This window comes from Bacillus sp. AFS002410 (assembly GCF_002556365.1).
Classification (GTDB): domain Bacteria; phylum Bacillota; class Bacilli; order Bacillales; family Bacillaceae_G; genus Gottfriedia.
This window is the reverse complement of the sequence record NZ_NUEU01000007.1, coordinates 1-115,343: the sequence shown is the minus strand read 5'-3', so window position 1 is coordinate 115,343 and position 115,343 is coordinate 1. Positions and strand designations below refer to the sequence as shown.

The window sequence follows — 115,343 nt, the reverse complement described above, 5'->3', positions numbered from 1 at the left end:
AGTTCCACTGACTTCCATAATGTCATCTTTTAAAGTTAATTCTGGTACATATGGAGTAACACCTTTTTCAAATTTCAATTTGTAAAAATAACGCAATGGTACTCGCACAGCGACGTTTCTAAAATTTGCTGTTTTTATTAACTGTGGAATAAATATTGATAATCTTGGTTTATTTTTCGGACTAAATTCAAAAATATCTGAAACAGCACCATTAACTACTACTAGATCCGCATTAAGACGCATCTTTGGATCTCGGTAAAATAAATCTAATAACGAATACCAATTTTTTTGTTCTATTACTTTTCTACCAATTAATACAGTTTGTACCTTACCACCAGCTGTGATTCCTGTTGATCTTGAATCTATAATATCTCTAGCTTCTCTCAATGATAAACTTTTAACTTTAAATTGTTCATTTTTTTCTTTTACATCTTTACTGAAAACAGGACTTGCCATATAAATATTAACTTCACCTTGCTGATCTATATCAATCCCCCATAAAAGTGCTATTGTAATGTCTTCAATATTAATTTTATCTTTACAACCTGTTAATCCAATTAATAACATAACACTTAACAAACATTTGGCAATCTTTTTCACTTTGTTGTCACCCTAAACTTAACTTTTTTTACTATTCCACCTATCCATAAAGTTAAAGGTAATCCTAAAATAACGATAAGACCTATGTAAGAAAGAATTTTCAATTGAAAATTAATTCCTTTAAAGGTTGGAATGAATAGATATGAACAAATGGTGATTATGATAAAAATCGTTAAAACAAAAAGTGGAAATTTTTTTATTTTAAATATCTCATTAAATCCGTCCAATCCGGCCCAAAAATAAGTAACCCATGTTTTTGAAATGACTATAAATAATAATGATAATAAAATTACATCCATTCGCTCTAAAAATTGAAATTCTATAGTACTTAACATAGCAATAACTGGGGTAAAAATATCTAATATTTCATATGGGCTAGCATTCACAAAACTAATGATTGTTACAAATAAATATGCAAACGTACTCATCGCATTTGCGATTATTACTCCATTCATTGCTTTTTCCTTTTTATCTAAATATGGGTAGATTATGAATATTATTTCCATTCCCAAAAATGACATTGTCGTTGTAGGTACAGCTTTTAAAATAGGTAGCCATCCTTCTTTTATTATAGGTAATAGATTTTTATAGTTTGGCTCTTTTAATGTTAAAAATAGCATGAGTAAGAAAAAAATAACTAATGGAAAGATCGTTTCAATATATTTCGCAATTAAAGGAATGCCTCCTGTTACTAATTGATAAGTCGGGATCAGAAATAAGAACAATATTACATAAGCACCCGTATGTTGAAGTAAATATGCTTGTACAAATAATACAGATAACATTAAAACTAAATAACCAGCATATAAGAAAAAGATTGATAGTAATAATAGACATATTTTTCCAAGTAATTTTCCTAAATAAATAGTCATTAAAGACGAAAAATTTTCGCGTGGAACTTTTTGGCTTAATTTTATATATAACATACTAAGTAATGTAGAAATTAACCCTCCGAATAAGATTGAAATCCAACTGCTAGTTCCTGCTTTTTCAGCTAAATTATGTGGTAGAGATAACATTCCAATTCCTATTTGTACTCCAAATATCATAAGAACAAATTGATAGTAAGAAATATTCAATTTGGATCCATTCATTTACTAATCACATCCAATATTCAATTAGCCCTTTTTACTGTTTTTTGTTTTGATTTTTCCAAAGATAGTTTAATGGCATTCGTATAAATGTATCCTTTAATTGATTAAAAATAGTCGGTGATAGTGGTGAAGTATACGAAGTATTGAAACTCTTTAATGATAATCCGTGTACGATTAAGATCATCGTGCTTATTATAAGTCCAAAAATGCCAAATAATGATGCCATTATCATAATAGGAAATCTTAATATACGTAAACTTGATGCCATTTCGTATTTAGGAATGATAAATGAAGAAATAGCTGTTAATGCTACTACGATAACCATAATATTACTTACAATCCCTGCCTGAACTGCAGCTTGGCCAATTACAATTCCTCCAACAACCCCAACTGTTGTACTAATTGGTGCAGGTAATCTTATTCCAGCTTCTCTAAGCATTTCTAATGTTATTTCCATAATAATTGCTTCAAATAGAGGGTCAAAAGGAACTTGTGCACGAGACTCACCAACTGAAAAAAGTAATTTTAATGGAATTACTTCATAGTTAAACGAGACGATTGCAATATAAAGCCCAGGTAAATAGAGTGTTATAAAGAATGCCACAATTCTAAGTAGACGATTAAAGGAAGCTACTAAAGTTCTAGAAGAATAATCATCAATACTTGTAAAAAAAGATATAAACTCAGAAGGTAAAATAATGACTTCAGATGAACGATCTAAAATTAAAACGACTTTGCCTTTTAATATAGCTGAAGCCGCTTCATCTGGTCTTTCAGTCGTTAATATTTGTGGGAATGGTGAGAATTGATTTCTCTCCATTAATTGAGCCAATTGATTTGCATTTAGTACTGAATCTACTTTTATTTCTGAAATTCTATTTTCTACAGATAATAGGAGTTTCTCATCGACTACATTATCTAAATAAGCGATTGACACGATGCTTCTATTTTCATTTCCAATTTCAGATTGTTTTGTTCGAAAATCTCTATTTTGAATAAATCTGCGGAGCAAGGCAATGTTAGCTTGATACGTTTCAACAAAAGAAATTCTTGAACCTTTCAGCGAATTATCGATATTTGGTGGCATGAATTGCCGATGAGGTGGATTCTCAGTAGAATAAATAAAAGCAGATGAGACCCCATCTAAAAATAAAATACTTTTACCATCTAATACAGATTTTTCGATTTTACCAATTCGAATCGTACTTTCCGTATTATTATTTACGAATATCTCAAAATCTTCCTTTTGCGAAATGATATTATTAATAAATGATTCAATTTTTTGTTCATTTACAAGACCAGATAAATAAATTAAAAGTGCAGGCTTTCCATCAATAATTAGAATTTTTTTTACAAGGTCAGAAGTAGGGAAAATTGATTCTATGATTTCTAAGTTTTCATTAATATTTCCATCAGGATTTATTGTGAAATTATGGATATTATTTTTCTTATTTTTTTCGTTTCTTCCATTTGAACGATCCACTAATCATTTCATCCCTTCGCTAAAAACTTTAGAACTATTTAAGAAATATCACCCTATCATCCTCTAATCAATAAATTATCTCGATTAGTATACTCTTATTTTTTATTTTTCATAATTGTGAGTTTAAATAAATAATAAGTGTAAAGAAATTTAATCTAATCGATTGTGCTTAGCTTTAGGTAGGTTAGTTTTTCAATCTCATATAAATAAAAAGGCATGAATCTGATACATTTCCAGATTCATGCCTAAAACGAAAGCCTATCTATTTTTTTATTTGTTACACATTAACAATTAGTTCTCCAATCTTTATTTTTTCCTTAAATTATTTTCTGAGGAACTTCCCTTTTTATTGGAGAAACTAAAATCTTATTGTTTTTCACGTCATATAAACCTCTAGGAGTTAAGCGAATAAAAGGTAAATGGGTTGCAGAAAAGAATAATAATGTGAAAGCAGGATCGTCATATTGATATCCTTTTTCTTTTAATAATTTAATCATTTTTTTCTCAATTTTAATTAATTTTTCCAATTCTAATTCAGACATGCTTCCTCTTAATGGTAGAGATACTTCGTGAAGAACTTCATTTTCTTCAACTAATACCATTCCACCACCGATTTCTTTCATTCGTTCAAATGCTTTCAACATATCTGACTTTCTTTTACCTAAAATTAAAATATCCCCTGTACCTGAATAAGAACTTGCAAACCCTCCAATATGATGAGCAAATCCTTTCACTAACGTATTTAATCTCCAAGTGCCGTTTCTTGCAACCATTAAAAGGAAGCATTCATCATGTTCGAAGGATAACTCATCAGAATCTAATTCTAGTTTGCTTACATAAGGTTTTGTAATCACATTGTTTACTAAATTAATACCATTTGAGTTTGTAATAGATAAATCTTCTTTATGTAGAGACCAATTTAAATCTAGTTTAGAGAACTGATGTTTTTCCCAGTCGATCGGCAAATAATGATCAAACACTTTTCCGTCTTTTTTAATCCATTGACCCTTTGCTAAAACACTTATAGGTGTTGGGTTTTCTTTACTTTCTAATACATTAATATTAGCAATTCTCCCTGTAGCAATTGAACCGTGTAAATGCTCTAAATTATAATAACGAGCAACATTGTAGCTTGCCATGTTATAAGCTTCAATTAAAGGTATTTCATGACGAATTGCTATTTTTATTAGTTCGTCAGTCATTCCATTTTCATAAAAATAAGGATGTGAACCATCGGTAGTGAAGAAAAATCGATCAAACTTTTGGATCCCTAATTCCTTAATTTCTTTTAAAAGAACTTCTAAATCAGGTCGAATTGACGAGTGTCTAAGTGATACAGTATAGCCCTGCATTAAACGCATTACTGCTTCTTCTCCTGTCATTGCTTCATGGTCACAATCTGCACCTAATAACATTAGTTTCGCTAATGTACGTTCTGATGCACCAGGGAAATGTCCTTCGATTTTCTTATTTAGTCTTTTTGTTTCTTGTATCCAGGTAAGCATTTGATCATCACCGTTGAATAGCTTCGGCCACGCAGTTAGCTCTCCACCTTGTAAAACTAATTCATTTTCGAGCCAAGAAATTACATCTTTCGAATTAAAAATCTCATTATTATTCGGAAATTCTGTTTGTCCGTCGAATCGGCACCACCAATACATGCTTGATGGTATGTTTTTAAAATCATTTAATAGTTCAAATGCAGCATTAGTAGGCAATTCTAAGAAAAATTTTAGATTATCATTTATTAAAGTTGTTGTACCAAATTGACCTGCATGTTTTGCTAAAGTTAGTGGATTATAAAGCTGATATGGATGTGAATGAGGTTCTATATAACCCGGAACTAAAAATTGACCTTCACAATTTACTACTTCAATACCTTCTAAGTTCTCCGGAAGATTTTCTCCAACGTATATAATCCGATCTTGATAAATCCAAATATTTGCATGCATCCATTGATTCAAGTATGTATTTAAGTAGGTTGCATTTTTTAAAATGATGTGAGGATTTATTACTTCATCAAGAACATTTACTTGGTCTCTTATTTGTTTATTACTCCATCTATAATTTTCCACCTTTTCACCCCTTAATTTTTAAAATAAAAATTGCACTAAAATCATGTAAATAATCGTGCCTCCCGCTATAGAAAGTAGCATCATTTTCTTCCAAAGATGGAGAAAGGCAACAACTAATACAGCAATAAACTCGGGAATACCATGACTACCAGAAAATACATTTACATTTTTAAAGCAATATACAACTAAAAGCCCAATTACAGCAGGTGGAAGGGCTTTACCTAAATACTGAACATACTTTGGTGTAGGCTTACCTGCTGGAAAAATGATAAATGGAAGATATCTTGTAAGTATTGTACCTAAAACAACCATTGATATGGTAATAATTTGCTGTGTTACATTCATCGTCATACTGAAACCTCCTCAACTTTCTCAGGTGGTTTTCTAAGTACACTGAGAGTCACAAGAATTGTAAGCATCGCAGGAATAATAAAATTATTTCCTCCAAAAATTATTAAACAAATAGTTGAAAGTCCAACTCCAACTATTGCACTTATATGTTTAGTCTCCTTCTTCCACTGCTCAATGAAAATGACAACAAAAAGAGCAGTCATTACGAATACAAGTCCTTTAGTATTGAATTTTACAAGTGAACCAAAAATCCCTCCAATTGATGCTCCGATAACCCAATACACATGATTAAGAAATGTAACAAAAAACATAAACCAGCTCTTATCCACATTATTTGGTATATCAGCAGTATAGTTGATCGAAAAAGACTCATCGCATAGTCCGAAAATTAAATAAAACTTTTTCTTTCCGCTATCTTTATATTTATCTAGCATTGAAATACCATAAAACAAATGTCGTGCATTCACCATTAAGGTTAGAAGTAAGGCGTTAATCGGATTAAAGCTCATGAGTAAAAGGTTTGCTGCAAGAAACTCCATAGATCCAGCAAAGATGGTTAAACTCATCAATATCGGGTAAATCGCACTAAATCCTAATGAGTTCATGAAAATGCCATAGGCAATTCCTAAAAATAAAAATCCTGCTAATATTGGTACTGTGTGTGGAAAAGCTATACGAAATGCCATCCATATTTTGTTTCCTTTTTTCATAGACTCACTTCCTGTATCGTTAAATTTATTATAATTTAACATACAAAATCCATACAAAAAACGAATTAATTGTATGGATTACAATTTTCTAAAAATTAAATCAAGTAAAGTGTATGGTTTATTTACATAGATTCTTACTCAAACTGGAAATGAATCTTATTTTTAGAATTCCATACAAAAATGATATAATTGTATGGAATTAATATATAAGGGTGGAAAATTTATGCCAGTAAATTCATTTGAAAATTATCCGATGTCTTGGAAACCCGATAAACAGTCATTAAAACGGCCTTACTATCATTCAATTGCACTCCTTCTTGAACAAGATATTATAAATGGCTTTTTGGCCCCTGGCACAAAGCTACCACCGCAACGAGAATTAGCGGATTATCTTGACATAAATTTTACAACGATTACTCGAGCCTATAAAATATGTGAGGTAAAAGGTTTAATTTATGCTATTACAGGAAGCGGAACATTTGTAGCCCCAAATGCAGCCCGTTCGATTACGATTTCAACAGATAAAACAGCAAACTATATTGACCTTGGATTTGTGGCATCTTTTGAACAAACAAACAATATTGTGACAGAAGCTATCCAGAAAGTAGTCAATAAAAACTATTTAGATCAATTATTAAATTACAATGATCCAACCGGTATTCCACATCAGAAGGCAGCGGCACTTAACTGGATGGAAGCCTTCGGTATAAAAGCTGCTCAAGAACATGTAGCAATTGTGTCTGGTACTCAAAATGCATTGACGCTTGCTTTGGCAAGTTTATTTGAGCCAGGCAATCGAATTGCAACCGATTTTTATACATTTTCAAATTTTATCGAGTTAGCAAAGATGCTTCACATTCAATTAATCCCAATTCCTGGAGATCAGTATGGGATGATGCCTGATGAACTTGAAAAGCAATGTAGCCAGTTAAATATACATGGAATATTCCTAATGCCTTCATGTTCTAACCCAACCACAGTAATGATTTCTGACATTCGAAAACATGAATTAGCTTCAATCATACGAAAGTATCGGTTAATTTTAATTGAAGATGATATTCATGCATTCTTAACTGCTGGAATAATAGCTGATTATCAACAACCTATGTATAACCTAGTTCCAGAACAAAGCGTATATATTTGTGGTACATCAAAGTCTATATGTTCTGGGTTGAGAGTTGCTTATATGGTTTTTGGTGAGGCACTACGAGAGAAAATTTCGCATGGTATTTTTAATATTAATGTCAAGACATCTTCACTTGATGTTGAGGTGATCACTGAACTGATCTTATCTGGAAAAGCACATGAGATCGTTCATCAAAAAAAACAGCTCGCTGAAACCGTAAACGATCTTTATTCATCCTATTTTCCTTTAAATACGAGTGGGCATCCACTTTGTTTTTATCGTTGGCTTCCAATACATGGACATAGTAATGGAATAAGTTTTGAAGCGAATTTAAATAAGCTAGGAATCCGTGTATTTCATTCTGATCGTTTTCTAAGTGGGCATGATTCCTCTGAAAAGTATGTACGTATTGCACTTTCTTCCACACATTCCTTAGATGAGCTAGATACAGGATTAAAAGTATTATCACAATATCTCGATAATCAGATGAAATGTTAAACGTTCTTATATTGCATTGCATGAAGAAAGGAGCTGTATGAATAACAGCTCCTTTTTTGTATTAATAGTTGAAAATAGAAATTAGCCTATTTTTTCTCGTATTTTATTTAAATCGTGCTGAACTAACCTTTAAGTTATAGTCTGTAATTTCAAAACCGAGTTGTTGGTAAAGTTTTAATGCGCCTTGATTATGACCAAAAACGTGTAGCAATACGTCATCTATTCCTATTTCATTAATTTCTTTAATACACGCACTCATCGCTTCTTTGCCGTACCCTTGCCCTCTATATTCCGGATAAATGAGAATCTCAAATAAATACGCAGAGTTTGGCTCTTCTTTTAGATTAATTGAGTACCAAATATAGCCAATGACTTGCTCATTCAAAACTATATTTTTCAAATGATTATTTTCAGTTTTTTCTCCTTCAGGCAATAATGATTGAAAAGCCACCTTAGATTGATCTAAAGCTGTCTCCTCCCTCCAGCTCCCATTTTTCACTTTATCCTTCGCAAAATTAACAGTTGCTAAATCTAGAAATCTTTGAAAATCTTGTTTATTCATTTGTGTTAAATTAAGAGTCAAATTAGACCATCCTTTACAAATTAATTGTTTTTTCATAAGCTTAAAGTCCCGTTTAAAGTATTCGATTCTTTACTAAAGATATCCTTTTTTGATCATTTTACCAAAAAAGGATATCTTTAACGGTCTGTAATTTTATTAAAGACAGCAATAATATTTTAGCGTAGGATAAATAGAAGGACATATTAAAGTATTAAATAATAAGTTCACAATTTAATAATAAAAATAGATTAAGTCCCACTCACTAAGGAACTTAACCTTTAATAAACTTACCTTTAATGACTACACTTTAAACCATTCACATTTCATAAATAATTTATTCTCTTTATATTCAGCACTAATATTACCATTCATCTTTTCCATTAAACTTTTAGCAATTGGTAAACCAAGACCTGTACCTTTCCGAGTCCTCGTCTGATCCGCTTTATAAAAACGATCAAACATTCGTTGTAAATCTGATTCACCTAATTCATTAACAGAATTACTAATCGTCAATTGAGTTGAAGCCTTTGTTTTTTCAAGACAAATATTTATATTTCCGTATGAATGTTTAATCGCATTTATGATTAAATTTTCAATTACTCGTTTTACTGCAGATGAATCAGCCATTATCATGATTTCTGTATTAGGAATCTCAATCGTAGGTTCTAGGTTCCGTTTATTGAATTCCTCATAAAATCCTAAAAGAACTTCTAGTATCAATTGATTCAATTTTATTTTTTCAAGCTTCATTGGATAATCAATTTGATCTATAATTGAGAGTTCAAAAAAGTCTTCAAGCAGTACCTTCAATCTTTGGGCACTATTTTTTATGATATTCGTATATTCTTTTCTCATTTCTGTCGTTATTTCTTCGGACTCTAAAAATTGAATATATCCTAAAATTGAGGTCATAGGTGTTCGGATATCATGCGAAATATATGAGATCGCCTGTTTTAATTCATTTTCACTTAAGCGCTTTTCTGCTTTTGACTTCCTTGTTAAATCAACTTGATTATTTATTTCCACGGCAAGATTTTCAATATCCTTATCAAAATACTTCAAATCTATTTTCTTATCCATTGCATGTTTGTTTAGCTCATGCAACTGTCGGTGAGTTCTTTTAATTTCTTTTTTTAATAAAAAATACCGGGTGAGAAAAAACAATAAAAGTATACTAACGATTATAGTTACATAGTTTATCAAACTCACCCACCTTCTATCTTACTTAATTTCTTTTTTTCTAAATATAAAACTTCCTAGAACGCCAAGTACAATAAATGTCAAAATTGGAACAATTATAAGTGTAAACAATTCGCGATCATCGAGTTGATTGAATTTATATATACCTGGATATAGCATAAATACTGAATTGTGAATAATTGTTTTAAGAAAAGTTAATTTTGAAGCTATAAAATCTAAAAGGGAATTAATTAAAGCAAAAAACATTAGTAGAAATCCTATTGTTTTTCCGTTGTCAGTAAAAACAGTGGCAACAATCGTCATAACTGAAGCAAACGCAGCTCCATAGATTGCTATTAGACCAAATGTCTTAAGGATATACATCCAATCAGTTGTACCATTAAAATCAAAATAAATTCCTGCAGTTGTCGTCATAAAGACTGGAAGGATTAATAAGATGATGATTGAACCAATCGAAAACATCGTTAACTTTGAAAAGTAAATTCGTAATCTACTATTTCCTGAGGAAGCAATACTTTTCATTGTTCCGGTCGAATATTCACTTGTTATAAAGAAGCCTGCAAATATACATGGTAAAAGCTTAATAATATCATTGTTAATGCTTAAAATGTTATAGATATAATATTCATCTAAAGTAAGTTTAGCCGCTGAACTTGCTTTAGTCGTAAAAGGATATAAAACAGAAAAAAGAATTAATATTAAAACTAAAGTTCGAAATGAACGATCTTTTTTTAATTTATATAGTTCTGTTTTCAATAAATTACCCACGATTTACACCTCCGATTCGAGATGTAAAATAGGCTTCCAAATCTTCACCCATAGGCATAAATTCATCAATAATTAAGCCTTCACTTGTTAGAGATTTTGAAACTTCTCTTGCTCTATCAACATATTCAAATAATTTAATCGAACCGTCAGGCAATACTTCAAAATTCTGCGTATTAAAAAATCTTTCAATTACAGTAGCAGCTTTGTTTGGATTATCAACTTTAATATGCAAAAAGTGTTTACATTTTTCATCTAATTCCTTAAGTGATAATTCTTCTAGTAACACACCTTCATGGATAATTCCGTAATGCGTTGCTAATAAATGAAGTTCACTTAAAATATGACTCGAAATTAAAATAGTTATACCAAACTCTTTATTTAGTTTCTTTAGTAATTCTCGTATTTCTACAACACCCATCGGATCAAGCCCGTTAATTGGTTCATCTAATATTAAAAATTCGGGATCTCCCAATAATGCGATTGCAAGCCCAAGTCGCTGCTTCATCCCTAAAGAGAAATTTTTGGCCTTCTTTTTACCTGTATCTTCTAACCCAACTAGCTTAAGTGTTTTTTTGATACATTCTTTCCCAGGAATTCCTTTTAAAAGCCTATGTGCTTCTAAGTTCTCAGCTGCCGTCAAATGAGGGTATAAAGCAGGACCTTCAATGATTGTCCCAACTCTTTTTCTTGCTTCAATCAACCCTCGTTCACTATTTTCTCCAAACAATTCAAAGGAACCAGTTGTCGGATACCCTAGTCCCGTAATTAATCGTATTAATGTTGATTTCCCTGCACCATTCTGCCCAATAAAACCGTAAATAGCTCCTTTTTTTATCGATAAATTTACTTTATTAAGGGCCATTTTATTTTGATACTTCTTAGATAATTGATTAGTTTTAAGTATAAATTCATTCATAAGTTTTCCTCCTAACACAAATTTTTATCGCTTGTCCAAATGCTTTATTATCTAAATGAACATTTGGAACCAATTTTTAATTGTGAACACTTTTAACTATAAGAAGGAAAACATAAGAATGTCTTAAGGTAAATCTTAAGAAAACCTTAAGTTTTTAGTCGGTAGCCCATACCCCAAATTGTTTCTATATATTCTTCAGTCGGATTTGCTTTCGTCAGTTTACTTCTAATATTACTCATATGTACATTTATCGTGTTATCGTCTCCATAAAACTCTTCATGCCAAACACTTTCAAATAAATTAGCTTTTGTGAAGACTTTATTAGGTGATGATAATAGTAAACATAATATCTGGTATTCAATTGCTGTTAGTTTTAACTCAATTTCGTTAACTGACACTTTTTTTAAATCCAAATCGATCAAAAGATCCTTGTGCCGTATTTGGTTATTTACTGTAATTTTTGCTATGCGTCGATATCTTCTTAGACATGACTCAATACGAGCAGAAACCTCTTCAATATCAAAAGGCTTCGTAATATAGTCATCTGCTCCGCTTCTTAAAATGTCTATTTTTGTTTTCATTTCAAGTTTTGCTGATATGATCATAACTGGGATGTTAGTTTCCTCGGTAATCTTTTTTAATAATTCTTCACCAGATAATCCTGGTAGCATCAAATCTAGTAAAACCAAATCCCAATTTTGAATCTCTAAATGGATTAGAGCTTCAGTGCCTGAATAGGCAGCCTTTGGAATAAAGCCATTTTTAACGATAATATCACATAGTAATCGATTAATATCCTCATCATCTTCAACAACTAAAATATTCACAGAATCATTCATTTTTCTTCCCCACACATATGTAAACTTTTTTTTATTAAAATTGGAATATAAAAGTAATATATCATCTTCGTGCTATTTGCCAAAGTATAGCACTAAAGTGAAAAAAGTATTTGCAAAAAATTACTATTTAATCTGAATATACAGGAGAAGACCTCCATTGTGTCGAATTATCTTAAATTAGAAGGGAGTTTGGAAAATGAGTAAAGAGAATCTATTAAAGAGCTTGAGACTTGCTACAAGAGGAAATTTCTTTTTAATCAATATAAAAAATTCCTTAGAAAATGATACCGATTTGATTAAAAAACTCGCTAAGGAATTAGAGCAAGATGGATTAATCAAATTAAAAGAGTGCACACAGCAAGAAGATTCACTCTTTTTAAGTGGAATTCTAAAATATGCATCCAATTAATTTGGATGCTTTTTCGTCGTTGAACAGACTGAAATATAAATAGGTATAAATGATTTTTCTATTATTTGAAGACATTTGTATATTAGTTTTATATGGGCTATAATACTTTAAACCATTCTCTTTACCGAGATTCACGTTCAATTTTACCCTTATTCAACTTTTGAATAAGGGTTTTTATTTTATAAGATATAAAAAAAATCAGATTCTACTTGATAGAATCCGATTTCTTTTAGTTAATTATGCTTTTTTAACATTAGTTGCTTGAGCTCCGCGTTGCCCTTGTTCTACTTCAAAAGTAACTGCTTGGCCTTCATCTAAAGATTTAAATCCTTCAGATTGAATTGCTGAAAAGTGAACGAATACATCATCACCGTTTTCACGCTCGATGAATCCAAATCCTTTTTCTGCATTAAACCATTTTACTTTACCATGTTCCATTAATGTTTCCTCCTTGTGTGAGTTACACACATTTTAATATATCTATATTAACAATAAATGATTCAATAATCAAATCCACTAAAAAAAATAAAAATATCTGCTTTATTTCAAATAGGGTTTCTTACTATAGCTATATGGAATTTATAAAGCTTTTTCAATTTATCTAAGCATTAATTCCTGATACATGAATTTAATGAATTTATTATTCTAATACCGTCTTTAACAATATCTACTAATATTTTTCTTTGTTTGTATTCCAAAACTGGTTTAAATTTTTTGCCTTTCGGTGTTACTGCAGGCAAGTTATTACCCCAAAACAATTTGTCATACACTTTATGTATTGCTTCTTCTTTTGCATCTCCATAAAAATTATCTCCCACCGAATAAGCCAAATCAGTTATCAGATTCCAAAAATCCAAAAAATAATCACTTTTAATTATTGCATTTTTACGAGTAAGCCAGTTTATGGCCTGATCTATTGAGAAAGAAGTTATTTTATTCTCCATAAATTCAATATTTTTTAATTTAGCATAATCAAATAACATTTTTTCAGTTTCAAAAAATTTTACTTTATTATTTTCCGTAACAAAACCATCTTTATCTTCACTGTACCAAATACAATAAAATTCTTTTTGCTTAATAATAAATAAAAAAGGGTAATATTCCATCAATGATCTCCTTAAGTTTGTTTAAATCTCTATTAAACGAAAAAATATCCGTCACTAAATTTTAGATTCAAACTAATGCATGCTTCAGTAGTATAACTTAGATTTTTTTATAGTAGTTAACTAACTTAAGAAAACATGTTGGCCCTTTTATTTTGTAAAATTTGTTATAGTTAATAATCGATTTTCTATTGTATTTATTGTCCAAGTTAATTGAACAATGCACACTATGTATCATTGACACCTATATGTTAATGATATATAGTGAATTTATGGAAAATTCAAACGATAAATTCGTTAATCAATTAAAAAAAGGGTTGTTCGAGCTTTGCATCCTCTTAATTTTAAAAAAGAAGGACACTTATGGCTATGAAATCAACAAACGCTTGAATGACCTCCCACTTTTTGGTGTATCTGAAGGAGCAATTTATCCTGTTTTAAAACGGTTGGTTTCTTATGATTATGTCAATACATACTGGGTTGAAAATGAGGTAGGACCCGCTAGGAAGTATTACAGCATTACTAAACTTGGAGAAAGTTTGATCGACGAACGCATGGAAACGTTCCAGTTATTGTTCCATTCGGTTTCAATATTAAAAAAGGAGTGCGAAAGCTAAGTATATGAACTTAAAAGTAAATGGTTTCTTACGAGCTTTAAATCAAGAATTAATTGACATCCCTTCCAGGGAGCGAAAAGAGATAGTAGGTGAAATTCAGGAACATCTAAATGAATTAATTCAAGAAAAAATCGATTCGGGTAAACCAAGTGACCAAGCTATTCAAGAAGCAATCGAGTCTTTCGGGTCAGCAAAAAAATTAGGAATTGAACTGAAAGAACAATCTATTCCATCAAGTAAAAACTTAAATACGATGGAATATGATACTGCTTTTAAAGGAGCTTTCCTTTTCCTCGGTGGTGCAATCATTGATGGTAGTTGGGCATTTTTTGAGAAAGAACCAGATGTTCTTTATTTAGCTTGTATGATCTTTCTTGCGATTGGGTTTAATGCTTACATCTTTTCAGTTAAAGATTGGACATTTCAACGGATTAAATGGCTCAAACAATTTAACAAAATCATTTGGGTCTTACCTGCAATCAGCAGCTTTTTCTTTTTCTTTAACAAAGTGTTCACTACTTTTACAGTCACATTTTTATTTGCTTATTTATTCGTATTAGGATTGCAATATTTTACCTTTCGAAATGTAATTAAGAAAAGAAGTCTTGAATTACAATATTGGAATTGAATAATATTTATCTAACCTACACGGCTGTTCAATAAGATTTTCTTCTAAGGTTGTATTCCAATAAATGTATGAGACGTAAAAATTAATATTTTAATAGAGAGCTCAATGACATAATAAATAAGAAAATACCTATAAATAATGTAAAATAACCGATGATTCCCGGTTTTATAAGTTTTATATTATTAATTCCTCCAAGGATAATTGACAGCGATATTATTGTAAAAAGCAATGGATTTTTAGTACCTGTTGTTAAGCTAATTACAAACATAACCATTATGACCATAGCGAGTAATAGATTAGCATCTGCTAATCTTTTTTTTGATGCCAAAAGCCTCTCTCCCTTAAGTAGCTTATTAGTTCTTTTAATTATACCAAGAGAGTATGTATGTTTGACTTGGGGGAATTTCTCTATTTTCTATGATTTTATATAGACTCTTGCAATAAACTTCCCAATTCAATATGACAATCAACAATCTACTTAACCGAACTAACAAAAAAACGAGATACTAAGTAACTCGTAACTCGTTTAAGACTGTTGAAAATTTAGTTTCTCAATAAGTGTCCAACATTAGCAATGTTAAGTAAGGGTAGTTTAAATCGTTTTCCTCTACGGCCATTTATGAGTTGATCCTTTTGAACTTGTGCTTTTTTCTTACTCATGAACACTTTATGAGTAACACTTTTTCTGATTTCGTCTGTTTTACTTACTCATGAACACTTTATGAGTAACATTCTTTCTGATTTCTGCCTTTTTACTTACTCATGAACCTTCTATGAGTAACACTATTTCAGATTTCGCCTGTTTTACTTACTCATGATTCCTTTATGAGTAACATTCTTTCACATTTCTGCCTTTTTACTTACTCATGAACACTCTATGAGTAACAATTTTTCAGATTTTGCCTGTTTTACTTACTCATGAACACTCTATGAGTAACACTTTTTAAGATTTCGCCTGTTTTACTTACTCATGAACACTCTATGAGTAACTATTTTTCAGATTTCGTCTGTTTTACTTACTTATGAACACTCTATGAGTAACACTTTTTCTGATTTCTGCCTTTCTTCTTACTCATGAACACTCTACAGTATTTTACGATCGCGTGTATCGGTCATGTGTATCTTCAATTCATTTTTCAATATTGACTAGGTTTTATTTCAACATGAAAAAACGAGCTACTAAGTAGCTCGTTTCACTATACCGACTGACTGTGACTTGTCGATATTTCCATTTCCACATTGTTTTTTGATTTCCATAAGATAAAGAGTGAGCAAACTACAAAAAATAGACAAAGGAAATAAACGTTTCGAAAACCTGCAAGTTGAGCAAACATTCCTCCACCTAAATTACCAACTAAGCTTCCGATTGTGGAGCAATTTGCATAAATTGACGCAGAAAAGCCTGGTGAATTAGGAAGTAGGTCGTTGAAGTAGCTTATACCATTCCCCATCACAATTGCGATATATGTTGCCTGTAATAGTTGTGCGACGATTAATTCCCATGTGTGTGTTGATACACTTAAGATTAAATAATAGGCTAAACCAATAAAGCAGCCGTAGATCATCAACATATGATTAGAGATTTTTTTTGAAAGAACCCCCAATATCAGCATGATTGGAATTTCCAAGCCTGCACATAAACTAACGACAAATCCGACATCTCTATTGGTACCATGTAGTTCATTTACAATAAAAAGTGGTGTGTTAATCCAATTAATTGAACTAACTGCAAATAATAGGATAAAAGCAATAAATGGTAATCTTAACTGTTTTCGTTTTGCTTGTGAGACTGCTGTCTTATTTTTCTTCTTCACATTATTTTGGGATTGCTTTCTTTTTTCTAAAAAGAAAAATACTAGAAATGCAATCACAACATAAATGCTAGATGTTCCAAGGAAAAGTCCGTCATAGCCCTTTGCGCTTAAAATTAAAGTACCAATTAAAGGTCCAATTAAAAAGCCTAAAGATACTAGTGATCGTAAAGTTGATAATGCTAATGTCTTATCTTTTGATTGGCTTGCGTTAGCGGATTCCTGTGCAGATGCAAAAATTTGAGGCATGGCCGCTGCACCTAATCCATTAAACACCCCTACAAAAACCAATAATATAAAGTAGTTATGAAATATTAAATAGGAAGCATATCCAATTGCTGATGAAATCATCGCAAACAAAATAATCCATTTTCTGTCTAAACCTCGATCAGAACGTTCAGCAATAATTGAATTAACTAAGACTCCACTTAATGAAATCACTGCCATAAAGATTCCAAATGCTCCTGTACTCATGCCAAGGTATTTTGTACAATACAGCGATAAATAAGGAGTTGTAATAGAAAGCCCGATCCCTACAAACAACAAACATATGACAAATAAACTATACCCCTTAATTGCAAATAGATCTTTTATCCGTCTAACCAATATAAAGCCCCCTAACCTTTCAATATTTTAATCGACTGATTAAAATAGAACACAAAAACATCCCTGGAAAAATTAAATTATCTCACCAATTTAACCAAGGAAAATATTAATGCTTTAGTTGTATTTAGATTCCTTTATTATTATAGTACATTTGACTCTTTAAAAATATATTTTTCAATTGCATAAGCTACACCATTTTCATCATTGCTTAATGTAACAAGATCACTTGAAAGCTTAACCTCTTCTTCTGCGTTTCCCATAGCTATTGATAAGCCCGCTATATTAAACATTGGTATATCATTTTTCTCATCACCAATTGCAATTGTATTTTCTAAAGGAATATTAAAATATGTAGCCATTGCTTTTAACCCATATCCCTTATTTCCATTTTGATGTGTGACCTCTAGATTAAATGGTGATGAGCTAGTTACAAAAGTCCCATCTATTAGTCTTAAATTCTTTTGGATCCTCTCTTTTTGTTGTGGATCTAGTGCTAAAATAAGAAACTTTAGGATACTAAAATCATCATTATTAATAACTTCTTGAACATTATTAAAAAGCGAATGCCCATATACATATGGAGAAGTAGTAAACATTTTGAAGTGTTTATTTTCGAAGTATTCTTCCGGAACTCGCCCCGATGAAATAACTTGTTCGAAACGTTCATTCCAATTCCGAGGTGCAAAAATACCCTTATTAGTAGAAATATTGTAAGGTAAGGCTTCTTTTTCAACTTCTAACGCTAGCTTTTGTATTTGATTTCTTCCTAAAGTATTTAGTTCAATTAATTTTCCATCTACATATAATGCGGATCCATTATGACCTCCAATAGGACAATTTAATCCGTATTTTGTCATTTCATCATGAATAGAACTTGGTGAACGACCGGATAAAATCATAACGATATGCCCCTGCTGTTGAGCCTTTTTGATTGAACTTAAATTTTCTTTGCTTATTATTTTATTAGAACTTAAAGTAGTTCCGTCCAAGTCTAAAGCGATAAGTTTCATAAGAATCTCTCCCTAAATATGTTTTTAATTTGATTCATAAGAGATGAGGATCTTGTCAAATGATAATATTATAGATTTGAAGATATGTTTGTTATACTTAATTATGCATTAAAATAACAATTGACCGTTAACTTAATCCTCTCAAATGATTGCCTAATCCTCTAACATTTACATATCCAAAGAAAATTCATGTGACTTTTTAATATAAGAAAACAAGGAGGGCTTTATGTCTGAAATAAATTATTCTAAACAAAATGAATTAACCGAACTAATTGAGCGCTATACGAGCCATGAAGGGGTTAACGAGACGGTAATTGACTCATTATTTTTCATCCGAGAATCAAACATTACTGAACCTAAATATAGGGTATATAAACCTTCACTTTGTATTGTAGTTTCAGGTGTAAAGGAATTATTACTAGCAAATGAAAGTTATAAATATGGCCCCGGAAATTATTTAGTCGCTTCTGTTGATTTACCAGTTACAGGACAAGTTATTGAATCTACACCAAACTCTCCGTATCTGGCTTTTAGACTTGAATTTAGTCCAAATCAGATTGTAGAAATTTTAACTGAAACTAAAATTTCTACTAATTCAAAGGAAAATGCGAAAAGAGCGATCTTTGTAAGTCAATTAGAGGAATCGATTTTAGATGGAGTGATTAGACTAGTCCGATTATTAGATTCACCTGAAGATATCCCAATTCTCGCTCCGATCTTTAAAAAAGAAATTCTATACAGAGTTTTACGAGGGCAACACGGGGGAATATTGCAACAAATTGCAATCGAAGGTAGCACAACAAATCGTATAAGTGGAGTTATTGATCAAATAAAAATGAATTTTTACAATTCTTTACGTATTGAAGAGCTTGCTGATATAGCAAATATGAGTGTTTCTTCACTTCATAGACATTTTAAAGAAGTAACTGCGATGAGTCCTCTTCAATTTCAGAAACATTTAAGATTGCAGGAAGCACGACTATTATTAATGTCTGAATCTTCTGATGCTGCTGAAATTGCTTTCCGAGTTGGCTATGAAAGTCCATCCCAATTTAGTAGAGAATATTCTCGTTTATTTGGTTTCCCACCAAAAGAAGACATTAAACGACTGAAAGCAAAATAACAATGTTAAAATCGTTATTCACATTTTTTTTGAAACGATAAGAACAGTTTATTAGAATCTGAGAACCTAATATTTTACAATATATTAATACATTGATGACATGAAGAAGAACTCCTATAATGCCCATTCAATAATCCCAAATTTGTATATATTAGTTATACATATGAAAATTTGAATTTAGGAGTGTTAATATGGTTTCAAATAGAAATTTTGATGATTTTTTATTTGGTCGAAATAGTGATAGAGACATTTATAAAAACGAATCCACAATTGACCGTGCAAAGGTTAGTGTTCGAGGTTCACGTCAAAAAAATCGGAAAAATGTAATTTCCAGTCTTCCACCAGTTCCAGTTGTATTAAATCCTATTCCATACCAGATTACGCCGATTGGAACGATTCCAATTTATTTTAAAAAGTGTTAAAAATCCAACTTTCATGCAACTCTCTTATAGTTTCGTTCTTTTAAACTGTAAATCTAAAAAAATATAAAAGCCTGCGTTTATCTAAACGTAGGCTTTTTTTACATAGTTAAGAACATTGGTGCAACTGTGTATAATGTCCAATTCGCTGGTGCAATAAATCAAGTGATTACTAACGTCTATTTCTTGGTCTACCTCGTTGATCATTTAAAACCGATAATACGGCTTCTTTTATTTCCTGGTAACTAGTACATCGACATATATTTGAGCTAAGCCATTCTTCTATAACCTCTTCAGTTGCGTCAGGATGCTCTGTCACTAGTGCATGAGCGTTTAAAATAAAGCCAGATGTACAATACCCACATTGAAAAGCCCATTTCTCCACAAATGCATGCTGCATTGGATCGTCATGTAATCCTTCAATTGTGGTAAGCTTTTTTCCAACAGCATCAACTGCTAACATCATACAGGTCTTTACTGGTAATCCATCCGCTATAACCGTGCAAGATCCGCAATCACCGTTTTCGCAGCCACGTTTTGCTCCTGTTAGGTCGAGTTTTTCCCTTAATACATCTAAAAGTGTATCGGCCATTCTGATAGTCGCCGTTCGCTGTTCTCCATTAATATCAAGATTCAATTTTTGTATCATGCTCTCACTCCTCCTAAATAAGCTAATCCATCTAGAAGTAGATTTCTTAAGACAAAAATACGATAATCCCTCGAGCCACGTATATCACTGATGACTGGTGCTGGAATTGCAAGAATTGCTTGATTAATCCGCTCCTCAACTGATAAATTAGTGTTATTTAATGCTTGCTCCATCTCATACGAACGAAATGGGTATGCACATAATCCACTAATTGCTAACCGATAAGAGCGATTAACCTTTAATAATTCAAGAGTAATAAGAGGATAATCAACCTTTTCACTTTTTCTTTTTTTATCAATGAAAAAAGGTTGTTTTCTATACTTTCCATCAGATTTTGTTTGTACTAAAAATTCTCCTCGCTTTAAGCGCAGTTTTTCATTAAAAATTTCCTCAACTGGATACTCTTTTACACCATCAATCCCTGCAATTACTAATGTACTATTTGAAAGTAGCAACGGAAGAATAGCTTCACGATATATGATATCGCTAGCGAGATTACCACCAAAGGTAATTTGATTTCTTGAAGTGCGATCTGCAATGCGTACACACGCTTCGCCGAGTAGTGGGAAAATTTTTGATTCAAATACTTTAGTTAAAGTATGGGCTGCTCCAACAACAACGTAATTCTCCCTAATTTCCAAGTCATTGCATTCAGGAATTCCTTTTACATCGATTACAGCTTTAGTATGAATTAAATTTAATCTCCCTAAAGTAGTAACCTCCGTTCCACCGCTAAAATAGATTGGTTTCTTTCCTCTTTTATCGAGCTTAACAAATAAATCTACTGCTTCTTTAATTGTAGAAGGTCTATAATAGTCAAAATTGAAGTGGAGCATTAGTGCACCTCCCCAGCTTCTAGCCTTGATTTCCAAATGAACTCTGGAGTAAGAGGTAACCGTTTAAGTGATACATTTGCTGCAATAGATAAACAATTTGCTACCGCTGATGGCATCCCCATTATACCGTGCTCACCAAGACCTCGAGATCCAAATGGGGCTCCCTTAACCGGGTTTTCAACAAATCGAACGATATACTCTGGCTGTTCTCCAAAATGCATCACTTTATAGGAACGAAATTGTGTCGTTAAAACTTTTCCTTCGTCGTCAAAGATAAATCCTTCTCTCGTCGCAAAGCTAAGTCCCATATTCATTGCACCAGTAATTTGTGTCTCCGCGCCTTTATAATTCAAAATTTGACCTGCATCTGCAACAGTTACAGCTCTTAATAACTTAAATGTGTTGTCTCTTTTGTCAAATTCTACTTCTACTCCTTGTGCTACAACACCCCACTCAGGTCCTTGAACACCTTTTCCGGTAACTGGATTCATTTCCGTAAGTCCAGGAATCATATATGTCCCTCTTCCAACTACTTGATTTCCAGCAACTTTCCCATTAGGGTATATATATCCTAAAACAATCTCAGAAAAATCGATTGAAATACTAGGGTCCGTTCTCATAAATACTTTTTTATTAGCCACTTCTAGCTCATCTTTTGGAACTTTCAGTACGACTGATGCAGTTCTTTTTAATTGCCTAATGGCATCATCACATGCTTTAAGTACAGCGTTGCCGGACATGAAAGTTGTTCGACTGGCAGCTGTTTCCCAGTTATCAGGAGAATCCTGGGTTTTTACTTCCATTTGAATAAACACTTCATCTTCGTCCATATTCATTTTTTCAGCAACCATTTGGGTTAATACGGTTTTCGTTCCTTGCCCAATTTCTACAGCAGCGCTGATGACATTAATACTTCCATTTTTGTTAAATGTTATGATTGCACCTGAACTTACACCCGGAGGTGGGTCCCCGTTCTTCCATGCGCAACTAATCCCTTTTGTACGGACAAACCGATCTGAAATTTCTATTCGTTGTCCTTTATCCCAATCCATCAATTCCTTTAGCTGAAACAAGCATTCCTTTATATCTCCTAGATTACTTTTATTCAAAAGTACTTGTGTAGGAGAAGTATCCCCTGGTTGGATCGCATTTTTCAGACGAAATTCTAAAGGATCCATCCCAAGTTTTTTAGCCATTATATCCATCGTTCTTTCTACGCCAAATGCTGCTTCAGTACGACCAAATCCTCGAAAATCGGTTACAAACGGATGATTTGTATACATACATAATGAATCACACCATACATTATCGATTTTATACGGCCCTGTACTGTCAAATGCAGCTGCCTTCGTAATAGGAACTGATCTTTCAGCATAAGCGCCACCGTCAAATAAAAAAAAGAGTTTTAGAGCTTGTATTTTCCCTTCTTTTGTACACCCCATTTTAACAGTAGCATGTAATCCAATATGGACTGGAGATGTAACGATATCTTCCTCACGACTATTACGAAGCCTAACTCTTTTACCACCAACAGACTTAGAAGCTACATATGCCAACGGTTCTAATTGGACACTCGTTTTTGCACCAAACGATCCACCTACTAACGGTATATTAACAGTGACCTTTCCTTCTTCTATATTAAATGTTTCACTAATTAATTCTTTCATTTCAAATGGTTCTTGAGATGCTGAGTGAATAATAACTTCACCCGTCGATTTAATTTCTACATCCGCACATCTTGTTTCGATTGCTGTATGATCAGCTTGGTTAAAAGAAAATTCTTCTTCTATAATTATGTCACATTTTGCAAATCCTCGATCGATATTTCCTTTTCGAATTCCTTGTATGTTTGCTATATTTGTACCAGGTATAGGCTGAATCCCACCAGACGTACCTGTTAATCCAGATGACTCGTCAATTAAATATTGTTCGACATCTTCATGTACGAGGGGAGCGTCCTTTTGATATGCCGCTTCGGGTGAATTTACAACAGGTAGGGGTTCGTATTTAACACAGATTAAAGTAGATGCTTTTATTGCAATAGCTTCCGTATCTGCAATAACCATAGCGATTGGTTCTCCGTAATATCGTACTTTATCAAATGCAAGCAATGGCCGATCTTTAATCGTTGTACCTAATAAAAGCGGATAGTCCTTTCCAGTAATGATCATTCGTACACCTTTAACTTTCCATGCTTCTTTTGTATCTATTTCACCAATAATTGCATGTGCATGAGTACTTGTTAACAGTTTGGCATGAAGAGTACCAACTTCTTGAACATCATCAATATATTTTACTCTCCCGGTTACTTTATCCCAGCTTTCTTTTTTAAGTACACTTTTTCCAATAACCCTATACTGCTTCACAATTCCCCCTCCTTTTCCCCACTATAGTATCCTATTAATCTTTGTACATATTTAGAACTAAGGCCTAAATAGAAAAGAGACATGCTTCATTTTACATGTCTTTTTCCAGCATTTTTATAAACCAAGTCGGTCCCCTTTTTCAAGCCGTTGAATTTGTTGAGATCCGACTTCAGCTAATTCTTGAAATTCCAAGATGGTTTGGCGCATTTTTGGCAATGCCTCTTGTTTAAATGTACTAATTGAATCAAACGCAGATATAACGTTTGTAAAAGAAGTTTTAAGCGTCTCAACAGAAACCGCCGATTCCATCGCTTGTTTTTGTATGGCAACTCCTTGTTCTTTTAATAATCTGGATGTTCCTTCAATGATTGTATTTGTAGTTCGATTTAAAGCAGTTATTTTTTGCAATACAATTTTTTGATTATATAATGCACTAGCAACTGTTACTGCTGTGTTTAATGCGGAAATGGTCACTGTTTTTGCACGTTCAACACCACGTATTAGCTCCCTGTTGTTTCGAATTACCACCTCATATGACATATCTCCTTGATGATTGACTACTAACATTTGCTGTAAATCCATTACTCGTTGTCGTAGTGGATAGAGAACTTCTTCAGTAATGAACTTTACTTTTTCTTGATCTTCTCCTTCGACTTTTGCTTTTTCAATTTGATTCTCAATCGACTCATCCATTAATGTTCCTAATTGAATTTCTTTTTCTAACGTTTTAGACAGCATGCGGAGTGAAAGTTGTTCATGCTCTAATGTTGTGTTGTCATTTTCAAGTATTTTTTTCCCTTTATCAAGTGATTTCACAATATCAGCAATTGCGATATCTGCTTTTTCAAATCTTTGAAAATATGAACGGATTGGATTAAATAACTTTCCTAGAAAACCAGTTTTTGCGAAATCAATTGCTCCTGGGTCTAAATCTTTTAATTGAAGCTGTAAATCCGCTAATCCTTTTGCAACTTGCCCACCTTCATCACCACTTTTAGCTAATTGACCGAGAGAAACCTTGAGTAGCGAATTTTTATTCGCAGAAGATTTCATGGTTTGAAGCCCGAATGCTTCTATCGATTGTAGGATCTCTTTACGTTGATCAAATGTTTCCTTTGAAACGGTATTTAATTCCATAATCATCGCAACATTTGCTTCTGCTGCTTCTTTTAATTTAACTAATTCCTCAGGCACAGGCTTAACTTGCTCTTCTATTACTGCCTTGATTTCTTCTTCATTTACAACTTGCATCGAAAATGACATCTAGAGTCCTCCTACCAATTAGAGTTGAACATTAAATAGATTTCGAATTTTATAGATTACGTCATCTGAGTCCGCATTAATATTTGCAGCTTCATTAATATTTGAGATACTTTCAAGAGCTTTAATATTAGCGTTATATCCTATTGTATAAATTGGAATTTTATATGCTTTAATAATTCCTTTTACATTTTTCAATGAATGACCATGATTCGTCTCACCATCTGTTAATACAAATATGAGTGGCCTTACATTTGGATTCTTTTTCATTTCTACTTTGAGCATATTAATGGCAACGAGTATTGCGTCATTTGTTGCAGTATCTCCGCCGGCATCAAGGCTAGATACCGCTCCAACGAATTTTGATTGTTGATTCGCATCGTATTTTGCAATCGGTAAATTGATTGTTACATCGGCAGAATAAGAGATTAAACCAATACTATTATCCCTTCCTAAATACTTTTGACCTTTTAGTAATGATTCTTTCAACTCATTTAATGGCTTTCCATCCATACTTCCTGAAATATCTGCTACAAATACGGCAGCAATTGGATTTGAAGTATTTTTCTTTCCTTTCCAAAGTTTCTGTGCAGCAGTTAATGTATTACCATCGATTGCTTTTAGCTCTGAAGTATAGTTATTTAACCCGTTAAACCCATCTTTTTTTGCAAGTTCTTGAAGATTACTTTGACCTGTAAATTCTGCAAATGTATTCAAAATATCAATTTTATCTTTCGGTAAATCCCCTAATGCATAAAGTGGGCTGTCATGACGTACCCCAAACGGGATAAACTCGTATCTATTTTTTAAATCTGGTAAATTAACAAATGATTGATATTCTAATACAAATGCATCCAAAACACCCGATTCCGCAGCATCACTCATTTGAAGTGTTGTTGAAGCAATGAAAGGTACATTTGCTTGGAAACTTTCAAAACCTTTTACAGCAGTTTCACTTAAAACATCTTTTGAATCAAAGGAATTTAAAGCAGTAACTAAAAAATTCAAACCTGTTGAACTAGTAAATGGATCCGTATAACCCATGGATAATTCATTTTTCGTCATCGCATCAATAACAGTTTTCGTATCGACTTTACCGTATTTTTTCATCAATTCATCATATTTTGTCTTTGAAATGACAATTCCAGGTACATTGCCGACTAATCTGCTCGAAATTGTTTCTGTTTTAACGCCACTTGCAGTAATCATTTGACCCCAAAGTTCATTTGAAGGTGTAAATGCATCCGGGACGTATTTACCTGATTTAATAAAATCCGTTGCCGTTCCAGATGCTATGTTTCGAATTTTTACAGATACTTGATGACCATTTAAATTGAATTTTGCATTATTAAATTCATTTGCAACTTCATTTAACCAACCATTTTTCCCATCACTTGATTTTTCTGTTGACGAAAATATTTCAACATAGTTTTCAGTTGTATTTTCAACTGATACAGGAAATTTTGAAATATCAGGAAGTTCACTTGCTACATCTGCTGTATTTAAGTCAATCTGCCCTTTAATTGGCTTTGCCTTGGAAATATCTATTTTAGATATCATTTTTTCTAATTGCTGACTTTTATTTTTATCTGTAATTTTTACTACTTTTTTATCTGAGGTTAAATTTACTCCGATATAGACAAGAAGAAAAACAATAACGATAACGATAATAGATGCGAAAAAAAATTTACTTTTTTTCATTTTTTTCATCCTTTCATTCATTGTCTATAATGTTTTGTTTGTTGAATTAAAGAATCAATTTCTTTCATACATTCCATATTTTCAATTTCATCAATTCCGATTTCATCAAGCCTAGAAATTTCTAAAATTAATTTATCAATATTGACTAGAATCTCCTCGTTCATTTCAACTGCTCTTTGAATAAATTCTAAATACTCATTATACAGATTAATCTTTTCTTGCAGTAAAGACTTTGAATATCGAAAGCCATCTTTACCTTTGATCTTTCTATACTCAGATTCATCAAAAGTACTGATTTTATTTAAGATGTTTCTAATCGTTAAATAAAATAAAGTTTCAACCTCGTCCACAACAGCTGCAAACTTGCTGTATGTAATTTCTGTTGGTGAAAAACGATTAGAGAGTAAACTATTAAACAATCCTTTTTTCTTTTTCATTCGCTGTATTTGCTCGATTGAGGTAATAATATCATCTTTTAAAACTTTACTATTTTTAAAGCGACTAAGAGCCTCCACATAGTCTTCATTCGTTTTTAGCTTCCTGATTGGTTTTTCTTCTACAGATTTAAAGTATAGATGGAACATGCTAAAAATTAGTACAAATATATTCGCTATTATGAACGAAACACCAAAAGCAGTTTGAAACGCACTTGACTTAGTTAATTGGATTCCGATTAATCCAGGAGAAAATACAATCACATTCAAAATACTTATGAAAGCGATTAGCCCCACTAATTTTAACCCTTTAGTCATTCTTCACTCCTCCGCTATACTCTTTTTATGCTCTATTAATCATATATATTTATCATTTTGACTTTTTAGTTTAATAAAATTATTGAAAATCATATGAGATGTAATTATTTACAAGAACAATTAATTTTTACAACCATTGAAATGACAAAAATAGTTATATTAAAATTGTTAAATTTCCTTTTTTAAAGTATAGATAGAGTAATTATTTAAATTATTAACTAATTTTTTTAATGGCTCAGAAAAATTCAGTGTTTAATTATGAAATAAAAAAAAGTTGTCTAATTAGACAACTTTTAGGTAACCTTTATTCAACTAAATCTAGCCTTTAAATATCATACTTTAAACCATACCTATATAGTTTAAATGATTTACATTTCTAAGAAAAATAGGCTAGCGCTATTTTAATCCACTAACAAGTTGTCTCATGGAGTTTAACTGAGATGATAGCTCCTCAAACCAATCCTCATCCCCAGTTGAAAGGGCTAAGTCAATTAGAAAGGAAATTTGTTCTTTGTTTGTCACTTTCGAATCAGGCAATTTCTTTACGTTTTTATTTAGCATGTTAATTGTTTTCCCAACAGTCTTTTCATTATCTGAAGTTATTACATTTACCTTTACTATTTCATCTTGAATCGTAAAGGATTCGATAAAACCTAGTACTAATTCTCCACCCATTGATATACCTTTAACCCAGTCTCCTGTTTTTAAAATTGTATCGTTATTTAAATTCATTTTTTGCACCTTCTTTTTTAGAGTTATAAGTTAAAAAATTTGTGATCAAAAATGCACTTAGAACAAACTGTAATTTTTTTTATTACATTTCGATTAAAAGAAGGCTAAGCCCTCACTTTTTTTTAACTGCTCATTTCTCATATTTGATATGATCGACAATGTCTTTAATAGTATATTGCTTTAGATATCCTCCAAGATGTTCTTCTGCACCTATGAAAATATTAAAAAGAACATTTTGCATGTTTGCCCCAACAACACACTTTTCATTTGATTCGGGGCACTTTGGCTGCAATGCACCCTCAGAAGTGATCAAATAAATATCCCAAAGATTCACTTCATTTAAATCTGTGGCAAATATAAATCCACCACCAGTTCCTTCTTTCGATTTTATAAATCCATGCTTTTTTAACAAACTAAGCACTTTTCGAATACGTACAGCATGAACACAGGCACTCTCTGATATTGCATCACTTGTGGACATCCGATCTTGCTGTAGCGCGAGATACGTTAAACTATGAATGGCAAGAGTGAAATCACTATTCATGGCCTGCCTCCTATAATCATTATTTAAACTTCGATGATATTAAATAGTACTGTAATTTTATTTGTTACAGATTATCTTGTCAAGAAAACTGACCTTTTATAACGATTATTAATTAGCTACTTGTTGTAACTTATTGAATGAGACTGTTCGTAGCTTACGAGGAAGAAAACTACGAATTTCTTCTTCGTTATAACCAATCTGTAATCTTTTTTCGTCTTGGATTATTGGCATTCGCAACATTTTTGGATTGTTTATGATTAATTGATATAATTCATTAAGTGGAAGCGATTCAATATTTATATTTAATTCCTGGAATGTTTTTGATTTATTCGATATGATTTCGTCCGTTCCAGTTTCTGTCATGCGAAGAATAGATTTAATCTCCTCAAGTGTAATTGATTCATTCATAATATTTTTAACACTATATTCAATATTATGTTCATCTAACCATGCTTTTGCTTTACGACATGATGTACAACTTGGTGTTACATATAGATTCACCATTCTTTTACACGCTCCTTATTTTTAAAATGTAATAAAAAAAATTACAGTTAAGATAAAAATGATTTATAATCTGTTAAAACAAATTAAGTTGATCTCCCTGCTCAATTAAAATGAGTATACTGTAATTTTATTCTTTACAGTTAAAAGTGTCAACTATATTTTTTATAGTTAAAATATGGGGTTTGATTTCAGCTTGTAAATTTCAAAATAATGAAATTTAGTAGCACTAGAAAATAAACAAATTAAAAGCGCATAAAAAAAAAGACCACTAAGCAGTCTTTTGAATAATACAATATAAGGCTAAACTCCTTTTCTCTTCATTTCTCCCCAACCTTTTTTTTGACCTAAAAATATACTGAATGTCGCTATAACACGCCAATATGTCAAAATTGGGCGATACCAGATTGCTTCTGTTAATGAATAGAAAAATAAACGATTTAACTCACTAATTTTTTTATATTTTTCTAACCGCCATTCTTCAAGCAGCACTGCACTAACTGAGAAAAATGAGCCGTAGATGATCATGAGTATTAAAAATGCAATGGAATACAGAATATTTATATTGTGTAAAGTTATGTTTATTATTAACGACACATAACCAAAAAACTCAATGATTGGGCCTAAAAATTCAACAAAGAAAAAATATGGCATTGCAATAAAACCGATTGAACGGTAATTTTTATTAAAAATCATTTTACGATGTGCCCACAAGCTCTCAAATAGTCCTCGATGCCATCTTACTCTTTGTGTTTTTAAAATTTTAAAAGAATCTGGTGCCTCGGTATAACAAACTGGATCGGCTACATACTCAATTTTTGCCCCCCAATTTTCTTCTATATTTTTACGGTGAAGTCGAACGACTAGCTCCATATCCTCACCAATTGTATTTGTTAAATATCCTCCTACTTGAACTACTCTTGACTTTTTAAACACGCCAAATGCCCCAGATATGATTAGTAATAAATTCTTATTGCTTAGTCCAATTCGTCCGATTAAAAATGCGCGCATATACTCTATAACCTGCATGACTACAAGTGGATTTTTTGAGAGAAGCATTTCATTTACTTTACCAAGCGAGGTCTTGCTTCCATTGGCAATTAATACATTTCCACCAGTAGCTAGTATTTCGTCATCTGTATTTTCAATAATTGGTTTCATAATTTTGAGAAATGAGTCAGAATCAAGGATTGTATCGCCATCGATCGAAGCAAAATAAGGATATTTACTAAAATTAATGCCAGCATTTAAAGCATCAGCTTTCCCACCGTTTTCTTTATCAATTAAAAATAGAAAAGGATAAATTGTTGATTGATACACATTTTTAATTGGTTTTGTTTCAATACCAAAACTTTTATGAATTACTTTGTTTTTTAACACGGTCATATCGAATCGGTCAATCGTTTTTTGAAGAGTAGAATCTTTTGATCCGTCATTAATGACGATTACTTCAAATTCTGGATAATCTAACCTTCCGGTGCCTGTCACCAATGAAAGAATCGTATTAACTACGCCTACTTCCTCATTATAAGCTGGTACAAGTATTGAAATAGGTGCAGTAAAGGCAGATTCCTTTAATCTTTTATATTGCTCAATTTGATGTAAACCTTTTTCTCTCTTTAATCGCATAAATGCTAATATAAATAAGATTAAATAAGTTGAACAAAGGAGCAACACGTAAATGATAATAACTTTATTGATTATTAAAAAGAATAAACTAATCATACTCCGGAGTCCTCTCCAACCATTCTTTTGATATATTTCTCGCATATGCATCTGGATGCTCTTCATTAATTTGATTAAGAACTACTCTTCCTTTCTTATACTTTTTAATCGATTTAGCAGCTTCAGATCTAACAATATAAGCTTTGTCCGATATTAACTCAGTTAAATAAGATAAAAATAAATCATATCGAATATTTCCCATTAATCGTGCAATCATTAGCTTTTCTTCGTTACTTAATTGCGTATCTGGATGTCCTTCATTTTTATAAGATTCTACTAGTTGTGTAATCAAGTTCGGGGAAGAAATATATCCTAACGATGCGATTGTTTTTAAGGAACGTATTCTTAATTCACTATTTTCTGAAGTGATTAATTTTTCAAGAAAAAAATAGATTTGCTCAGAACGAAAATGTTTAATTCTAATTAAGTCTAAAATAGAATTTTTATAACTTTCAGGTAAATGATCAAATTCTTTTAGCAATTCGTGAATATTCTCCTCATTAACATGTAGATCCAAAATTTCCGTTAATAAAAATGAGGGGATTTTTATCTGGCTAACTAATAATTCCATTAATTTATCATATTTAAAACTAGCCAAAATAAGGAAAATATCAAATTTTTCTTCAAGTGAGCATTTTTTATTTGATAAATGTTGAATTAAGTCAGCTTGCATCATTTTTATATTAAATTGCTTTATAAATAACAAAGAATTCATCCGTTCACTCCAATTACCATGCTTAAGTTTATATTTATATCTAGGAATAAAATATAAATTTACAATTGGTCTAATTGGATCAAATCCTTCTTCAAATTTGATAATACTCATAAAACTGCTAAATATATTTTCTAATGCTTCAAACTCGATTTCCTTTTTTGGAATAAACGAAGCTGATAATTCACCTTTTATCAAATAACTTTCAATAAATACGATATTTCTATTTAACCATTCTTCTTTTTGCTTATTTTTATGCTGTTTAATGATTTTATTAAAAACTAAATAAATATAGATTGAACATAATAATAGAAATAAAAATCCTGTTATATATAGGATAATAAATATGTTCATTTGGCTGTAATTCCTAACATTCGATTTAAACGGAGACGTAGTTCCTTCAAACTAAATGGTTTTTCCAAATAATCATTTGCCCCACTTTGTAATGCGATTGCTTTATCATTCTCAGAGCTTTTACTACCAATCATTAAACATAAATATTTTCTTCGGTCATAGTTAGTGCGCATTTTACGTATTATTTCAAATCCACCCATTTTAGGTAAAATACGATCGAGTATGATTAGATATCTTTCATTTTGTTTGTGCCAAGGATCATTTAAAAATTCTTCACCATCTGTATATACCTTTATTTCAACATCATATAATTCTCCACCTAAATCTGATAATTGATGATTTAACATTTCACGTATCAGTCGATCCTCATTAATGACAGCTATTTTTAGCCTACGATTCATCATCTCATTATTATTTCCCTTACCGTTAAAACGATCGATTGAATCCGTTAAATCAGATGTTAGTAAAGTTAAGCATTTTTCAGTTGTAATATTGGAATCTGGAATTTCAAGTACTTTATAATTAAAAGAAGCGTAGTGAATCTGATTTTCATAAGTGATCGGAACTTCCGAAAATGAAAGTGACAATCGGTTCATTAATTTTATTCCATCTGCTTTAACTGTTTTTGGAAGTAATAGTACAAACCCTTTGTTTTGGTAATGTGCTAACAAGTCGGTAGGTCTTAATTTACATTTTATAAATTGTAAAAAACTTTTTACGATTAAATTATCTAAACTATAGTCTTGTTTTTCATCAATGTTTACATATACCATCGAAAATGATTCGTAGCAACGTTTTAAATCCTCAAGTTGTTTAGTCACTTCATTTTTTAAATGACTATAATTGTATACTCCCGTTATTGGATCAATAAGAACTTGTTCTTTTATTCGATATCTTCGTTGAGCAAATTTATTAATATAATATTGAAGTTCTACTTCAGCGATTGATTCACTAATAACTGCATCAAGCATCAGTGCATTTACTGTCATATGATCAGTTATATTACAAATACAAATGGTTGAAATATACCGACTTTCACAAAAGTCTCTTAATTGATTAAATTTATCTATATTAAATGTTTCTACTAATTCTTCAATCAATATGATTAGTACATCTGGATTAACAAAATCTATTTTTTCAAAGAGAGTTACTATATTTTGAACAGGCTGAACCAATTTATAGTTATATTTATTTACATCACAAAAGTTTTGAAAATTAAATTTCTCTTCATTTCCTATAAACATTACAATAGGATTTTCAGCTAGAATATCATTCACTATTACCACCTGCTCACTTTAATCTAGTTAGTATTATTTTTTAAGAAATTGGTGAACATTCGCATTATGATTTTATTAATACATTTCGTGAATTAAACTCACTTTTAACGTCATAATTAACCACATAAAGTTAAAAGCATACGAAGAATAAGTTAATTTTAACTCCGAACTAACAATCATTCAACGTTATTTTGAGTGGGAATTTAAGACACAATTACCAATAAATGAATAATGTTTAGATGACAATTCACAAAACAAAAAACCGTAATTCGAGCTTTTTCCAACTACGGTTTTCTATTTATTAAAGGGAGCAGAAACTTTAGCAATTTTTACACTTTACATCTTTTCAATCAATTTATCTACGATTGTGTTAATTCTTCTATTTTGTTCCTCTATCATTTTTTGTTGTGATTTTAATGTTTCTCTATTCTCATCAATTTTACTTCTATTTTCATCAATTTTCTCTAATGCATGGTTCAATAGCTCAGTTCTTAAATCTAACACTTCAAATAATTGATCCAAACTTGATTTAATATCATGTAATAATTGAACTTCTAGTGGCTGAGATAGAGCAGTATTGTCATTAACACCATTGTTTTTTTGAAATTTATAAATTGAAGCAGAAACATTCACTTCTTTGTTTTCTTCTATAATATCGCTTTTTAACCATTGAAGTTTTATCATGATAACTCCATCTTGTAAGTAACGATCTAACACTTTAAACTTACCGCTTGCAGTCTCATGAATTGTTCCGGTAGCATATTTTCGTGAAGGTTTTATACCATCATTTTTAATCATTCGATTACCTCTCAGTATTAAAACTAAACGTTAATTAAACTATATTTAACTTTACCGAACTTACAAATTCACCGATTACATATTGATGCTTTTTTTAGTGATAATCTTAATTTGACCATACTTAACTTTTTTTATGTCTCTACCTATGTATTTTAAATGATGATTTACTTACTTCTTTGTGATTTACTTCATCTTTCGCATATCAGAACTTAGCTTAAAGCATAATAATTGAATAAGTTTGAAATGCTTTCGGAGGAATAAAATGAAGCTTAGAAATAAAAAAACATTCACTTTAATACTGTTTTGTTTAATGATTGGCGTAGTGTACATACTTTTCAATCAATCAAAAAATCGGACATTAAACAAAAATACTAATACCTACACGAATCAAATTAACAACATTACAATTCCCGCTCAAATTGGTAAAGAATATTTCCAAGTTTTTGATGAGAAAAAGATGCCGTATAATCTCCTACTCAAAGGTGTAAATCTTGGAATTGCGAATCCAGGACATTTTCCTGGAGAAACAGCAATAACAAAGGCCGAATACTTGAGGTGGTTTAAAGAAATTGGAAAGATGAATGCAAATGTTATTCGAGTGTATACCATCCATCCTCCTGCTTTCTATGATGCATTATCTGAATATAATCAAAAAGCAAAACGCCCTCTCTATCTAATTCATGGAGTTTGGATTAATGAGGAAATGTTAAATTCACTTGGAGATATTTACAATAAGAGTCTTACTAAAGAGTTTCAAGATGAAATTTACCAAACTGTAGATATTATTCATGGCAAAGCAAACATTCTTCAAAAACCTGGTCATGCTTCGGGTAAATATCACTCAAATATTTCAAAATACGTGATTGGATGGATTTTAGGGATCGAGTGGGACCCAAATATGATGAAATCAACAAATGATAAGCATAAAGGAAATGTTGTTTTTAATGGTCAATACTTTCAAACAAACAATGCAACGCCTTTTGAGAATTGGCTCGCAAGTATTTTAGATAATACTGTGAAATATGAATCAGAAAAGTATTCTTGGCAACGACCAATTAGTTTTGCGAATTGGGTGACTACCGATCCGATTCATCATCCTAATGAACCTATGGAAAATGAAGATTTAGTTTCATTAGATCCAAATCATGTAAGCGCAAAATCATCATTGTATCCCGGTTATTTTGCTTCCTATCATGTATACCCATATTACCCTGAATTTTTGAATTATGAACTAGCATATACGAACTATATTGATTCCCGGGGAAAGAAGAATAGTTATGCTGGATATTTACATAATTTAAGAAACGTACATAATATGCCAGTTTTAATTTCAGAATTTGGAGTACCATCTTCTCGTGGAATGACTCATCGAAATCGCTATGGATGGAATCAAGGATTTCATAATGAAACACAACAAGGGAAAATCGTTACTCATCTGTTTGAAGACATTCAAACGGAGGGAATGGCAGGAGGAATTGTTTTTTCATGGCAAGATGAATGGTTTAAACGAACATGGAATAATATGGAATTAGATGATCCTGATCGTCGTCCATTTTGGTCTAACGTTCAAACAAGTGAGCAGCAATTTGGTTTATTATCTTTTGATCCAAACAGTTCAAAAAAGGCCATCTCTGTTGATGGTGATTCGAGCGATTGGAAAAAAAATAAAATTAAATCAGCAAATATGAAAAACGCTATTTTTATAAAACCGCTTGATCAAAATGACACCGAACGAAAATTAAAAAATTGGTCAATGACTAGCGACGCGCGATCAATTTATTTTCTTTTAAATTTTGAAAAAACTAAACAACCTTTTGACTGGGCTAAAACAGGAGTAATGATTTTACTTGATACGATTCCAGGACAAGGACAACATCAACTACCAAATGACAATTCTGTTAAATCTAAAAATGGGATTGATTTTGTTATTGATTTAAATGGACCAAATGATTCTCACGTACTAGTGGATAGCTATTATGATCCATTTTATTATGAGTACGCTAATCTATTACATTACGCACCAATTGAACCGCATGTTAATAAAAAAGATAACGGTCTTTATCATAAAGTCATGCTTGGATTAAATCGACCACTTGTTATTCCAAATTATAAGGGGAAATCGCTTAACTTGCCTTTAGAGTTTTATGAAACAGGCAAACTAAAATTTGGTGATGGAAATCCAAATCATAAAGATTTTAATTCTTTAACTGATGTCTCCCTCAACGAAAAAGATCATGTAATAGAAATTCGGATTCCTTGGCAATTATTAAATGTGAAAGATCCAAGTACTAGTGAAATCATGGGAGATTTATGGAAAGGTGGACTAAAAAGTAAAAAAAATGTAAAAAAAATTCACGTAGCTATTCTCACATATCGCCCTAATGGGTCAAATAAAGACTTATCCTACTCAACTGTAAGACAAAAAAATGGAATTCTTAAAAAAGGTGATTTTTTTTCTTATACGTGGAAAAAATGGGATTTACCTGTTTACCATGAGCGACTTAAACAATCTTACTACATCTTGAAAGATACTTTTCATAAAGCAGAGATAAATAAGTAAAATTCAAAAAAACCTCCGTTTATTCGGAGGTTTTTTTGTATACATTTGCACTAAGCAATTCCCTACATTTTCTGATCTTCTGCTTAATTTGTAAATTATCAAAGAAATATACTTCCGTTCCTGACCATATAAATACCCAACAAACAATACTCAATATTCCTCCGATATATTCATGTTTACTTGAAAGCTTCAAATAAAACACACCAATTATAATCCCTATAACAAATAAGATAATTGTCTTTTTAATATTTCTAGTATAAACGAGCTCGTCTTCTTTCATAAGTTTCGAAAAAGAGTTAAATGTTGCCGATTTTAATGAATCTTCATCAATATTTTCTTGTCCATAATATGTAATCTTTATATTTTTTTGTTTTGCATTTTGTAGCTTTGAAATAATAAAATCTTCTAACTCTGAATTTAAATGTAAATCGTCAGTATTGTAATAGCTTGCAAATACGTTATCACTTTCATTTAAATAAATACTAATCCTAAATTCATCATTCATTTTCATTCTCCTTTCAAGAAGATACATTAAAAAACGCATTGATCTTACTCAATGCGTTTAGTTTCCTCATTTCGCTCTTATGTCTTCTACGGTTTATTAGGATTAGGGACAACTGGATTTGTAGTATTATCTCCATTGTTTTCACCAGTTCCTCCAGTACCTGTACCTGTACCAGTTCCTGTTCCTGGATTCGTTTCATCTCCTCCTTGATTTGAACCACCTTCACCTGTACCGTTTCCGTTTCCGTTGCCTTCTCCATTCCCATTGCCTTGGTCTCCTCCATTTGTAGGAGGCGTTGTAGGCTGCTCCGTCGATGTTAAATCTACTGTAACGGTAACAGGAGAACTCTTACCTTCAACATTTATAGCTATAATTGTTATTTTTACAACGTTGCCTGGGACGATTCCATTAATACTTGTAGCCGTACCTTGAATTTTCTGAGTTTGGCCACTTACACCATTTACAGTATAATTTACTTCAAAAGTTGTTTTTGGTAGTAAGTCTGCAGGGTACGTCCAATTTATTGAAATATTGCTTGTTACAGGATCATAATTTGCTTTCACATTTTTTACAGATTGAATAACAATATCTTTAGGTATATCATCTACTTTTTCTCCACGAATATATAATTCATGACGTATTTCTTCGACTGACGAAGGTTTTATAAAAACAGCGTTTCGATTTCCATTAGCTGCTAACATATCCCTGGCGATAAATTTAGCAATACTGGTTGAACTTTTTCCAAGGAAATTATTTTTCTTATTTTTTTCATATCCTGTCCAAACTGCCATCGTAACATCAGATGAATAACCGATGAACCAACTATCTCGTGTTGCGTTATCAGGGAATCCATATTTTTGTTTTACTTGATCATCATAATTCGTAGTACCTGTTTTACCCGCCATATCAAGTCCAGGCACATTTGCTCTTTTACCAGTACCAAGTGCCGTTTTTACAACATCACGTAGCATATCTGTAACCATATAAGCAGTATAATCACTCATTGCTTGTTTTGGCTGAGTTGCAAATACTTTTTCAGTTTTATCTGGATAAATGATTTTTTTAACGGAATGGGGCTTATTATATGTTCCACCATTACCAAACGCCGCATATGCTCCTGCCATTTCCATAGCTGAGACGCCAGTGAATCCACCAATCGCATATGATTCATAAAATGTATTCTTCGGAAAATTAAAACCTAACCCATTACCAAATTCTCGTGATTTCTCGCTCCCTACTGCCTGAAAAGTTTTTAATGCAGGGATATTTCTAGAATCAACGAGTGCTAATCGAATTGAAATATTACCTTTATATCCTCTGTCCCAATTTCGAATTGGCGTTCCATTCGAGTATGAATAGGGTTCATCAAGAATTTGATGAAATGTCGACCATTTTAAATATTGAATGGCAGGACCGTAATCAAGTATAGGTTTAATAGAAGACCCTGGTTGTCTTTTAATATCTGTAGCAAAATTTAATCCACCAGAACTTGTGTTTCTGCCCGCTCCTACTGCGCGAACTTCACCAGTTTTTGTATCTAATAATACAAAGCCCGTTTGAAATTCATCACTTGGATAAAAACCTTTACCTCTTGCTAGAATCTCATCTGCTTTTTCTTGGGCTTTTGGATCTAAAGTTGTTTCAATTGTTAGCCCATCAGTATAAACATTGGCGTCGCTATTTTTATCAACTTCATTAACTACAACATCAATAAATGACTGAAATTTTGTACCACCTGATTCATGTACTTTTACTAATGATTTCATTGGGATAGCTTTTGCAGTATTGTATTGTGAATCAGTAATATAACCGTATTTTTTCATTTGGCTTAAAACAGTGTCTCTTCTATTTTGTGACTCAACTGGATGTTTTGCTGGATTATAACTATTTGGAGCCTTCACCATACCTGCCAAAGTTGCGGCTTCAGGTAATGTAATTTTAGATAAATCTTTACTAAAATAAGTTTCACACGCTTTTGCTACACCATAAACACCGCGCCCTTTAAGTCCATTTGAAAAGTATACTTTATTTAAATACATTTCTAATATTTGATGTTTAGAATAACGTTGTTCTAATTTAAAAGCTAAATACCATTCTTGCACTTTACGCTTAATCGTTTTTTGAGATGATAAAAATGAGTTCTTTACTACTTGCTGTGTGATTGTACTTCCACCTTGTGAACCAAATCCCCCAGTAATATTCGCTAAAACCGCACCGAATACCCGACGAATATCGACTCCTTTATGCTTATAAAAACGAACATCCTCAGTGGCAATAAATGCGTCTTCAACTACTTTTGGAATTTCATTATAAGATACCTTTGTTCTTTGTTCTCTACCTAATTCCGCCACTACATTTCCATCTTTATCTACTATTGTAGAAGAAAGGGGTACTTTTAGCTTCGATTCATCTAATGCGGGAGCTCCGCTTACTAAGTAAGCAAAAATTCCCACTCCTACAAGTATGAAAACAATTACAATTGATAATAATGTTACAGTAATTTTTTTCCATAAGCCTTCAGACTTTGTGGAAGGTATTTTTGAGGGCTTTTCCAGCCGTTTACGTTCCTCTCGCGAACGGTATTCATTTGCCATCTTAGTTCTCCTGCCTTTTCAGTAAAATAGAGCTGTTTGGAGCAACATATCATACTATTTATTACTAATTTATAAATAGTAGTATTTTCTACTGACTCTACTTTCATGTACCGAAGAACTCCTTTATCAATTAAAAAAAAGATAAACCATTTCTGGTTCATCTGTTTAAAGTAAATCTAATTTATTTTTCATTCGAAGTGAAGGTTTTATCAATAAATTCAATTATTTTACTCGTATACGACTCAGGCTCCTCAACAAAAGTAGTAATATGCCCATGTTCTGTAAGCCATAAGGTCTTTTCATTTTCTTTAGGAATTTGTTCAAAGATCATCTCGCTACTACTAAATGGTACTTTTGTATCATTCTTTCCATGAATTAACAAATAATTAGTAGATTTTCCTTTTTGAACAGACATAACTGGAGAAACTTCTTTAGGATCAATCTTTAATAAATGCTTCATTGAACGAAGAATTATTGAGGTAAAAGGTTTTTTAGGTAACTTAGACCATACGTTTAAATTGTCTTCTAAATAAGTTTGCAAGTCATGGAATGGACTATCTGCAATAACCCCTTTAATTTGCTGATGGACACTTCCAACTAGTAAACATGTTGCTCCTCCCATACTCCATCCAAGTAAAACAATTTCTTCCTGTTTTTTTTCTTGAATAACATAATCTACGGCAGAAGATAAATCATGTTGTTCATAAAATCCAATTCCTGTACGTCGACCACCAGATTTACCGCTATTTCGAAAATCAAACATTAGAACATTGTATCCTTTTTCCTGCAAAGATTTTACAATTCTAAGTCCATTTATCTTTTTTTGACTTCGCTCATCCGTGTATCCATGTGCAGTAACAACAGTTTTAGATGTTGGATTTTCCGCTGGTATCCACCATCCTCTAAGGACAACTTGATCTAGCTTACTTTGAAATTCTACTTCTTCAAAATGCAAATTGTAATCAGAAGGTGTTTCATTCGTTTTTCGCCTAAATGGATGCGTCAATATTAACCCGACTAAAATCGGAAGAAGAAAGAAAATAAATGGTGACAAAATTAACATCCAAATAAAGTATTTTTTAATTTTTAATCGCTCCATGATCCACACTCCGTTTGTCATACTAGGCAAATAGAAGTTCTTCTATTTAAGTTATGATATAACTTAGACTTTGTTAGTTAAATATGCATAAATTGTGACTTTTTGAGTATCTTCTACACAATTAAAAGGGTGTCCAAAAATCATAAAGCTGATTTTTAGACACCCTATAATTATATGTTTTATTAGGTCAATATACAATTTATAGTCGTGTTAATTTCGATACATCTTCCATTATACTGTCTTGTGGTCCATGTTTACATGTTTATACGACTAATACTGTGATTACCACTAGATAAACTCTTCTTGTGGCTTTTCAATCATTGCTTCTGCAGCCGTATTAATAAATACAAATTCCATTTTTCAATTTAAATAATAACAACCTTCAGCCATTTTATTAAATACTTTATGTAAGTCAAAATAATTAATTAATTTATCATCTTCATTTAATGGTAAATTACAATTTGAATGCAAAGTCATCAAACTCCTTCCATATTTGATGACTAAATTCTATGATGTTCCAGTATTTTCTATATTAAGTATATTATATGTATATCTGAATTTTCAGAAACAACTCAAAACTTCAATTTCATTCAAATATAAAAAAATTTCTATGTTTATTTTAAAATTACTTTTAAACACTAGAGGAAAATGACCTTACTTCTTTTTTTTAAAACTAAATCCATGTAAAAATCCACCTTTTTGGCGTTCTTTTACAATTATTAGAAGTAAACAAAATAAATAGAACAAAATATGATCATTGTTCTTTACTACTAGATTGCTCATGATTTTCAAAATACAAAAACCTGCAAATACACCATATACAAAATGTAAAATATCTCTATACACAAAAAACCCCCTCATATTTATCCTATGAGCCATAGGAGAAATATAGAAGGACAAAGTTATTGCTATAGAAATTATTGCTACATTATTTACAATTTAATCATTTTTCTTATTCATCATTCCAATTACTTTTTGTACAGAACGTATAATTCCTATATAACCAGTACATCTACAAAGATTACCTGATAGTGCTTCTTTGATTTCTTCTTCTGTTGGATTTGAATTTGTGTCAATGAGTGCTTTAACAGCCATAATCATACCTGGGGTACAATATCCACATTGATACCCACCCTCTTCTAGGAATGCTTTCTGAATGGGATGGAGATCTACATCTGCTAAGCCTTCAATTGTACATATTGAAGTATTGTTTACTTGATAAGCCATCATCAAACATGAATTAACCAGTTTATTATCCATATGAACAGCACATGCACCACATCGACCAATTTCACAAGAGATTTTTGTTCCCGTCATATTTAACTCTTCTCGTAAAATATCAAGTAATCGCGTGGTAGGTGAAACATGTAATTTTTTTTCAATATTATTTAATATTAAATTAAGTTCAAGCAAATGAATAGGTTGATCTTGATTATTTTTATTCGTCCCCAATAGCTCATCTCCTTGAATTAATTAATTGCAATAAATATTCTGGTGATATTGGTAATTTATTTATCCAACAGCCTGTTGCATCAAAGATTGCTCTAGCAATTGCTGGAGCAACAGCAACTGTACCGATTTCTCCAACTCCTCTAGGTCCGAATGAATCTCCTTCTTCAAGATTTTCTATTGGTAATACATTTAATTTATATGGAATATCACAAATTGTTGGTATTAGATAAGTATCAAAATTATCAGATACATATTCACCGTTTTCTATTAATGAATTTTCCATCAATGAGTAGCCTAATGCCATTACACCTCCACCTTCTATTTGTCCCTTATAACCAAGTGAATTGACAACTGGACCAGCAGCAACAACTTGTTCTAGATCTGTTACCTTGACTTTACCAGTAATGAGATCAACCTCAACCTGTGCCAAAACGGATGCGAAGGAATAAAGAAAGTGACTACCTCCAACTTTAGCATCAGGACTTATAGGAAAATCAAATGAAGTTTGAACGAATATTGCTTGTTCTCGTGGCGCATTCCGAGCAAGCTCTTCATAAGTGATAATTAATTTACCTTCTCTTCCGTTAACCTGTAACCAAATCCCATTTGGACCCATATAAAGATTTTTAATAGGTATTCTAGTAACTTGTTGGGCTAGTTCAAGAATCTGATTTTTAAATGAAGCTTCCATTCTTTTTAAAGAATGCCAAACCATGCTAGTAGCTCTCGATGCTGTAGAAGAACCGCTAATCGGTACTAAATCAGTGTCACCAACGATTATATTAATATCTTGAACCGAACAATTAAATTCATCAATTAATAATGTTTCGATTACTGCAAGTAAACCTTGACCACATTCTTCAAATCCAAATGCTGCTTCAATTTTACCTTTTCGTGTAAAAGATAAACGACCTCCAGCGGGATCTATTCTATCTACTCCAAGCCCACCGCCATGCATTGTTAATGCAATACCCTTTCCATAGACCTTCCAATTTTGACTACTATCATTTTCATCAGAATTTTTTAGTAAATGGGTTTTTGATATATTATTTAATACATCAAAAGCACCGTTTGTAGGTACAATTTTTTGACCTAATGGCCCTAAATCATTAGTTTTTCTTAAATTTTTAAAACGGAATTGGGTAGCATCCATTTTTAGTTTTTCAGCAAGTCGATCTATTTGCCCTTCAAGAGCAAATGTAATTTGATTGCCACCAAACCCTCGAAATTCACCAGCTACCCCATTATTCGTAAAAACTGAATATCCTTCAATTTCAATATTAGGTATTATATATGGTCCCGGTGCATGCTCTATTGCAAAATCTAAAACTGCTGGACCTAATGTTGCATATGCACCAGTATCAGCAATAATTTTTACTTTATGTGAAATAATTTTCCCATCTTCTTTTACACCCGTTTTCATTGTAATTTTCATAGGATGACGCTTTAAACCTGATTTAACGGATTCACTTCTACTTTGGTGAATTTTTATTGGACATTTTGTTTTTAAAGCTAACAAGGCACCATATGGCTGAATATTTAATTCATCTTTACCTCCAAATGAACCACCCATTGGGCTAGAGATAATTCGAATATTTTCTTCTGGTATATTTAGGATCCTTGACAACTGAAACCGATCTTTAAAACCATGCTGGGTTCCAACATAAACTGATAGATTCCCATTTGTTTCAGGGACAATTACTCCACCTTCAGTTTCCATATATGCATGCATTTGCCTAGGTAATTCATAAGTTTCTTCTACAATCACACAAGCATCTTGGAAGCCAAGTTCCACATCTCCAGTTTGATATCTGGCATGATGTAAAATATTTCCTTTTTCGTGTAATAAAGGAGCATCATGGCGAAGCGCATACTCAGGGCTATCTATAACAGGTAGCTTCCTATATTCAACTTTAATCAATTGTAATGCCTGTTCAGCGATTTCTTCTGTATCAGCGGCAATTGCTACAATTGCATCACCAAGATATCTTACCCGATCTTTACATAAAACCGGTTGGTCAGGAAAAATTAGCCCGAAACCATTTAAACCAGGAATATCCTCATAAGTAACAACAGCCCTTACGCCCGCAATTTTTTTAGCTTCTTCAATTGAAATTGATAAAATTTCAGCATGTGGTTCAGTACTTCTTAACACTTTCCCATATAACATGTTGGGAAAAGAAAGGTCAGTAAGATATTTCATATTACCGGTCACCTTACCTAGACCATCAGGACGTATTCTTCTTTCTTTATTTGCAGGAATCATGTCTTTACTCATTCGTCCACCTCTTATTTACTAGGTAGTTTAGCAATCTCGGAAACTATAATATTAGTTGTAATCGCTTGTTTATAGTTCGAAGAAGAAAAGTGATCAGAAGGAGGTTTAAATTCCTTATTGATTAAAATTGCAATTTCTTTTAATTGAACAGATGGAACGAATAAGCCTTTAATATACTCTTCAGTATTAACTAATCTTTGAGGCAAAAATGAGTTACCACAAACTACTAAACGAACTTGTTCCATTATTTTTTTTTCATTCAACTTAAAATAACCAGATATTGTCACAATGCTTTGGCAGAAAACCTCGCGTAATCCTATCTTTTTATAAAAAAAATAATCATTGGACTTCTTTTTTTGCACAGGTATACTAATGCTCACAAGAATGGAGTTTGATAAAAAGTCGCTATCTTTTATACACTCTGATAGTTTTTTTACTAACAATTCGTTTCCATCATACAAAGTTAGATGTGCATCCAATACAATTAAAGCAGGGATGACATCACCATGGCGATTTGCTATATTCCCCCCAATTGTTGCTCTATTACGAACAGCTGGAGATGCAATATTTCGAACAGCTTCTACTAATAAAGGGACTTTTTCTAAAAATATTGGATTATTCCTACAGCAGTCTAAAGTGGTTAATGCTCCAATTTGGATAAAGGTTTGATCATTTTTCCGAATTAACTTATATTCCTTCATGTCTTTAATGTTTTCTATACTTATTAAATTTTCAGGACACTGGATCCCCTTTTCCCAATGAGTTTGTAAAAGAGTTCCCCCTGCAATATAGCAAGAATTATTATAAAATTGCTGTTTTAGAATGTTTGCTTTTTCAAGTGAATCTGGAAACCAAACACTAGGATAATATAAGCTTGCATCTCCTTTTCGAATCAAAAATTAAATTCAACTCCCTTCGCAACATCATATGCCTCTTTTGTATCAATATCAAAAAAGTCCCACATATTCTCAAACTCTACTAATAATCCTTCTAACTTAGTTTGTTTTCGAATAAGAGTTCTTGCTCCTTCATCTCCACTTAGCATGAATAATTCCGGTAATGTATTCGTAGAAAAAATAATTGGTGGTCTAGGAATCCCTTGAAAGCTTGCAGCCAAAAAAGGAATAGAAGGGTTTTCACTTGTACGTTTTATATAATTTTGATGTATTTCATTAATCGTTTTTATAGATAAAAAAGGCTGGTCTGCGAGGAGAATCATAATACTTAAAGGATTCATTTTAAGAGCAGCAGTTAAACCACATTTTAAAGAAAATGATTGTCCTTGGTAAGCGTTGCTACATGGTACTTGAGTCCAATAATCACGATTAGGAAAATGAAAAAGATCTCTATCAATCCAATCTAGGGAATCGTTTTCTTTCGTAACAACAAAAATATGCTCAATATTTGATTTGATGAATTGACGTAGACCATAACTTCCAATTGTAGATGAACCCAATGGAAGACTGATCTTATTCTGTCCCATTCTTTTACTACTACCCGCTGCAAGTAAAATGGCAACGATTTTACTATTCTTCATTTCTAGGCTCCCTTTTTATTCTCTGTGTCTGAATTAATTCGGCAATAATACTGATGGCAATCTCTTCTGGACCTTCAGCACCAATAGGTAGCCCAGCTGGACTATTAATGTTAAATTCTACTTTTTTCCCATTTAATAATCGTTGGATCCTTTTCTTTCCTCCAAGCACACCTAAATACTTTAAGTTAATATTCAATAGTTGATTCAGTATTTCTTTATCTTTTTGGAATTGATGAGTGATGATGATGACTGAGTCAGAAGCTGCCAATTGAAGATTCGGGATGATCTCGTTAGGAAAACCTACTACTATTTGATCCGCATTTGGAAAATATTGTTCGGAACATAAATCATCACGCCAATCTGTAACTGTCACGTAGAATCCTGCATTTGAAGCAAGTTTAACTAATGGTATTGCATCTTTACCAGCCCCAAAAACAAATAATCGCGGTTTTGGGTTATAACTATGAACATAGATCTCGTCTTCAATAGCTTTTATTGAACGAACTCCGCTTTTCTGATTTTCAGAATGAAATTCAGTAAGTACATCTTTTAGCCGACCAAACTCTTGATCATCATAATTTCCGAAATAGGTCTTTTTATCAACTATTAACATGGTTTTAACGTCATAATTATCTTTAGATAAAATTTTCATCATTGTTACACGTTGTCTATTTAAAAGATTTAATTTTAGCTTAGATAATAAATTAAATAAGCATTCATCTATTGGTTCTAATAGAACAGTAACAATGCCATTACAGCCAGCCCCGTTCCCCCATGATAAATCATCTTCTGCACTCATATCATACATAATAATTTGTGGTATTTTATTTTCTCTTGTTTCTGCAACTCTATAGGATAAATCTGTTTCAAGACAACCCGCACTCAATAAACCAATCTGTTGTCCATTTCCTTTAAATAACATAGCAGTACCTTCTTTTCGATACGCAGAGCCTTCTACATGAATAATAGTAGCTAAAACATCACCTTCATAAGGAGTCGACAACTCTTCAAGAATTTCATGAATACATTCCATCGAACCCTCCTAGTTATTTAATATAGTAAAAACATCTAACTATTAATAATAAATATAGTTTTCGCAGTGAAGTCTATATTTTTATTTTATATAATTAGGCTTGTCCACTATTCCTGTTAAGATTGGACTCGCACTTTAGAAAAATAAAAAACCCACAAAATAAAAAATTTTGTGAGTTTTTTTGTTTTTTTCAAATTATTCAAGTTCAGATACTTTAGACGGATTATTTAATTTATATTTAACTTCTTTATTCAATTTCTTATCGACTACTTTACCATCAAATTGATATGTTTTACCGACTTCTAATTCCGCTGCTTTTAATGATTTGCTTAAGGAGCACCAGGCATTACCAATTTGTAATTCTGGATCTGCCTTAATGATTATATTTTCCCAAATAACAATTTCTTCTTCGCTGTCATTAAAATGGTTATACTTTGTACTAAATTCTTTTACTGTACCATTGAAATGTGATTTTTCTGTTGGTAAAGTGATTGTTATTTCTTCTTTCTTTTCGGCTTTTTTCTTTGGAGTCGCTTTAGAAGTAGCTTCTTTTGCTTTAGTTTCCGTTTTCTTTTCTTCAACTGGTTTTGAATCACTCTCACCCACTGTATAAACTTTCTTAAAGCTAGGCGATTGCATTTCCTTCAAATAGGCTGGATGTATACAAGATAAATTGCCATCTGCAAATTCAATAATAATTGTATGATACTCATCTGTAACTCCGTATGTTTCATAACCTACCAGTTTTACATTCATTTGAAAATCTTGACCTTTAAATAAAAAATCATATTTTGGATTTTTATTAAATAATCCCCAAGATCGTCCTTTTTCTAAGTAATCCTCATCTGATAAAAATGTTGTATATTCCCCTTTTGGAGGTATGTATTTAACTAATTCACTTTTTTCTTTTTCAATTATATTTTCTTTCATTTTAAAAGCTCCTTTTAGTATTTCTTTACTTTATTTCCAATTTATTGTAGTTGCTTTAATTGTTTTATGAAGAAATTATAGAGTAGTTTTGAGCTTTTTGTCCATCTTATTGTTAAAAAGTATATCTTTTTTCAGTATATTACGGTACATGAAATTTTTATTGTTTATATTCTTTTTTATTTTTTGTTATTAATACGGTACATGAAATTCCCCTTTTGTTTGTACTATTTTTTTTATTTTTTATCATCATTACGGTATATGAAATTTTCTCAAAATAAAAAACGTCGATTTTTTAACCGACGTTTTAAAGATTAAAATTCAACTTTATCGAAATGATAACAATTCGTTAAATAAGAATCATTTGAATTTACGACAATTTTTTGGCAATAATCTTCTAAAACTTTTGTAGCTGCAACAAATTTACCCATTGCAAACGTACCTTTTCTATACTTATCAGATTGCACTCTAGAACTATCAAATCGATAATAAATTAATTTACCATTAAATTGATATTCGGTAATTACGGGATCACCTTTAGTTGTAAATTCGACAAATCGAATAAAGTCTGGCTTTTTATTCTTTACATTGTTAACAAATCGTTTAATCTGTGCATTTTGATTTGTATTTCTTCCTTTAACAATTACATCCCCATTTTTTAGTGCATCTTTTTTACTATAAGCAGCTGGAACCTTGTTCGTTTCCTTCTCACCATAATTTTCAATTTCTTTCTTTAACATCTCTTTTGACAAAACACTTGCCTCTGCGTCCAAAATATGATTGAAGGGTAAGCTAATAAATGTGAATACAATTAACGTAATAAAAAATTTAAACATTTGAAACCTCCAATATTTATAATAATACTGGTTAGTTTTTCCATTAAAATACTTAATATACAAAGCTGAACATGATTAAGAGGCCACCTTAAAAGTCAGTGTATTTGACTAATAAGTGGCCTCTATTTATTTCGAGAAGTATTGTTGATCTACTGCTATTTGAGTAGAGTTTTTAAACCTTTATTTTTAGAAATTAAAAAGACTTCTTTACCTACATTTGGACTATTTTATGAAGAGTATGAACTATTTGAACTCGAATGTGAATGTCTACGATGATTTCGTCTAGAAGATGAAGAATGTTTATGATAATTTTTTGATGAAGAGTGATGATGTCGTTTTTTATGCTTACGGTGACGTCGGTTAGAACTAGAGCCAAATATGGACCTAAAAAAACCTAATTGAAGTGTATCAATCTCAAACGAAAATCGCCCTACATCAACAATTCGAATTTCACCATCATTTGTTAACATTAAATTGTGATTATGTAAATCAAATGCATATAATCCTGCTTTTTGAGCATCAATCACAGCTTGATTAATCTCTTTTTCAAACTGTTTCTGTATATTTTTGTCATGCCCAACTAAGTCGTACAAAGTCTCTCCAACTACCCTTTCACTTACCATATAATCATTTGTAAAGGTGTGGACTTTAGGATAATAAATGCTTTTCTCAAGTAGATGTAGTTTTATCCCATCATCTCGACTTTTTCCATCTGCTTTAAATACTTTAATAACGTAATCATCTCTTGAGTATACATCTCCATCTTTTCCACTTGCTAAGTAATCAAAGTGATCCGCATGTTCACCATATAAAGAAAAATTGTTAATTTCCTCTAACAGCGATTGTTTCATTTTTAATCCCCTTTCAAGTTGCAGTTGCACGGCTTCTACAAGTTAAGCAATTAAATTAAGAAATTACTTTTTACAATATATTCCCTAAGAATTCTCCTTTTACCTATCTAACGGCATAATTCTTTTCTATTTTAGCGTTTTCTTTTGTGTTCAAATTTTAAATTATGAGGTTTTAAATATATTTTGGGGAAACTACTTCTATTAAATTAAAGCTAAATCAGCAATTTCATTTTTAATGTACTTAAAATGCTCTTTTTTTGAAAAATAATTTAGGAGTGAATCTATAATGCATGAAATAATTATGAGCTTGTTGGCAGGGTTAATTGTTGGAGTTGTTTTTACTCTTATTAAATTACCAATCCCTGCTCCTCCAGTATTTTCTGCGATATGTGGAATTATTGGCGTATGGGGAGGCATGAAATTAGTGCAATTATTTATTTAAATAACTTAATACTGATTAATGATATTTTTAATTTGATTGGAAATAATAATATTGCTAATTAGAAATTTATTCTACATTTTGTAGTTTGGAGGAAAATTAATGACATATATAATTGCAATTATCGGCATCATTCTCTTACTTGCTATTTCCTGGTCAATGTCGAATGATAAAAAGAATATTAATTATAAAGCCGTAATCATTATGTTAGTTGTCCAATTAATTTTAGCTTGGTTTATGCTCAATACATCCATTGGACAAACGGTTCTTAAAAAGATTGTTGCATTCTTTAATAAAGTTTTATCATTTGGTAATGAAGGTATTGCTTTCGTATTCGGTGATTTATCAACAAAAGGTTATTTCTGGATTAACGTATTAATGATGATTGTCTTCGTATCTTCATTATTATCAATTTTAACTTATACACGAATACTTCCATTAGCAATTAGATACATTGGTGGTGCAGTTGCTAAAGTAACTGGATTACCAAAGATTGAATCTTTTGTTGCGGTAAATAGTATGGTTTTCGGTGATACAACTGCCATTCTTTCAGTAAAATCCGAATTACACAAACTGACACCTAACCGTTTATTCGTAGTTGTAACGTCTTCATTAGTAGCAGTTTCATGTTCAATTTTAGGTGCTTATATGCAAATGATTCCTCCAGAATATGTACTAGTTGCACTACCGATTAATGTGTTCTCAGGTTTAATACTATCATCAATGGTAAGTCCTGTTACATCAGAACAAGATGAAGAAATTAATGTTAAAGACATGATTAAAGAAAAATCATTATTTGAGGCAATCGGTAACGGTGCTCTTGATGGTGGTAAAGTTGCACTAATTGTTGGTGCAATGCTAATAACTTATATTGGTTTACTAGCTATGATTAATTTCGTTTTCAATTCAATTTTCGGAATGACATTTACTGAGATATTAGGATATGTATTCGCTCCAGTTGCGTACATAATGGGAATCCCAACTCATGAACTAGTACGTTCAGGATCAATAATGGGAACAAAAGTTGCTGCAAATGAGTTTGTAGCGATGCTTGACTTCCAAAAACTCATCCCTAAATTATCGACGAAAACCGTTGCGATTGTGTCAGCATTCTTAGTATCATTCGCAAATTTTTCTTCAATTGGTATTATATACGGTGCGATTGCTGCGATTGATAAAAAACAATCAGAGCTTTTTGCTAAAATTGGTTTAAAAGTTTTATTAGTTGCTACATTAGGTTCAGTTTTAACTGGAACAATCGTAGGATTATTTGTTAGATAATACTTAACAGCTCATTTTTAAAACCTATTATTTTTTAAAAAAACCGCCGAGGCTTTTTATTAAGTTCTCGGCTGGTTTATTTTAAAAGAACCATGAATCTTTACGAAGTTTCAATTAATTTTTAAAACACTATCTTCAATTCTAATACTCAAAGTAATCCCTACTCAATGGTTGACTTGAACCTCTAATGATTGAATTCACGAAATTCTTCGGAGCTGAGTAAGCTTGCTAGTGTATTTCTTTAACAGTAATTTATTGTATTTATGTGAATATCAGATTTGGGATCCTATCAAATAAAAGAAACTACAAAATTTATTCTGTTTGCTCCATATAAGAAAAGTAAAGAAAATCAGCGTGTTGGCTGCATCCACTTGTATCTTGACAAAGCATATCTATAAACTCACTCCAGTAAATCTATTTGCTTTTATCTATTCACAAGAGTGCTTTGATTCAAAAGTAACCGGAATTACATATCGTTTTTCTTTGTTTAATTAAAAACAACAAAAATATTTACTGTAAAGCGATTGTTAATTATAGCGTTGAAGTTTTTTATGTTCCATTTTCTTTAAATGAAATCTTAAAGGACATGATACATAAGTACACAATATTATCGATTTTATTATTTTAAAGTATTCAAATAAATTACGGTACGTGAAATTACTTATTTTTCTTAAACTATTTATTTTATTTAAAAATACACATTACAAAAAATAAACTTGCCTCATTTTTTTCTAATTTATTCAATAGGTAACGTTTTACAATTTCACGCTATTTTTTCTAAATATAATTTAATAGACATTTTAATATTTGTATTAATAGACTTCATATTGAAATAAATTGTTCTAAAAAATTCATATGAATAATTATAAAATCCCGTTAAGATATATCTTATGTTTATTTTAGTATTTGAAATTATTTTTGTTACGAACGATTGATCGTTATCATTCAATCTTGGTAATTTAATTAAATATAACTAGCATGAATACGAAACTAAGATACTAGTTTTAAGGAGATTTTATTATGCAATTTGTTACAATACTCATATTATTCTTATGTACCTTTTTTCCTCTCTTACATATGATTAATGCTCTTCCCATTTTTTTTAAACGTAAGAAAATAATACATAATCAAGTACGAAAAAATAAAAGGATTAGCATTCTCATTCCATGTTATAACGAAGAAAGTATAATCGAAACAGCTATAAAAGGTATGAAGATATTAGATTACTCAGCAAAAGAAGTTATTTATATAAACGATGGATCCCAAGATAATACAATGAAAATCTTACATGAACTACTACGTCTTGTACCGGAAGATCGAAAAATATCCAATCAGTTAAAAAGTAATGAAATCAAAAACTTCTATAAGTCTACTGTTTTCCCAAACGTTTACGTAATTGACAAACTCAATGGTGGTAAACATGACGCATTAAACGCTGGAATAATGTATTCAAAAAATGAATTAGTAGTAACTTTAGATGCAGATAGTATTCTTGCTGAAAATGCATTACAAGTGTTAAATGAAGTATTTCAAGATGATAATGTAATTGCAGCAGGTGGAATGGTGCACCCACTTCAAGGAGTTCGATTTAAGGAAAAGAAAGTCGAACGCACTTTATCCGTAAATCATGTCATTCGATTTCAAGTTTTTGAATTCATAAAAGGATTCTATATTAATAGAGTTTCACTTGCTAAATTCGATGCACTCTCAGTTATTTCTGGTGCATTCGGGGTTTTTAATAGAGAAATTTTGCTCAAAGTTGGTGGATACAGAAAGACTTTAGGCGAAGATATCGACATTACTTTAAAATTTCAACAATACATTTTAAAAAATCCTGGCTTGCGTTTGGTATTTGTGCCAAATGCAGTTTGTTATACCGAATGTCCGGAAACCTGGAAGGATTTATTTAAACAAAGGATTCGTTGGCAAAAGGCTTTTATTGACTGTATCGTTTATTATTTTCCGATGCTTATAAAGACATTTTTGTTCCGTACAGTTTCTTTCTTTATGCTAATTGATTCGTTTATTTTAGGTACAGTTGCAATTTATTTTACGATTTTCAATTTAGGTTATATGTTCTTCACAAATTTAAAACATGCTCAAAGTCTCCTACTAATCTATTTGCTTGGAGTCGTATCTCTAAATTTAATTTACAGTCTATTTGCTATGTATTTAGCTCGCTATTACGGGGTTGAATTTAAAGGGAAAGAAATGATACGTTTAGCGATCACGATTATTTTAGACTTATTTGTCTACCGATTTGTAACGTTATTTTTCGTACTTATTGGTACAGTTTCATATTTTATAAACCGGAATGATTGGAACAAAGTTTCAAGATCCGGGAGAGTTTATGATTTAGAAAAGGATAAAGGAATGGTGAAGGTTGGATAAAAAACTTGTTATTGTATATGCAATTCTTATTTCATCATTCATGATCGCATACCCATTTATGAAGAGTAGTGCATCTTATTTGTCAGAACCAATACAACAAAATAACTTACTTCAAACTTATAAGTGTAAACCTTTGAAACAAAAACCACAAAATATTCAAAAACAACAAAATAAAGCTAACATTATTTTTACAATGGATGATGGGTGGGAAACTCAATTTACTAAAGGGTTTCAAATTTTAAAAGATAAAGGGATAAAAGGAAGTATTGCTGTCATACCAACAAAAGTTGGTACTGAAGGATATATGTCATTAAGTCAATTAAATACCTTATATTCATCAGGTTGGGACTTGATGAACCATACAAATTCACATCGACATTTAGCAAATTTAAATAAGCAAAAACAAAAAAAAGAATTAAATGATGCACGTAAATGGTTAAATGGACATTGTTTTAAAAGAGCAAGTAATATTGCAGTTTATCCATACGGTTCTTTTAATCAAGAAACTCTGAAACTCCTACAGGAAGAACATTACCGAAGTGCTCGAACCATTAAGGATGGAATTCAAACAAACGATATCAAAAAATATGAAGTGCGTACAATCAATTTACTTCCTAGTACTGATATTTCATGGGTTAAGAATCAGATTGATTTAGCAATTCAATCGAAACAAACAATTGTATTTACGAATCATCGGTTTGATAAAAAAGCTGATAAAGCACAAATGAATTTTGATCCTGAAAAGTTTAAAACGATTGTTAATTATGTAGTAAGCAAAAAAGAAGAGCTCAACATTTTAACATATTCTGAATGGTTGGATTTAAAAGAGATAAAATGAGTTGCTTTGGCAGCTCTTTTTTTTATCTACTCCACAAATAAAATAAGAGATGGGAAGTCACTTTCTTACGTTCTTCCCATCTCTTATTTTAAAAAACTGGTGTAATTCGTACTAATTTACTTGAATATTAGCTTTATGTACTTTTGATTTATTCGTAATAACTTGGATGATAATACAGACTAAAAGAATAACCAATAGTATAGCAGAGGCAATTTGTGTTCCATTTGCTAAGCCTAATCCACCTTTTTCTTGAGGTTTAATTAAGAAATCTCCGAAAGTTGCTCCGAACGGTCTTGTCAAAACGAATGCTACCCAAAATAAAAACACTCTATTTAAGTTTGTAAACCAATACGCTAAAAGGATTATTAATATTAATCCACCAGTAAGCATAGCCCCTTGAGCAATAGTTAGTCCTAATCCATGTTCTAGGTAACTTCCTCCACCTGCTAGTGTACCTACTCCTTCAGATTTGTGTGATAAAAAATCACCTGCGGCTGTGCCTAAAGTATTAGACACAAGAATAGCTATCCAATATAGAACCTCTACCCTCTTCGTTGCAATATTTTTAACATTTAATGTTGGTTCAGTAAAATACCAAAATATAAAAATGATAGCTAATAAGCTTATTAGTATAAGTGAACCCTTCATATAACCTAAACCTAATGAACGATCCATATAATCAGAAAATGCTGTACCAGCAAGACTAGTAGATAGAATTACAGTCCAATAGCCTGATGGAACATATTTCTTAACAATCAATTGAATAATTAAAAAGACAGCAAATATCCCCACGAAAAACAGAAAAGGGGTTAAATAATTATCTTCCGCTCCAGGTACAGTAACCAAATCACTACCTGTTTCTCCTAGTGTTGTTGCAGCAATCTTCATAATCCAAAACAATAGTGTCAATTGAGGAATTTTGCTAACAGACGATTTTACAATTTCTTTTGCAGTTGTCATTCTACATATCATTCCCTTTCATATTTAATTTAAATACAATTAATAATCCCATAGAATTATGAAAGGAAAATGAAAATGGTAAGTTTTAACAATTATTCTCTCGCTTTTTTTTGGATTACGATCCCTACAAAGCACTTTTTTTATGAATGCTATTTATATAGAATTGAACTCTTCATGGAAAATTTGCATTCCGGTCAATAAATATGTCCGCTCGAATACAATTCATAAAAAAAGCTTATGTTATTTCTTTCGATCCTTAGATATTAATCTATTTATCATTCCAACACTTCAGCCAAAAATAAAAAGTATTAGACAAATTAATACATTGCTAATTTTCCCATTCATTGAGGTGTATATGATCACTGAAAAAATGCAAATAATAATTAAAAGTATCATGTCTAATTTTTTCATAACAACCTACCTTTAAGTAATAAATTTTTACTTGATTAAAATTTTAATAAAATTATCTATTACTTTAATAGTAAGCGTCAATCGGGTTATTTTAAGCTTATTCTATCAATAACTTTAGAATCCCATTATAAAATTCGACACGATTTGTTATTAAATTAAAGCAAATTTTTACTAAGCAATTATAAAGGAGCCGAAATTTCGACTCCTTTGTAAGGGATTTATATTCTATTATACAATCGATTTATTAAGGAAATTAGTTAATGCCTCAACGATCAGATTATGATCATCTTCCTGAGCTAAGCCCGAGACAGTAATCACACCAATTACTCCTGAACCTTCAATTTTAATTGGAAATGCTCCACCATGCGTTGCAAATTCAAATGGACTAGCTGAATAAAAATCATAATATGAGCGATTTTTCATTTCATTGTAAAGCCTCATATAATAAGAGCTACAATGATGACGTAAAACAACATTTGATTTTCGTTTAATCCATATATCTTGGTCTGGAGCAGTATAATCCATTGCATAATGGAATACCGTTTGACCGTTTTTCACTATATTTATAGCAATTGGTTTTTCAAGACTTTTAGCTGATTCAATAATTGACAATCCAATTTCTAATGCATCTTTATTAGAAAAATTTTTAAAGATTAGATTTTCTTCCTGTTTTCTTACTTCTTCAAGCTTTGTTTGGATATTTTTGTCCATACTTCCCCCTATTATAGATAAATAACTTTCTTTTCTTCACTACTTTTAAGTGCTGCTTCAATAATTTTAATAACATTTAAGCCTTCTTCACCTGTAACTGGGGCTTTTTTACCTTCCAAAATGCTTTCAGCGATTTTCTTATAATAAGTTGTATAAGAGCCTGGTAATGTGACAATCGTTTCTTCCATTTCCTTTTCCCCTTCTACAGTGAAGAGTTTACCGTAAAATTGTGGTACATCATCTCCCCATCCTTGTTCAGTAGGATTTTCACCTTCTTTTAGTGCAGCTTCTTGTCCATCGATTCCGTACTTTATAAAGCTACCTTTATTACCATGAACTTGAAAACGTGGTCCGTTACTAGGGATGATCGAACCGGAATGTAAAATTACACGTAGCTTGTCATAACCTAATATGATATGGAAGTAATCATCTGTTTCGGCATTTGCTCTTTGTGCAAAAACATCTGCTGAAATGAATTGAGGCAGTCCAAAAAGGTTTAAAGCTTGATCAATTAAATGCGAACCTAAATCATATAGCATACCAGATCCAGGACCTTGTTGTTCTCTCCAACGATTTCTAACTTCTGGTCTAAATCGATCAAAATGAACTTGGTATGTATTGATTTCTCCTAATACACCATCATTTATTAACTTTTTAACGGTTAAAAAGTCATTATCCCATCTTCTATTATGATACACGCTTAAAAGTAAATTCTTTTCTTCAGCAATTTTGTTTAGTTCTTCTGCTTCCCATGTCTGTATTACCATTGGCTTTTCTAAAATCACGTGCTTTCCAGCTAATAAACTTTGTTTAGCCATTTCAAAATGCATTCCACTTGGAGTGGTTATGACAACTAAATCAATCAATTCATCTGCAAGTACATCCTCTAAAGCACTTACTACTTCGACTGCTCCTAAATCTTTTTGAACTTCCTCTTTTTTTGAGCTAACAACTTTTGACAATTCAAATTCCTCTAATGCTTTAATAAATGGTGCATGAAATGTAGCACCTGAAAATCCATATCCAACTAGACCAACCTTAATTTTTTTCATCTAAAAACAGCTCCATTTCTTCCTCTACTACGATTAAATGTATATTATTTTCAATTATGTTTCTTTTAAATTCTTCATCGGGATCTTTGTCGGTAATAATTACATCAATATCCTTTATATTACAAACTTTATGCAAAAAGATTTTTTCAAACTTTGAATGATCCGCGAGTAGAACTACTTGTCTTGCACAGCTTATCATTTTTTTCTTTAAAAACGCTTCTTCTTCATCAGGGGATGTTAATCCTTCAGCATTAATGCCGCATGCACCAAGGAAAAGTTGATCAACTCTATAGTCATTTAATGTTTCCAATGTCCTCGGGCCTACTAAATTCCTATTTTTACGATTAAATTTACCTGGAAGCATGAACGTATTAATTTCATCAAATTCACCTAATAAATCAACTATATCAATTGAGTTCGTAATCACATTCACTTGCTTATCAAACATAAATTTTGACATTAGTGCACAGGTTGATGAAGTATCCATCAGTAAATCACTATTTTCGCGAATTAGCGATGAGGCCCTCTTTGCAATTTTTTCTTTTCCTTCAGTTAGATCTCTTTCTTTATAATCAATTAATTCTCGATTACTAGTTGGAAGAGTTGCTCCCCCTTTTATCCTCATAATCTCTCCACGCTCTTCAAGCTTAACGAGATCTCTTCTCGCTGTATCTTTTGAAACACTCAGCATTTCACATATTTCTTCTAACAAAATCTCTTTATTTGAATCCAAATACTTCAGTATTAAAGTTAGCCTTTGTTCTTGATACATTACCGAAACTCCTTTATCAATTCCCTATGTAAATGAGAAGTCTATAAATAGTATATAAGATTAATTTAAAGATATCTACATAAAAACTTAAAAAACTTAAAATAATTAAGTTTTTTAAGTTTTTGACGAAAAGCAACCAAAAATAAAAACGATAAGAGAACTCCCTCCTATCGTCTTTAAAATTAGATTTATTTTATAAAAATTTAATTTGGTGGAATAAATGGTTTTTCCCATTCCATTCAATTATATATTCCTCAACACCTAAAACCGCAGTATCTGGTTTTGATGACTGCTTCTCAATCCATTTTTTTAGTTCCGGTAATACATCATTATGAAATTGTGATTTAGCTTTTTCAGGATAAATGTTTTGAGAAATTGGATAAAAATAGATTGATATATCCTTCTCTCTGTTACAAGTAACTGAAGCTACAACGGTGCCGCTAATTTGAGGTGGTCGCGAACACTGAGTATCAAATTCAAACTTTCTTCTTAGCCCAAATAAAACACTAGCATCTTCTTTATTCGGCAGATTCAATTTTACTTGTTTTTTATTTGTAGCATAAGTTTCTACTTTGTTTAGATTTCTAAAAAAAGCAATCTTCAACTTCGCACCTCCTAATAATAAGCACTATCCTATAAATTCCACTTCATTTAATTTATGCCTTTACTAATAATCATATTGACCTACTTCAAATTAATCACAATAAAAAAAATCGACAAAATCTCGATTAATTTCAAAACTATCAAACTTCTATTGTAAACTAGCCCTTAAATACCTAAAAAAGTGCCAATAACTCCATGGCGATAAAGAAATTAAGAGAACAATATTCTTATGAAAATTGTAAAATACCCTCTATCGAATGTCTGTCAGATTAAATTATCGATATTAACTGTAACAATCTTTCTTTTTGTCATGAGAATCTTATATTTTTTTGATATTCCATAAAATCGTTTCTACTCCAGGAGAAAAATGAGTAATTGGGCTTGTGTTAGGTAGACGAAAATTAAGAGGTGTACACATTGTATTAATAGAAATAGTTAGATCTACATTTTGTAGGGTCCATTGAGTATGATCAATGTCACAGCGATAAATATTTCCTTTTTGATCATTACTAAAGAAACAATATTTTTCTGTAAGCCAATGCTCTAAAGTATCTTCTTTAGCGAGATAGTCATTTGAATTCGGCTCAAATTTGCAATCAAATTGAATAATTTCTTTCTTAGATTTAATTCGTTTACTTTCAAAATGAAATATATTTTTTATTTTTTGAGAAGATATATTTGCAGGGAAATAAGACAAGTGAAACCAATGTTTTGCAATCGTATATAAAACCCAGTTTGAAACATCAAGCGACAAAAAATAAACACCCGGTTTCCCATTATATTTCACGTACGTTCTAACATTTATTTCGGGGCATATAGGAAGTAAAGAAATTGAGGGCATTCCACGTAGATACACCCCATTTGTAGAAAAAAGTACAATGCCAAGCCAAGCCGTTCCATCATACGTGTCAATTGTTAATTCTTTTGGAATATGAGTTTGTAATAACTTAGCAGAAATTGGCCAATGCATGAATAATACATTTTCCCAAGATTGACTCATAATCCAACCACCCTGTTGAGAAATGCCTGGTTTTGGTGGAACTATATTCTTGAACATATTCATACATATTCCTCCATTTGTTAAGGAGTTATGATTTATTTAATATTATTCAAGATATAAATAACTTAGATTTTCTATAACCAAATAAATTTAAAGGCAAAATCGATCTATTGCCTTAATATAAATTATACTCAACACCAAAAGTAGAAATGAACAATATCCAAATCCAGTATTAAGTCAAAATAAACATTTAATAAGTTTTAAAGATTAACAGAAAAAAAAGACAAATAAACTCACATAATTGTGAGGTTATTTGTCTGCTTTTAAATTGTAAATCGGCTTCATAAAAAATTCGATATCAATCTGTTCAGTAATATTTTCAAGTATTAATTTTGGTTTTTTTATACACCATTGGAGATTCATCAATTGTATGTTTGTTGATCGATGTTGTAAAGACACCTTTCATCGCTTTTTGGTAAATATCTAAGTCTACTTTATATGCTGCATCTGTTCTGCTCATAATACGCCCTGCCCCATGTGGTGCTGAAAAATTATAGTCACCTGAACTTTTACCTTTTCCAACTGCACAACCAAATGCCATATTAAAAGGAATGATCACTTCTTCGCCTTCAGTAGCTGAAATTGCGCCTTTTCTTAAGATATTGTTTTTAAGATCGATATAATTATGTATTGATTCGATTTTCCTAATTCCGTCAAAATCTAATTTAAAATACTTTTCTATAATAATTTTCGCAATTTGTTCACGATTTAATGAAGCAAAGTGTTGCGCAATCGAAAGATCTTTTAAATAAGCATCTTTGTCTTCTTTTTTAGATAAGTATTCAAAACCTTTATAGCTTTCTCCGAATAATTGTTTCATATTTTCTTTTGCGATATTCATATGATGTTTTGCAATTTCAAATCCAAAATGTCTTGAACCCGTATGGATTACGAGCCAAAAATGATTATTTTCATCTTTATCAATTTCGATAAAATGATTTCCACCACCAAGGGTTGCAATACTGCTCATTATGTAATTATAATTTAAACCAAGTCTCTCAATTGCCTCAGCAAACTCTTTAGGTTCAATTACTGGTTCATCGTGGATATTTGATCCAATTGGGATATTTTTTCGGATAAACTTATCAAGTTTTTCAGACTTTACTGTTTTCATTCGACCTAGATAATATGCACTCACACCACACCCGATATCAACTCCTACGATTGAAGGAATAATATAATCATTCAACGTCATTGTAAAACCAACCATTACACCGCCACTAGATATATGGCAATCTGGCATAACAACGATGTTTGAATTTGAAAAACATTCCGTATCTAATATCGTTTTTAATTGTGTAATAACATTTGTATCCACATAATCAAGTAGGGTTTTTCCATTATTGTATTTTCCGTTAAATTCTATCATTTATGTTCCTCACTTTTATTTTTCTATATCAAAAAAGATTTTACTTTTAAATGTCTCCGAATGTTAATGCCCATGCTTAACCATATTATATCATCTCGCATTCTAGTAAACTGTCGTTTTTTATAATGGATATAATAAAAAAGAAATTTCAAAGTGAAATTCCTTTTTAATAGATACTTTTTTAGTATAAAATTTAAATCTTTTTTCAAGAGTATAAATAGTTAAAATATATTATTTAATTTTTAATTATATTCTTATTAAAACTTTCATTTAACCTAAAATCTACAGTTTAGATAAACTTAAGTTATTTAATAAGGTTGGAACAGCATTATTAATATAGTTAACTAATTGATTCATTTCCTCTAAAAAGTTTTCATTATTAGGTTCTCCAATATTTACGGGTGTCGGCTCACCATTGTATACTTCGTTAAATAATAGAATATCGAAGTTAAATTGTTCCTTCACATAATCTTTATGTAATTCACTCATTCCAATAACCATATCAAATTTTTTCAAACAATTTTCATCAAATTGTGTTCGTTTGAATGTGGAAGTATCAATGCCCATTTGATTCAAAAGTTTAAAATGATATGAAGAATATTTACTTATATCACTGTCTGCTCTAATTCCTGCAGACGCTACATTAACTAAACAATTATTCGTTTTTTTTAAGTATTCTGTCATACAGTATTCAGCGATTACACTACGGGTAAAATTGTCTGTGCATAAAAATAGAATGTTCAATTATTGTTTCCTCCAAGAAATGTACTAGATCATCGATTCAATAGTCTGCTCATAGACTTACTATTTCATCAGAAGTATAGATAGAATGTGTGTGTCCTTACTTACTTTATATCTATTATTATATTTCCTAATAAAATTCGACATTTCTTTATTATTTCCTTGTTCGTTTTCTAGACTACTATTTCAAGTAGAAATAGAAATACCGACAGCGTAATAAAAAATCGCTGTCGGCTTTCGTTCTTATAGTCCTAATTCTTTCTTAATATCTTCAATCGTGTTACCTTTAAATTTCTTCAAAGGCTTCGGTGCGTTTTTAATGGTCGGATTTTGCATCATATAATTTTTCTCAACATAAGCAAAATCTTTTGAATCTACTACACCGTCTGCATTAATATCTGCATCTCTATTGTATCCTTGATCAGCTAATTTTGTTCCAAAGTACGTTTGGATTACTAAAGCATCTAAAACGTCAATTATCTTGTCTTTATTAACATCACCGGCGACTGCTTCATCGATATCATTTGGATAGCTTAAAGTCTTATATTCTCCATAGTCTACGCCATCTAAAGTCCTATAAAGATTGTCGACATGATTATACGTTGTAAAATGTCCAGGAATATCTTGGATAACGGTAAAGCGATCATGCGTGACTGGTAATCCTCTTACAGCAAATGCTCCGTATTTGTTCATAACCCCATCATATTTGTTCCCTTTGCTGTCAACTACTGTAACTTTTGCACCTATTTTTGTATAGTCTAAGGAAATAAGATTTCCTTTAGTATCTGCAGCAAATGCTTCTGGGTAGACTAAACCATTAGTTTGCGAGAAATTCGGTAGGATACCGACTGGTGGAGTCCAACTAAATGGTCTTGTAACAGTTCCGTCTACATTTGTAAAAGTAGATGAAACTGCATTTGTAAAACTTGATGAATCGGCATAATCAGTTAAGTTCGGGATTTGAATTGTCACATCGACCATTGGAATATTACCATTTACTCCTGTTTGATCGTTAAAGTTCACTTTTACATTGTTTGTAACTTGAGTTGCAGTTGGAGTAGATGTAACTGAAAGTGTGCCACCTAATTGTGCCGCTGCTGGATTTAAACTAATGTTCTTCACGATCGTGTTTGCATTATTTGTATTAAAACGGTAAGCAGCCTGTTTCAGCTTATTAACATGATTTGCTGTCAAAGTGAAAGTTACTGTATCGCCAATATGAGTGTATACAGTGCTTTGACGAAGCTTAACATTCGGCTTAGCGTATACGTAAGTATAATTGTTTGGAACCAAATAGTAGTATTTACGTCCAAATGTATTACTCGCTTGGTCGACTCCTTCAAACTCTAAGTCTACTAAATTACCACTTGGATCAGTATTGATTGCACTTTGAGCTTTCCCTTCACCATCAAGAGAAACCCTTCCTAGTGGTGAGTATGAGTTATAGAAATAAAACAAATAATTTTTTGACTGGTCGATCGCTTGCCCAGAAGTAGCCTTATCGTGAAGCAATGCCGTAAACGGGATGCTCTTCGTACCAGGTTCATACTCCACAAATGGATTATCTTCTTGTTCACCTTGTAAGTGAATATCGAATGCATCTGGTATTGTGTTGTCTATATTCATATCGAAGCTAGGAGAAATAAATGGCACTCCTTTGTCATCAAACCCGATCATTTCCAATTTGTAATTACCTTCTTGTGCCTTTACTGGATGGAAATCAATTGGATTGTTTTCATCTCCTGTAAAAGGATAATATGTCCCGTCAAAAGTTGGATCGTACTGAACTCCTTCATCGATCCCAATTCCATCTCCATAATTTGTGATCCCAAGTTCATTGCCATTTGAATCCATGATCATTTCATATAGATAACTCATATGTGACTTTAAAGTGAAATGTCCCGGTACTGCTGGATTAAATATTAAACTAGTTAAATGATTAGCAACTGTCGTTGTTGTATTCACGTCATAAAAGTAACTTTGAAAACCTTGCTCTACATAATGCACGCCAAATGGTACGCGGTAAGTTTCTGAAGGGTTTTCATTATTTGTAAACACAACATAGCCTTCATATATCCCTTTTTCAGCTGTTTTTGGAATATTTAATGAAATATCGATTTTCTTTTGATTAATTCCTTTTACAGTTACTGAAGAAGGAGTTTGTACTGTTACTCCGTTAGCTTTAGCATCTTTTGAACCACGTAAATTTGTCTGGTAATTAACTTGTACATTAAATGTTTTGGACTTTTCTCCTCTATTCATTAATGTTACTGAACGAGTATTTGATAGGTCTAATCCTGTATAAATTGCGTTACCAAAACTTAACGCCCCTGTTTCGATATTAATCTGCTTTTCTTTTCCATTTTTAATCATTGGTGTTGATTCTTTCACTTTAATTTCAATAGTAGAGTGAATCGCCTTATAAGGATCTACTCTTCCAGCACCTTGTTCAAATACACTGTATGAATTACTTAAAGGATCCGCTGTATTCATTAAAATTGATTTTATATCCTCTGGTTGTAAATCTCGATTTGCTTGTAAAAGTAATGCTGAAATCCCAGTTACATTTGGTGTCGCCATTGAGGTTCCACTCATTCGTTCATACGCTGTGCTGTAGTCAGATGGATTGTCTGGGCTATGCACAAATCCTGGAATTGTTGATAATACATTCACACCAGGAGCTGTAATTTCAGGTTTAATGTCATACGTTACTCGTGAAGGACCGCGTGAACTAAATGACGCTAATGTATCACCTGGCATTGTAAAACTACTCAAGTCAGAAAAAGAGAATTTAGTATTACCAGCTGCAATTTTTTGCTGTAATGCAAGACCATCTGCATTCGTTAAATTGAAAGACGGAATAAAGTCTACGCCTTCACCAAGATAAAAAGGCATATATCCTTCTTTCGGATCATTATCAAAAATGAGTATTGCTGCTGCACCTTTTAGCTTCGCCTGAAGAATCTTGTCGTTAATCGTTTGATTGTTACCGCGTTGAACAAGTGCAATCCAACTTTTTGCCGGTAGATTAATATTCTTATAGTCATTTGCAGCTCCATAATTAGGAACTTTCACAATCGTCAATTCTTTTCCCGGAAGTAGAGAGAAATCTTCTGTCCAACCTTTTGCAAGTCCCCTCATATCAACATTCAAAGTGTCTAAATGCCCCTTCATTGTTGGAATATCTTGTGGCACATCGCTTGCTCCGACCGTCAATGCTAATGAAGCGCTACCAGGAGAACCTAATGTATACATTCCGTCTCCTGAATTTCCTGCTGCCACTACTGCTGTGACTCCACTTAAAACTGCATTATTAATCGCGATGCTTGTCGGATAAAGAGGGTCATTATAATCTGCACCCAATGATAAGTTCATTACATTCATTCCGTCAGCAACAGCTTGGTCAATACCCGCCATTACAGATTCATCAGAACCAGATCCCCCAGGACCTAATACCCTGTATACATATAAATTCGCATCTGGGGCTATGCCGTTCGTAGAATATGGACTATTATTTTTACCTTGACCTACAATTGTTCCTGATACATGAGTTCCATGTTCAGTTTCATAATCTGATGCTTTTAATGTAGTCCTAGGATTGGCTTTTTTAAAGTTTAAATAGTCTTGATACGTCGTTTCCATTGGATCATTATCATTATCAACGAAATCGTATCCACCTTTAAAAGCAGCTTTGATGTCTGGGTGATTATAGTCAACTCCAGTATCAATTACTGCTACCTTTACCCCTTTTCCGGTATACCCTTCACTATGTAACTTATTAATATTAAGATAAGATAGTTCCGCAGCCATTCCTTGACCATCTGAAGTTGATGATGGCATAGCTTCTAATTCACTCGGAGGGTCCGCCTTAATCGTCGTATTGCTGAATATCGCTTGTACAGCATTTGACTTCATTAGCTTTTCAATTTTATTAGACGGTACCTCTAAAGCAACCCCGTTAAACGCATTTTTGTATTCTCGAATCACTTTAAATGAACCATCAGATTCCTTAGTAAAAACAGAATTCAACTCATTATTAAACGTCGTATGGTCATCATTTACATTTTGTTTTGCTTGTTTACTAGTTAAATTTTTCCCATCCAATGCAGCCTCTAGCACTGCCGTATGCTCTGGCTTATTTTTAAATTGAACAATTACTGAAACGGTTTCAGCACTTTTCAAATTAACTTTTTTGTCCAAAAAAAGTCCTGACTTTTCAATTGAGGATAGCTTTTCTAATGCTTGTCTTTGCGCAATTGTAAGTTTAGATAAAATCTGAACTACTGTTGCTTTTGTTGAAGCATGTGCTGTTGAATGTGTTGGTAAATTGAAAGCTGATAAGCTACTTGTTACCAATCCCGCTCCAAGCACTAAAGTAGTTGCTTTTTTCAGCTTATTTTTTTGGATGTTCTTGTCCATCTTCTTTTTGTCCTCCCCATTTCTAACCAATGTAATTAATTCCTTAATTTGTAATAATGTAAAGTTCCATTTTTGTATATAAACTTTACATTTAATACACGGTTCTCTTATCTGGAAAAACACTTAACTAAATTAGCCCGATAAATAAGAATTTGAGTACTATTTTTTCAGAAATATCAAACTATTTAGATTATAATCCTCTATTACAATCCAGTAAATTGGGGAAATTTTATCATTTAATAATCGTTTTTTTTCACATGAGACATACATAATATTAAAAAATCATGTCGTTTTTCGTTTAATTAATCAATAGAACATTAGGAAGAAATTCAATAAATTGTAGAAACAAAAAGAAACTCGTCGATTAATTATTAGGGGGAATATTGAAGTTTAACTAAGAAATACTTAATAGGTCTTCCGATATCTACAAAAAATAGCGAAGAATAGACAGATATTAATACTCGGGAACAGAAAATACTTTAAATGAAAAACGCCCCTATATTATGTTCCTGTTTTACTTCTAGACCATAAACAATAATATTTTCATATATAAATAGGGGCCGACTATGCGTCAGTTAAGCTGACTTTTAGAACGGTCCCCTGATCTTTATTATAAGAATTCCTATTGTGTTACTAGCTAGCTTTACTGCTTACTTTTTGTGTCTCTTTTAGAGGAATCCCTAATATTAGACATAATAAAATAAAGCTTAATACTACTAATAAAATAAAAATATTCATAATACTTCCTGTAGCATCGAGTATAAGACCAGCTATAATCGGAATAAAGCCACTTATAATATATCCAACTGATTGCATTAAAGCAGTCCATGCTCTAGCTTCTTCAGCGGTATTAGTCGCATTTAAAGGTAAAACTAACGCTAATGGGAATAAACCGCCTAAAGCGATCCCAATAAAAATAACAGCAACCCACAAGTTAATTTCAAAAATAATAAATAGCAGGCCAGCCATGACGAAAATTGTACTTCCTATTAAATAAAGTTTTTGATTTTTAAATCGATCAGCTAGAGTCGGTATGATAAAGCTACACACCATCTGAACCAATGTAAATAAAGTAATCACTGTTCCTGCATTTGTACCAGAGATTCCAAATTTTCCTGCTAATGGTGCAAGCCATGTACTGATACAATAAAATAAACCTGATTGTAAACCAAAAATTAATGTAAACATCCATGCTTTCTTATTTTTATAAGGTAATCCACTCTTTTTATTTTCTATATTTCTTACACTTTTTTTAATCATAGGGTACCAAGCAATAAAAGCTATAATAGCTAATACACCCCATATTGCAAGTGCCTTATTCCATGACCCTCCAAACGTTTTTTGTAGCGGGATCGTGAGTCCCGAGCTTAAAGAAGCACCAAGTCCCATCCCTACTGAATAGATTCCAATCATCATTCCCAACTTATTAGGAAACATTTTTTTTATAAATCCAGAAAGTAAAGGACCAATAATTGCAATTCCAATACCAACCAACAATGCGGTAAATAATAAAGTTGCAGAACTCGTAGCTACCGCTCTTAAACCTGTTGCGACTCCGATTAATATAATACAAGCAGCAATTGTTTTTTCGCTTCCCCATTTATTACTTAATTGTCCTGTAAATAAAGCAAATATACCCATACATAAAACTGGAATAGAAGTTAAAAAACTAACTACAAAGTTGCTCATATTTAAGTCATGTCGAATGATTTCTAAAACTGGGGAAATTGAAGTAATTCCAATCCGTAAATTAATTGATACTAAAAATAGTGCTAAAACATAAAAAATAGGTTTTAATTTCATTTTGATCATTCCTTTATATTAATAATTCGTCATATCATCAGATGTTTAAATCATAACAATAGGAGCTTATAGTGGCTCCATATTTTTCATCGCATATTTTATTGCATCTTCTTCATTTTGATTTAAAATTGCTAAGTACAACTTCTCATGTATATCCGAATTGTCTTGATAATTGGAAGTATTCATGATTAATTTACTTAAATCTTGACGTAGAACTGGAATAAATGACTGATATAAATCAATCAGTATTGGGTTTTTACTTGCTTTTGCAATTGACAAATGAAAGGAAATATCTGCTTCTAAGTATTCAGCATACTGCCCTTCTTTCAGTGCATTTTTTCGTTTATCCAAATACGTTTTCATTTGTAAAAGGTCATCATCATTACGGCGCTTAACGGCTAATGATGTCACTTCTTTATCGATCATCGCTCTAGCTTCAAGAAGATGTGCTTTATTTGCATCTTTCAAGTTTTTTTCCAACGAATTTTGAACAGGACTATTAGAAATGATATGTGTGCCATGACCTTGTCTAACTTCTAAAATACCTGCGTGAGCTAAAATTTTAATTACTTCTCTTAGTGTTGAACGACCAACACCTAATTCTTCCATTAACTGTGGTTCTGAAGGTAATTTGTCACCAACTTTATATTCACCAGAAAAAATTTTTCTTTGTAATTGTTCCAATACCTCGTCTGCTAATTTACGACGCGGCACCTTTGAAAAATTCGTCATATCGTCTGCTCATCTCCTGTTTAATAATTTCATTATAAACATCCCAACTATATAAAACAAGAAAATAAATCCCCCTAAAATTTCAATGTATTATTAGAATCTCACTTCACAAAAATTAAATGTAATTTGATCCTTTTTTCTAATTACGTAAAATAGAGTATGATCCAATTATGGTCATACTCCATTTTTCAAATTGAAAAAATCAAAACCTTGTCTAATCACTCTATAAATTGGATTACATTTTCAAGCATTAATAAATGTTGTCTAAACTCTTTTAATTCATTTCGATTAATTTCGCCTTTTTCGTAATTATGTTGAATCACCTCTCGTTCAATTTGAGAAGCAAAATCAAGCCATTCCTGAAAGTATTCATTCGTAATGCTAAGTCGTTCACTAGTCTTTTCTATTTGTTGAGTGTATTTTTTAATAAAAACATCAGTGATTTCTTGTGGAACTGTTGATGATTTTAATTCCTTCAATTTTTCTAAAACAAACTGATTATTACTGTTTTTTAGTTTGATTAATTGTCTTCGATTTTCTTCAAATGATCGTGGAATAAAATTACCTACGTGCAGATTGTTATTTAATAATTCCATGTAAAATGTATCAGCTTTATATCGTTTATCCTTTGTTAGAAAATAAAGCCTTTTATTCGACCGCTTTAAAGTTGGAAATGCTATTTGGAGAGAAATCTGTCTATTTTTAAGTAAATTTTTTGTATCTTCTATTTGCATCTCTAATATGTAACGGTTTAATAGCTTTACATGACTATTTAGATCAGTTGAACTTGTTAACGAAAGGATACGATTATTATAAATATGAATGATTTCAGCAATCTCTACATCATTTTCCTCAGTTTGATAACTCTTTATTTTTTCTATGACCTCTCTTAATATCTCAATTTCCTTGGTGTAATCCTTTTGACCAGTTATTCTTTCTTTTTTAGGTGCAAATAATGATAAAGTAAAGTTTGCAAGAAGTAATGTAGTTAGGATTACGCCGGCTGAGATAATAATTAATAGATCTCTTTCTAAAAAATACTTTCCAACACTTAATTCGATCGGTAACGATAGTGCACTGACTAGCGTAATTGTTCCTCGGACACCTGAAATTGTATATAAAGAGGTTGTTTTAAGTTTGCTTTTAAAGCTATTCGCTGAATCTGATTCAAAATTATTAAAGAAATAAACCCAAATAAAACGTAAAGCCAGTAGTACTAGTGTGATACTTAGTATGTAAATTAAGAGGGTGTCACTACTTATATAATTTTTTTGGCGAACTGTTTGTAAAATAATTGGTATTTGAGTACCTAATAGAATAAATACTAATCCATTCAAACTAAATGTTAATACTGACCAAGTGTTTTTTGATAATAGATTTAATTGGACAATTTCTGGATTCATATGTTTATAGCTAAACGAATGAACAATTCCCCCACTAACAACTGCCAGTATTCCACTTACGCCAAAATGTTCTGCGACTACAAAAATTAAAAATGGTAATAAAAGTTCCATTAAAATAAATGAAATTGTATTTTCGATCCCAAGTTGTCTAAACCAACGCATCAGCAAGATTTTAAGAAAACTTAAAAATGCCCCTAAAACAACACCACCAAGAGAAAGAAATAAAAAGCTTGTACTCGCTTGAAAGATTGAAAAGGAACTGGTAATCAATGCGGCTACAGCGAATTGAAAAGATACCAATCCTGAAGCATCATTTATGAGTGATTCACCTTCTAAGATATTCAAAATTTTATGTGAAATTTTAATTTTATTTGCCATGGCACTAACTGCGATTGCATCTGTTGGCGCTAAGGCCGCTGCGAGGGCAAAACATGCTGGAAAAGGAATAATCGGAATCATCCAATGAATGAAATAGCCTAAAATAGCTACAGTTAAAAATACTAATCCGACAGAAAGTAATAAAATTGGCTTTCTAACTGCCCATAAAGCTTTTTTATTAACATTTGCCCCATCATTAAATAAAAGAGGTGCCATAAAGAGAAGAAGGAAAAGTTCCGGATTTAATTCGATCGAATGGCCGGATAATGGAATAGCTAAACAAATTCCTAAACCAACTTGAATAAGTGGTACTGAAATACTAGGTATTAATCTACTTACTACATTAGAAATAAAAACGCCACTTAACATTAATAAAATGAGTTCAAAGATTTCCATATTAGCTTGCCTCTTGTATTTAGTACGTAAAAGATTATTTTTGCTAAATAGTATTAAGTAAAATTAAAATTTATATTCTAACCTAGGATTTATCTAGTCTAGAAATTATGTGGTTGAAACGTTCCCAATTACCTTCTTTATTTAGAGAAAGATTGATTACTATTTAAAAGTATATAATTGAATAATTAAACTTAAACTAAGTCATTAAAAAAATCACAAGGTGCGAAATGATGAAAAAAATATATTTGACAACTATTTTAAGTGCGTTATTATTCTTTAGTTTTACACCATTAACATTTGCAGATATGTCGAATAATGTTTCGGCCACACTTACAGTTAAAGTAAGCCCCTCTTCTAATTCCACTGATTCGATAGATGAGGTTACACCAATAAAAGGAGCAAGAATTATTGTTATCAATTCATTAGGTAAAGTGATTGGAACAGAATTGACGGATTCGAATGGAATTGCAAAACTACAAGTAACCGTAATAAGGGATTTTCGTTTTCCAAAAAAGGAAATGGGTCAAGTTACGCTTATTACAGTTGCAAATGATTATAATGAAAACATCAACTTTAGTGTTCCAATCAATGAATTTAATGACCATACCGCAAAAGTCTCCGTATCACTTTGGAAAGTGGATCCAAAAAAAAGAAATGAACCACAATTTAATAATGGCTCATTTCATCGGTTAACAGTATTTGAGATGTTAAATCAATATGCTGAACAAGTTGGATTAGCGAAACAAAATATTACTATGTATGAAGGAACAACTCCAACATGGGGTCCAAATATTAAGAACTAGATTTATGTTCTTACTTGTTGATTTCGATTCAGTTAGGAACAATATCGGTAAAACAAAATCTAATTTCACCCGTATAAATATCTGCAGATCGTTTCTTTTCACCAATCTCAAAATGTATTGGTGTATTAAAAATCGGTCCATCAAACACAAATGAGTGATATTCTCCGTTTTCACCACAAGGGTCAACTTCTTTTGGAAGTTCGTCTATAAACTGTTTATCGATCACTTTGCCTGAAGATTCCTCAGATAATCTAGTTAAATCTACACAAGTAATAATCGTTTTATACCCTAATGATAGAAAACGTCTAATCACATTTGATGTACTTTCACCCCAAAGAGGAAAAATTGGAGTTATTCCTAGTGGTTTTAACATTTCCTCTCGGTACTTTCGGACATCTTCAAGAAAAAGATCTCCAAATGCAACATATTCAATCCCTTGCTCTTTTAATTCTAAATTAACCTTTGTCATAATTTCTTGATATAACTCATTCGAACAATTTTCTGGAATCCAAATTTTCCTTAATGGAAGTCCGATCGATTTTGCTTGAGACTCTAGTAATTCGACCCTAACCCCATGAATACTAGTACGGTTAAATCCTTCCGTTACAGATGCTATTAACAATACGACTTCGAATTCATTTGAATGCATTAAATCATGTAAAGCCAATGTTGAATCTTTTCCACTAAAAGATACAGCTATTTTTTTCTTCAAATCTTGATTGCCTCCCCTTTTTAGAAACCTTGCTACTTAAACATTATAAACGCAGTTTGGCCACTTTTAGTAGAGGTTTGCATTAATCTTAAAATTAATGACTTCACTAAATATCCAACAAAACGTTAATTAAATTTACATAATTCATATATTTTAATTGATAAAATACAACTATATTACTCTCACTTAATTTAATTTCTTCCTACTCACATAATAAATCGGATTTACAAAAATATCGTCAAACTAATACATACTGAATCAATCATTAGAGAAAAATAAAATTGACATACAACCATAGGGTGTTATAATAATAAATAACACCAAATGGTTGTATAATTTTATTTTTTAGGAGGCAACAAAGGGATGGACAAGCAAGCTCAAGAAATGTTCTTAAATTTTATTTTACAAAGAGTACAAGAAGGCAAAGAAAATGAAGCAAAAGAGATTCTTTTAGAAAACTTCAAGAAACAAGATGAAGGTACTTTTTCTTTAGAAGAAGTTCAACAATTTGTTCCAAAAATGATTACTCTATTAAAACCTGATAAATTAGAAGAAGTTAAAGCAGTTGTCATGCAATTTGCTGGCAATTTCGGTCAATAAAACGAAAAAAACTCTGTCAATCAGAGTTTTTTTTATTTCTGTTTTGTAAAAATAACTACAATTCTATTCACCCAATCCTTTCAAAATATTGGAGCCAGAATAAAATTATTAATAATTACTTTTATAAATTTGTTCCCTATTTTTCTAAATGTCGCTCATAAATAATAAATGAATAAAGTCGATAAATTATCGGAATTGCCGATAAAATTGACAAATAAATCATCGTTTCATCATTTATAAAAAATGATAAGATGAAGACAACGATCGCTATAAAAGTAAGAAAGTTCCCAGAGAATCCATTAATTGGTTGATTATTTAAAATAAGTGTCTTTGCTCCCTTTAAATCTTTCGCATAACAATCTTCGTGATATGGAACTACTTGAAAAAACATTGTTGCAGTTACAAGATCTCCTCTTATCCTTATTTCCTGAGAGCATCGATCACAATGCACAGTTTTAGACAAATCACCCACTCCTTACCATGTATTAATAAGTATAGATTCATTAAAGAACCTTCTAATTAGTTCAATAGAGTATCATAACTTTCGTTTCATAGACTCCGCTTCATCAACTGTTAATTTTCATTTAAATGTTTATGTATAAAAAGATATTTAACTAGGTAAAATTCATCACTATTTTCATCTTTAATGAGGCTTTAAACGTCTACGAGCTCACTCAAATCTCACCTTTTAACAACATTTTTAATAGATTGGTAATTTCGTTAAACAAACTACTGGCCCCAAATTACACTATTGAAATTTCATTCCTCTAATAATAATCGTTCTTAATGATCATCATGGTTGAGAGCATAGTGACGTTGAATAGTCTCAATTTAACTCTTCTATATTTCCCATTCTATTTCCCCCTTTTTTATTAAAATTTCATTAAATCACTTCATTTTTTCAGTAATCTACTTTTAGTTTGAATTTTTTCTTTAAAGAATAGTAACTTACATAACATTTCCTTGAATAGAAATACTTGGAAAAAATAATACTATCTTTTAGAATTTATATTTTTGAATTTAGCATATGGAGGGATTAAATTGAGTTCAAAGAAAACTGGGAGTGAGCATGATCATAATTTAAATGGAACTTTTATTAGTGTTCTCGTACTAGGAGTTTTCATTGTTATTTTATGGTTTAGCTTCTATGCATTTTATTTAAGTCGTTAAAATAGGAGAATTTACATGCATCTACATAAATACGAAAAAATTTGGTTAACATTTGGAGGAATTTCTTTAATTGTTTTTCTATTAATTATCGGTATAACTGCTTTTCGTTCCCATCTTCAACCAGCGGGAGGTATGGACACAGTTAATCCGCAAACTGTTGAAAATACTGCACCTTTCAATCATCCAGGTGTTTATGCAAAGGATGATGGTACGTATGATGTTGTTATACTAGCAAAAACATTTGCTTATGAACCAAGTAAACTAAAAGTACCAGTTGGAAAGAAGATTCGATTCATTTTAACGAGCACAGATGTAAATCATAGTTTTTCAATCGTTCATACAAATGTAAATATGATGGCTGTTCCTGGCCAAATTAATACGAAAGAATATTCATTTAAAAAGCCTGGAAATTATTTAATTCTATGTAATGAGTATTGCGGAACAGGTCATTCGTTTATGCAAACAACAATTGAGGCGGTGAAATAATGAATGAAATGATTGGAAAATCAGATCGTAAACTTGCATTAACTCACATTATAGTGGCATATATTGCGTTTTTACTAGGTACTTTTGCTGGTTTATTGCAGGTATTTGTTCGAAACAAAGCACTAGAACTACCAAAGTGGCTTGATTACTATCAAGTTTTAACTGCACATGGTATTTTGCTTGCTATTGTCTTTACTACATATTTTATATTTGGTTTCTTGATTACAGGAATGAGTAAAACGCTAGGTGACTTCGGCCCAAAAGTAAAGTCTTTTAGTTGGGTTGGTTTTATTGTCATGACAATTGGTACGATCCTTGCAGTCATCATGATTCTTTCTGGTCAAGCATCAGTACTATATACTTTTTATGCCCCACTTCAGGCTAGTGCTTGGTTTTATGTTGCTTTAGCACTTTTTGTCGTTGGCACTTGGATAACTGGATTTGCGCTAGTTGGACAATATGTTGCTTGGAAGAAAAAAAATAAAGGAATGATAAGTCCTCTAATTGCATTTATGACAGTTGCAACGATTGCTTTATGGGTAATCGCAAGCCTTGGTGTTGCTGCGACTGTACTATTTCAATTTATACCGTGGGCTTTTGGTTGGGTTGATACAATTAATGTAGAATTAAGTCGTTCGCTTTTTTGGTTTTTTGGTCATCCGCTTGTTTATTTTTGGCTGCTCCCTGCTTATATTGGTTGGTATGCAATTATGCCAAAGATTGTTGGCGGAGAAGTATTTAGTGATTCACTTGCACGATTAGCATTTATCTTGTTCCTGTTATTCTCAATTCCAGTTGGGTTTCACCATCAACTTCAAGAACCTGGGATTTCAAGTTTCTGGAAATTCCTCCAAACGGTGTTAACATTTATGGTAATTATCCCTTCGTTAATGACTGCTTTCTCTATGTTTGCGGTATTTGAAATTTCAGGAAGGAAAAAAGGTGCAAGAGGGCTATTCGGTTGGTTCTTTAAATTACCTTGGAAAGATGTTCGTTTTACATCACTTTTCATAGCAATGTTATTTTTTGCTCCTGGTGGTGCAGGTGGGATAATAAATGCAAGTTATCAACTAGACGAGATCGTTCATAATACACTTTGGATTGTAGGTCATTTCCATATTACAGTTGGTACACCTGTCGCTATGACATTTTTCGGATTAACTTTTTGGTTAATTCCTTATTTAACAGGGAAAAAACTTACAAAAGAAATTCAAAGATTAGCGTTTATCCAAATTTTCACATGGGCAATTGGAATGTTTTTAATGTCAACTACGATGCACATACTTGGCCTCTACGGTGCGCCAAGACGTACTTCATATACTGATTATATGGGACATCCGGCTGCAGCCAAATGGTTTACTGGCGTATTCACAAACCATTTTACAGTTGCAGTTGGTGGATCAATCTTATTTTTATCTGCTTTGTTATTAATTTTTATTGTCGCTCAATCAATATTCGCTTTACCGACTGCTCAATCTAAGGAAGAATTAGTAGAATTCCCAGTTGCTGAAAGCAATACCGAAAATACGCCACGTATTTTAGAAAATTGGTGGTTATGGATTGGGGTATCGATTGTATTAATCTTAATTGCTTATACAATTCCATTATCACATATGATGCACCAACATCATCCGACAGGATCAGAGGGCTTCAAAACATGGTAGGAGTGAATTAATTTGTTCATTTTAACATTTTCATTAATCCTAGTAGCTGTTATCAGTATCATTATTTTTGTTGATTTAACAACAAAAGAAGAATAGTACTGTTTTCACTTTCATACGTAAAAAAAAACAACCTTATTCTGTTTTGAATAAGGTTGTTTCCTTTTATGCAAATTTTATTAACTTACTTTCTTACTATGACTGTTTTTAGTAGACGATAATTTTTTATTTGTAGTTCCAGAACTAGAAACCCAGTAAGCCGCTCCTACAAAAAGACTTCCACCTATAATATTGCCAATTGTAACTGGTATTAAATTTGAAACCATTCCTGCGAATGTAACTGTTTCAGGATGTTTGATTAATAAAGAGATTGATAATAATGTCATATTTGCAATGCTATGTTCAAATCCTGAAGTAATAAAGGCAAACAAGCACCAGAATACCATAATTAATTTACCAGATTCAGATTTCATTTTAAATGAACACCATAGTGCTAAACAAACAAGAATATTACAAAGAATTCCACGTATTAGTAGCTCAACAAATGGAGCATTCATTTTTGCTGATGCTGCATTATTAATAAAATCTGCTACACCACCATTAGCTAATCCAGAGTAAACAAACAATACAGCTACGAGTACTGAACCTAATAAATTTCCAAGATAGCTATAGCACCATACTTTCAAAGTATCAGTCCAACTCACCTTTTTTTCTAACATGCCAATTGACATAATCATGTTATTTCCGGTAAATAAATCTGCTCCAGCCATAATGACTAAACTTAATGCAATTCCAAATGAAACACCCATAATAATTTTTGTTCCAGCAAAGGCAGTGGGAGCTAGTAATCCACCAATTGTGAAGATTAATATAATACCTAATCCTACAAAAAAGCCTGCCATCATTGTCGGAACCATATATTTAGTTTTACTTGAATTTACTTGGTTTGTCCTGGCTAAGGCAGCATTTCCAATTGTATCTATTATTTCTTTCAAATTAATCACCCTTTATTTAGACTTTTTACCTTTTCTTGAATACGTTCTATAAGTGCTTCACTCATTAATTCATCAAATTGTAAATTCCCACACAGGTGAAACTTTTCATTTTCTAGTGCAATGCGTCTCTTAATTTTTTCAAGCAGTAGACCTGTAAATAATAAATAGGGCATAACATAAATACTTTGAAATTCTTTACTCATCTTATTAATCATATCTTCTAACTTTGGTTTTCCAGCTGTTAAAAAAGCTGTCCGAACAGGTACTCCCATACGATCCTCTACAGCATTTCCTATTTGTTCAAGCATTTCAATTGGCTCAGTATCACTACTACCTCGTCCGACTAATAATATTGCAGAATGACTAGTATCTTTTGCGATCATTACTCGTTTTTGAACTAATTGAATCATTTTCTCATGTACACCAAACGGTTCAGTTATTGTAATGTTCACTTGTGGAAATCGATCTAATATAAGATTTAATTCGTCTGGTATATCGCGTTTAAAATGACCGGCTGCAAATAATAATACTGGTACGACTAATATTTTTTGCGCACCTTCTAAAATTACTTTTTCTAACGTTTGTTGAATGGTTGGCTCAACTAATTCTAAAAATGCATACTCTTGTTTTTGTACTTCAACGTTTTTGATGACGGACTGAATAAAGTGAATAAATTGTTCATTACCTTCTTGCCTACGACTTCCGTGTCCAATATAAACGACGGCATCAAACATGATTTCACTTCCAATCTCCAAGCAATAGCTGATCTTGTAGTTCTTCATCAACTTTCTTAAAACCACACTTAAATGCATATTCCTTAATTGATTCACCGATATATGCAAAAGGTAAATTTTTTAAAGCATGTTGTTCTGTTTCATTTAATTCTTTTAAAAACCAATCTACTGACGACTTATTTGGAAAAATAATTGATTCCCAATTGGTTTCATCTAGCATTCTTTGATTTATTACATCGAAGCGAGAATCTGCAATAATTTTATGTGTTGCCAAATATTTAGATTTAGGTGGCTTTGGGTCTTCCTTGTCTTGAGATCCAACAAATACTGTTGAGACTTCTTCATCAGTGAACTTCTCTGCAATAATTCCATACTTCGCAATTACCTTACTTGTCTTCGAAGAAATTGACTCAATTCTCATTGGAAGTTTACGAACATCGTGATTTGATCTGTGCATATTAGAAATAAATAATTCCACACTTTCTGGCGTACAAAAAACTAATCTTTCATGACAAAATGCATCAACTAACTGATCATTTTCAATTGGAAGTTCAACTAATTTAAGTGTTGGAAAAGAATAAACCTCAGCACCATTTTCAGATAGATAAGCTTCTAGTCCATTCTTTTCTACTGTTGCAGTAGCTTTTGCCAATAAAATTTTTCGCCCAAAATATTTTTTCTTATCAAACCAAGCAAGCTTTGAGCGAAGTTTAACTACATCTCCAATAATAGTCATCGCAGGATTTGTAATTTTTTCTTTCTCAATATTTGATACAATAGTTTCAATCGTTCCTTCAACAACTTTTTGTTTTCCAATTGTTCCCCACTGTATTACAGCTACCGGAGTTTCTTTCGATTTACCATTTTGGATTAAATGCTTACATATTATAGGGAGATTATTTACTCCCATGTAATATGCAAGTGTATCTCCTAACTGGTCAGAACAATTTGATTCCTTTAAATCTTCATTTTCCAAACATTTATGTCCTGTTCTTAATGTAAAGCTTGTACTATATTCACGATGTGTAACTGGAATACCAGCATATGCAGCTGCAGCGATGCTAGATGTAATGCCCGGTACAATTTCAAAAGGTATATTATGCTTTGAAGCTTCCTCTGCTTCTTCCCCTACTCTACCGAAAACTGCTGGGTCTCCACCTTTTAATCTAACGACATATTTACCTTCTTTTGCATAATTGACTAATGTTTCATTAATCATTTCTTGTCGCATAGTATGTCGATCAGGGAGCTTTCCACAGTATATGAATTCACAATTTCCAGCCGCTTCTCTTAGTAATCTTGGATTTGCAAGACGATCGTATAAGATTACTTCTGCTTCTCGAATACAATTCATTCCTTTTTCAGTTATTAAACCTAAATCGCCAGGACCAGCACCTACAAATGAGATAAATCCATCTTTTTTTGTCATAAGTTACACCATAATATATACAAAACCGTCGATTATTTCTGTTTCATATGTTTTTACAATTCCATCATCTGGTTTTTGTACTTCACCAGTTCTTAATGAAATTTTCCAGTCACGAAGCGGACAAAATACATATTCACCCGAAACAATACCCTCTGCAAGTGGCCCATTAGTATATGGACAAGTACTTTCAATTGCATATACTTCTCCGTTTGATAATCTAAATAAAGCAATTGATTCCCCTTTAATAACGATCTCTTTTCCAATTTGTATTGGTAATGATTCTACATCAATAACATTAATTTTTTCTGGTGTTGTGATCATCTTATGGCTCCTCTCGATTTCGCTATTATTTTCTAATAACTTCATAAAGATCTAATTGATTAGTTAACGCTTGTCCCCAAGCTTCTTCATATGTTGCTTTTGCTTGATCGAATTTCTCTACTAATGCATTTTCTTGTTCTTTATTTAATAACACTTCTTTAACTTTATCTGCTCCAAGTCTTTCTACCCAAGGAGCAGTTCGCTCACCGTATACGCCGGTTTCTCGATAGAATTGAACGTATGCTTTTGCCATATGAATTACTTCTTCTTCAGTCGTAACAGTCGTTAGTTGATCACATTCTCTAACTTCTGTTCCACCATTCCCTCCTATATAAAGCTGGTAGCCATTTTCTACGCATATTACTCCAAAGTCTTTTGTCAGTACTTCAGCACAGTTTCTTGGACAACCTGTTACACCCATCTTCATTTTGTGCGGAGTATCTACCATTTCGATCGCTTTTTCTAGTTCGATTCCTAATCCTAATGAATCTTGTGTTCCAAATCGGCAGAATCGATTGCCGACACATGATTTAACGTTTCTTAAAGATTTAGAATATGCATAGCCAGATCGCATCCCTAATTCTTGCCAAACCATTGGTACGTCTTCTTTTTTTACACCATATAATCCAACTCGGCTTGCTCCAGTAACTTTTACTAACGGTACGTTAAATTTATTTGCAACTTCACCAATTTTAATCAATTCATCACCAGTAGTAACCCCACCATACATTCGAGGTACAATAGAGAATGAACCATCTTTTTGAATATTGCCTTCCATTCTTTCATTTACGAAACGAGATGACTTATCATCATGATAATCATTTGGATACATCATTCTTAAATAATAGTTTAAAGCTGGTCTACATTTTGAACATCCTTCTTCATTTTCAAAACCTAGTACCATTCGAACTTCCCTAGGAGTTTGTAACCCTTTTTCTTTTATTTCATCCATAACTTCATCACGAGATAAGTGTGTACATCCACACATACCTGGTTTTGCAGCATTTGGATCAAATGTATCTCCAAGTGTTGCTGCTAAAATACTTTCAACCATTCCTTTACATTTTCCACAGGATGCTCCAGCCTTTGTGCAACTTTTCACATCTTCAAACGTAGTAAGCTCTTGCTCTAAAATTGATTGTACAATTGTGCCTTTCGTTACTCCATTACACCCACATACAGTATCGTTTGCACTCATTGAGAGAACAAAGTCTTCTGCTGAATCCTCTCCTGATTTATGGAGAATCGAAGCACTTGTAAATTCTTTAATATTTGTTTCATTTTTCAGCATATTGAACAGTCGGTTACCATCTGATGCATCTCCATATAAAACTACACCAACAACTTTTTCATCCCTTACGATTACTTTTTTATAAAGACCTGCAAATTGGTCATTTATAACGATTGCTTGTGTATCATCTTCCTCGTGGATTAGTCCTCCAGAAAATAGATCACATCCTGAAACCTTTAACTGAGTTGATAATATACTTCCTTTATATCCGATAGTTGGGAAACCTGTTATATGATCTGCAAGTACAATCCCTTGTTCATACAATGGCGCTACTAAGCCATAAGTAGTTCCATTATGTTCGGCACATTCACCTACAGCATAAATTGAAGAATCAGATGATTGCATATAATCGTTTACAACAATTGCACGGTTTACATCAATTCCTGCATTTTTTACTAATGATATGTTAGGTCGTATCCCAACTGCCATTACAACTAGATCACATTCTAAACTAGTACCATCTGAGAAATTAATGCTTTCTACACGATTTGTACCATTAATCGAAACCGTTTGTTTTTCCATTAAGAAATTCATACCTTGAGCTTCTAAATCTTTTTTAAGCATTTTTGCTGCAGGTTCATCTAGTTGTTGTTCCATTAAAGAAGGTAGTAGATGAACTACATGTACTTCCATTCCTCGATCAATTAAACCTCTTGCTGCCTCTAAACCTAATAGGCCGCCTCCAATTACAACCGCTTTCTTATATTTTTGTGCGTAATTTATCATTAGTTCAGTATCTTGGATTGTACGAAAACCGACTACTCCATCAAGTTGATTACCTGGAATCGGCAGTATAAATGCACTCGAACCAGTAGCTATAATTAGTTCATCATATGAAATCGTTTTTCCTTTTTCTGTTTCTACTATTTTATCTATAGTTGAAATTTCCGTAACTCTTTCGTTTGTTAGTAATGTAATTTGATTCTCTTCATACCAATTCCAATCATTAATATTTATTTCGTCAATTGTGGTTTTACCTTGAAGTACATTTGATAGCATAATTCGGTTATAGTTCGGATGTGGCTCATCTCCAATGATTGTAATTTCAAATAAATTTTTATTTCTTTTTAAAATCTCCTCTATACAACGAACTCCTGCCATTCCATTACCAATCATTAATAATTTTCTTTTCATTTGTAATGTCCCCCAAAATAGGAATTGTGAAATTGTTCACATGAATTTCTAAAAAAAATCTTTTTTTCGATTACAAAACCGTTTTACTATTTAAATACAAATTTAGTATAACTGATATTTAACGTTTTCAAAGCAAATTCTTTGACAAAATTATGAACAAAATGTCATCAGGCATTTCCCTTTTAAAAGTAAAAACCTCTAAGGCTAAATAGACTTAGAGGTTTTTACAACATATTTGACTGATGTTTATCTAGTTTATTTCTTTTTTTGTTTTTTTTCTTCTGCTTTTTTTATATCTTCAATTTCTCTATATTTAACAATTTTTTTTACTAAATCAAACGGTAGTGGTTCATTTATTGGAAATTGTACAGACCCTTTTGCGCCTTTATAAATTGATAACTCTTCCTTAAATGCTGCAATTCCGCTTGCGCCAGGATAAAATCCTATGTGATTTTTATATGCTGCAAAGTGTACTAAGTTTTTATTAAGCGCAAATGTAGGCATTTGATAACTAATTTTTTCAACTGCATTCGGTACAATTTCTTTAATTGTTTTTCTTAAAGCTTGTAATTTTTCTTGAATTTCTGGTTGAAATTGTGAAATATATTCATCAATCGTATCAAATGTGTTTTTTGTATTTTCCATAAATTCTCCTTTAATTAAATTATCCTACTTTTTCTGTTTTCTCTCCAGAAAGTGAATTAATTCTTCTAAGCGAAGGGAATAAATACATCCAAAGTCCTGCAACTACAATCGTCCCAAGACCTCCAACTACTGCTGCTGGAACAGTACCAATTAATCCAGCCATCGTTCCAGATTCAAATTCTCCAAGCTGATTTGAGGTTCCAATAAATAGCGAATTTACGGCATTGACTCGACCTCTCATATCGTCTGGAGTTTGTAGCTGTACTAGTGAAGAACGGATTACTACACTGACTACATCAGAAGCTCCGATGATAAATAAAGCAATTAATGAAATGACTATGTTTGTTGAAACGGCAAATAGCACTGTAGCCAATCCAAACACAATTAATGCACTAAATAATATCCGACCATATGATTTTTTAAGTGGAGAATACGCTAATATTAGTGACATGATTAATGCTCCCACTGCAGGTGCAGTTCGCATTAAACCCAATCCCCAAGCACCCGTATGTAGTATATCTTGCGCATAAATTGGTAAAAGGGCTGTAGCTCCACCAAGTAGTACCGCGAATAAATCAAGCGAAATTGTTCCTAAAATAATTGGATGTTTATATACAAATTCTAAACCCATTAGCATTGTTCGTAAAGTAACCGGCTCTGATTTTCGAATAAATTGACTATCTAATTTAATGAAGAATGTAAGGATTGATGAAAGTAATAAGGCAATTGCTGAAGTTGCATAAACATAAGCTGGCCCAACTGAAAATAATACTCCTCCAAGAGATGGCCCTAATATTTGTGCTGTTTGACCTGCAGACGTACTCCAAGAAATAGCTTGTTGTAAAATAGATTTTGGCACTACTTGTGGCAATAATGCTGATGAAGCTGGCCCCTCAAAAGATCGGCATGCACCGAGTATAAATGCAGCTACTAATATTTCCTCTCGACTAAGCCAATTTGCATAATTTCCATATAAAAGAAGTCCTGCAATAAGCGCTTCAATCATTTGGCATATGAAAACAATTTTTCGACGATCAACTCTGTCAGCGACTTGACCTACTATTAGTGTAAGTAATACCATCGGAATAAACTGCGCTAGTCCCACTAAACCAAGACTAAATGCGTCATGTGTCAAATCATACATTTGCCATCCAATTGCAACGGATAACATCTGAAATGACGTGGAAGTCATCATTCGCGAGATCCAGAAGTTCGTAAATGAAGTCCCTTTAAAAATAGATTTTTTTGATGCAGACAAAATAAAACTCTCCCCTTTTTATCTCTTACATCTAGCAAAGTGAATATTTATACTAGAGATAAAATTTAAATACAAATCATTATACTATTTTTACTCTGGATTAGTGGATTAATTCACCTTAACGTTAATGAATTTTAATAATTAGGTGGGAAGAAAAGATTACTAAATAAACTACTCTTTATAAAATCTAAATCCTTTAAAAGTGCCGATTTAGAATTCAACTTAACTGGTAAGGGGGCTTCCATTTTTAAATTTATGAATAAATGAATAATGCTGACTGTCTCGAGGCAAATATGGGGGTATTTTAGTGGCGTTTTTTAATTAAAGGTAATTTTATGATACTGATTTTTATGTATATAGTAGATTTTTTTATCAAACTAAGGTTATTTTGAATGAATTAGAGCAAATTAATTAATTTTCTATATTAGACCGTCCATATTTAGGCAAAATACCCCAACCGGTATAGGTATTATCATAGAATTTTGGGATTCTAGGAAATTTAATTGCAGTTTCCTAAAATTTATTTGCAGTTTTGTTAATTTTAATTGCAGTTTTACTATTTTTATTTGCAGAATCACGATTTTTATTTGCACTTTTCTATTTAATTGCAGTTTCTGATTTCTTATTTGCACCCTTCACACACTTATTTGCACTTCGCCATTAATGCAATTTCTGATTTCTAATTTGCACGTTTCACACACTGATTTGCTCTTCGCCATTAATGCAGTTTCTGATTACTAATTTGCAAGTTTACAAGCTTATTTGCACTTAGTCATTAATGCAATTTCTGATCCATTTTTCGTACACTCACTCGCTTATTTTTACTTAAGCATTAGTATAGTTTCTAATTACCTATAAAAAGAACTAAGGAGGCCCCTAATGTTATACTTTCGGGACATCCTCTTAAAATGTTACAATACCAATTAGTGAACTGCAGTTGATGTTAAAACAAAACCTTCATAACCACTCGAAGCAATTTCATCGCATTTTTTACGGTATGCTCCAACACCGCCTAAATAAATTTGAAATCCTCTTGGTTTTCCTTTAATATTTGCACCGGTGTACCATGATTCGGTTTTAGTAAAAAGTGTCGACTCGGCAACTTCTCGACAATGTTGACTCCATGCATTTTCTGCTTCAATATTAGCTTCAATCACATCGATGTCCTTTTGACGTAAGAACTGAATACAATTCGCAATCCATTCTACATGTTGTTCGATTGAAACTGGCATATTGCTTAAAACTGAAGGACTTTCAGGGCCAGTAATCATAAACATATTAGGAAATCCTGCGTTAGCAATTCCTAGATAGGTTCTCGTTTGAGCTCCTCCAGCCCATTTTTCTTTTAAAGTAACTCCATCTTTTCCTTTTATATCGATCTTCATTAACGGACCGGTCATCCCATCATAACCAGTAGCAAAAATAATAACATCTAATTCGTAAACATTATCTTTAGTTTTCAAACCAGCAGGTGTAATTGATTCGATTGGATCATTCTTGACATCAATTAATGTAACGTTTTCACGATTATATGTTTCATAATAATTCGTATCAATAATTGGACGTTTTGTACCATAGTAATAATATGGCATTAGTTTTTTGGCAACTTCAGAATCATGTACAATTTCACTAATTTTTGAGCGGATAAACCCAGCAACTGTTTCATTTGCTTTTTCATTCAGTGTAAGGTCAGTAAACGCTCCAAAAAGTCCAAGTCCACCATTTTTCCAAATTTCTTCGTATTTTTTAGTTCTTTCCAAATGATTAACCTCTAGTGCAGATTGAGTTGGTACTTCAGTAGGTTGACCGCCAGTAGATTCTCGCATTTGTTTTTTAATTTCTTTAAAATTTGCTTTAGTATTTCGAATATATGCTGGGTCATAAGGTTGATTTCTCGCAGGTGCACTATATTGAGGCGTTCGTTGAAATACAGTTAAGTGACCGGCTTGCTGTGCAATCACTGGAATAGCTTGTACACCGCTCGATCCAGTTCCAATGATTCCAACGCGTTTACCTTTTAAATCCACTTCTTTATCTCTTGGCCAGTGACCTGTATGATACCATTCACCTTTGAATGATTCGATTCCTTTGAAGTCAGGTACATTTGCTGCTGATAAACATCCAACACCTGTAATAAAGTATTTTGCTGTTACGTTCGTGTTGTTTTCAAGTTTAATATTCCATATATTATTTTCAGGATCATAGTGTGCAGATTGAACTCTTGTATTAAATTGAATATCTTTACGCAAATTAAATTTATCGGCTACAAAATTCAAATAGCTTAATATTTCAGGTTGCTCAGGATACCTAGAAGTCCATGTCCATTCTTTATATAATTCTTCAGAAAATGTATAATTATAGTAAATGCTTTCTGAATCACATCTTGCTCCTGGATAACGATTCCAAAACCATGTCCCGCCAACGCCCTCACCAGCTTCAAATACACGAGCCGTGAGTCCATCCTCTCTTAAGCGGTGGAGCATGTATAACCCCGAAAAGCCTGCACCAATAACAATTGCGTCATAATGTTGAATGTTAGCTTTCATTTCAAATCCTCCTTGTTTAAATAAATTTTTTTTAGAATGGAATCAATCTTATCCTTTATTTAAAACCGTTTGATTCAATTTATTTAAAAACTCCTCAATTCGATTGATCGACTCCTCTATTCGATCAGGAAAGACCGCCATATTTGTAAAATATCCGTGAACAAGTCCTTCCTCACAATACATCTCTACATTTACACCTGCATCTCTTAATCGCTGACCATATTTATTTCCTTCATCTCGAAGTACATCATTTTCCGCAGTAATAATTAGCGCAGAAGGTAGGTTACTTAAATTTTCAGATGAAAGTGGAGAAACATATTTATTTCTAGCATCTTCTTCAGAATTGATATAATGGTTTCCAAACCAGATCATTAAATCGCGATCTAGTCCATATCCTTCTTGGAAATCAAAATACGATTTAGTATCATAAGTTAAAGCCGTAACAGGATATACAAGTACTTGTCCTAAAATATTAGGTCCGTTTTGATCTTTTGAAAGTTGCGATACAACTGCAGCAAGATTTCCACCTGCACTATCTCCACCAACAACTAAATTGGAAGCGTTTCCATTAAATTCATTAGCATGCTCACTCACCCATTTTAATGCTGTATAGGAATCTTCAACTGGAATCGGAAATTTGTATTCTGGAGCAAGTCGATAATCGACAGAAACAACTATTCTATTCGTACGATTAGCTAGCATTCTACAACTTGCATCTGCTGTTTCTAAATCACCTATTACCCAACCGCCACCATGGTAATAGACAAATACTGGAAATGGGCCTTCCCCCTCTGGAGTGTATACCCTAATTTTAATTTGGTCATCTTGTCCAACTGGAACTTTCCGATCTTCAACTTTCGCTAACGGAGCTAGTTCAACTTCTACAGGTGGTACACTTGCAAACATTTCTCTTACAGCATTTGGTTCCATTTTGTGAATCGCTGGCATTTGATTAAACATCTCCACATATGCTCTTGCTTTTGGATCTAAATTAGCCACTATACATCTCCCTTTCACATTCGAATTTTGTTTTACTTTACGAGATCCTATATCTCAAAAAGCCTATCTAAAGGATATAATTTTTAGTATAATTAGAATATTCCTAATTTTGCATATATAATATCCCTAAAAAGGAGATGATAAAGTGGTTTCTGACTATACCATACAAGAACAAATTAGAAAAATTGAAGTTAGTACAAGTCATGAAGAACATATGTACAACATTCTTGATCTGTATATGAATCTTTTTCCGGTAGAAAATGCATATTTATTTAGATATTCTCCTTTTGGATTTTTAGGAGAAGGTATCATATTAATTACTACGGATGGATTATCTCATATTCGTGAAATTAGAGATGATATTCGTTCACTACCGATTATTTACTCAGCAATTTGTGAGAGAAAAGCAAAATTCTGTTCTGGTATTGAATACTTAAAACAAACAAGTAGTAAATATATCTTCCCTTCTAGTGTCAGTTCCATGATTGCAGTGCCTATTTGCTTTGGGACAGTTGTTGTTGGTTATATTTGTTCAACAGAATTTAAAAATGAATTAAAAATGGATGAAAAATTATTATCGTCTTTTACATATTATGGTAAGTTAATTGGTAAATTTTTAGAAAATACAACTGGTGCTCACCATTCAATTGAATTAAGTAAAAGAGAATTAGAAGTAATGAAGAGAATTGCTTGGGGTGAAAGTACGAAAGAAATGGCAGATTCAATGAATATTAGCGAGCTTACAGTAAAACAATATGTGAAATCCGCGATCAAAAAGCTTGGAGCTAATAATCGCTCTCACGCAGTTGGAGAATTAATCCGTAAAGGGATTATCTCTTAATGAAAGCGCTTTAAAGTCATAAAAAAATACAATAATCTTTTCACCTCATAGAGATTAAAGATTAGTTGTATTTTTTCATCCATATTAATCAAGGGAAATCCAATTCTTTTTTATCGCAAAAATGACTGCGTTTAATCGATCGGAAACTTGTAATTTATGGATTATATTTGAAACGTGATTTTTTACAGTCTTACTTGAGATATACAATTCATCACCGATTTGTACGTTCGAATAACCTTTACCTAGTAAATCTAATATTTCAATTTCTCTTTTCGTTAACAGATTATTCATTGCTTTATAGTCTAATTCTTTTCTTTTTCTACCGCTCTCGATCAGTCGATTGTTTTCTTGTACAATTTTATTTGTTAATCGTGAATCTAGAAAGAATTGACTGTTTTGTACTTGTTTAACAATTTGAATTAAGTATTGTTCATCTATATCTGTTAAGCATATTCCATTAACTCCGATATTCATCAAGTCCACAATTTCTCTGTAATCTATATTATTTTTTATGATGATGATCTTGATTTTCTTATCACGCAACTTTAATAATTGCGATTTATTTACCATTTCTTCATTTTTTACATGACAAATAAAATAAGTTTCATTTAATTCCCCAGTATTGATATGATGAAAATCTATTTTTCTTACATTTAATTTATGATGCTCTAATATGGTACAAATCCCAGAAACGAAAAGTGTATTTTCAACAAAAATAAATGTTTTATTTTCTTGGTGATTGATTTCATTATAAGTAAACATTTTATTACCACCTTTAACGCTAATTATATCCAATTGATTAATCCTAATTAATCCTATAAAATTAAAAGGAATTATTATTATATTATTATCATTTTACATGATTTTCTTAGAAAATACATTTAACATATGTTAACCTATATTTAAGCAATACTTAACAAAACAATTTAATAGAATATAGTAATATATATTAATAGGAACTACTCGCAAAAGTAGTATTTTTTTATGGGGGGGTAAAAATGAACTTTGAACAACTAGAATATGTTGTAAGTATTGCTAAAGAAAAGTCGATTTCAAAGGCAGCGAAAAAACTGCATATTTCTACTTCTGGGGTTAGTCAAGCCATTACCCAACTTGAAAGAGAATTAGAAATTAATATTTTTAATCGATCTAGAGGCGGAATTACTTTAACCCTTCAAGGAGAGTTAGTTTTATCTAGATCAATTGAAATTTTAAATAATTTAAAAGAATTAAAAGATCAGCTTTCGGATTTCAAGGATACGAGAGGAAAGCATATTAAAATCGCATGTGCACCTACTTTTACTTATACAATTCACAATGTTTTAAAAGATTACTCTGACATAAATTCTAATGTTACGATTGAATTAATTGAACAAGGGACAAATCAAATCATTAACAATTTGACGAAAGAAGATTATGACTTAGCGCTAGTAGTTGCTACAAAAGCAGAGTTAGAGAAAGAACATAATTTAAATTTTGAATATTTAAGTAAAGGAAATGTTTGCATTGTAGTAGGGAAAGGTTCACCATTGTATAAGTTAGACTATGTAACAGCTAATGATTTACTTAATCAAAAGATTGTAATGTATAATTTTTCTAATAAAAACTTTCTTCAATTAGCAAAAAAATTCAAAAATGAAATTGTACTAAAGTCGAATCGTACAATGACTCTTATCGAAATCATTAAAGAAGGAAGAGTTTTTACTTATGTGCATAGTACAACATTAAAAAATTTTCCTGAAGTTATAAGTGGTGAATTAAAAGTAATCCCGATTAAAGAAGCAGATTTTATTTCCCAAGATTTTTGGATAGTATTTCCAAGCACAAAAGAAAATACTTTTACTAAAAGTGACTTTATTAATTGTGTAAAGAATCACTTGGAAGGTAGTCCATAAAAAAAACGCTAATTATACAATATAGAATTGTAAAATTAGCGTTTTTTTATTTAAGCTTTAGGATAGATCTTTTTTAAAGCTTCCTTCATTTCAGGATTCGATTTGATTGTTGGACGAATTTTGCGAGCCATCTCTTCTGCTTCATCAATTGTTTCAGCTTTGTTTAAAGCAAGTAAAGTACCAATGGCCACGATACCTGCACGAGTATTTCCCCCACCACAATGAAAATATACTTTTTGATCACTGTTATATGCTTCAACTACGTTTTCAATTGCAGTTTTAAGTGTATTTGCTTGTTCTTCCGAATCATCTACAATCGGACTATGTACTCGATTAATTTCAGTGTCAGCTTCATAATTTTTTACTCGCAGATCAAAAACTATATCTGCATTTTCATGTTCCATCATTTCTTTTACATCATCAGCACCACCGAAATAAATTCGGTCTTTTATTAGTTCTTGGTAATTTTTATTGCTCATTTTATTTCCTCCATAAACAATGTATATAAGAATAATGCGGAAAAATTTATTTAATAATTTCACCTAATCTTTCCTTTATATTCCCTTCAAATAATCCTCCATGATAACAAATAATTTTTTCAATATCCAAATCTACTAATCCTTCAACTGATTTAATTGATTGATCAATATCAAATGTATATTGTGGATTTGAAGGATTCAGTTGACCGTTTTCAATCATTAATGCATCCCCAGCAATTAAAGTTTTTGACTCTTTATGATAAAAACTTATATGTCCTGGTGTATGACCTGCTGTATCAATTACAGTAATTCCGCCACAAATTGGTAATTCAGTTCTAGGTATTAACACATGATTAACCTTTCCATTTGGTGGGTTCTGAAGTCTGTTTTTGAATGCATTTTTAAATTCGTCTGTTGCTTCAGTTGGTAGTGAAGCTATAGCTCTTTCAATCGATTCAGGTGTAATTTTAATTAGCAATTTATCACCTTGTATATAAGGTTTTTCAATTTCACTTGCAAAAACTTCAATCTGATTAGTAGACTCTTCTACAATAGAAGAAAGACTCCCAATATGATCGATATCTTGATGGGTAATTAGTATTTTGTTAAGTTTTTCAAAAGGAACTCCTACTTGTTCAAAACAATTTCGAAATTCATTCAATTGCCCGGGATAACCTGTATCAATTAATACAACATCTTCTTCATTCCAAATTAAAGTTGGATGAATCGTATTGATCATTCCGTTCGTATTCATTGTAATATTTAACATTTGGATATTATTTTTACCGATCAAAAAAATCACTCCTGTACAATTAATCATTTCAATTTATATCGTAACGACAAACAGGAATCAAGTCAACAGTAAAAAGATTAATTATAACATAAAAATTTTTATTTGTCAATAATAAATGAACATGAAATTATTAGCAATAATACAAAAAACTAGACATACTAAATTTCAGTATATCTAGTCGCGTTTTCAAAAAGAAATTTACTTTATGTTGCTCTTAAAGAGGAATATTTCCATGTTTTTTATTTGGTCTTGTCTCATTTTTTGTTCTTAACATTTCTAATGACTGTTTTAATACTTTACGTGTTTCTCTTGGATCGATGACATCATCAACCATCCCGTGAGAAGCGGCAACATAAGGGTTCGCAAACATTTCTCTATATTCTGAAATTTTTTCAGCTCGTGTTGCAACTGGATCGATGCTCTGATTGATTTCTTTTGCAAAAATAATATTGGCTGCTCCCTCTGGTCCCATAACTGCGATTTCTGCATTTGGCCAAGCGTAGACAACATCTGCGCCAATCGCTTTGGAATTCATCGCTACATACGCACCTCCGTACGCTTTTCGCAGGATTACAGTTATTTTTGGTACAGTAGCTTCTGAATAAGCATATAAAATTTTAGCACCGTGGCGGATAATTCCACCATGCTCTTGATTTACCCCTGGGAAGAAACCAGTAACATCTTCAAATGTGATTAATGGAATATTGAAAGAATCACAGAATCGGATAAATCTTGATAGTTTATCAGAAGAATTAATATCAAGGCCACCTGCCATAACTTTTGGCTGATTTGCAATTATTCCTACTGTATTTCCATCAATACGACCAAAACCGATGACGATATTTTTAGCAAAGTTTGGTTGTGCCTCCATAAAATCGCCACTATCAAGTATTTGTTCGATTACTTTTCTAACATCATAAACTTTTGTTGATTCAATTGGAACTAAATCAATTAAGTCTTCACGCCAATCATCTTTTTCAAAGAATGGTACACCTTCTGGCTTTTCATTATTATTTTGAGGTAAAAAGCTAATTAGTCTACGAACCTGCTCTAAAATTTCTGGCTCACCTTCTTCAGTGAAATGTGCTACACCGCTAATCGAAGAGTGAACTTTTGCTCCACCTAGATTTTCAGTTGAAATTTTTTCTCCAGTTATTGTCTCAATTACTTTTGGTCCAGTAATAAACATTTGGCTCGTTTTTTCAACCATAAACACAAAATCAGTAATAGCAGGTGAATAGACAGCACCGCCTGCACATGGTCCCATAATAACTGAAATTTGCGGAATCACACCAGAATAGATCGAATTGCGATAAAAAACATGACCGTAACCGTCTAATGAAACAACACCTTCTTGTATTCTTGCACCACCTGAATCATTTAGGCCAATGATTGGAGCACCAACTTTTGCTGCTAAGTCCATGACTTTTGCTATTTTAATAGCGTGCATTTCACCAAGTGCGCCACCAAAAACAGTAAAGTCTTGTGCAAAAACATAAATTAAACGGCCGTGCACTTTACCGTACCCAGTAACAACACCTTCACCGGGACTTTCCATTTTATCCATTCCAAAATTTGTTGCTCGATGTTTGATAAAAGGATTTAATTCAACAAATGTATCTTCATCTAACAGAAGGTTGATACGCTCTCTTGCAGTTAATTTTCCTCTATTATGCTGCGAATCTATTCGGTCATCTCCACCGCCAAGTTCAATCGTTCTTTTACGATCCATTAGTTCATTAATTTTCTCATATGCAGTAGTCATAACTTTATTCAACTTCCTTTCTAGTAACACTTGATGATGGTTGGCATAGCTCAATTAAAACTTTATTTGTTGAATTAGGATGAAGGAACGCAACTAGACTCCCATGTGCACCTTCTTTTGGAATTTCGTTAATCAGTTTAATTCCTTGTTCCTTGATGATTTCTAATTGTTTCTCACAGTCTTCTGTTTCTAAAGCGATATGGTGAATTCCTTCGCCCTTTTTCTCGATAAACTTGGCAATCGGACTTTCATTGCTCGTAGCTTCTAAAAGTTCAATTTTCACTTCTCCAATTTCGATAAATGCTACACGCACTTTTTCACTTTCAACCGTTTCGATTCCAATCAGTTTTAAGCCGAGTATATTTGTATATAATTGAATTGAAGTCTCTAAATCTCTAACAGCAATGCCGATATGATTTATTTTTTTAGGCTTTGTCTCGATCATTACAATAACTCCTTTCTATTGCCTTCAAAAATTGATAATAAATATTTCGCAGCTAACGTCGCAGTTAACTCCCCATTTATAATTGAACTTTCGATCGTTTTTAAATTTTGATTAACACCTTCGTGATTTATAAAGCTATGTTTCAATTGTTCAAAAACCATGTTGTACATCCAATCAATCATTTGTCTTTGACGGCGCTCAGAAAAGTAGCCTGATTCAGACGTCATCTCTTTAAACAACTTAATTTCAGTCCAAATCTCAGCAATGCCTTCACCGAGCAACGCGGAAACTGTATATGCTTTACTAATCCATCCTGGCGTTGAAGGTTGTAACAAATGTAAGATTCGATTAAATTCAGCTCTCGCAGCTTTGGCCTTAATTATGTTTTGGCCATCAGCTTTGTTGATCACGATCGAATCTGCAAGCTCCATAATTCCTTTTTTTATACCTTGCAGCTCATCACCTGCACCAGTTAGCATTACTAAAAGGAAAAAATCGACCATCGAACGAACTTGTACTTCACTTTGTCCAACACCTACGGTTTCAATCAAGATTACATCGTAGCCAGCTGCCTCACAGACTAACATTGATTCCCTCGTTTTACGTGCGATTCCACCAAGTGATCCTCCTGAAGCAGATGGTCTAATAAATGCGTTTGGATTCTTTGAAAGTGAATCCATTCTAGTTTTATCTCCTAAAATACTACCTTTAGTAATTGTGCTACTTGGATCAATTGTTAAAACAGCAACTTTATGTCCTAGTTCACACAAATATGTTCCAAAGCTTTCTATTAAACTACTTTTACCGGCTCCTGGAACCCCAGTTATTCCAATCCGGATGGAGCGACCTGAGTAAGGTAGCAATCTAGTCAACACATTTTGGGCGGAAATCATATGTGTCGACGAATTACTTTCAATCAGCGTAATTGTTTGGGCTAAAATTGTGCGATTCCCTTCAAGTACGCCATTTACATAGTCGTCTTCTGAAAGCTTTTTCTTTCGTTTATTTTCATAATCCATTTAAATTGAATCCTCAAGTCGACGATTGATTTCTTGGATTACTTTTTGTGCCGCTACTGGGATAACAGTACCAGGTCCAAATATTGCTGCAGCTCCGTTATTTAATAAAAATTCATAATCACCGGCTGGTATTACACCTCCAGCAACTAGAACAATATCCTCACGACCTAACTTTCTCAACTCTTCCATTAATTGTGGCAGCAATGTTTTATGACCGCCTGCTAATGAGCTCATTCCAATAACATGAACATCATTTTCAACTGCTTGAAGTGCTGTTTCTGCAGGTGTTTGGAATAATGGTCCGATATCCACATCAAAGCCTAAATCGGCAAATGCAGTTGCGATTACTTTCGCACCACGATCATGCCCATCTTGCCCTAATTTTGCAATCATAATCCTTGGACGACGACCTTCTGTTTCTTCAAAATCATCCGCCATCTTGCGTACAACTTCGATTTCGTCTTTTTCGCCATATTCAGCACTATATACGCCCATGATTGAACGAATGACTGCTTTATGACGACCTACTACGTTTTCATAAGCATCCGAAATTTCACCTAATGTTGCACGAGCTCTAGCTGCTTCAACTGCAAGCGCTAACAAATTACCTTCTCCCGACTCAGCAGCTTCCGTAATTGCGGCTAATGCTGCTTGAACTTTTACTTCATCTCTTGAAGCACGTAGTTCACGTAAACGCATAATCTGCGCTTCGCGAACGGCAGTATTATCAACTTCTAAAACATCTAATGGATCCTCTTTTTCAAGGCGATATTTATTTACACCAATAATCGTTTCTTTCCCTGAATCAATGTGAGCTTGGCGTCTTGCAGCAGCTTCTTCAATTCTCATCTTTGGTAAACCAGTCTCAATTGCTTTTGCCATTCCACCTAATGATTCAACCTCTTGAATATGCGCCCATGCTTTACGAACTAATTCATTTGTTAATGATTCAACGTAATATGAACCACCCCAAGGGTCTACTACATTACATATTCCAGTTTCCTCTTGTAAATATAGCTGCGTATTACGCGCGATTCGTGCAGAGAAATCTGTAGGTAACGCAATCGCTTCATCTAATGCGTTCGTATGAAGTGATTGTGTATGTCCTAATACAGCCGCCATCGCTTCAATACAAGTACGAGTTACATTATTAAATGGATCTTGCTCCGTTAAGCTCCATCCAGAAGTTTGTGAATGTGTCCTTAAGGCCATCGATTTTTCTTTCTTTGGATTAAATGATTTAATTAATTTTGCCCAAAGTAAACGACCTGCTCGCATTTTGGCAATTTCCATAAAGTAATTCATTCCAATGCCCCAGAAAAACGATAATCGAGGAGCGAATGAATCAATATCAATTCCCGCTTTTAATCCTGTTCGTACATATTCCAATCCATTTGCTAGCGTATATCCAAGTTCGATATCAGCAGTTGCTCCTGCCTCTTGCATATGGTAACCAGATATACTGATGCTGTTAAACTTAGGCATATGTTCTGAAGTATAAGAAAAAATATCAGCAATAATACGCATCGATGCTTCTGGTGGATAAATATATGTGTTACGAACCATATATTCTTTCAAAATATCATTTTGAATTGTTCCTGTAAGTTGAGACTGATGTACACCTTGTTCTTCAGCAGCAACAATATAAAATGCTAAAACTGGAAGTACAGCACCGTTCATCGTCATTGAAACTGACATTTTATCCAAAGGAATTCCATCAAATAAAATTTTCATATCTAAGATCGAATCGATTGCAACTCCTGCTTTTCCTACGTCACCTTCTACTCGCGGATGATCTGAATCATAACCACGATGCGTAGCTAAATCAAAGGCAATTGATAATCCTTTTTGACCAGCAGCTAAATTTCTTCGATAAAATGCATTACTCTCTTCTGCAGTAGAAAAGCCAGCATATTGACGAATTGTCCAAGGTTTATTTATATACATCGCTGGATAAGGTCCTCTTAAAAATGGAGCAATACCAGAAACATAGCCTAAATGTTCCATATTATTTAGATCATTTGAATCATATAAAGGCTTTACATCAATTTGTTCTAACGTTTTCCAATCTTCATTATTAATTTCCATCGATTTAGGAGGAGTTATATTTGGTTCTGTAAATGCTGTTTTAAATGGTATTTTTGTAAAGTCTGTTAGTTTGTTCATTTCATAAACCCTCCATTCTGTTGCAGATTTACTAATGTTTCAAAATTATTAACAGTCATATTGATGAAATCATCAATTCCATATTGTTTAAATAAATCCATTTCCTCTATTGATGGTTTTCCAGCTAATAGAATTTTTGTATCTGGATTTTGTCCTTTAATCTGCTTACATATAGTCGGTACATTCTCTGAATATTGATCATCGGTTGAGCAAACTACTACAATAGTAGATTCTGAATTTTTAAATGCATCGACTATTTCATCAATAGAAGTAAACCCTTTATTTTGTAAAACCTTAAATCCACCAACTTCAAAGAAATCAGTAACAAAATCTGTTCGTGGTTTATAAGCTGCAACTGGACCAAAATTTGCTACAAAAACTGTTGGGAATTCACCATTAGTATCCTTAAACTTTTGAGAATTTTGACGTAATTCCTCATAAGATTGAGCCCCTCGATGGATTGTTAACGGGTTAACAATTAGGCCATCCGATTTTTCTAAATTCATTGCATGTAATATATTCACGATTGCTGCACCATTATTTGCCGCATCAATTGTATCCTCTACTGAACTACCATTTAATGAAATTACTTCAGTTAAAAATTCTAAACTTTCATTTTTACTAGTTTCTAAGTTCACTTCATTCGAATTTTTTGCACCTTTAGTTTCTAAAGGAATTTCATTCAAATTTGGAAAAATATTTGTTCCTATAAACTTATCTTTTCTAGTTTTTATATTGTTTATTTTTTCATTAGCTACTTTACTAACTAAGTCCTGAGGTAAACCAAATTGGATTGCTTTAAGCATTCCGCCTTTTTCTTCAATCAGTTGGAAAAGTTCCCATACTTTCTCGGCTAAAGTATAAGTAAGTGATTCGATATACCATGAACCACCAGCTGGATCTGTCACTTTTGATAAATTTGATTCTTTATCAAGTATTAAATGTGTATTTCTGGCAATTCGTCTAGAAAACTCTTCTGAAGGTTTAATTGATTCATCAAACGGCGAGATATGAAGAGTATCTGTTCCACCAATCACTCCAGCAAATGCTTCAACAGTTCCACGGAGTATATTTACATAAGGATCATATATTGTTTTCGTCCAAGCAGAAGTTCGAGAATGAATTTTCATTTTTTGTGAAGCATCATTTCCACCTAGTTCTTTCATAATTCTTGCCCATATCATTCTAGCCGCTCTCAATTTAGCGATTTCCATAAAGAAGTTTGATCCAATTGAAAATGAGAAAAGCATTTTTGAAGCAGCATCATCAAGCGAAACTTGTTGTTGATCCATTTCACGTAAATACTCTAGGCCAGACGATATAGCAAATGCTAATTCATGCACTGCATTTCCACCAGCATCGTGGTATGGATGAGATTGAACTAAAATATTTCTTAGATTTGGTGTGTTTTTAACTGACCATTTTGTTATCTCGCCCATCATTTTGTAAGCATTTTCAATTTTATATGGAAGCGTACCTTCTTTTACTAAATTACTTAAAGGATCCATTCCGATACAGCCTTTAATTTTCGTTAAATCGTAATTTTGTTGTTGTAAGTATGCGATAAACGTACCAAAAAATGCTTGGCCGCCATTAACTGTTTCTATATATAAAGGAACTTCCTCTAAATTAATATTTTGGAAGGCTGTTCTAAAATCAGAAACTGATTTTAAAATTAACCCTTTTTTCGGATTTCCATTATTAGTTTCTACTGAATCATTTAGTCGGATTTTTAACATCGTTTGTCCTCTGTCTAAATCATGTCTTGCAACACGGTTAAATTCCTCTGCTGAAGCACAATCTATTTCCTGACAAATTTCCCATGCTTGATCCAAATACCCTTGCTCGTTTGTCCCTCTAACATATGGAAATTCTCCCGGTTGTGATTTTAAATAAGGATAGTTAGCGAGGTCCTCATCACCATACATTGGTTTCAGAGCGATTTCTTCATATGTTTTTGTAACAAGCTTTTCCTCAATAGTGGCTCCTTTTAAGGATTTTTCTACAACATCTCTCCACTCTTGTGCAGTTGGCTTTGGAAATTCAGTAAATAAATTTTCTTCCAAGTTATGGTTCGAAGTTTTTGTATTTTCTGACATGTTTAAAGCCACTCCTTTCTTGATCTCTTCATTTAATCAAAATAATTAGATTATAAAGTCGATTATTCTTTTCATTAAGAATAGAAATGCAAAGAATAATTAAAAATTCGACAAACTATTTAGAAAATCCTCTAAAATTATGAAAATTATGCATTTTTTAAATGATTTTATAATTAACTATATTTAGAATTTTATTTTTAGGGTCGATGGCTAAAAATAAAACAGCTATTTTACCATGTAAAATAGCTGTTTTATTCGTTTTAAAATCGCATTAAATTTATAGTTCAAGGACTATTTGATGTGACTTTGCTCTTGATACACAAGTTAAAATCATCTTATTACTTTTTCTTTGTTCGTCATCTAATAAAAAATCTTGGTGATCAACTTGTCCATCAATGACATTCACTTCACAAGAGCCACACCTACCAACTCTGCAAGAATATGGTATGTTTATTCCTTCATCAAGCAAAACATCTAATAGAGTTTTATCAATTGGAACTTGTTTGGTCGTTCCATTCGATAGCTTTACCTCAAATGCTTTTGTGTCAGGAACTATTCGAGGGGTAAAAATCTCCATATGTACACTTGACTTAGGGTAGCCAAATGCATAAGCAGCTTCATTAAATTGCGAGATAAAACGATTAGGACCACAAAAATAGACATGTGTACCAATAGAATGATCTAAAAGCGTTTCGACATTAAGTCTTTTAGGATTAATCTCTTTTGTAAAATAAAATGATGTTTTATCCCCATATTCTTCTATTAAGAAATCATAATATGCACAGCCTTTATTTGTTGATGAAGTATAATGCAGCTCAAACGATTTATTTTGACTTTTTAAATCCTTCATCATCGAAATAAATGGAGTGATCCCAATCCCTGCTGCATAAAACACATGATGCTTAGCTCTTTTACTTAATGGAAAGTGATTTTTTGGGTAGCTTATTTGTAGTTGATCACCTTCTTTAACGTGTATATGCCAATATTCCGATCCTCCTTTTGACTCCGTACTTAGATGAATAGCAATTTTATAAGTGTTATCAATAAGCGAATGCTCAATTATTGAATAAGGTCTGCAAATCATTTCATTTCCTGCATTAACATATGTATTAATATGAGAACCACCACTAAAAGCAGGGAGATTAAATTGATCAACTGGAACAAAACTAAATTCTTTAACCTGTTCTGTTATTTGCTTTATTTCGCAAACACGCACTAGTATCGTATTCTCAATCAATACATACACCCCCATCTACAATTTAGCTATATTTCCTAAGTATGCATCATATAACGTTGAATAGTGATTAGAGACCGAAAGTAACAACTGACAGTTTTGGCATTTAATTTCGCAACCAAATTGCAAATTAACTAATTCTGTTAAACTATGACAACGACAACAAAAAACCTTCGAATTCAGCTCCCCATAACCAACATATTGAACCTCATCTTCAAAAAAGCCTACATCTTCAATGATTGTTCTAACATTTTTAAGTTCTTCCTTACTTAGTGCGATATATAAATAGCTGCCCATCTTCTGACTTTCCAACCAAGTCTTTATATTCGTTTTATATTGATTAGGACTTGTATCAAATCCAATAAATACAAAATCGAATGAATAGTTTTTCTCAAGCAGCTTTTCAAATATCGGTTGAATTAGCTCCATTCCCCGATGATTTGAACAAATTAAATATTTTCTTTTACCATCTATAAAACTAGCTTTTTCAACTATTAAATTATTCATCTCATCCTACCCTACTTCATCAAGTTTATTTTTTAAGTATGTTAGTACTTCTGTTTTATATGAAGATATTCCTTTATAATCTAAAATGAAATCTGGCAATTCACTTAATATTGTATAAAACTGTTTAAGCCATACTTTATTTAAAGAAAATTGCTCTAATGATATTATGTGAGTATGTATGGTAAAAAGAAGTCCATTACTAACTGATAACCTAAATAGCTTTTGAACTTCAACACGTAAATGAACAAATTTCCCAGCATTTTCACTAGTAACATTTTTTCTGTCCTTCCCCCATAGATCGAAAGTTTCTAAGGAAGTGTCCAGTCGATTTCCTGCCATTAAAGACCAATTTTTCCGGCTCCAAGGTGTTCCTTGTTCAATATTTTTTAAGAAGCGCAGTATTCTGTCATCTAATGAGTTTTCATTAAACATTGGGATTGGTTGGTGAATCTCTTTAAATTTCATTCCTAATTTAAATGCAAGTGACCAATTTGAAGGAAAACAAAGATGGCCAGCATCTAGAAATAAATCGTCGTCACGTTGACTCATATAAATTAAATCCTCTTGAACATGTTTGCCAATCATATTTAATGGTTCACCAAAAGTTGAGGATAAATCACCAAAAATAAATTGTTGTTCTTCATTTAGCAACTTATTAAATAGCGTCCAATTTGCATTTTTCTTATAAACTTCAAAATGTGTAGGATAATACTTTGTTAAATGATCAATAACTAATTCTACTATTTCCCATTGACCTTCTATACTAGTAGGTAATGCTTGGTAACAATGGGTGGGTACTGTTTTTAAAAGTCTCCTTTTTAGGTTTATTTCGTTCTCATAATTAGGAGTAATTTCGATGCTTGCTGGTGGTTTTAATAGAATTGAATTATTGGAGTAACGATAAGAATCTTCTTTAAATGGATATGGAAAATGATTTAATAAACTGTTTTGATTCATCTAAAACACCCTTTAAAATAGAAATAGGTCAAAAATTTTCAACTTGGAAAAGAAAAAGCGACTTTATTTACTTAGAAGTTAGAGAATCATTAGATTTAGTTAATTATAAGAATATTCTGTTTTTTATGTCAATAGAAAGTCTTTATGATCATAAAATTTAATCGTTAATTTACGAAAATTACATAAAAAAAATTGCTTATCGTTATTTATAAGCAATTTTTAAACATAGTTTTATGATTGAACGGCAAGACATATTGAAATTACTCAATTTCTCCTGTCCAAGCTAGCATTCCACCAGTCATATTCGCAACATTAAATCCATGACTTTCTAGAAATTGTACTGCTCGACTACTTCTACCACCTGCGTGACATACAACTATATATTCATTATTTTTATCTAATTCTGACATACGGAATTCAATTAAACCAAGAGGAATATGAGTTGCACCAGGGATCATTCCATTTGCTACTTCATCTACTTCACGAACATCAATAATATTAATATCTTTCTCTTCTTTTAATAAGCTTTCTAACTTCTCTGCAGTGATTTCTTTCATGTTATTTTCTCCTTTTCTAAGACCAGGCACCCATTCCGCCTTTAACATTCGTAATATTCGTATAACCCATCTTTTTAAGAACTTTACAAGCTTTTTTACTTCTTACGCCACTTTGACAAATAATAATTGTTTCTTGCTCTTTAGATAAGTCATTAACATTTTTCTTTAAAATATGTAGTGGGATATTTTTAAATTCTTTAATATGTCTTCCCTTAAATTCTCCAGAAGTTCTAACATCTATGAATTGTTTCTCTTTATTTTTCAATTCATTTTTTAACTCATCTGTTGATATTTGCTTTACTCCCTTGACAGGTAGAAAAGTTTGCATTAGAAAATAAGCTATTAAAACAATGATGATACCATTTAATATATCCATTTATTTCCTACTTTCACATTATGTTCTTGAAATGTGCATCATATCTAATTAATTCACTACTAAAAGTGATTTTTACTTTATCTACTCTTAACTAATAAACTAACAGCTTCTTTTACAATTTCTTCTGCATCCTCGCCATTTTCATCAGCTAGTCTGACACACTCTATAAGATTAGTACTAACAATTACTCCAATTGTGCGATCCATAGCCGCTCTTACTGCAGATAACTGAGTGATAACTTCCTTACAACCTTTATCTTCATCCATCATTTTTAAAATGCCTCTAAGTTGGCCTTCAATTCTTCTCACTCTATTTTTTATTTGATCATCATAAGACATTAAAATACACCCTTTCTATGGAACAATTTTATAATAGTTAAAATGAACTATATACCCTGATGGGTATGAAGTCAACTAATCTATATTGAATTTACTTGGTTGAATAGAAAAACAATAGCCACTCTCTATTTTTAAAGAAAGTGGCTGTCGTTCATTAGTAAACTAAACATTTACATTGTTAAATTATTTTGATCTATTTTTAGAATCCTTGTCATTGACGATCATAAAGTCAGGAAAAATAAACTGTTTGATAAAGAGTAATGACTAAAATTATGTGTGCTTTTTTCTCATCTCTCAACTAGAACCCAAACAATCTCACAATCTTCATCACTATCATTGATCGCCCAATGTTCTTCCCCTGCTGGAATTAAGGTAGCGTCACCAGCTGTTAGATGAAAACTTTCACCTGCAGATTCTGTGTAGATCGACCCCTTAATAACAATTGAATATTCATCTTGATTATGAGAACCGAATCCACTAATTGGAATTCTAGCTTTTGGTGGAACTAAAACAGTACCAAACTGTGTTTTTCCTCCTTCAATACTGTTTTCATTAAAAATTGTTTTTAAAGATACAAACGGCACATTATCTGTAGTCAATTTGTCTGTATTAACGAGTAACATTAGTCTCTCACCTCAATTTAATCTTCCATTTACTATATACTCAACATGTAAAGTATCAGGATTTAATTTCACACCATAAATTTCACTTGCTTGTTCTAAGCTGATATAACCATTTTTAACGTCAGTTATTACTTTTTCAATCGGACGATCTAATGGATTACCAAATCCACCACCTGTAGCAGTTATTAAACGTACAGTGTCACCTTTTTGGAGTGGAAAACGAGCAAATTTGCCATAAGGACCACATACTTCACCATTTGCCTTAACAATTTCAAATTCGTTGCGAGAACCATCTTTCCCTTCGTTAATACCCCATGGTAAGTACTTGTTCCTGCCAAAAGTTGCAGTTACAGTCTGTCCATCGGTCATTGCCGTATAAGATCTAACAGTGCCAGAGCCACCACGATATTCACCAGCACCAGCTCCGTCTGTATGTAGACTATATTCTTCTACCATAATGCCATAACGAGCTTCAGCTACTTCAACTGGTACATTATAAGTCTCACCATCACCAATACAAAATTGGCCTACAGCACCGTCTATTCCGTCTCCTGCACCCCATCCTCCTACTGATGGTTCTACAATTAAGAATGGTTCATTTGTATCTTGATGTATTCCAGATAATACAACTCCACAAACTGATAGCAAATGCCCAGCTGTTAATCGATCAGGTAAGATTGGCGCTAAAGCTTTCCAAACTAAGTCAGAACCATAGAGCATAGTTTCCCAATAGGTGGAAACTGCAGCTGGTCTTTCTGCTGAAAAGATAGATCGTGCCTCGGCAATCACTTTTAGTGGTCTAAATACACCATCATTTACATCCTGAGAAGGATTAGTTGCTGCTAAAAATATTGCTCTAACTGCTGAAACTAGGGCTGTATATGAGCAATTGACTGGTCCGAGTACTTGTGGGTGGCTTCCAGAAAAGTCACAAACAAATTCCTCATCAGTAATCGTAACTTTTACTTGTACTTTAAATGGACCATTCCCTATTCCATCATCGTCGATATAATCTACAGCTTCATAAACCCCTTTTGGTAACTTTGATAGCTCTTTACGGGAAATTTGTTCCCCATGATGAAGTAAATGTTCAATTGTTTCTTTTACAATATACTTACTATATTTACTACATAATTCCACAAACCGTCTTTCCCCAGTTTTCAAGGCCGCTACTTGTGCCCACATATCTCCTAAAGATAAATCCGGGAAACGAACATTTGCTGCAATAATTTCTACAAGTGGTTGGTTGATCTTACCTTCGTCGAAAAGTTTGACGCATGGAAACTGTAAACCTTCTTGAAAAATTTCAGTAGAATCGGTTGTCCAAGAGCCTGGATCTTTTCCACCTACTTCAGTCCAATGTGCTTTATTTGCAGAAAATGCAACAATTTCACCTTCGTAAAAGATTGGCATTACAAGCCCAACATCAGAAAGATGAGAACCACCGCCACCATAAGGGTCATTAATAATAATGATGTCTCCAGGCTTTAAATCACCATTTTGACCAAATTTCTCTAAAGTTTGCTTAACCATAAAGGTCAGCATCCCGATGAATCCCGTTACGCCATTTCCTTGAGTAAGCAATTGTCCTTTATCATCAGTAAGTCCACTTGCGAAATCTAAAACCTCATAAATGATAGGGCTCATAGAAGTACGTGCAAGTGTATGAAACATTTCTTCTCCAATTGCAATTAAAGAATCTTTTACAATTTCTAAAGTAAACTGATCTACCTTTTCCTGTACTTGATGACTATTCATTTATTACACCCCAGTCTCAATAATTAAATTTCCATAAGGATCTACTGTTAATGATTGATTTGGATAGAGTACCGTAGAAGATGATTGTTCTTCTACAATAGCCGGGCCATCTATCTTGCTACCAGCATTTAATAAATCTCGTTCGTAAATATTTGTCTTGATCCATCCATAGTCTTCAAATAGAACATTTCTAACCTCTTTAATTGAGCTTTCTGCGTTATCTCCAATATTTTTTAATTTTGCTATATTAGGTTTTTGAACGTTACCTAATGCCGTTAAATGTAGATTTACAATTTCAGTAGGTGCCCCTTCTAATTTAAAAGTAAATTGTTGTTCATGTATTTGGTGAAAACGCTCAACAATAACTTTCATAGTTTCTGAATTTAATAGTCCATTTGGAATTGGAACTTTTACTGTATGCTCTTGGCCAAGATATCTCATATCAGCATAACGTATGAATACAACATTTTTTTCAGAAATATCTTGAACCTTATATTGTTCAATCGCATTTTCTTCAATTTTTGCCCATTCTGAATTTATCTCATTAAAATCAATCTTATTAACTCTTCGAATATAAGTTTGAATATAGTCTTGGCGTAAATCCGTCATTAGCATACCCCAAGCCGAAAATACTGAAGAAGCAATTGGAATGATTACTTTACGCACTCCTAGCTCTTTTGCAAGGGACATGGCATGCATCGGACCACCACCGCCAAAGGCTACAAGTGAAAATTCTCTTGGATCATACCCTTTTCGAACTGAAATTAGCTTTAATGCATTTAACATATTCGAGTTAGCAATACGAATAATACCAAGTGCTGCATCTTCAACTGATATTTCGAAATGTTCTGATATTTTACTTTGAATTGCTCCCCGAACTGATTCTAAATCTACTGGGTTCTTGAAATTTTTTGGAGAAAGTCTACCTGTCACCAAATTTGCATCGGTTGTAGTTGGATCTTCGCCTCCTTGTCCATAAGCCACTGGACCTGGAAGTGCACCAGCTGACTGTGGCCCGACTTTTAAAGAGCCCGCACCGTCTATCCAAGCAATTGATCCTCCACCATTACCAATTTCTACTATGTCAACGACAGGAACTTTAATTGGATATCCAGCGTTTCGTTCATCTCGCTCAATTCGATAATCAGTAGTTACCTTTACCTCACCCTTATTAATTAAAGAGCATTTAGCTGTCGTTCCACCTATATCAAAAGCAATTATATTTTCCTCACCTAGTAATTTGCCTAGAATCGCTGCTCCAAATATTCCTGCTACCGGGCCTGACTCGACCATATTAATTGGTGATTCTTTCGATTGATTAAAAGTTGTCGTTCCAGAATTCGATTGCATGATGTATTTGTTACCCGAAACTCCTACATCTTGTAATTTTTTCTCTAATCGATCTATGTATGATACCGCAATCGGTTTAACGTATGAATTTAATACCGCTGTATTTGTTCGCTAATATTCACGCCATTCTTTTGTAATATCACTAGAAGCTGTTACATATACTTCGGGCCATAATTGTTGAATCATTTCAATTACTGCTTTCTCATGAATTGGATTAGCATATGCATGGAGGAATGAGACAGCGATCGCATCAACGCCTTCTTTTTTCAGTTGCTCTACCGCGACTTTAACTTCATCTAAATTAATGCCTTGTAATATATCACCTTTATAATTTAATCGTTCACTTACTTCAAATCTTAAATGTCGTGGGACAAATGGAGTTGGTTTTTGATATCGTACATTAAATAAATCTGGTCGATTCCCACGTGCTATTTCAATAACATCTCTAAAACCCTTTGTTGTGATTAAACCTGTTTTAACACCTTTTCGTTCAGTTAATGCATTAATAATCACTGTAGTACCGTGAATAAATGCTTGAATTGCATCACCTTGTATTCCACTTTTAGTCATAACATCGATAACACCTTGCTCAAAATTAGGTGGAGTCGTATCACTTTTCGCAACGCCAATTCGACCATTCTCGTCTAAAAAAACTAAATCGGTAAAAGTTCCTCCTATATCAGTTGCTACTCTCACGCTAAAAACCTCCTACTAAAATGATGTAATTTTTATAATAAATGATTTGTCGCAATTAGCGACAAACCATTAATTTTTAAATATTGAAGGTGTAAGAACACTAATAATATGAACTGATTCATTTGTTGGGTTGTACCAAGCATGATCGACAGTTGAAGGGAAATGGATTGAATCTCCAGCCATCATGTGATACTCCTGTTCATCAACATTCATTACGACCTCCCCTGCTAATACATAATAGAACTCTTCTCCAGGGTGATTGAATGCAACTTCTTGTTTTTGGTATGGTGCCAAAGTAATATAGATTGGCTCGAGTGCTCTCCCCTCAAATTCACCACCTAGCCTTGCATATACTGCATTAGAGCGTTCAATTTGAAACGATTTTCGATTTTTAGCAGGAGTATAATATTTAGTTTCAATTGACTCCTGAAAAAAATAAGAGATCGAAACTCCAAGACCTTCTGCAATTTTTTGTAAGGAAGTGATTGCTAAAGAACTATTTCCCCGCTCTACTTGTGATAAAAAGCTAACCGACAAACTAGTTTTATCACTTAGCTCCTTTAATGTAAGATCTTGTTGAATTCGAAGTAAACGTATTTTTTCATATATGTTTTCCATATTGGACCTCGTTGAATATTCTGAATTTTTTACTTATATAAAATATAATACAGTATAACTAAAATTGTCTACCTGTTTTTTTGTAATACTAAAAAAAATTTAGTAATATGAAAATTTTGATGTTGAAAATTCGAGGATAGTGAGAATGTGTTTAGTAAGAAAACTAGCCACCCGTGATAATGGATGGTTTGCTCTGCGGCTGAATGCCCTTGTTACAGACCAATCCCTAAGGGCTAATGAATGGTTCGTCTGATGTACTACTTATACTGGCCCAGTGCTTCATCTATCTCTTTTACAAGCGGCCGGTTAAAGCAGCTGGATTTGTGCATAAATGGGGGACTTATGCTCATAAAACGATGGATTTCGTGCATAAACCAGTGGATTTTGTTCGTATCCCCCGGACTTTTGTTCATAAACCAGTGAGCCGGTGCTATTTTGATTGGCGAACCAAAAATAATTTAGCACCTCGAGGGAATTTTATATAACACCCGCTGTAAGTTTTTTTGACCCCCTGGCCGATCCTGGGGTTTTTGTTTCCATAAAAAAAAGCAAAGCCCGGTAATTTGCTAAACCGGCTTTGCTTTTTACATATTTGATACAAGAAATGGTATTGTAATAACAGCTACTACCATTAGGATCCAATTATTCTTCTTAACATGATTTTCAAATTTAATTTGCTCTTCTAATAAAAAATCTTCAGTTTTTTTCATTGCATATTCCTACTTTCGATTTTGATTTTTAATGCTTTTATTTAAAATTTATTTCCTTAAATAAAGCTTAAAATACCTAAAATTCTATTTTTATTCGTTTTTATTATAAAAAAAGAAAATGAAAATACAATGAAAGGCAGTTTTTAACTACTATGATGTGATAAATGAACTGTTTTTAATTTAGATTTTTATCCATTTCAGGTCATAATCCCATAAAAATAAAGCTTCATAAGGTTAATTTTTAATTCAAAATTCAAAAGAGTTTATATGCAACAACGTTTTCTTATTAGTGTATTATTCTTAAGCGATCAAATGGATAAAAAACACCCTCTACCTTTCCGACGATTTCAGACTGCTTAATGTAGCCTAAACCATTTCGGCTATCCATACTATTTAAACGGTTATCTCCCATTACTAAATATGAATGATTAGGAACTTTTACTTTATTAAATTGCAGATATTCCTTATACACATTTCGTAATTTACCGTTTAAATAATTTTCATTTATAGATTTTCCATTTACATAAAGTAAACCATTCATAATACTTACTTTGTCATTTGGTCGTCCAATGATCCTTTTTACATAATACTTAGGATCATCTTGTTTTTTTATAATGACGACTTCACCTCTTTCGATAGAGGAAATATGAAAAGAAGCTTTGTTTACAAATAAATAATCATGATTATGTAACGTCGGTTGCATTGATGCACCTTCAACAATAAAGGGTGAAAATATATAAAGCTTTAATATAAAAGCGATGGTAAATGAATAAACTAAAATTTTAATAGATTGCCAAGCAGTATCTTTTTTTCTAGTTTTCAAGTTTTAGATCCCCTTTATCTTTTTAATAACCACAATTACTAAAATCAAATAATTTAATTTAAAATAATGAATAAAAAATAGCAAAGCTTACTCTTTTTGCTCTGCTATTTTATTACTAATTAATCGATAAATTTATACTTGTTTATGCGCATTTTCAACAGCTTGTTCTCTTAGTCGGAATTTCTGGATTTTTCCTGAAGCTGTCATAGGGTAAGCTTCCACAAACTCTATATATCTAGGAACTTTATGTTTCGAAATTTTCCCTTTACAATATGCACGAATATCTTCAGGCGTAATTTTTACACCTTCTCTTAAAATAATCCAGGCCATAACTTCTTCTCCGTATACGTGATCAGGTACTCCAACAACCTGGACATCTAACACATCTGCATGAGTATATAAAAATTCTTCAATTTCACGTGGATAAATATTTTCTCCACCACGAATAATCATATCCTTCAACCTTCCAGTAACTTTACAATAACCAGTTTCATCCATAATTGCTAAATCTCCAGTATGTAGCCATCCGTCTTCATCGATTGCAGCTTTCGTTGCTTCTTCATTTTTATAGTAGCCCTTCATGACATGATAACCTCTAGTACAAAGTTCACCTTGAACACCTCGTGGAACTTCATTAGATGTACCTGGTTCAACGATTTTCACTTCAACATTAGGCAAAGCCTTTCCAACCGATTCAACACGTAATTCAATTGGATCATTTGTCCTAGTTTGTGTAATGACTGGTGAAGATTCTGTTTGGCCATAAGCTATCGTAATTTCTGTAATTCCCATTTTTTCGATAACTGCCTTCATAACTTCAATCGGACAGTTTGATCCTGCCATAATACCAGTTCGTAACGTAGACAAATCATATTTAGAAAAATCAGGATCATTTAATTCAGCAATGAACATAGTAGGAACGCCATGTAAGCCAGTACATTTTTCATCTTGTACTGTTTGAAGAACCCTTTTTGGACTAAAGTCTTGTACAGGTACCATCGTTGCACCAACAGTCATACAAGCCATCGTTCCTAAAACACAGCCAAAGCAATGGAAGAAAGGCACAGGTATACATAGACGGTCATCCTTTTTTAATTCCATACAATTTGCAATGTTTAACCCATTATTTACGATATTCGAATGTGTAAGCATTACACCCTTAGGGAAACCAGTAGTTCCAGAAGTATATTGCATATTTATAACATCATATGGACTCATTGATTCAATTCGCTTATCCAATTCCATGTCGGAAGTATTTTTTGCAAAAGAAATCAGCTCATTCCAAGAGAATGTACCTGGATATTTTTTATCCCCAAGAACAATCACGTTACGTAAAAATGGTAATCGACTACTATGCAATTCTCCTGGTACAGAATCCTTTAACTCTGGAATAATTTCATAAAGCGTATCTATATATGAAGAATCTTTATACTGATCCATTAAAATAATAGTCGTCGAATCTGATTGTTTTAGCAAATACTCAAGCTCAGCAGTCTGATAATTTGTGTTCACTGTAACGAGTACTCCACCCATTTTGCCAGTTGCAAATTGCGCTGTTAGCCATTCAGGCGTATTAGAAGACCAAATTGCAATATGATCACCTTTTTGAATTCTAAGACTCATCAAACCTTTAGCAATTTCTCTACAGTGATTTTCAAACTGTTCATAATTCATCCTTAAACCTCTATCTGCATAGACAACAGCCTCATGAGTAGGATGTAATTTAGCTTTTTCTTCTAATAATTTCCCTATTGTAAGCTCTAGTAAATTTGTCATCTGATCCTCCTTAATTGGTTTCCTTTAGCAAGAACGGATATTAACTAATAAATTTAAATAACATAGTTAAGAATATTCTATATTTTTAGTTTTTTCCCTTTTTAAAATTCCGTTAATTAATCTTCACTTTATTTAATACATTTTTTTGCAGAAGAAAGGACTCCAATTTAATCAGAGTCCCTTCTTCTTTAAATATCAGATTGCCCCTCAACTTGAAACTCTCTATATCTAGATTAGTAAGTTGTGGTTTTCGAAACTTCTGCTTTTTTAGGTTCAGATACACGTGTTAAAAAGAACATTCCAATAACAAATAAAATAATTAGACTAAATACGCCCATATTCGAACGCCCTGTAATTTGAGCTGTCAAGGCGACTATTAGCGGCCCCATAACCGATGCAAATTTCCCGAAAATATTATAGAAGCCAAAAAACTCATTTGATTTTTCTTTAGGAACGAGTTTTGCGAAATAAGAACGACTTAAAGCCTGAATTCCACCTTGGGATGTAGCTACAAGCATGGCCAAAATCCAAAAGTCTAAAGTGGAGTTTAAAAAGTAAGCATAAATACAAACAATCATATAAACAATGATTCCAACATAAAGCATCATTTTACCAGTAAACCGATCTGCGAGCCTTCCATAAATAACGGCAAATGGAGCAGCAACAATCTGTGTGACAAGCAGTATAATTAATAGATTTGTTGAACTAATTCCAAGGTCAGTTCCATAAGCCGTTGACATCGTAATAATCGTTCCAACACCATCTATATAGAAGAAATAGGCAAGTAAAAATAAAAATACAGCGCGATATTTCCGAATATTTTTAAAGGTTTTTCCTAACCTCTTAAAGCTATTTACTACAGGATTTTTTTCAGGTTCAATAAAATAAATTTGACGAACGTTTCGTAATAAAGGAATCGCAAAAATACCCCACCAGGCTGCTGTAATGAGAAAAGCAATTTGACTTGCGAGAGTTGTTGAAATTGCAATAATCTCCTTTTGAGCTAATACGATGATCGCAATACTAATAATAAATGGAATTGTACTACCTATATACCCTAAACCAAAGCCTCGAGCAGAAACCTTATTCATCCGTTCTTCTGAAGTTATATCTACTAAAAAAGCGTCATAAAATACATTTGCGCCATTAAAGCCAATAGCTGTAATCGTATAACAAATCAATAGTAAGAGCGAGTGATCATTTGGAATAAAAGTAAGAAGTGCAGTAAAAGAGATCCCGAGAATAAAAAAGAAAGCAAAGAAGTTCTTTTTAAATCCTTTGTAGTCAGCGATTGTCCCGAGAATTGGAGATAACATAGCTAAAATAAAAGTAGAAATTGCAATCGTATAACCTAAATAAGCAGTAGAATCAGAAGCACTTATTCCAGCCTTTGTAGCTGAAGCTTTATAAAAAAGAGGGAATACCGCAGTGCTAATAATAATTGAATACGCTGAATTAGCCCAATCATAGAACATCCAACTATTTTCTTGCTTCGTAAAACTCTTCATGAGTTTTTTCCTCCCAATGATTAGTAACTGCTTTTTTTATAAAATAGGCTTATTGATTAGATACTACTAATAGTTTATTTTTCCTCTACATTTAAATAGATAAAATTTTTCTTTTTATTAATTGGACAAGTTGCCAACCCTTTGTTTCTTGCCTATCTGGACACAAGGCTATAAAAAAATCCAAAACAACGTAAAAAAGACCTAGATTCTAATACATAAATTGCCATTTGTATGTTATCTTAGTTATATAACAATCCTTGGAGGTTAAGAGATATGAAATCTACTTTAAACGATACTAAAAATGCGACACCACCATTTTCAAGGACCAATCCATTTCAAGCGAAGGTTCTAAAAAATATTAATTTAAATGGAACTGGCTCAAACAAGGAAACAAGGCATATTGAGTTATCTTTACAAGGGTCAGGACTTACTTATGACCCAGGTTATGCACTTGGCGTGGTCCCATCAAATGATCCAGAACTAGTGGCACTTCTTATAAACGAAATGAAATGGGAAGAAGATGTGACAGTTACTGTTGGTAAGCAGGATGAAACACTATCTTTAAAAGAAGCGCTTACAAATTACTTTGAAATTACACTATTGTCTAAGAAAATTTTACAACAGGCAGCTGTATTCACAGAAAACGAAGAACTTCAAAAGCTTCTGTTAGTTGAAAATACAAATCAACTTAAAGAATATTGCTATGGTCGAGATTTACTTGATATGTTACGTGATTTTGGGCCATGGAAAGCAACTGCTCAAGAAATCGTTTCAATCTTAAGAAAAATGACTCCTCGTCTGTATTCAATTGCAAGCAGTAATGCTGCTAATCCAGATGAAGTTCATCTAACAATCGGTGCTGTACGCTACACTGCGCACGGACGCGATCGAAAAGGTGTTTGTTCTGTTTTATGTTCAGAGCGTGTTAGCGAAGGTGATACACTTCCAGTCTATGTTCAAGCAAATAAACACTTCCACTTACCAGAAGCTGAAGACAAAGATATTATTATGGTAGGACCTGGAACTGGTATTGCACCATTCCGTTCATTTATCCAAGAACGCGCAGTCAATAAAGTAAATGGCCGTTCATGGTTATTTTTCGGTGACCAACATGAAGCATCAGATTTCCTTTATCAAAGCGAGTTAGAAAAATATCAAAAAGATGGTGTACTAACAAAACTTGATGCTGCATTCTCTCGTGATACAGATCAAAAAGTTTATGTACAACATAAAATGCTTGAAAACAGCAAAGAATTATTCGAATGGATTGAAAAAGGAGCTTATTTCTACGTTTGTGGCGATAAAGAATATATGGCTAAAGACGTTAATGAAGCCCTTATTACGATTATCCAAAATGAAGGGACACTGACTCGTGAAGATGCAGAAGCTTATCTTAAAGATCTGCAAAAGCAAGGTCGTTACCTACGTGACGTGTATTAATATTTAGTAATCTTTAAATAAGTTAAAAAAAACCCTTCGTCCAATTTGGTACGGAGGGTCTTTTTTTTATGTAAAAGTGTTCAATGTAATTTATTTTTTTATCTCATGAACCCTTTATGAGTTAAATATTTTCAGCTTCTTTCCCTTTTTTTAACTCATGGACCCTTTATGAGTTAAATATTTTCAGCTTCCTTCCCTTT

The 115,343-nt window shown here is 32.3% G+C and carries 104 protein-coding genes and 1 pseudogene (1 of these 105 running past the window's edge); 19 read left to right on the top strand and 86 right to left on the bottom strand.

The annotated features are described in order from the left end of the window. The 6 genes from CN692_RS06280 to azlC form a co-directional block, all read right to left on the bottom strand. On the bottom strand, positions 1-600 hold the 5' portion of the coding sequence (locus tag CN692_RS06280; RefSeq protein WP_098118299.1) for a Ger(x)C family spore germination protein. 519 nt of this gene lie to the left of the window's left edge; 600 of the gene's 1,119 nt are visible here — the first part of the coding sequence; it begins with the start codon at positions 598-600; its stop codon lies beyond the left edge, outside the window. Beyond that, a complete protein-coding gene (locus CN692_RS06275) occupies positions 597-1,694 on the bottom strand; it encodes a GerAB/ArcD/ProY family transporter (protein ID WP_098118298.1) in 1,098 nt (365 codons plus the stop codon). The genes CN692_RS06280 and CN692_RS06275 overlap by 4 nt, the downstream gene beginning before the upstream one ends. A gap of 34 nt (positions 1,695-1,728) precedes the next feature. Beyond that, positions 1,729-3,177: a spore germination protein gene (locus tag CN692_RS06270; RefSeq protein ID WP_098118297.1), complete on the bottom strand. Its 1,449-nt coding sequence runs from the start codon at positions 3,175-3,177 to the stop codon at positions 1,729-1,731. A 317-nt stretch (positions 3,178-3,494) separates the two neighbouring features. Then, positions 3,495-5,252, bottom strand: coding sequence for an adenine deaminase C-terminal domain-containing protein (locus tag CN692_RS06265; protein WP_098118296.1), 1,758 nt, complete (start codon positions 5,250-5,252; stop codon positions 3,495-3,497). Positions 5,253-5,270: 18 nt separating this feature from the next. Then, positions 5,271-5,603 carry a branched-chain amino acid transporter permease gene (locus CN692_RS06260; RefSeq protein ID WP_098118295.1) on the bottom strand — a complete coding sequence of 111 codons (333 nt, stop codon included), beginning with the start codon at positions 5,601-5,603 and terminating at the stop codon, positions 5,271-5,273. After that, positions 5,600-6,355, bottom strand: coding sequence for an azaleucine resistance protein AzlC (gene azlC / locus CN692_RS06255; RefSeq protein WP_257143977.1), 756 nt, complete (start codon positions 6,353-6,355; stop codon positions 5,600-5,602). Before azlC ends, CN692_RS06260 begins: the two co-directional genes overlap by 4 nt. A gap of 181 nt (positions 6,356-6,536) precedes the next feature. Here azlC and CN692_RS06250 point away from each other — a divergent pair, with 181 nt between their 5' ends. Beyond that, the gene (locus CN692_RS06250; RefSeq protein ID WP_098118293.1) at positions 6,537-7,937 is read left to right on the top strand and encodes an aminotransferase-like domain-containing protein; all 1,401 of its coding nucleotides are present in this window, start codon (positions 6,537-6,539) and stop codon (positions 7,935-7,937) included. Positions 7,938-8,040: 103 nt separating this feature from the next. Here the strand turns inward: CN692_RS06250 and CN692_RS06245 are convergent, their stop codons facing one another. The 5 genes from CN692_RS06245 to CN692_RS06225 all read right to left on the bottom strand — a co-directional run bounded on the left by CN692_RS06245 (position 8,041) and on the right by CN692_RS06225 (position 12,222). Continuing rightward, the gene (locus CN692_RS06245; protein WP_098118292.1) at positions 8,041-8,556 is read right to left on the bottom strand and encodes a GNAT family N-acetyltransferase; all 516 of its coding nucleotides are present in this window, start codon (positions 8,554-8,556) and stop codon (positions 8,041-8,043) included. A 243-nt stretch (positions 8,557-8,799) separates the two neighbouring features. Further along, positions 8,800-9,579, bottom strand: a complete 780-nt coding sequence (locus tag CN692_RS06240; protein WP_306659892.1) for a sensor histidine kinase — start codon at positions 9,577-9,579, stop codon at positions 8,800-8,802. A 141-nt stretch (positions 9,580-9,720) separates the two neighbouring features. Continuing rightward, on the bottom strand, positions 9,721-10,467 hold the full coding sequence (locus CN692_RS06235) for an ABC transporter permease (RefSeq protein ID WP_098118291.1): 747 nt from the start codon (positions 10,465-10,467) through the stop codon (positions 9,721-9,723). Beyond that, the gene (locus tag CN692_RS06230; protein WP_098118290.1) at positions 10,460-11,383 is read right to left on the bottom strand and encodes an ATP-binding cassette domain-containing protein; all 924 of its coding nucleotides are present in this window, start codon (positions 11,381-11,383) and stop codon (positions 10,460-10,462) included. Before CN692_RS06230 ends, CN692_RS06235 begins: the two co-directional genes overlap by 8 nt. A gap of 146 nt (positions 11,384-11,529) precedes the next feature. After that, positions 11,530-12,222: a response regulator transcription factor gene (locus CN692_RS06225; protein WP_098118289.1), complete on the bottom strand. Its 693-nt coding sequence runs from the start codon at positions 12,220-12,222 to the stop codon at positions 11,530-11,532. 196 nt (positions 12,223-12,418) lie between these two features. On the opposite strand from CN692_RS06225, the gene CN692_RS06220 reads away from it, so the two are divergent. Beyond that, positions 12,419-12,631 carry a hypothetical protein gene (locus CN692_RS06220; protein ID WP_098118288.1) on the top strand — a complete coding sequence of 71 codons (213 nt, stop codon included), beginning with the start codon at positions 12,419-12,421 and terminating at the stop codon, positions 12,629-12,631. A 237-nt stretch (positions 12,632-12,868) separates the two neighbouring features. Here CN692_RS06220 and CN692_RS06215 read toward each other — a convergent pair whose 3' ends face one another. Together CN692_RS06215 and CN692_RS06210 are read right to left on the bottom strand one after the other, a co-directional pair. After that, a complete protein-coding gene (locus CN692_RS06215) occupies positions 12,869-13,069 on the bottom strand; it encodes a cold-shock protein (protein WP_088044491.1) in 201 nt (66 codons plus the stop codon). Between the two features lie 170 nt (positions 13,070-13,239). After that, positions 13,240-13,737 (bottom strand): hypothetical protein, encoded by a 498-nt coding sequence (locus CN692_RS06210; protein ID WP_098118287.1) that lies wholly within the window; start codon positions 13,735-13,737, stop codon positions 13,240-13,242. Between the two features lie 269 nt (positions 13,738-14,006). On the opposite strand from CN692_RS06210, the gene CN692_RS06205 reads away from it, so the two are divergent. Together CN692_RS06205 and CN692_RS06200 are read left to right on the top strand one after the other, a co-directional pair. Next, entirely contained in the window at positions 14,007-14,351 is a 345-nt protein-coding gene (locus tag CN692_RS06205) for a PadR family transcriptional regulator (protein WP_098118286.1), read from the top strand. 4 nt (positions 14,352-14,355) lie between these two features. Beyond that, positions 14,356-14,979, top strand: coding sequence for a permease prefix domain 1-containing protein (locus tag CN692_RS06200; RefSeq protein ID WP_098118285.1), 624 nt, complete (start codon positions 14,356-14,358; stop codon positions 14,977-14,979). A gap of 82 nt (positions 14,980-15,061) precedes the next feature. Here CN692_RS06200 and CN692_RS06195 read toward each other — a convergent pair whose 3' ends face one another. The 3 genes from CN692_RS06195 to CN692_RS06185 all read right to left on the bottom strand — a co-directional run bounded on the left by CN692_RS06195 (position 15,062) and on the right by CN692_RS06185 (position 18,406). Then, positions 15,062-15,307, bottom strand: coding sequence for a hypothetical protein (locus CN692_RS06195; protein ID WP_098118284.1), 246 nt, complete (start codon positions 15,305-15,307; stop codon positions 15,062-15,064). Between the two features lie 868 nt (positions 15,308-16,175). Then, complete coding sequence (locus CN692_RS06190; RefSeq protein WP_098118283.1) at positions 16,176-17,396, bottom strand: sugar efflux transporter; 1,221 nt, start codon at positions 17,394-17,396, stop codon at positions 16,176-16,178. A gap of 140 nt (positions 17,397-17,536) precedes the next feature. Beyond that, positions 17,537-18,406 (bottom strand): Cof-type HAD-IIB family hydrolase, encoded by an 870-nt coding sequence (locus CN692_RS06185; protein WP_098118282.1) that lies wholly within the window; start codon positions 18,404-18,406, stop codon positions 17,537-17,539. A 226-nt stretch (positions 18,407-18,632) separates the two neighbouring features. Here CN692_RS06185 and CN692_RS06180 point away from each other — a divergent pair, with 226 nt between their 5' ends. Both CN692_RS06180 and CN692_RS06175 read left to right on the top strand, forming a co-directional pair. After that, positions 18,633-19,529, top strand: coding sequence for an AraC family transcriptional regulator (locus tag CN692_RS06180; RefSeq protein ID WP_098118281.1), 897 nt, complete (start codon positions 18,633-18,635; stop codon positions 19,527-19,529). A gap of 191 nt (positions 19,530-19,720) precedes the next feature. Beyond that, positions 19,721-19,951, top strand: coding sequence for a hypothetical protein (locus CN692_RS06175; RefSeq protein WP_098118280.1), 231 nt, complete (start codon positions 19,721-19,723; stop codon positions 19,949-19,951). Between the two features lie 169 nt (positions 19,952-20,120). Here CN692_RS06175 and CN692_RS06170 read toward each other — a convergent pair whose 3' ends face one another. The 13 genes from CN692_RS06170 to CN692_RS06110 all read right to left on the bottom strand — a co-directional run bounded on the left by CN692_RS06170 (position 20,121) and on the right by CN692_RS06110 (position 34,155). After that, positions 20,121-20,597, bottom strand: coding sequence for a (2Fe-2S)-binding protein (locus tag CN692_RS06170; RefSeq protein WP_098118279.1), 477 nt, complete (start codon positions 20,595-20,597; stop codon positions 20,121-20,123). Then, the gene (locus CN692_RS06165; protein WP_098118278.1) at positions 20,594-21,433 is read right to left on the bottom strand and encodes an FAD binding domain-containing protein; all 840 of its coding nucleotides are present in this window, start codon (positions 21,431-21,433) and stop codon (positions 20,594-20,596) included. Before CN692_RS06165 ends, CN692_RS06170 begins: the two co-directional genes overlap by 4 nt. Then, the gene (locus CN692_RS06160; RefSeq protein ID WP_098118277.1) at positions 21,433-23,799 is read right to left on the bottom strand and encodes a xanthine dehydrogenase family protein molybdopterin-binding subunit; all 2,367 of its coding nucleotides are present in this window, start codon (positions 23,797-23,799) and stop codon (positions 21,433-21,435) included. Before CN692_RS06160 ends, CN692_RS06165 begins: the two co-directional genes overlap by 1 nt. A 114-nt stretch (positions 23,800-23,913) precedes the next feature. Continuing rightward, positions 23,914-25,062 carry a toxic anion resistance protein gene (locus tag CN692_RS06155; protein WP_098118276.1) on the bottom strand — a complete coding sequence of 383 codons (1,149 nt, stop codon included), beginning with the start codon at positions 25,060-25,062 and terminating at the stop codon, positions 23,914-23,916. 18 nt (positions 25,063-25,080) lie between these two features. Beyond that, a complete protein-coding gene (locus CN692_RS06150; protein WP_218923540.1) occupies positions 25,081-26,760 on the bottom strand; it encodes a vWA domain-containing protein in 1,680 nt (559 codons plus the stop codon). 17 nt (positions 26,761-26,777) lie between these two features. Next, complete coding sequence (locus tag CN692_RS06145; RefSeq protein WP_098118274.1) at positions 26,778-27,512, bottom strand: hypothetical protein; 735 nt, start codon at positions 27,510-27,512, stop codon at positions 26,778-26,780. A 396-nt stretch (positions 27,513-27,908) separates the two neighbouring features. After that, on the bottom strand, positions 27,909-28,244 hold the full coding sequence (locus tag CN692_RS06140) for an IDEAL domain-containing protein (protein ID WP_098118273.1): 336 nt from the start codon (positions 28,242-28,244) through the stop codon (positions 27,909-27,911). 130 nt (positions 28,245-28,374) lie between these two features. Beyond that, the gene (locus tag CN692_RS06135; RefSeq protein ID WP_098118272.1) at positions 28,375-28,788 is read right to left on the bottom strand and encodes an RrF2 family transcriptional regulator; all 414 of its coding nucleotides are present in this window, start codon (positions 28,786-28,788) and stop codon (positions 28,375-28,377) included. A gap of 108 nt (positions 28,789-28,896) precedes the next feature. Then, complete coding sequence (gene spxA, locus CN692_RS06130; protein ID WP_098118271.1) at positions 28,897-29,292, bottom strand: transcriptional regulator SpxA; 396 nt, start codon at positions 29,290-29,292, stop codon at positions 28,897-28,899. A 300-nt stretch (positions 29,293-29,592) separates the two neighbouring features. Next, a complete protein-coding gene (locus tag CN692_RS06125; protein WP_098118270.1) occupies positions 29,593-31,014 on the bottom strand; it encodes a glycosyltransferase family 2 protein in 1,422 nt (473 codons plus the stop codon). Then, a complete protein-coding gene (locus CN692_RS06120; protein ID WP_098118269.1) occupies positions 31,007-32,080 on the bottom strand; it encodes a HEAT repeat domain-containing protein in 1,074 nt (357 codons plus the stop codon). Before CN692_RS06120 ends, CN692_RS06125 begins: the two co-directional genes overlap by 8 nt. Continuing rightward, complete coding sequence (locus tag CN692_RS06115) at positions 32,077-33,357, bottom strand: GGDEF domain-containing response regulator (protein WP_098118268.1); 1,281 nt, start codon at positions 33,355-33,357, stop codon at positions 32,077-32,079. Before CN692_RS06115 ends, CN692_RS06120 begins: the two co-directional genes overlap by 4 nt. A gap of 336 nt (positions 33,358-33,693) precedes the next feature. Beyond that, on the bottom strand, positions 33,694-34,155 hold the full coding sequence (locus CN692_RS06110; RefSeq protein ID WP_098118267.1) for a hypothetical protein: 462 nt from the start codon (positions 34,153-34,155) through the stop codon (positions 33,694-33,696). Positions 34,156-34,417: 262 nt separating this feature from the next. Here CN692_RS06110 and CN692_RS06105 point away from each other — a divergent pair, with 262 nt between their 5' ends. Continuing rightward, on the top strand, positions 34,418-36,715 hold the full coding sequence (locus tag CN692_RS06105; RefSeq protein WP_098118266.1) for a hypothetical protein: 2,298 nt from the start codon (positions 34,418-34,420) through the stop codon (positions 36,713-36,715). A 19-nt stretch (positions 36,716-36,734) separates the two neighbouring features. Here the strand turns inward: CN692_RS06105 and CN692_RS06100 are convergent, their stop codons facing one another. From CN692_RS06100 to CN692_RS06045, 12 genes are all read right to left on the bottom strand, one after another. Continuing rightward, the gene (locus tag CN692_RS06100; RefSeq protein WP_098118265.1) at positions 36,735-37,220 is read right to left on the bottom strand and encodes a hypothetical protein; all 486 of its coding nucleotides are present in this window, start codon (positions 37,218-37,220) and stop codon (positions 36,735-36,737) included. A gap of 86 nt (positions 37,221-37,306) precedes the next feature. Then, the gene (locus CN692_RS06095; RefSeq protein ID WP_098118264.1) at positions 37,307-39,814 is read right to left on the bottom strand and encodes a transglycosylase domain-containing protein; all 2,508 of its coding nucleotides are present in this window, start codon (positions 39,812-39,814) and stop codon (positions 37,307-37,309) included. Between the two features lie 181 nt (positions 39,815-39,995). Further along, positions 39,996-40,913, bottom strand: a complete 918-nt coding sequence (locus CN692_RS06090; protein WP_179865678.1) for an alpha/beta hydrolase — start codon at positions 40,911-40,913, stop codon at positions 39,996-39,998. Between the two features lie 654 nt (positions 40,914-41,567). Beyond that, positions 41,568-41,759: a hypothetical protein gene (locus CN692_RS06085; protein ID WP_098118262.1), complete on the bottom strand. Its 192-nt coding sequence runs from the start codon at positions 41,757-41,759 to the stop codon at positions 41,568-41,570. 93 nt (positions 41,760-41,852) lie between these two features. Beyond that, positions 41,853-42,365 (bottom strand): (2Fe-2S)-binding protein, encoded by a 513-nt coding sequence (locus tag CN692_RS06080; RefSeq protein ID WP_098118261.1) that lies wholly within the window; start codon positions 42,363-42,365, stop codon positions 41,853-41,855. Positions 42,366-42,369: 4 nt separating this feature from the next. Further along, positions 42,370-44,643 carry a xanthine dehydrogenase subunit D gene (gene pucD / locus CN692_RS06075; protein WP_142317501.1) on the bottom strand — a complete coding sequence of 758 codons (2,274 nt, stop codon included), beginning with the start codon at positions 44,641-44,643 and terminating at the stop codon, positions 42,370-42,372. 11 nt (positions 44,644-44,654) lie between these two features. After that, positions 44,655-45,539 carry an FAD binding domain-containing protein gene (locus CN692_RS06070; RefSeq protein ID WP_098118260.1) on the bottom strand — a complete coding sequence of 295 codons (885 nt, stop codon included), beginning with the start codon at positions 45,537-45,539 and terminating at the stop codon, positions 44,655-44,657. Continuing rightward, a complete protein-coding gene (locus CN692_RS06065; protein ID WP_098118259.1) occupies positions 45,536-46,180 on the bottom strand; it encodes an NTP transferase domain-containing protein in 645 nt (214 codons plus the stop codon). Before CN692_RS06065 ends, CN692_RS06070 begins: the two co-directional genes overlap by 4 nt. Further along, positions 46,170-47,213 (bottom strand): XdhC family protein, encoded by a 1,044-nt coding sequence (locus CN692_RS06060; RefSeq protein WP_098118258.1) that lies wholly within the window; start codon positions 47,211-47,213, stop codon positions 46,170-46,172. The genes CN692_RS06065 and CN692_RS06060 overlap by 11 nt, the downstream gene beginning before the upstream one ends. 195 nt (positions 47,214-47,408) lie before the next feature. Then, on the bottom strand, positions 47,409-48,143 hold the full coding sequence (locus tag CN692_RS06055) for a hypothetical protein (protein ID WP_098118257.1): 735 nt from the start codon (positions 48,141-48,143) through the stop codon (positions 47,409-47,411). Between the two features lie 311 nt (positions 48,144-48,454). Beyond that, a complete protein-coding gene (locus CN692_RS06050; protein WP_098118256.1) occupies positions 48,455-48,976 on the bottom strand; it encodes a DUF4362 domain-containing protein in 522 nt (173 codons plus the stop codon). 227 nt (positions 48,977-49,203) lie between these two features. After that, positions 49,204-49,827 (bottom strand): hypothetical protein, encoded by a 624-nt coding sequence (locus CN692_RS06045; RefSeq protein ID WP_098118255.1) that lies wholly within the window; start codon positions 49,825-49,827, stop codon positions 49,204-49,206. 286 nt (positions 49,828-50,113) lie between these two features. Here CN692_RS06045 and CN692_RS06040 point away from each other — a divergent pair, with 286 nt between their 5' ends. From CN692_RS06040 to CN692_RS06025, 4 genes are all read left to right on the top strand, one after another. After that, the gene (locus CN692_RS06040; RefSeq protein ID WP_098118254.1) at positions 50,114-50,269 is read left to right on the top strand and encodes a XapX domain-containing protein; all 156 of its coding nucleotides are present in this window, start codon (positions 50,114-50,116) and stop codon (positions 50,267-50,269) included. A gap of 99 nt (positions 50,270-50,368) precedes the next feature. Continuing rightward, positions 50,369-51,547 (top strand): NupC/NupG family nucleoside CNT transporter, encoded by a 1,179-nt coding sequence (locus CN692_RS06035; protein ID WP_098118253.1) that lies wholly within the window; start codon positions 50,369-50,371, stop codon positions 51,545-51,547. A gap of 1,020 nt (positions 51,548-52,567) precedes the next feature. Beyond that, positions 52,568-53,938 (top strand): glycosyltransferase family 2 protein, encoded by a 1,371-nt coding sequence (locus CN692_RS06030; protein WP_098118252.1) that lies wholly within the window; start codon positions 52,568-52,570, stop codon positions 53,936-53,938. Further along, complete coding sequence (locus CN692_RS06025) at positions 53,931-54,776, top strand: polysaccharide deacetylase family protein (RefSeq protein ID WP_098118251.1); 846 nt, start codon at positions 53,931-53,933, stop codon at positions 54,774-54,776. Before CN692_RS06030 ends, CN692_RS06025 begins: the two co-directional genes overlap by 8 nt. Positions 54,777-54,887: 111 nt before the next feature. Here the strand turns inward: CN692_RS06025 and CN692_RS06020 are convergent, their stop codons facing one another. The 12 genes from CN692_RS06020 to CN692_RS05965 all read right to left on the bottom strand — a co-directional run bounded on the left by CN692_RS06020 (position 54,888) and on the right by CN692_RS05965 (position 71,586). Beyond that, positions 54,888-55,736, bottom strand: a complete 849-nt coding sequence (locus CN692_RS06020) for a COG4705 family protein (protein ID WP_098118250.1) — start codon at positions 55,734-55,736, stop codon at positions 54,888-54,890. A 639-nt stretch (positions 55,737-56,375) separates the two neighbouring features. Then, the gene (locus CN692_RS06015) at positions 56,376-56,858 is read right to left on the bottom strand and encodes a heme-degrading domain-containing protein (protein ID WP_098118249.1); all 483 of its coding nucleotides are present in this window, start codon (positions 56,856-56,858) and stop codon (positions 56,376-56,378) included. A gap of 11 nt (positions 56,859-56,869) precedes the next feature. Next, positions 56,870-57,910 (bottom strand): oxidoreductase, encoded by a 1,041-nt coding sequence (locus CN692_RS06010; RefSeq protein ID WP_098118248.1) that lies wholly within the window; start codon positions 57,908-57,910, stop codon positions 56,870-56,872. Next, positions 57,897-58,682 carry a DeoR/GlpR family DNA-binding transcription regulator gene (locus CN692_RS06005; RefSeq protein ID WP_098118247.1) on the bottom strand — a complete coding sequence of 262 codons (786 nt, stop codon included), beginning with the start codon at positions 58,680-58,682 and terminating at the stop codon, positions 57,897-57,899. The genes CN692_RS06010 and CN692_RS06005 overlap by 14 nt, the downstream gene beginning before the upstream one ends. Positions 58,683-58,875: 193 nt before the next feature. Then, positions 58,876-59,286: a hypothetical protein gene (locus tag CN692_RS06000; RefSeq protein WP_098118246.1), complete on the bottom strand. Its 411-nt coding sequence runs from the start codon at positions 59,284-59,286 to the stop codon at positions 58,876-58,878. A 318-nt stretch (positions 59,287-59,604) separates the two neighbouring features. Then, positions 59,605-60,348 (bottom strand): YqjF family protein, encoded by a 744-nt coding sequence (locus CN692_RS05995; RefSeq protein WP_098118245.1) that lies wholly within the window; start codon positions 60,346-60,348, stop codon positions 59,605-59,607. Positions 60,349-60,664: 316 nt separating this feature from the next. Continuing rightward, positions 60,665-61,714 (bottom strand): RtcB family protein, encoded by a 1,050-nt coding sequence (locus CN692_RS05990; protein ID WP_098118244.1) that lies wholly within the window; start codon positions 61,712-61,714, stop codon positions 60,665-60,667. Between the two features lie 282 nt (positions 61,715-61,996). After that, the gene (locus CN692_RS05985; protein ID WP_098118243.1) at positions 61,997-62,458 is read right to left on the bottom strand and encodes an arsenate reductase/protein-tyrosine-phosphatase family protein; all 462 of its coding nucleotides are present in this window, start codon (positions 62,456-62,458) and stop codon (positions 61,997-61,999) included. Positions 62,459-62,698: 240 nt separating this feature from the next. Then, positions 62,699-66,874 carry a S8 family serine peptidase gene (locus CN692_RS05980; RefSeq protein ID WP_098118242.1) on the bottom strand — a complete coding sequence of 1,392 codons (4,176 nt, stop codon included), beginning with the start codon at positions 66,872-66,874 and terminating at the stop codon, positions 62,699-62,701. A gap of 633 nt (positions 66,875-67,507) precedes the next feature. Then, positions 67,508-68,686, bottom strand: a complete 1,179-nt coding sequence (locus tag CN692_RS05975) for an MFS transporter (protein WP_098118241.1) — start codon at positions 68,684-68,686, stop codon at positions 67,508-67,510. 57 nt (positions 68,687-68,743) lie between these two features. Further along, complete coding sequence (locus tag CN692_RS05970; RefSeq protein ID WP_098118240.1) at positions 68,744-69,409, bottom strand: FadR/GntR family transcriptional regulator; 666 nt, start codon at positions 69,407-69,409, stop codon at positions 68,744-68,746. A gap of 218 nt (positions 69,410-69,627) precedes the next feature. After that, the gene (locus CN692_RS05965) at positions 69,628-71,586 is read right to left on the bottom strand and encodes a cation:proton antiporter (protein WP_098118239.1); all 1,959 of its coding nucleotides are present in this window, start codon (positions 71,584-71,586) and stop codon (positions 69,628-69,630) included. A 230-nt stretch (positions 71,587-71,816) separates the two neighbouring features. Between CN692_RS05965 and CN692_RS05960 the strand changes: the two genes are divergently transcribed. Further along, positions 71,817-72,389, top strand: a complete 573-nt coding sequence (locus tag CN692_RS05960) for a hypothetical protein (protein ID WP_098118238.1) — start codon at positions 71,817-71,819, stop codon at positions 72,387-72,389. Between the two features lie 28 nt (positions 72,390-72,417). On the opposite strand, the gene CN692_RS05955 is transcribed toward CN692_RS05960, so the two are convergent. Continuing rightward, complete coding sequence (locus CN692_RS05955) at positions 72,418-73,101, bottom strand: diphthine--ammonia ligase (protein WP_098118237.1); 684 nt, start codon at positions 73,099-73,101, stop codon at positions 72,418-72,420. Between the two features lie 363 nt (positions 73,102-73,464). Between CN692_RS05955 and CN692_RS05950 the strand changes: the two genes are divergently transcribed. After that, a complete protein-coding gene (locus tag CN692_RS05950; protein ID WP_098118236.1) occupies positions 73,465-73,701 on the top strand; it encodes a hypothetical protein in 237 nt (78 codons plus the stop codon). A 136-nt stretch (positions 73,702-73,837) separates the two neighbouring features. Here CN692_RS05950 and CN692_RS05945 read toward each other — a convergent pair whose 3' ends face one another. Then, complete coding sequence (locus tag CN692_RS05945) at positions 73,838-74,164, bottom strand: hypothetical protein (protein ID WP_098118235.1); 327 nt, start codon at positions 74,162-74,164, stop codon at positions 73,838-73,840. A 578-nt stretch (positions 74,165-74,742) separates the two neighbouring features. On the opposite strand from CN692_RS05945, the gene CN692_RS26455 reads away from it, so the two are divergent. From CN692_RS26455 to CN692_RS05935, 3 genes are read left to right on the top strand one after another with little or no spacing between them, the layout of a single operon-like run. Next, positions 74,743-74,871, top strand: a complete 129-nt coding sequence (locus CN692_RS26455; protein ID WP_257131808.1) for a cytochrome c oxidase subunit 2A — start codon at positions 74,743-74,745, stop codon at positions 74,869-74,871. Positions 74,872-74,886: 15 nt separating this feature from the next. Beyond that, the gene (locus CN692_RS05940) at positions 74,887-75,357 is read left to right on the top strand and encodes a cytochrome c oxidase subunit II (RefSeq protein ID WP_098118234.1); all 471 of its coding nucleotides are present in this window, start codon (positions 74,887-74,889) and stop codon (positions 75,355-75,357) included. A gap of 8 nt (positions 75,358-75,365) precedes the next feature. Then, the gene (locus CN692_RS05935) at positions 75,366-77,021 is read left to right on the top strand and encodes a b(o/a)3-type cytochrome-c oxidase subunit 1 (RefSeq protein WP_098118498.1); all 1,656 of its coding nucleotides are present in this window, start codon (positions 75,366-75,368) and stop codon (positions 77,019-77,021) included. A 176-nt stretch (positions 77,022-77,197) separates the two neighbouring features. Here CN692_RS05935 and CN692_RS05930 read toward each other — a convergent pair whose 3' ends face one another. The 9 genes from CN692_RS05930 to CN692_RS05885 all read right to left on the bottom strand — a co-directional run bounded on the left by CN692_RS05930 (position 77,198) and on the right by CN692_RS05885 (position 88,370). After that, positions 77,198-78,013 (bottom strand): formate/nitrite transporter family protein, encoded by an 816-nt coding sequence (locus CN692_RS05930; RefSeq protein WP_098118233.1) that lies wholly within the window; start codon positions 78,011-78,013, stop codon positions 77,198-77,200. 5 nt (positions 78,014-78,018) lie between these two features. Continuing rightward, positions 78,019-78,747: a sirohydrochlorin chelatase gene (locus tag CN692_RS05925; RefSeq protein WP_098118232.1), complete on the bottom strand. Its 729-nt coding sequence runs from the start codon at positions 78,745-78,747 to the stop codon at positions 78,019-78,021. A gap of 4 nt (positions 78,748-78,751) precedes the next feature. Beyond that, the gene (gene cobA, locus CN692_RS05920; protein ID WP_098118231.1) at positions 78,752-80,176 is read right to left on the bottom strand and encodes a uroporphyrinogen-III C-methyltransferase; all 1,425 of its coding nucleotides are present in this window, start codon (positions 80,174-80,176) and stop codon (positions 78,752-78,754) included. A 3-nt stretch (positions 80,177-80,179) separates the two neighbouring features. After that, entirely contained in the window at positions 80,180-80,497 is a 318-nt protein-coding gene (nirD, locus tag CN692_RS05915) for a nitrite reductase small subunit NirD (protein WP_098118230.1), read from the bottom strand. A 25-nt stretch (positions 80,498-80,522) separates the two neighbouring features. Continuing rightward, the gene (gene nirB, locus CN692_RS05910; protein WP_098118229.1) at positions 80,523-82,922 is read right to left on the bottom strand and encodes a nitrite reductase large subunit NirB; all 2,400 of its coding nucleotides are present in this window, start codon (positions 82,920-82,922) and stop codon (positions 80,523-80,525) included. A 255-nt stretch (positions 82,923-83,177) separates the two neighbouring features. Next, on the bottom strand, positions 83,178-83,567 hold the full coding sequence (locus tag CN692_RS05905; protein ID WP_098118228.1) for an iron chaperone: 390 nt from the start codon (positions 83,565-83,567) through the stop codon (positions 83,178-83,180). Positions 83,568-83,586: 19 nt separating this feature from the next. Then, positions 83,587-84,825 (bottom strand): MFS transporter, encoded by a 1,239-nt coding sequence (locus tag CN692_RS05900; RefSeq protein WP_218923539.1) that lies wholly within the window; start codon positions 84,823-84,825, stop codon positions 83,587-83,589. A gap of 923 nt (positions 84,826-85,748) precedes the next feature. After that, on the bottom strand, positions 85,749-87,371 hold the full coding sequence (locus tag CN692_RS05890; RefSeq protein ID WP_098118226.1) for a flavin-containing monooxygenase: 1,623 nt from the start codon (positions 87,369-87,371) through the stop codon (positions 85,749-85,751). A gap of 48 nt (positions 87,372-87,419) precedes the next feature. Further along, positions 87,420-88,370, bottom strand: coding sequence for an alpha/beta hydrolase (locus CN692_RS05885; RefSeq protein WP_257143975.1), 951 nt, complete (start codon positions 88,368-88,370; stop codon positions 87,420-87,422). A gap of 145 nt (positions 88,371-88,515) precedes the next feature. On the opposite strand from CN692_RS05885, the gene CN692_RS05880 reads away from it, so the two are divergent. Further along, positions 88,516-89,211, top strand: coding sequence for a response regulator transcription factor (locus CN692_RS05880; RefSeq protein WP_098118225.1), 696 nt, complete (start codon positions 88,516-88,518; stop codon positions 89,209-89,211). Positions 89,212-89,295: 84 nt separating this feature from the next. Here CN692_RS05880 and CN692_RS05875 read toward each other — a convergent pair whose 3' ends face one another. Then, positions 89,296-89,973, bottom strand: a complete 678-nt coding sequence (locus CN692_RS05875; RefSeq protein WP_098118224.1) for a response regulator transcription factor — start codon at positions 89,971-89,973, stop codon at positions 89,296-89,298. 236 nt (positions 89,974-90,209) lie between these two features. Between CN692_RS05875 and CN692_RS05870 the strand changes: the two genes are divergently transcribed. After that, positions 90,210-91,106 (top strand): LysR family transcriptional regulator, encoded by an 897-nt coding sequence (locus CN692_RS05870; protein ID WP_098118223.1) that lies wholly within the window; start codon positions 90,210-90,212, stop codon positions 91,104-91,106. A 50-nt stretch (positions 91,107-91,156) separates the two neighbouring features. Here CN692_RS05870 and CN692_RS05865 read toward each other — a convergent pair whose 3' ends face one another. From CN692_RS05865 to CN692_RS05765, 21 genes and pseudogenes are all read right to left on the bottom strand, one after another. After that, positions 91,157-91,585 carry a protein-tyrosine phosphatase family protein gene (locus tag CN692_RS05865; RefSeq protein ID WP_098118495.1) on the bottom strand — a complete coding sequence of 143 codons (429 nt, stop codon included), beginning with the start codon at positions 91,583-91,585 and terminating at the stop codon, positions 91,157-91,159. A gap of 46 nt (positions 91,586-91,631) precedes the next feature. Next, positions 91,632-92,378 carry an MBL fold metallo-hydrolase gene (locus tag CN692_RS05860; protein ID WP_257143974.1) on the bottom strand — a complete coding sequence of 249 codons (747 nt, stop codon included), beginning with the start codon at positions 92,376-92,378 and terminating at the stop codon, positions 91,632-91,634. 214 nt (positions 92,379-92,592) lie between these two features. Continuing rightward, the gene (locus tag CN692_RS05855; protein ID WP_098118494.1) at positions 92,593-94,143 is read right to left on the bottom strand and encodes an acyl-CoA carboxylase subunit beta; all 1,551 of its coding nucleotides are present in this window, start codon (positions 94,141-94,143) and stop codon (positions 92,593-92,595) included. Between the two features lie 4 nt (positions 94,144-94,147). Beyond that, positions 94,148-94,588: a methylmalonyl-CoA epimerase gene (mce, locus tag CN692_RS05850; RefSeq protein ID WP_098118221.1), complete on the bottom strand. Its 441-nt coding sequence runs from the start codon at positions 94,586-94,588 to the stop codon at positions 94,148-94,150. Continuing rightward, positions 94,588-95,607 carry a methylmalonyl Co-A mutase-associated GTPase MeaB gene (meaB, locus tag CN692_RS05845; RefSeq protein ID WP_098118220.1) on the bottom strand — a complete coding sequence of 340 codons (1,020 nt, stop codon included), beginning with the start codon at positions 95,605-95,607 and terminating at the stop codon, positions 94,588-94,590. The genes mce and meaB overlap by 1 nt, the downstream gene beginning before the upstream one ends. After that, a complete protein-coding gene (gene scpA, locus CN692_RS05840; protein ID WP_098118219.1) occupies positions 95,608-97,773 on the bottom strand; it encodes a methylmalonyl-CoA mutase in 2,166 nt (721 codons plus the stop codon). It abuts the gene before it with no gap. Further along, a complete protein-coding gene (locus CN692_RS05835; protein ID WP_098118218.1) occupies positions 97,770-99,872 on the bottom strand; it encodes a methylmalonyl-CoA mutase family protein in 2,103 nt (700 codons plus the stop codon). Before CN692_RS05835 ends, scpA begins: the two co-directional genes overlap by 4 nt. 277 nt (positions 99,873-100,149) lie before the next feature. Next, entirely contained in the window at positions 100,150-101,118 is a 969-nt protein-coding gene (locus CN692_RS05830) for a PDR/VanB family oxidoreductase (RefSeq protein ID WP_257143973.1), read from the bottom strand. A 6-nt stretch (positions 101,119-101,124) separates the two neighbouring features. Then, positions 101,125-101,613 carry a hypothetical protein gene (locus tag CN692_RS05825; protein WP_098118216.1) on the bottom strand — a complete coding sequence of 163 codons (489 nt, stop codon included), beginning with the start codon at positions 101,611-101,613 and terminating at the stop codon, positions 101,125-101,127. Between the two features lie 6 nt (positions 101,614-101,619). Further along, positions 101,620-102,570 carry a heme-dependent oxidative N-demethylase family protein gene (locus CN692_RS05820; RefSeq protein ID WP_098118215.1) on the bottom strand — a complete coding sequence of 317 codons (951 nt, stop codon included), beginning with the start codon at positions 102,568-102,570 and terminating at the stop codon, positions 101,620-101,622. A 260-nt stretch (positions 102,571-102,830) separates the two neighbouring features. Then, complete coding sequence (locus CN692_RS05810) at positions 102,831-103,127, bottom strand: rhodanese-like domain-containing protein (protein WP_098118213.1); 297 nt, start codon at positions 103,125-103,127, stop codon at positions 102,831-102,833. 16 nt (positions 103,128-103,143) lie between these two features. Continuing rightward, complete coding sequence (locus tag CN692_RS05805; RefSeq protein WP_098118212.1) at positions 103,144-103,503, bottom strand: rhodanese-like domain-containing protein; 360 nt, start codon at positions 103,501-103,503, stop codon at positions 103,144-103,146. A 77-nt stretch (positions 103,504-103,580) separates the two neighbouring features. Further along, the gene (locus tag CN692_RS05800; protein ID WP_098118211.1) at positions 103,581-103,841 is read right to left on the bottom strand and encodes a metal-sensitive transcriptional regulator; all 261 of its coding nucleotides are present in this window, start codon (positions 103,839-103,841) and stop codon (positions 103,581-103,583) included. A 287-nt stretch (positions 103,842-104,128) separates the two neighbouring features. Continuing rightward, entirely contained in the window at positions 104,129-104,464 is a 336-nt protein-coding gene (locus CN692_RS05795; RefSeq protein ID WP_098118210.1) for a cupin domain-containing protein, read from the bottom strand. A gap of 12 nt (positions 104,465-104,476) precedes the next feature. Then, a complete protein-coding gene (locus tag CN692_RS05790; protein ID WP_098118209.1) occupies positions 104,477-106,222 on the bottom strand; it encodes a hydantoinase B/oxoprolinase family protein in 1,746 nt (581 codons plus the stop codon). A 3-nt stretch (positions 106,223-106,225) separates the two neighbouring features. Next, a pseudogene (locus CN692_RS05785) lies at positions 106,226-108,268 on the bottom strand (hydantoinase/oxoprolinase family protein). A 69-nt stretch (positions 108,269-108,337) separates the two neighbouring features. Then, the gene (locus tag CN692_RS05780; RefSeq protein WP_098118208.1) at positions 108,338-108,886 is read right to left on the bottom strand and encodes a helix-turn-helix domain-containing protein; all 549 of its coding nucleotides are present in this window, start codon (positions 108,884-108,886) and stop codon (positions 108,338-108,340) included. Between the two features lie 584 nt (positions 108,887-109,470). Beyond that, entirely contained in the window at positions 109,471-109,596 is a 126-nt protein-coding gene (locus tag CN692_RS26610) for a hypothetical protein (RefSeq protein WP_257131786.1), read from the bottom strand. Between the two features lie 286 nt (positions 109,597-109,882). Next, positions 109,883-110,419: a signal peptidase I gene (gene lepB, locus CN692_RS05775; RefSeq protein ID WP_257131785.1), complete on the bottom strand. Its 537-nt coding sequence runs from the start codon at positions 110,417-110,419 to the stop codon at positions 109,883-109,885. Positions 110,420-110,551: 132 nt separating this feature from the next. Beyond that, the gene (locus CN692_RS05770; RefSeq protein ID WP_098118207.1) at positions 110,552-112,195 is read right to left on the bottom strand and encodes an AMP-binding protein; all 1,644 of its coding nucleotides are present in this window, start codon (positions 112,193-112,195) and stop codon (positions 110,552-110,554) included. Between the two features lie 233 nt (positions 112,196-112,428). Beyond that, entirely contained in the window at positions 112,429-113,703 is a 1,275-nt protein-coding gene (locus CN692_RS05765; protein ID WP_098118206.1) for an MFS transporter, read from the bottom strand. A 273-nt stretch (positions 113,704-113,976) separates the two neighbouring features. Between CN692_RS05765 and CN692_RS05760 the strand changes: the two genes are divergently transcribed. Continuing rightward, on the top strand, positions 113,977-115,143 hold the full coding sequence (locus CN692_RS05760; RefSeq protein WP_098118205.1) for a sulfite reductase subunit alpha: 1,167 nt from the start codon (positions 113,977-113,979) through the stop codon (positions 115,141-115,143). Positions 115,144-115,343 lie beyond the last annotated feature (200 nt).

Coding starts and splice junctions, on each gene's coding strand:
- CN692_RS05875 (WP_098118224.1), bottom strand. CDS start 89,973: ATGTTTACTTATAATGAAATCAATCACCAAGAAAATAAAACATTTATT.
- CN692_RS05790 (WP_098118209.1), bottom strand. CDS start 106,222: ATGAATAGTCATCAAGTACAGGAAAAGGTAGATCAGTTTACTTTAGAA.
- CN692_RS06015 (WP_098118249.1), bottom strand. CDS start 56,858: ATGGACAAAAATATCCAAACAAAGCTTGAAGAAGTAAGAAAACAGGAA.
- CN692_RS05760 (WP_098118205.1), top strand. CDS start 113,977: ATGAAATCTACTTTAAACGATACTAAAAATGCGACACCACCATTTTCA.
- spxA (WP_098118271.1), bottom strand. CDS start 29,292: ATGGTGAATCTATATGTAACACCAAGTTGTACATCATGTCGTAAAGCA.
- CN692_RS06035 (WP_098118253.1), top strand. CDS start 50,369: ATGACATATATAATTGCAATTATCGGCATCATTCTCTTACTTGCTATT.
- nirB (WP_098118229.1), bottom strand. CDS start 82,922: ATGAAAAGAAAATTATTAATGATTGGTAATGGAATGGCAGGAGTTCGT.
- CN692_RS06275 (WP_098118298.1), bottom strand. CDS start 1,694: ATGAATGGATCCAAATTGAATATTTCTTACTATCAATTTGTTCTTATG.
- CN692_RS05770 (WP_098118207.1), bottom strand. CDS start 112,195: ATGACAAATTTACTAGAGCTTACAATAGGGAAATTATTAGAAGAAAAA.
- CN692_RS05935 (WP_098118498.1), top strand. CDS start 75,366: ATGATTGGAAAATCAGATCGTAAACTTGCATTAACTCACATTATAGTG.
- CN692_RS05995 (WP_098118245.1), bottom strand. CDS start 60,348: ATGAATATGTTCAAGAATATAGTTCCACCAAAACCAGGCATTTCTCAA.
- CN692_RS06225 (WP_098118289.1), bottom strand. CDS start 12,222: ATGAATGATTCTGTGAATATTTTAGTTGTTGAAGATGATGAGGATATT.
- CN692_RS06020 (WP_098118250.1), bottom strand. CDS start 55,736: ATGACAACTGCAAAAGAAATTGTAAAATCGTCTGTTAGCAAAATTCCT.
- CN692_RS06095 (WP_098118264.1), bottom strand. CDS start 39,814: ATGGCAAATGAATACCGTTCGCGAGAGGAACGTAAACGGCTGGAAAAG.
- CN692_RS06110 (WP_098118267.1), bottom strand. CDS start 34,155: ATGATTAAAAATGATGGTATAAAACCTTCACGAAAATATGCTACCGGA.
- meaB (WP_098118220.1), bottom strand. CDS start 95,607: ATGGATTATGAAAATAAACGAAAGAAAAAGCTTTCAGAAGACGACTAT.
- azlC (WP_257143977.1), bottom strand. CDS start 6,355: ATGTTAAATTATAATAAATTTAACGATACAGGAAGTGAGTCTATGAAA.
- CN692_RS06135 (WP_098118272.1), bottom strand. CDS start 28,788: ATGAATAGTGATTTCACTCTTGCCATTCATAGTTTAACGTATCTCGCG.
- CN692_RS06065 (WP_098118259.1), bottom strand. CDS start 46,180: ATGAAGAATAGTAAAATCGTTGCCATTTTACTTGCAGCGGGTAGTAGT.
- CN692_RS06180 (WP_098118281.1), top strand. CDS start 18,633: ATGTCTGAAATAAATTATTCTAAACAAAATGAATTAACCGAACTAATT.
- CN692_RS05855 (WP_098118494.1), bottom strand. CDS start 94,143: ATGACTACTGCATATGAGAAAATTAATGAACTAATGGATCGTAAAAGA.
- CN692_RS05890 (WP_098118226.1), bottom strand. CDS start 87,371: ATGAAAGCTAACATTCAACATTATGACGCAATTGTTATTGGTGCAGGC.
- CN692_RS06260 (WP_098118295.1), bottom strand. CDS start 5,603: ATGACGATGAATGTAACACAGCAAATTATTACCATATCAATGGTTGTT.
- CN692_RS05865 (WP_098118495.1), bottom strand. CDS start 91,585: ATGAGCAATAAAAATTACCAAGAACTAATAAAAGACCGAATTTATTTC.
- CN692_RS05980 (WP_098118242.1), bottom strand. CDS start 66,874: ATGGACAAGAACATCCAAAAAAATAAGCTGAAAAAAGCAACTACTTTA.
- pucD (WP_142317501.1), bottom strand. CDS start 44,643: ATGAGTAAAGACATGATTCCTGCAAATAAAGAAAGAAGAATACGTCCT.
- CN692_RS06205 (WP_098118286.1), top strand. CDS start 14,007: ATGGAAAATTCAAACGATAAATTCGTTAATCAATTAAAAAAAGGGTTG.
- CN692_RS05765 (WP_098118206.1), bottom strand. CDS start 113,703: ATGAAGAGTTTTACGAAGCAAGAAAATAGTTGGATGTTCTATGATTGG.
- CN692_RS06125 (WP_098118270.1), bottom strand. CDS start 31,014: ATGATTAGTTTATTCTTTTTAATAATCAATAAAGTTATTATCATTTAC.
- CN692_RS06200 (WP_098118285.1), top strand. CDS start 14,356: ATGAACTTAAAAGTAAATGGTTTCTTACGAGCTTTAAATCAAGAATTA.
- CN692_RS05870 (WP_098118223.1), top strand. CDS start 90,210: ATGAACTTTGAACAACTAGAATATGTTGTAAGTATTGCTAAAGAAAAG.
- CN692_RS06055 (WP_098118257.1), bottom strand. CDS start 48,143: ATGAAAGAAAATATAATTGAAAAAGAAAAAAGTGAATTAGTTAAATAC.
- CN692_RS06245 (WP_098118292.1), bottom strand. CDS start 8,556: ATGAAAAAACAATTAATTTGTAAAGGATGGTCTAATTTGACTCTTAAT.
- CN692_RS05940 (WP_098118234.1), top strand. CDS start 74,887: ATGCATCTACATAAATACGAAAAAATTTGGTTAACATTTGGAGGAATT.
- CN692_RS05835 (WP_098118218.1), bottom strand. CDS start 99,872: ATGTCAGAAAATACAAAAACTTCGAACCATAACTTGGAAGAAAATTTA.
- CN692_RS06010 (WP_098118248.1), bottom strand. CDS start 57,910: ATGAAAAAAATTAAGGTTGGTCTAGTTGGATATGGATTTTCAGGTGCT.
- CN692_RS06185 (WP_098118282.1), bottom strand. CDS start 18,406: ATGAAACTTATCGCTTTAGACTTGGACGGAACTACTTTAAGTTCTAAT.
- CN692_RS05795 (WP_098118210.1), bottom strand. CDS start 104,464: ATGTTACTCGTTAATACAGACAAATTGACTACAGATAATGTGCCGTTT.
- CN692_RS06240 (WP_306659892.1), bottom strand. CDS start 9,579: ATGGATAAGAAAATAGATTTGAAGTATTTTGATAAGGATATTGAAAAT.
- CN692_RS06040 (WP_098118254.1), top strand. CDS start 50,114: ATGCATGAAATAATTATGAGCTTGTTGGCAGGGTTAATTGTTGGAGTT.
- CN692_RS05825 (WP_098118216.1), bottom strand. CDS start 101,613: ATGAATAATTTAATAGTTGAAAAAGCTAGTTTTATAGATGGTAAAAGA.
- CN692_RS06175 (WP_098118280.1), top strand. CDS start 19,721: ATGGTTTCAAATAGAAATTTTGATGATTTTTTATTTGGTCGAAATAGT.
- CN692_RS26610 (WP_257131786.1), bottom strand. CDS start 109,596: ATGAAAAAAACTGAAGATTTTTTATTAGAAGAGCAAATTAAATTTGAA.
- CN692_RS06100 (WP_098118265.1), bottom strand. CDS start 37,220: ATGAATGATGAATTTAGGATTAGTATTTATTTAAATGAAAGTGATAAC.
- CN692_RS06150 (WP_218923540.1), bottom strand. CDS start 26,760: ATGAAAAAAAGTAAATTTTTTTTCGCATCTATTATCGTTATCGTTATT.
- CN692_RS06215 (WP_088044491.1), bottom strand. CDS start 13,069: ATGGAACATGGTAAAGTAAAATGGTTTAATGCAGAAAAAGGATTTGGA.
- nirD (WP_098118230.1), bottom strand. CDS start 80,497: ATGATCACAACACCAGAAAAAATTAATGTTATTGATGTAGAATCATTA.
- CN692_RS06230 (WP_098118290.1), bottom strand. CDS start 11,383: ATGAATGAATTTATACTTAAAACTAATCAATTATCTAAGAAGTATCAA.
- CN692_RS06165 (WP_098118278.1), bottom strand. CDS start 21,433: ATGCTCCACTTCAATTTTGACTATTATAGACCTTCTACAATTAAAGAA.
- CN692_RS05960 (WP_098118238.1), top strand. CDS start 71,817: ATGAAAAAAATATATTTGACAACTATTTTAAGTGCGTTATTATTCTTT.
- CN692_RS06220 (WP_098118288.1), top strand. CDS start 12,419: ATGAGTAAAGAGAATCTATTAAAGAGCTTGAGACTTGCTACAAGAGGA.
- CN692_RS05990 (WP_098118244.1), bottom strand. CDS start 61,714: ATGATAGAATTTAACGGAAAATACAATAATGGAAAAACCCTACTTGAT.
- CN692_RS06145 (WP_098118274.1), bottom strand. CDS start 27,512: ATGACTAAAGGGTTAAAATTAGTGGGGCTAATCGCTTTCATAAGTATT.
- CN692_RS06030 (WP_098118252.1), top strand. CDS start 52,568: ATGCAATTTGTTACAATACTCATATTATTCTTATGTACCTTTTTTCCT.
- cobA (WP_098118231.1), bottom strand. CDS start 80,176: ATGACAAAAAAAGATGGATTTATCTCATTTGTAGGTGCTGGTCCTGGC.
- CN692_RS06140 (WP_098118273.1), bottom strand. CDS start 28,244: ATGAATTTAAATAACGATACAATTTTAAAAACAGGAGACTGGGTTAAA.
- CN692_RS06090 (WP_179865678.1), bottom strand. CDS start 40,913: ATGGAGCGATTAAAAATTAAAAAATACTTTATTTGGATGTTAATTTTG.
- CN692_RS05805 (WP_098118212.1), bottom strand. CDS start 103,503: ATGGATATATTAAATGGTATCATCATTGTTTTAATAGCTTATTTTCTA.
- CN692_RS05780 (WP_098118208.1), bottom strand. CDS start 108,886: ATGGAAAACATATATGAAAAAATACGTTTACTTCGAATTCAACAAGAT.
- CN692_RS06120 (WP_098118269.1), bottom strand. CDS start 32,080: ATGAACATATTTATTATCCTATATATAACAGGATTTTTATTTCTATTA.
- CN692_RS05965 (WP_098118239.1), bottom strand. CDS start 71,586: ATGGAAATCTTTGAACTCATTTTATTAATGTTAAGTGGCGTTTTTATT.
- CN692_RS05925 (WP_098118232.1), bottom strand. CDS start 78,747: ATGTTTGATGCCGTCGTTTATATTGGACACGGAAGTCGTAGGCAAGAA.
- CN692_RS06155 (WP_098118276.1), bottom strand. CDS start 25,062: ATGTCATTTTCGATGCAAGTTGTAAATGAAGAAGAAATCAAGGCAGTA.
- CN692_RS06170 (WP_098118279.1), bottom strand. CDS start 20,597: ATGATACAAAAATTGAATCTTGATATTAATGGAGAACAGCGAACGGCG.
- CN692_RS05905 (WP_098118228.1), bottom strand. CDS start 83,567: ATGGAAAATACAAAAAACACATTTGATACGATTGATGAATATATTTCA.
- CN692_RS06005 (WP_098118247.1), bottom strand. CDS start 58,682: ATGTATCAAGAACAAAGGCTAACTTTAATACTGAAGTATTTGGATTCA.
- CN692_RS05810 (WP_098118213.1), bottom strand. CDS start 103,127: ATGAAAGAAATCACTGCAGAGAAGTTAGAAAGCTTATTAAAAGAAGAG.
- mce (WP_098118221.1), bottom strand. CDS start 94,588: ATGATCGAGACAAAGCCTAAAAAAATAAATCATATCGGCATTGCTGTT.
- CN692_RS06060 (WP_098118258.1), bottom strand. CDS start 47,213: ATGGAATGTATTCATGAAATTCTTGAAGAGTTGTCGACTCCTTATGAA.
- CN692_RS06210 (WP_098118287.1), bottom strand. CDS start 13,737: ATGGAATATTACCCTTTTTTATTTATTATTAAGCAAAAAGAATTTTAT.
- CN692_RS05970 (WP_098118240.1), bottom strand. CDS start 69,409: ATGACGAATTTTTCAAAGGTGCCGCGTCGTAAATTAGCAGACGAGGTA.
- CN692_RS05950 (WP_098118236.1), top strand. CDS start 73,465: ATGGACAAGCAAGCTCAAGAAATGTTCTTAAATTTTATTTTACAAAGA.
- CN692_RS05800 (WP_098118211.1), bottom strand. CDS start 103,841: ATGTCTTATGATGATCAAATAAAAAATAGAGTGAGAAGAATTGAAGGC.
- CN692_RS06045 (WP_098118255.1), bottom strand. CDS start 49,827: ATGAAACAATCGCTGTTAGAGGAAATTAACAATTTTTCTTTATATGGT.
- CN692_RS05820 (WP_098118215.1), bottom strand. CDS start 102,570: ATGAATCAAAACAGTTTATTAAATCATTTTCCATATCCATTTAAAGAA.
- CN692_RS05975 (WP_098118241.1), bottom strand. CDS start 68,686: ATGATCAAAATGAAATTAAAACCTATTTTTTATGTTTTAGCACTATTT.
- scpA (WP_098118219.1), bottom strand. CDS start 97,773: ATGAACAAACTAACAGACTTTACAAAAATACCATTTAAAACAGCATTT.
- CN692_RS06050 (WP_098118256.1), bottom strand. CDS start 48,976: ATGTTTAAATTTTTTATTACGTTAATTGTATTCACATTTATTAGCTTA.
- CN692_RS06250 (WP_098118293.1), top strand. CDS start 6,537: ATGCCAGTAAATTCATTTGAAAATTATCCGATGTCTTGGAAACCCGAT.
- CN692_RS06105 (WP_098118266.1), top strand. CDS start 34,418: ATGAAGCTTAGAAATAAAAAAACATTCACTTTAATACTGTTTTGTTTA.